A 115,343-nucleotide genomic window follows, 5' to 3' on the forward strand; every position below is an offset into this window, starting at 1 on the left:
CCGCCGAGCCGTCGCGGCTCTTCCCTCGGGATTATGTGGAGCGCGGCGAGCCCGAAACCCGCGGAAAACCTGCACTCAGACGCCACCACTCCGCATAACGCCACGCTTCGCATAATCGGCCCGGCCCACAAAGACGCGGTGGCTGGGGGCATTCTCGTTGGAGGAGCGGTTCTGCCCGGCGACGATGCGGACGCCCTTGGCCTGCAGACTGAGGGTGATGATCTCGCCCTGGAAATCGTTGCCGACCTTCTTGAAAGAACCGATGTTAGCCATGTCACTTCTCCTGTTTGTGTTTCGAGCCCGCGACCACCGCGGCCTCGATGGCGATGGACAGGCCGAGGACGATCGGCGACGCACCCGCTTGCGGGCCGGAGCGAAGCGGAGGACGCTGTCGTGAAGATTTTCTTGCCTCGCGAGGAATGGGCTTTAGCCCAGGGGAAGAAAGTCTTAAGCGACGGCGTTGCGGCTCAGACGATCGAGGCGCAGCCGGTCTTCGGCCAGATCAAGCCATCAAAGAGGCCAAGTGCGTCCGCGTGCTGAAGCGCAATCTCGGGAGAGGATTTGGCTAATCTCGGTTTGAATGCGCAAGAAGTCAGAATGTTTCGGCGTAGAGAAAGAAGCGTCGTGCAGGAAACGGCGGGGCAGTCAGCCGACGAACAGCCGCGACTACCGAAGGCACATCACCATTGCATCTATGTGGGCCGGTAAGAGGTGGCGCAGCCTGCTGTAAGCCCCGTACGGAGGGACGCCACGACTATTTTTCGCTCGAGCTCGACGAGCTTTCCTTCAACGCGCCGATTTGCGCCAACCTACTCGAGGAGCAGGTGGCGAGGACGATCCGTCGCGCGTAGCGGCCGAAAGAGCCGCCTGAGGAGGTGCACCTCGCACGACCCCGCCTGAGTCCAATGGGCGGGGTTCAGCGAAGACAGCCAACCGTGTGCACGCCGTACCGCCGATAAAAACCGCGCCGAGGCAAGCGAAGACCTCACGCCAGGCCAGCGAAGGCATCCCGAGTTGTGACGTCGCGAAGACCACATGATAGCCAGCAATCGCAGCTGGGACGGCGAAGGCGGCCGCTATGGCTGCACGCAAGATCGGAAACCGGGCGATCGCGAAAGCGGTCTGACCAATCGCGAGCGTCACGCCGCCGGCGGCAATGCCGGCAAGCGGCGCACCGAGGATGCCGGCGCCACTCTGGTACGCCATCATACCTGCGCTTACGGCGACAAAAGCTGGCAGTGCGTATACTGCCAGCGTGAAGATCAGCCAGCAAAACAAGCCGATGCCAACGGTATTGAGAACAAGCCCAAGGGCGAGCATGGTGGTGGCTCCGTGCATAGATGTGACGGTCGCGCCTTCCACCACCACCGCGGCGCATCTTTGGACATATTGTCGAAACGAGGCGGAGTTGCGGCGTTGCAACTCCACCTTGGTGGTTCGGAAGGTGGCAAGGCGGCGCTCACGCGCCGCCGAATTTCCAAACGGGAATGCCGAGGCGTTTCGCCTTGTCGGCAAGGTTGTCCTGGATTCCCGTGCCCGGGAAATGCATGACGCCGATCGGTAAGAGTTCGAGCATGGCGTCGTTGCGCTTGAACGGCGCCGCCTTGGCGTGCTTGGTCCAGTCCGGCTTGAACGCGATCTGTGGGACCTTGCGGGTGGTCGCCCATTTGGAGGCGATCAACTCGGCGCCCTTTGGCGAGCCGCCATGGATCAAGACCATGTCGGGGTGCTTGGCGTGAACCTTGTCGAGACGGTCCCAGATCAGATGGTGGTCGTTGAAGTCGAGGCCGCCCGTGAGTGCGATCTTCGGCCCCGGCGGCAACATGACTTCGGTCTCTGCGCGGCGCTTGGCTGTGATGAAATCTCGTGAGTCGATCATTGCCGCTGTGAGCGTGCGGTGATTTACAAGCGATCCCGATCGGGGGCGCCAGGACGAACCGGTGTGGACCTCAAAACGCTCGATAGCCTGATCGCGAAAGAGTTCGAGGCTATTGCGGCGCTCGATCAGGGTGATGCCTTCGGCCGTCAGCCGCTCGAGTTCGACCGATCGTACCTCCGAGCCATTCTGCTCGCGCTGGCTTTTGCGCTGGGCCTGCTCATTGTCGTCAAGCTGGCGATTGATTCTGTCGGCCGCACGGTGAAAGAGGTTGACGGTTGACCAGAGCAGATCCTCGAGGTCCGGCTCGAGCCGCGTGTCGCTCAGGGTGGCGACCAGGGCGTCGAAGATATCGGCGACAGCGCCGGCGATCATCTTGCCCTCGGGAAGCGGTCTCGGGTCGGGCTCGTCGTCGAATGGACGGTAGCCGAAGAGTTGAAGTTCGCTGAGGACGTGGTCGGTCGGAGTGACGGCGTGCGGCGGTTCGATGTCGTCATGGTCGGTCATGGAAGAGGTCCTTTGCCGGATCGGCCGCGCCCATCGCGGCCTTCGTGGCGATCACTCAGACGGCGAGCGGAACGGGCCAGAACCCGAAGGGCCGAAGCGTCAGCGGAGGATGGCGAAGGCCGGCTATTTTGCTTCGCGATGCAAAGGCCCGAAGGGCCGGCGGAAAATAGCCGGACGCAGCCATTGACGGCCCGGGCCGCTTGCCGTCCGATCGCCCTCTAGAAGGCCGAGGTCGCGCGCCTCTCCGGCATTAGACCGCCACGACCGAGCTGTCGGCGTCGAGAGAAGCCAAACGCGCCTATGCAACAGCGGCCCGCAAGAGCAAGAAGCGGGAGACATCCTCGGGTACGAGCTGCATCCGCAGCGCCGCGCGGAGGGCATCGAGGCCGAAGACGTGCAGATCTTCGTTAAAGTCACCAAGGCGGGGTGACAACGTGATGGCTTCGACGCCGGCGGCTTTTGCGCGCTGCGTCAGGATGGCCCGGACCGCGTCTCCCGCCGCATCAGCATCGCGGGCGATATAGAGCCGGCGCAAACTCGACGACAGCAGCATGGCCGAGAGGTGATTGGCCGAAAGCGCTGATGCCATCGGCAAGGTCGGAAGCACACAGCGCAGCGATAGCATGGTCTCGATGCCCTCGCCGGCGACAAGCACGTCGTCGTCAGCCACGCCGAAACGAACCGCGTTGCCGAGCAGGTCGCCCATGGCTCGTCGTGGCGTGTCGATCGGAGCCTTGCCAAGCCGAACGCGATCGAAGCCGTCCGGATCGAGCCAGGTGCGGTGCACGCCGGTGATCCCGCCATCAAGGCCGGTGACGGCAGCGATCATTGCCGGCCAGGTCTCGGTCGGCAAGTGCTCGTCAGGTCGGTAGTAGCAGCGCGGATGGAAGCGCAAGCTGCCACCATGGTACACATGGGCTATTCCGCGACGCTGCAAATAGCTCTCAACGACGGTACCCTCAATCGGACCTGAGATCGCAAACAGCCGTCTTGCCGCCTGTTGCGAGCCGGCCGCTACTGCGCGGCGAGCCGTTTTTGAGACGCGTTCCGGTTCAACTCGGGGCAGCTTGAGAAAGCGTCTTGCCTCCTCGGCGACGGCGCGGAAGTCAGGAAGACCAAGGCTTTCCCTGACGATGTCGAGGAGATCGCCATGCTCGCCGGTCGCGGCATCGGTCCACTTGCCCGCGGGTCCCTTCAGCGAGTCCTGGAGCCGCACGAACATCGAACGGCCCGGCGTATTGTGGACATCGCCAACCAGCCAGTACCGCCCCTGGCGCTTGCCATTCGAGAGATAGTGGCGGCATACCGCCTCGGCCTCAAGCGCGAGGCGGTGCGCCAGTTCGGAGGCGTCGCGGGCCATCACGCAGCCTCCCGTTCGACGATGCGCTCGATTGGATAGTGTTCGAGCACCTTCGCCAGGATTTCGATGCCATCAGCGCCAGTTGGCACGAACATGCGCAGCTTCCAGGAGATGATTTCCCCGAACAGGCCGTAAGCGCGCAGCCGGTCACGCATAGCGTCGTTGAATCCGGAAAGTTCGATGCGGTATGTACCCATGATCCGGACGCGGCGGAGCTGGAGGCCTTCGGCGAGGTCGAGGACGGTTCGGCCCTCCATCAGCGCAGCAAAGGCGGTACCGGTCGCGAGCCTGGGCGCGTCGGCCGCAAGGACATTCGCGACCCAGGCGGCCGAGACCTTGCGGCCGATGATGCGTTCGCCGGCATCTGTCTGCAGCCGGTAAACCCGTGTGGACTCGTTCGGCAGCCGCTTCCAGATCGGCAGCAACAAGCCGGCCACGATGTGGATCGTGCTTTCGGTGAACTCGGGGACCTCGGCAAGCTCGGTCAGCCAAGCCGCGGTGAAACGATGACGGTCGGCTTCAACCCAATGGCTTTCCGCCATCATGTTCAAGGAGACGCTGTGCTGCTCCATCGGTCGGATCAGGCGCACGCGCCGCTCGATTTCGCCGTCGTCGAGCATGAAGCTCGGGGCCGGGATCTGCACGGCCCCACGACCGGAGCGCTCATTGATCAACAGGACAGCACGACGATCGGAAAGACGACCAAGAGCATCATCCAGGCTCACAGGATGATTGCGCTGGCGCTGAGTAATCGTGAGGAGTTGGGTCTCGGCCCCGGTTGCCGGGTGAACATGGATTGTCCGCCGGTCCGTGACGACAAAACTCTCGGCACGGAGGGTTTCCAATCCGACGTCATAGGTGCCTGACGCGACGGCGCCCTCGATGCGAGCGGACAATAGCCGTTCGAAGACGGTGAACAGGATATTCTGCAGTTCGATGGTGAGGGCGAGCAACCTGTTCAGGAAGGTCGTGATCAGCGGAAGCTCGTCCTTCAGCCCATTGGCATCCACTAGCTTCAGCCCGGTGGCGTCTTCGAACCTCTCGAGCGAGCATCCCTCAACCTTGCCGCGCGCCAGCAGCATGTAGAGCTGGCGCAACGCATCGCGGCCATACTGGCTTTCGAGGTTGTCCTCGGGCCGGAACAGGCCCTGCCCTCCGGTCTGGCGCTGACCTCGCGTGATGGCGCCCAACGTGTCGAGCCGGCGCGCGATCGTGGAGAGGAAACGTTTCTCTGCCTTCACGTCCGTCGCGATCGGCCGAAACAGTGGGGGCTGCGCCTGGTTGGTCCGGTTCGTGCGGCCAAGCCCCTGAATCGCGGCGTCGGCCTTCCAGCCGGGTTCGAGCAGATAATGGACCCGCAAGCGGCGATTCCGCGCCGACAACTCGGCATGGTAGCTCCTGCCCGTGCCGCCGGCATCGGAGAACACGAGGATGCGCTTGGCATCATCCATGAACGCCGCGGTCTCGGCGAGATTCGCCGATGCAGCACGGTTCTCAACGATGAGGCGCTGGCCCTTGCGGATCACGCGGCGCGAGCGGCCCGTGATCTCGGCAACCATGTCAGTGCCAAATCGCTGAACGATCTGGTCGAGCGCGCCGGGCACCGGCGACAATGACGCAAGCTGCTCGATGAGACTGTCGCGGCGTTCGACGGCCTCCCGGCTTTCGACCGGTTGGCCGTCCCGATAGACCGGGCGGGAGCAAAGATTGCCCTCGGAGTCCGTGAAGGGCTCGTAGAGCTGAACCGGGAAGGAATGGGCGAGGTAATCGAGGACATATTCGCGAGGGGTGATGTCGACCTGGACGTCCCCCCACTCCTCGGTCGGGATCTCGGCAAGCCGGCGCTCCATGAGGGCCTCGCCCGTCGAGACGATCTGGATGACGGCGGCATGGCCAGCGTCAAGATCGCGCTCGATCGCGCGGATCAGCGACGGCGTCTTCATCGAGGTCAGGAGATGGCCGAAGAAACGCTGTTTGGCGCTTTCGAAGGCAGATCGGGCCGCGGACTTTGCCTGTCCATTCAGCGTACCGGTCTCGCCCGTGATGTTGGCGGCCCGCATCGCCGCCTCGAGGTTATTGTGGATGATGCTGAACGCGCCGGCATAGGCATCATAGATGCGAACCTGCTCGGGCGTGAGCTGGTGCTCGACCAGCTCATACTCGACGCCCTCGTAGGACAGTGAGCGAGCGGCATAGAGGCCGAGCGCCTTAAGGTCGCGCGCCAGCACTTCCATCGCTGCAACCCCGCCCTCCTCGATCGCCTCGACGAACTCGGCCCGGGTCGCGAATGGAAAATCCTCTCCACCCCATAATCCCAACCTTTGCGCATAGGCGAGATTGTGCACCGTCGTGGCGCCGGTCGCGGAGACATAGACCACGCGCGCGTTCGGCAAGGCGTGCTGAAGCCTCAGGCCTGCGCGTCCCTGCTGAGAGGCCACCTGGTCGCCGCGTTCGCCCTTGCCACCAACCGCATTCTGCATGGCGTGGCTCTCGTCGAAGACGATCACTCCGTCGAAATCGGAGCCCAACCATTCGACGATCTGCCTCACGCGGGAAAGCTTCTCGCCGCGCTCGTCGATCCGCAGCGTGGCGTAGGTGGCAAATAGGACGCCTTCCGCGAGCCGGATCGGCATGCCCTGCCGGAAACGCGAAAGCGGCGTGACGAGAAGCCGCTCCATGCCGAGCGCGGACCAATCGCGCCGCGCATCCTCAATGAGCTTGTCGGACTTGCTGATCCAGACCGCGCGGCGGCGACCTTTCAGCCAGTTGTCGAGCAGGATGCCGGCGACCTGGCGGCCCTTGCCCGCGCCAGTGCCATCGCCCAAAAACCAGCCCCGGCGAAAGCGAACGGCATTTTCCGCGTCGTCGCGCGCGGCCGCCAAGACGTCAAAAGTCGCATCGACCGTCCAGGTGCCCGCAAGAAGCGCGGAATGCGCCTCGCCGGCATAGATGATGCTCTCGAGTTGGGCGTCCGACAGAATGCCATCCGATACGACCTTGGCCGGCAAATGCGGCCGATAGGACGGCCTGGGCGGTGCGACGGAAGCCATCGCAGCGGACTGCACGAGTTTTGTAGGATGCGGTTGCGCGCCGGGAATGCGGATCGACTGCAGTGTGTAAGCTTCATAGAGGGCATCGGTGATGTTGCTGCCATCCGTGGGCGTCCAATCCACCAACTCGTAGGCGACTTCGGTCGCCACGGGATCAATTGTCGGCACCTCCGCAACCGACTGGCGGTGGACGACGTAGGCGCGGACCGATCGAGGCGTTGGAGGACTGGCATTTGCCGGCACTACCCCAGCCGCGGTGCCGGCAATTGGCCGACGTGGCGGCACGTACTGTGTGACCCAACCGAGCAAAGTCGGCAGATCGGGCGCAATGCCCGGGGATGCCGGGAATGACACGATCTCGTCAGCCGGGACTCGATCGATAACCGTCAGGCGGGTGTCGACGGCGGTGCCGTGCTTGGCATAGACAGCGCCGTCAATTGTCGCCGAGAATACGACACGGCCCTGTTCTTGCAGCCGCTTGAAGGAACAGGTCCACGCAGGATTTTCAGGCGCGACGTTTGCCCCCGTGATGGTGACCAGCCGTCCGCCTTCGGGAAGACGTGCCAGGGCGGATCCGATATGCCGTAGCGCCGCGTCCGCCATGTGACGATCGACATGGACCGCGGCCGAGAATGGCGGGTTCATCAGCACGACATCAGGCACGATGCCGGCATCGAGGTGGTCGTTGATGTGAGCGGCGTCAAACTGCGTCGTGGAGACGGCGGGAAAGAGCTGCGCAAGAATGCGGGCGCGGCTCTCGGCGAACTCATTGAGGACAAGGGAGGCACCGTCAAGCTCGGCCAGGATAGCGAGAAGGCCAGTGCCAGCCGAAGGTTCGAGCACTACGTCAGTAGGCGTGAGCGCAGCCGCGCGGCTTGCAACAAATGCCAGCCCGATTGGAGTGGAGAATTGCTGGAGGGATTCACTTTCCAGGGATCGGCGCGTCTGGGTCGGAAGGAGACTGGCGATCCTCATCAACATCGGCAACATGGCGGCTGGCGACGTCGCCTTGGCGCGCATGGCGGCGCCATATCGCCTTATGAACAGGACGGTCGCCGCCTCGCAGGCGTCGTAGGCCGTCTTCCAGTTCCAGGCGCCGGTCGCATCGGAGGCGCCGAAGGCAGCCTCCATGGCGCCGCGCAGGACATCAGCATCGATCCGGCGGCTGCGCTCGAGATCGGTCAAAAGTCGTCGCGCAGCCCTAACGACACTCGAGGCGACAACAGCGGTGGCACGCATCGAAAGCGGTGCGGCGGCAGCGCCGCCGGCGAGAGATTCGGTCATGGCAGGATTTCTCGGGAGAGCGGGAATGGGCTGAACTGCCGCGGCGCTCTCCTTTAAGACCGCGGCGATTCAAACCCTTCGCGGCCCGCCTCTACCTCTCAAGCCCTTCGCCAATAAAAAGGGGACCGGCGCTCTGCACCGGTCCCCAAAACCGCGGGACAGCCGAGGCCATCCCGTTCTGTGACGTCACTCAGCCGCGTCGAGCTGTTGCGGATCATCGTCGCTGGCATTCTCCCGGTCCTCGTCGTCGGCGAGGAAATCGGGCAATGGGCCCGCTTCACCCTCCACTTCCGCTGGCGACGCGGCGGGGTTGACGAGACGTAGCGGCTCCGGCAACCAGCCCGAACCATCGAGAAGGCGCGCGGCCTCCTTGGCCATGTCGGCCTTTTTCAGGTGGTCGATCAGTTGCGCGGAAGACTCGCCCTTGGCTTCCCGAACCGCCTCCAGGATGCGGGGCTTGGTGACCCGGCCGAGATAGTTGTCGACGGTCGGTCTCCAGCCTGCCTGGACCATGTCGAGGCCCACCGCGCGGGCCAGCACGTCGGCCTGGTCGAGTCGCGTGCGGACGCCATGAGCGGAGACGCGGCCCTGATTGTAGCGATTCGCCGGCTCAAAGAGGGCGTTGACCGCAAATGACGCACAGTGAGCGAACAGGGACGCCTGCGCACCGCCATCGAGGGCTGTGAGCACACCCCACAAATCTTCCTCGCTCTTCGGCAGCCGTGCCTTCCAGGATTCATGCCGCGCCTCGACGGCTTTCGCGGACGCGCTTTCCCTCAGCCCAGGGGCTTGAGCGGGAAAGGTCGGCGTGTGAAGTCCGATCTCAAGACAGCTTCCGGACGACGCGAACCGGTAAAAGGCCGTCAGCGCGAAGTTGTGCAACACCGCCTGGAACGCGATCGCAGGATTTTCTGCCAACGCATCCCGCAATGCCAGCGTACGATGCGCCGTCAACTCGGTGATGAGACGATCCGGCAGAGGCTTGGCCGCATCCTCATTATCTTCTTCGGTATCAGCAGCGCCACTTGCAACCGCGATTACCGTGCGCTGGACGCTAGCACCAGCCTCCTGCCCTTCGATCGACGACGGATCGGCGCCTTGCTCCACATCTGGAACAATTGCCGGCACGTCGTCCTCTGCCCGGACGTAACCCCGGTCCACGGAAAGGCGTCCCTCGGAATCGATGCAGATGAAGGCGCCAGCTCGGGCAATCTCGGCCGGATCGTAAAGCACCGGCCGGTCTTCGAAGGCCATCAGTGCCGACTCGATTTCGCCCAGACGCTGGTCGACCTCGTCGGGCAATTCGTCGGCATCCTGGTAATCGGATTCAAGCTTGGCCTGCTCGGCGTTGAGGGCATCGATGGTGGCTTGCTCTTCGGTAGTGAGGTCGGCAGGCTTGCCGTCCAGTTCACGCAAGCCGGTCGCGTGACCGTAGGGAAAATCCACGGCGACCGAAATCCATTTCCAGCCCTCCTTGGCAATCGTCTCAGCCTCGACTTTGAGCTTTTCCGTAACGAGGCGGTCGAGCAACACGACGTCCTGAAGCCAGCCGCCGTCGTCGTGTTCGAATAGATCTCGCAAAACGCAGCCGCCGGCCTGCTCGTAGGCATTAAGTCCAACAAATTGAGCACGGCGATCGGACGCGCGGACGGTATTTTCAGTCAGCATGCGGCGGATTTGATAAGGTTCATCGTATCCAGACCGGCTGACGGTCTCCCAGACCTGCTCCTGCCTGGCTTGGTCGGCCGTAACAGAGAAGGCCATGAGCTGCTCAAGGTTCATGCCGTCTTCGGCATAGACCTCGTGCAGCTTCGGCGACACGGACGCCAGCCGCAGTCGTTGCTTCACGACGGCGGGCGTTACGAAGTGCCGGGCCGCGATCTCCTCCTCGGTCAAGCCGGAGCCGAGCAAGGTTTGAAAGGCTCGGAACTGATCGAGCGGATGGAGCCCGACCCTCTCGTCATTCTCGGCAAGCGAATCGTCTTCGGCGATACCGCCCTCGCGCACGACGCAGGGAACGGGCTGCGTCTTGGACATGCGTTTTTGCTTCACGAGAAGTTCCAGCGCGCGATAGCGCCTGCCGCCGGCCGGAACCTCGAACATGCCGGTTTCGTTGCCTTCTGCATCGACGACGGCCCGGACATTCAGGCTCTGCAATAGGGTACGCTGCACGATGCTCTCGGCGAGTTGCTCGATCGAGACGCCGGCTTTCACGCGGCGGACGTTGGACTGGCTCAAGACCAACTTGTTGAAGGGAATGTCGCGAGAGGGACTGAGTTTGATTTTCTGAACGCTTGCCATGTCGGATTCTCCACGACGGGCGGCCGAAAGACTCTCTCCCGACCTCCTACCCGTCACAGACAAGCCGGCGCGCCTCTCACTCTCCGACGCGCAGCACCAACTGAGGATTGGTACGGGCACAGCGGGCGGATCCGTCATGCAGCTTCCTCGTTGCCCTCAACGACGGATTCGATCGCGGGCGGCAGAAAGCCGAGCAGGAAATCGGCGGCCTTCGATGCCGCGCTCGCGGCGCGCACGACGGCGCGATTATCCTCGCGCAGCACCTCCAGCCAGGAACCGATGTAGTCGGCGTGGCGTACGGTCGGCACGATGCCGAGCGAGGCACAAACGAAGGCACCCGCCATTTCGGCGACCAGCTCTTCGCGCGCGTACGATTTTGAGCCGAATGAACCCGAGTGGTCGCGGTTGAGGCGGGACGCCTGGCCGGTCCAATGACCGAGTTCATGAAAAGCGGTCCGGTGCCAATTGATCGGCTCGAAATAGGCAGCCGGCGGCGGCACCTGCACGAAATCGCCCGTCGGGTTGTAGTAGGCGCGCGCACCGCCGATGCGGAAATCCGCGCCGGTCGCCGCGATCAACGCCTCGGCTCGCGGCTCAATCTGGCCTGGTGGCGGCGGGACCACCAAAGCAGCGACATCCTCGGGCAAGCCATCGCATTGATCCGTATTAAAGACGGTAAAGCGCTTGAGAAACGGGATGGCACCCGGCTCCTCGCCGGCCTCCGCGGCGCGCCGGCGTTCGTCGTCTGGGGTGAAGCGATCGGCATAGACGACGGTCGTTCCCCGCTCGCCCTTTCTGACATTGCCGCCGAGCGCGAGTGCCTGGCGGAAGGTAAGCCAGCTCTGTCCGGAAAAGCCGTGCTCGATAACGGCACCCCATAGGATCAGCACGTTAATCCCGGAATATCCGCGCTGCGTCGACGCGTTGCGCGGCATCGCGAGCGGCGCCTTGATCGCCGCCGTCCCCCAGGGCTGAACCCACGGAAAACGGCCGGCCTCCAGCTCGGCTATGATCTTGTCAGTGATTTCGGTGTAAAGGCTCGTTCGGTCGTCGCCGGCACGAACTCGGGCGGTATGTCCAGACATCGCGGTTCTCCGCGACGGGCGCCGGAGGCCTTTCCCCCGATCTTCAACCCATCGCGTCGGCCCCGGCCCGCACTCTCACTCTCCATGGCGGTAACGTGGAAACGGACTGCGCATTCTCCGTAAATGGAGGCCACCCGTGGCTTGAGATCAGGTGCGCGCGCTGCAAGACGCCGAGCGATGTCAACCTCGCGGCGATGAAGCATCCGCCGACCACCTTCGTGCACGATCTCGCCAGCCGGCTGCGCTGCCGCAAGTGCGCCAAGGTGGGCCGGCGTCCCGCGACGACCCCAATACAATTGGCTTGGCAGCCACGCCACCCTCGAACCGACGGAGCACACCGTTAGCACGCGCGGAGTACGTCTGGTCAGCGCCGTCCCTTCGACGCCGAAGCGCAGCGGAGGCATAAGAGAAGGCAGCCGACGAAGGGGCAGTGATAGCGACGCGGGCATGAAATGCCCGCGGGCACCGAGGCGACTCCAGTCGCGAGACCGGTTAAAAAGGCACCCGCGTTCGGGGCAGTGATAGCGGCGCCGGCATGCAATGCCGGCGGCCCCTAACGCGAGAGCCTCCGGCGAGCGACACCGTATCGCGCAAGGGATCGAAGCCGGCGGCCGAGACGCGTCAGCGGCTCGGTTCATATGTGGACGGCCCCCGACTTGCAAGATCAGCTGGGGCAGCATGCTCGGATCGCTTGCGCTCATATGTCCGGCCTGTTTTCGGGTCTTGCGACCACTGGCCAAGATGGGCTTCGCGGACAGTGAGATCCAAACACGAGAGCGGCATTTTCTGCCGGTAAACCGAGCGGAGCATCTCACATGACCGGCTCGCGCCGAACGTACCACCTCTTCCTATCCTGCAAGTTCCGGCCTCAGCGTCAAACCTGCCGGTCTGGCACCAAGCTCTGCATTTCGTTCGACTATCCCGGCGTCGGCATCGGGATGACGCTAACAGGCCGGTACCGCCCGCCGCTGACCATCAGTTTCCAGGCGATCCGCGCCAGCTTGTTTGCCAGCGCTATGGCCACCAGCTTCGGCGGCTTGCGCGCGATCATGTCTTTCAGCCAGGGCCAAGAACGACTGCCGCGTCGTCGCATATCCGCGATCACAGCCGTCGCGCCAGCCACCAAAACGGCTCGTAACATGCCGTCGCCGGCGCGCGTGATCACGCCGAGCCGATTCTTTCCGGCCGTCGAGTGATTCTTTGGCGTCAGGCCAAGCCAGGCGGCAAAGTTTCTTGCCGACTTGAACCCCCGTGCATCCACGACCTTGATTGACAGCAGCGTCGCGCCGATCGGACCCACCCCCGGAATAGTCGCCAGTCGTCGGCTCATCTCGTTACTTCGGTGGAGCTCCATGAGCTTCTTGTCGAGCTTGGCGATCTGATCATCGACGCGCGCCAGTTCTGTCGCCAACGCCTCCACCAACTCCATCGCCAAGTCGGGGACTGTCGCGTCAGTCCGAATATCGATCAGCAATTGCTGAAGCCGCGAAAGCCCCCTGGGCGCGGTGAAGCCGAACTCTGCGGCATAGCCGCGGATCGAATTGGCGAGCTGGGTTCGCCTGGCTATGAACTGAGTGCGAACGCGCGTCAGCATCTGTGCGCCCTGCTGTTCGGTACTTTTGATCGGCACAAAGTTCTTGCGGAGTTTCGGTCGACTGGCCGCCTCGCAAATTGCCTCGGCGTCGGCAGCGTCAGACTTCCCGCGCTGCACATACGGCTTGACATATTGGGGCGGGATCATCGCTACCTCATGCCCGAGCGACCGTAGTTCGCGCGCCCAATAATGCGACGCTCCGCAAGCTTCCAGCGCGACGAGCGCAGGCGGCAAACGACTAAAGAACGCCAGAACCTGGCCTCGCCTCAACTTGCGCCGCAAAATCGGCTGCTCGGTCTCGTCAACGCCGTGCAACTGAAATACGCTCTTTGACGTGTCCAAACCGATGCGAACAATCGTTTCCACGGGCGGCTCCTTCGTTTAAGGTCATCGACGACCCCATCTTGCCACGCAGACCGGCGGAAGGGGGCCGTCCACCCCAACACGAGAGCCCGGTCCGTGACTAGCGGATGCGCACAAGCAGAATCCGCTTGGACTAGATTTCCTCGCGCACACTCGTCGGCACGTCATAGATCCTGACATTCGACCGCAGCTGAACGGCGACGAGAAGTATGTCCGCTTTGATCGGAAGCGGAAGCGAACTGTGTGGCAAAAGCGTCGCTATGGGCCACAAACGGACTCGTGTAGTGCCAACAAACGGTATCGGTAGCGGTAGGGACGCGCGTTTCATCGCGCCCCCCCCGCACAGAATCGTACGGGCGGCTTTCCCGCATACGGCTCCCACCTCGGGTGGGTGACGGCAAAGCGATCGCTCGGCCAAGGATGGAGGATGGTCGGTTTTGGAAGCCAGGCATCCACCAGCTGCGTCATCCGTTCCCACGTCATCCGATCCTTCTGGCTGCGACGCCGCAGCGTGCGTCGCCAGAGGTCGGTCACATGATGCCGGAACACATTCAGTGCCTGACCGTTGGTTGGCACTGCGTGATAACTGAAGTAGCCGCAGACAACCCGCGCCAGCCACTTCCCCTGATCGGGGATCGGCTGGTGCATGCGCCGTCGCATCTCCTGCTTGATCTCCTTTAGCTTCGCCCGCATGCGGTCCGCTCGGGTCTTCCGTCTGATCTGGAATTTGCCCGCTCGGGTCTTGCCGCAGATGAAAGTGAAGCCCAGGAAATTGAAGGTATCCGGCTTGCCGAGCCCGCGTCGCTTGCGGCGCTCCACCGCAAAACGTCCGAACTCGATCAGCCGGGTCTTCTCAGGATGCAGTGACAACGCAAACTCCCGTAGCCGTTCACGCATCTCATTCAGGAAGCGCTGGGCATCGCCCTCGTGCCGGAATCCGACGATGAAGTCGTCGGCGTAGCGCACGATGATGACGTCGCCCGTAGCCACGCGCCGTCGCCAGCGTGCGGCCCAGAGATCGAGCGCGTAGTGCAGGTAGATGTTGGCAAGCAGCGGTGAGATTACCGACCCCTGCCCCGTCCCCCTGTCGCTGACCGCGACGACTCCGTCTTCCAGGATGCCCGCCTTCAGCCATTTCTGGATCAGGCGGATGATGCGCCGGTCGCCGATCCGGTGTTCCAGGAAGCGGATCATCCATTGCTGGCTGATCTCATCAAAGAACGATCGGATATCGGCGTCCAGGATGAAGCTCACTTTCTTGCTGTGGATGCCGACACAGAGCGCATCGAGCGCATCGTGCGCACCGCGCCCTGGGCGGGATCCATACGAGAACCCGAGGAAGTCCTCCTCGTATATCGCGCGTTCAGCAGCGCGACCACTGCCCGTTGGACAATCTTGTCCTCCAAAGCCGCGACCGCGAGCGGGCGCTGCCGGCCGTCCGGCTTGGGAATATAGACGCGCCGTGACGGCAGTGCCCGGTACGCTCCCCGTTGGACCCGATCATGCAAGTCCTCGATATTACGTTCGAGATCTGCCTCGTAGTCCTTCCACGTCAACCGATCCACGCCGGGGGCTGCGTTCTGCGCAAGCTCGTAGAACGCTTCCTCCAGAAGTTCGGTGCTGATGTGGTGGAAGAGCGCGGTGAACCTCTCCTTCTTCCTATCGTTTGCGACTTTCGTATGCGTTCCAGCGCCTGTGACACGCTCGTCCGGCTCTGCGTCCGGTTCGTGCTTTGCTGGCCCACATTCCCCTTGGTCCCCGCCCTTTGCTCCACCGGCTCCGCTGCGTATAGCTCCCCAGCGGTTGCGTCCGCTGCGGGCTGTTCCGCTTTGTTCGCCGGCTTCATCGCTACTATGCCGGGGTCCGACTTCTCGGGTCCGTGCATCATCGGCTACGGCTCCTCGCCTTCCCGATGCGGGCCGGCAACGGTCTCCCAGCTTCCGATGCGATCGTGTTGCACGTGATGTGGCCTTCGACCCCGGCAGGGCGTCGGCACCTCGCGTAACGGTGCCGCACATGTTGCCTTCGAGCGAATAAAAACCCTCGGCCCCTGCAATGTCTGATCTTTCGTGGCTCAATCCCACACCCCATGCAATCGCTGTGTACGCTTCGCAACCACTGTCGCCAGTAATCACGCAACACTCGCTACCAAGCGGACGCTACGCCTTACTTGGGCCGGACTTTCACCGGCTGGATCGCACCAGCTTGCGGCTGGCGCACTTATTCGATCACTTCGTCGGCACGGGTCAGCAACGCTGGAGGCACGATCAGATCGAGAGATTTTGCAATTTTTAGATTTAAGGCAAATTCAAAGACAGTCGGCCGCTCGATCGGAATATCACCGGGTGCGGTACCGCGAAATATCTTAGCGATCTGGTCGGCCATGCGCTTGCGTAGCGCAGTGCGGCTGGGGCCATAGCCAATCAGACACCCCGCGTGCGCCATTTCTGCCCATTCGCATACTGTTGGCAGCTTCGCTTCGAGTGCAAGAGCCGCCAGCTGCTTACCATCCCGTTGAAACTGCGGGGTCGCGCCAATAACCAACGCCTCTGAACCTTGGGCCCGCATGGCAGCAAAAGCCGCCGGGTAGTCGCTCGGTGAAGCCGCTAAAAATACCAGCAATTCGACGCCAAGCCCTTCCGCAGCTTTCCGCAACGTGGCCTCATTCGCTCCATTCCGGGTTGGGACTAACGCGGCGATGCGTCGGCGGTCGGGAGCTGCCTCCATCAGAAGGGAAAACCTCTTGGCTTCGAGCTCACCAAATAGGATTACGACGCCCGTAACATTGCCTCCTGGCCGCGCGTAACTTGCCGCGAACCCAAGCTCAATTGGGTCGAATCCGAAAGTGATGACCGGCACGGTGCGGGAAGAAGCGCCAGCTGGCCCTATTGCGGGGCCAACGGCCACGACCGCGTCCGGCCGAGCGCTGATAAGCTCCTGCATCAAACCGGGCAAGGCATCGAGTTCTCCGACACGCCCGTCGAAGATAAGATTTCGCCCTTCAACGAAGCCCAGCTAGTTCTGGTAGGGTGATCTGCTTGGTAAAGGCTTCGGAATCCATCGAGTTCGCGAGATGTCCCAGGCGGTAAACGCGATCTGGTGTCTGCGCTCCAGCAGCAAGCGAGCATGCTAACGCACCGACCACACCACCAATGAACCTCCGTCCCCACATGCCCCCCCCGTTTAAGTCCACGGCAAGATTACATAGGCACGGCAAGTGGTCACGGCTTTCGACTGCAAGTCCGTTCCGGGTCATTCGCGACCGAGGTGACCCCGGTGGAATGTCCGCATTTGCCAGTAGCGGACACCGCGATGGTTTTGGCCAGCCATTGGTGGCTTGACAAGGCTCCGTTCATATAAGCCCGGTCCGCGGCTAGCGGATGCGCACAAGCAGGATCCGCTTAGACTAATTTCCTCGCGCGCATTGGTCTGCGCGTCATAGATCCTGATCTGAAGCATGGGAAAACGCTTCTTCAGTTCTTCCCCGCCCGCCTTGGCTCCGTCCCTGGTCGCAAATTCGGCCTTGAGTCGACCATCGACTTCCAGCGCATAGCCTGAAGCCGGCAAATCACGGGCAGCAGCAACCATCTCGTTCCCTTTGTGCATTGTAGTAGCTGCGGAGGAACTGCACTTCGGACGCGCTGCCCAAAAAATGGGAATATGCCTTCCGCGCTTGGGCGGCATATCAAGCTTCTGGAAGAACATCTGTCCACAAGACTGATTGATCGCACTACACGCAGCGTGGCACTGACTGGCGATGGCGTATTGCTTCTGGAACTCGCCCGCGCACTGCTTTCTGACGTAGCTGGCATTGAGGCTAGATTTCGCGGCAGCAGCCGCAAGCGATCCGCACCTCTTCGGCTTGGTGCTATTGACGGCGCTGCGGTTGGTTTGGTGCCCCGTCTACTTCAAGATTTTCGCAGACGACGTCCGCAGGCAGAAGTTCGATTGTTTGAAGACAAGACCATCCGGCTTCTGCCACAACTTATTTCCGGCCGCATCGATCTTGCGTTCGTTCGACCGCCCGAAACTCCAGACAAGCGGCTTGAGTTTCTGTTCTTGTTCAATGAAACGCCCGTCGTCGCCTTTCCGGAACATCACGCCTTCGCGCGGAGGTCTCAGGTGACAATCGCAGATCTTGCAAACCAGCCGTTAATTGTCGCCGAACGCCGCTCGCGTCCGCATAGTCACGATCTCACCACCAAGTTGTTTGCCGAGGCGAGGCTGAAGCCGCGCATCGTGCAGTATGCCGAGGAGAAGCAAACTATTATCAATTTCGTAGCAGCAGATATTGGCGTTGCAATCGTTCCGCGCTGGACATCTCGCCTTTCGTCGCGTGGCGTTCGTTACGTTCCTCTTAGGCCAATCGGTGAATATCGGTTGCCGCTCCCGGCGGCCTGGCCTCGCGGATCACGTGACGCCACGAGAGACGCGATGCTGGAAATGTTGAAGGCTGGCCTGGCAGGCTACGCTCTGGATGCCTAACGGAACGACGGAGCGTGGCAGCGGGGGTCCGCTACATCGCGATACCCACCAATTCGGAGGCTCTGTGTTCTGAGAGCAGCCTAACTCAATAGGTCGCTATTCCGCCCAGTCGGAACATTCTCGCCCTTTGAGCCTTTCGTCCTTTCGTCAATCGCATCCCGTCCCTGCGCAAGGAGGCGGTCGAGCACGACAAACAGCGCAGACATCAGGTCCGCGCCGAGCGCCTTCTCAATTTCTCGATAGCGGGCGTCGACGTGGTTGGCCACCTCGCCGACGAGGGTCAGCCCGCTCTTGGCGAGGGTCACGAACACCTTCCTATGATCCTCCCTGCCCCGCTCCCGCGTCACATATCCGGTTGCCTCAAGCCGAGAGAGGATGTTTGACAGGCTTGGCCCGGAAATCTGACAAAGCGAAGTAATCTCGTGCTGCTCCAGCCGCTCGTGATCATTAAGCACGCGCAATATCCGCCATTGCTGCTCGGTCAGGCCAAAGTCCTGAAAAATCGGACGAAAATGCTGAAGTAGAACCTCGCGGGCCTGCAGCAACATCAGCGGAAGATTCCGCCTCCGCGGCACGCCTCCGGGCGCCTTCGTGGATTTCTTCACGGGAATTCTCCTGGCCCCTTGACTAGTTAACATGTTATTCATTATCATATTAATGATTAATATAGTAACATTTATCGGGAGAGAAGCCCATGGGTGAAATCGTACTTGCCGCAAAGGTTGCACACGTTCCCTCGATCCTGATCTCGGAGCAGGACGGTCCGCTGAAGGGAAAACGAGCCGCCGCCATCGAGGCTCTGCGTGAGATCGGCCGGCGTGCCCGCGAACGCGGAGCCGACACGTTTCTGGTGTTCGACACGCACTGGATCTCGAATTTCGGCTGTCACATGAATGCCAATGCGCGCCATCGCGGCGTCTATACCAGTCACGAGGCGCCCCACATGATCCAGAACATGCACTACGACTATCCGGGCGATCCCGAACTCGGCGAAGCCATTGCAGCGGAAGCGCGCAAAGACAGGCTGGAGGTGCTGGCGCACAAGGTCGAGACCCTGCCGCTCGAATACGGGACGATCGTGCCCATGCACTACATGAACGAGGAAGGCTGGGCACGCGTGCTGTCGGTCGCGGCGCCGATCTTCGCCAGCGTCGAGGAGAACCGTGCCTTCGGGGCGGCCTGTGCGCGCGCCATCGCGGCGTCGAACCGCAAGGTAGCCGTGCTCGCCTCCGGATCGATGTCCCACAAGCTCGTCTCTAACGACAAGGTCGGGGATGGCCAATGGGAACAGGTCGGCAGCGAATTCAACCGGCAGATGGACCTTCGAATTCTTGACCTCTGGAAGGAGCGTCGCTACCCGGAATTCGTGCGCCTGCTTCCAGAGTACTCGACCAAGTGCAATGGCGAGGCCCTGATGGCAGATACGCACATGATGTTCGGTCTGCTCGGCTGGGATGCGTACAAAGGCGAGACTGAGGTACTCTGCCCCTACTTCCCTTCATCGGGCAGCGGCCAGATAATCGCCGAGCATCACCTTTGATCGAATAGTCAGGCCGATCCGCCTCGCAAAGCACGTCTGGCGCGCGCAGTGCCGCGCGTCATTCCGCTACCACAGTATTGCGAAGAACGCCGATCCCGGACGACTCTACCTCGATGAGGTCGCCGGGCTTGAGCCAGCGCGGCGGATCGAACCGTGCGCCCGCGCCGGTCGGCGTACCCGTTGCGATCATATCGCCGGGCTTGAGCGTCGCAAATGTCGACAGATACGCGATCAGAAAGTCGAACGGGAACATCAGGCGCTCGGTACTGTCCTGTTGCCTGACCTCTCCATTTACGCGGGTAATGATGTCGTGGGGCCCGCGGGGATCGCACTCGTCGGCAGTGACGATCCACGGTCCAATACTCCCGGAGCGGTCAAAATTCTTGCCCTGTGTGACGTTGAACTTGCCATGCCGAAGCCAATCCCGGATGGTCCCCTCGTTGCAGAGCGTCATTCCGAAGATGTGCGACCATGCTTCGTTGCGCGGAATATGGCGCCCACCCTTGCCGACGACGATCACGAGCTCTCCTTCATAGTCGAGTTCTTGCGACACCCTCGGCTTCTCGATCGGTTGCCCGGAGCCCACTACGGAGGAAGGGCTTCTCACAAACAGGCTCGGATATTTGGGTACGTCTGAATTGTCCTTGTATTCGGCGTTCCGGTCGCCGTAGTTAACGCCGATGCACCATAGTTTTTCCGGAGTAAGGACGGGCGGGAGCAGCGTCACAGCCTCAAGCGAATGATCCGGAGCTTGGCCAGCCACTGCCCGCTTTGCGACCGAAAGTCCGTCGGCCGCGATCAACGCCTTCAGGTCGGGAAAGTCCGAGCCGATTCGACCGGTGAGATCGACGATCCCATGGTTCGCGGCAGCGCCGTAGCGCTGCTCGCCATTCAATTGATAGCTCAACAGTCGCATGATCATTACCTCCAGAAGCACACATGACGGTAGAGCCACGCCAGACCGCGCCCGTTAGCGTCCTGCCTTGCGTTCGATCTCCAGCCGCTCTTCAGCGCCGCGCCGCAGCGACGCAAGCTGCGCCAGCAATCCCTGCGGATCGACCAGCGGATTTGGCTCGCTTGAATTGCGCGTGATCACCTTCTCGCGGATTTCCGTCAAGCCATTCGAGAACGGGTGTGTCGTGAGATGGACCGTGACGGGGTTATTCGGCTGTTTGACCAACCGCTCGATCTTGTCGAGGCTAGCGATGAATCCCTCGACCTGCTTCGAATTTTCGATCGCATTGAGCCCAAGTCCGCCGACGGTGATCGCGCGATATGTCTTGGCGCCGTCCTTGACGTCGTAGATGTAGGAAGCAGTGCCGTGGGTGTGTCCAGGCGTTTCGAGCACGCCGAACGTATTATCCCCGAGCTTGATCGTGTCGCCGTCCTTCACCACGACACCCTGCTCAATCATCGACCACCGGCGCGGGGTCGCTTCCGATTGCTTGGCCGATTGAGCGGCTTCGTCCCATCCGGTCTGCGTCATCACGAACTTGGCGTTCGGCAGAAGTGGCTTCAGCTTGACGGCACCGCCGACATGATCGAAATGGCCATGAGTCATCAGGACGTATTTGATATCGGCAAAATCGACGCCGACCTTGCGGAGGTTAGCGATCAACTGATCCACGTGGGGCTCGTGCAGCGTATCGATCAGCACGATGCCATCGCTTGTGCGGATCACCCAGGAGGAAACCCAGCAGACGCCGACGTAATGCACATTGTCGAAGACCTTCCACGGCTCGATGTACTGGGCCTTGGGATTGCCCAGCCAGGCTCCGAGATCGGGCGGCATCTTGCCCGTTCGGCCGAACTCCTCGAACCGGGCCAGTATCTCCTTTGACGGGCATCCTTCGAAGGGCTGCGCGACGGCCGGGGCCGCCATGGATAGCGCTGCGGCGAACAGGCCCGCGCCGGCCAGAACGAGCGAGCGAAGCGCCTTCGTCCTAGCCGCAGCCGTCCGCGCAGGACGCGGCGGCCGCGAAGCGAGGTTTACTCCATTAAGTTCCAGCATGACGAACTCCTTTCAATTTTCGGCTTGAGGAAAACGGCTCTCGTCGACGTTCATGTGGGCAACGCCGGATCGAGGAACAGCTTGCCCGGATTGAGAATGCCGCGCGGATCAAGCGCGGCTTTGAGCGATTGCATTACGTCGAGCGCGTCCACTCCATGTTCACGTTGCAGAAAAGCACGCTTGCCCAGGCCAATCCCGTGCTCGCCCGAGCACGTCCCTCCAAGCGCGAGTCCTCGCTCCACGATCTTGTGATCGAGGGCGAGCGCCCGCTCGAGTTCGGAAGGATCGTCCGGATCAACCAGAATGCAACAGTGGAAGTTGCCGTCACCTACGTGGCCGGCAATAGGCGCGATCAAGCCAGATGCGGCGATGTCTTCCTTGGCTCCAAGTACCGCATCCGCAAGACGGGAAATCGGCACGCACACGTCCGTCGCGATTCCCTTCGCGCCTGGACGCAAGGCGACTGCTGCAGGGTAGGCCCGATGTCGCGCGGTCCAAAGGCGATTGCGCGCCTCCGTGCCAGTGGCCCAGGAGAACCGCAGGCTTCCGGCCTCGCTCGCCACCGCCTCAACGAGCTCTGCCTGCTCCTTGACACTGGAGGTGCTGCCGTTGAACTCGAAGAACAAGGTCGGCAGCGGCTCCAAATCGTCGAGCTTGGAATAGGCAATGCTGGCTCCCATCTGCACATCGTCGAGCAGTTCGACGCGTGCGATGGGAATGCCGAGTTGCATGGTCGCAAAAACCGTATCGACGGCCGCGGCCAGGTTCGGGAACTGGCTGATGGCCGCGCTGGTCGCCTCCGGGACGCCATGCAGGCGCAATCGAATCTTGGTGATGACGCCCAGCGTGCCTTCAGAGCCGATGAAGAGGTGCGTCAGATCGTATCCGTTCGCTGCCTTGCGAACGCGTCCGCCGGTGGAAATGACACGGCCATCCGCCAGGACGACCTCCAGACCAAGCACATTTTCACGGATCGTGCCGTAGCGCACCGCATTGGTACCGCTTGCGCGCGTCGCGCACATGCCGCCGATCGTGCATTCCGCGCCGGGATCCACCGGAAAGAAGAGACCTCGGTCCCGAATGTACGAATTGAGCTGCTCCCTGGTCACACCGGGCTCGATGAGGCAATCCATGTCCTCCTCATTGACTTCGATAATGGAGTTCATCCGGGAAAGATCGAGGCTTATTCCACCGCAGACCGCGTTGACCTGTCCTTCCAGGCTTGAGCCGGCCCCGAAGGGCACGACCGGAACCCGTTCGCGATGGCACTGCTCCAGCAAGCGCCGGATCTCATCCACCGTTTCAACGAAGGCGACGGCGTCGGGCATCGATGGCGCGACGGGTCCCTCTCCCTGGGCGTGCTGTTGACACAGGGTTACATTCGTCGACAGCCGATCGCCGAGAACCTGGCGCGCCGTCCCGATGACGGCCGCGATGCGCTCAGGAGACGCGCGCTCGTGTGGCTGGCGCCAAATCGCATCTTTCAGGGGCCCGTGTTCGTTGAAACTTTTCTTATCCGACACCGCGTCAACCCTCCTGCTTCCTCGACATCGAAGCAATCGCTCCGGTCCTACCCAATCCCTTCTCCTCAAGGCAAATGCGGCCTTCGTGGGAAACGGCCAAAAGCCGGATTGCAGCAAGTCCGTCTGCGGCCGCCGAAGTCATGCCGCGACCTCTGGCTCGAAACCAAGGTAGCTTGCGACCACGCGAGGATCCTTGGAGACCGTTTCGGCCGGGCCCTTCATCACGATCTCGCCAAGCTCCATCACGTAGGCCCGGTTGGCGATGCGCAGCGCCGCCTGCGCATTCTGCTCGACTAGAAGGACCGCAATCCCGGCTTGCCGCAGATCGCCGATGATCTTGAAGATGTCTGCCACGATGCGGGGTGCCAGTCCGAGGCTGGGCTCGTCCAGCATCAGCAGCCTCGGCCGTCCCATCAGGGCACGCCCCATGGCAAGCATTTGCTGCTCGCCACCGGACAGCGTGCCGGCCAATTGAAGCCTGCGCTCCTTCAGGCGAGGAAATAGAGCGTAGACCCGCTCGAACGCGACGGCAGTCGAGGCTTTGCTGGAACGGAACGCACCGAGCAGCAGGTTGTCTTCCACCGTCATGCTGGCGAACAGTTCGCGGTGCTCGGGAACCAATGACAGCCCACAGCCGACGCGATCCTCGATGTCGAGACGGCCGAGATCACGGCCATCAAACCGTATCCGGCCACGGAACGGCAGGATGCCCATCGTCGCGCTGAGGAGCGTCGTCTTGCCCGCACCGTTGGCACCGACGATGGTCACAATCTCCCCAGCGGCCACATCGAGAGAAACAGTGCGGACCGCTTCGACCTTGCCGTAGGACACCGAAACTTCGTCGAGCGAAAGCAGTTTCTCCGTCATGCCGCAACTCCCAGATAGGCCTCGATCACGTCGGCGTTCGTCTTGATTTCGGACGGTACCCCTTCGGCGATCTTCGTGCCGAAATCGAGCACAACGATCCGCTCGGCAAGGTTCATCACGAATCCCATGTCGTGCTCGACTAGGAGGATCGACATTCCTTCGTCGCGAAGCTGGCGGATCAGCGTGGCCAGCGCTTGCTTCTCATTGTGTCGAAGGCCGGCTGCCGGTTCATCGAGCAGGAGCAGCACCGGATCGGCACAGAGCGCCCGAGCAATCTCGACAATGCGCTGCTGTCCGAGCGCCAGGCTTCCGGCAAGCTGGTGCATCTGGGCGCCGAGCCCTACCCGCTCAATTTGCCGCGCCGCTTCAGCAAGCAGCCTTGCCTCGTCTTCCCGATCAAGGCGCAGCATGCTGGAGACGGCACCGGAGCGACCGCGTAGGTGGGCACCGATCGCCACATTCTCCAGTACCGTCATATCGGGCACCAGTTTGACGTGCTGGAACGTGCGGGCCACGCCTCGCCGGACGATCTCCTGTGGCGAAAGACCGGCGATCGGATTACCGAACAGCGATATCCTGCCGGCGGTGGCCTCCAGCACTCCGGTTATTAGATTGAAGGTGGTGCTCTTGCCCGCACCATTCGGACCGATCAGCGCCACGATCTCGCGCGACGCCACGGCGAAACTGACGTCGTTGACAGCAATGACACCTCCAAATCGCTTCTGCGCGCCTTCTACTTCGAGCAGTTTGCCCTCGCCTGAATCGGCCTTGGCGCGAGCGGGCAATGCTGAGGCCTTGCGGGGCTTCGCCTGCGGCCGTGCAAAAGGCCAGAATGCCGAAAGCCGCGGCCACATACCTTCCGGCGCGATTTGCAGGAGCAGCACCAGCAGAACGCCGAACACGATGACCTCCAGCTGGCCCTCGCCGTAGGGTGCGCTCTTCAGCACCTCCTTGAATACGACGACGATGCCGGAGCCAAGCACTGCACCCCACACATGTCCGGCCCCACCGACCACGGCAATGAAGAGATATTCGATACCGGCCTGGGCCCCGAACGGCGTTGGATTCACCGCACGAATAAAATGGGCATAGAGCCATCCGGAAAAGCCGGCGAGAACCGCAGCATGGATGAAGACCAGAAGCTTGGCCCGCGCGGTCTGCACGCCGAAGGATTCCGCCGCCAGATGGCCGCGCCGCAGCGCGCGGATCGCCCTGCCCGTCCGCGAGTCCAGAAGGTTGAGAGTGAGAATCGCGCTAATCAGCACGCCGCCCCAGATCACATAATAGATCGATCCGGCTCCAATCATGCTCCAGGAGCCGACCGACAGAGGAGGGATGCCGGTAATGCCGTCATTGCGTCCGAGGAACTCAAGCTTACTGAACAGGTAGTACAGGCTCAGTCCCCAGGCGATGGTGCCGAGCGGCAAATAATGGCCGGACAGGCGGACCGTAACCAGGCCCAGTATCACCGCCAACAGCCCGCTCACCAGCAGCGAAGCAGGCAGCGTGAGCCAGGGCGAGAGACCGAAATGGGTCGTCAGCACCGCGGTCGTGTAGGCACCGAAGCCGCAGAACGCCGCCTGACCGAACGATGTGAGACCGCCGACACCCGTTAACAAGACCAACCCCATCGAGACGAGGGCCGCCAAACCGATGTTATCGAGCAGAACGAGCCAGAAGGGAGGAATTTCCGGCACGAAAGGGATTACCGCCACCACCGCCGCGAACAAGGCAATCGGCCAATGCTGGGTCATCGCGATCAGTCCTTCTCTTCTTCAACTTCGGGCACGGCAAGCGAGCGCAACAGCAAGACCGGCACGATCAGCGTGAATACGATGACCTCCTTGAAGTTGCTGGCATAGAAAGAGGAGAACGCCTCAACGAGGCCGACCGCCACAGCGGCCATCGCCGTCAACGGATAGCTTCCGAGCCCGCCGACGATTGCAGCGATGAACCCCTTCAACCCGACCAGGAATCCGCTGTCATAGTAAATGGTAGTCATCGGCACGATCAGGATGCCGGAGATTGCGCCGATTGCGGCCGCAAGCACGAATGCCATCTGGCCGGACAAAACAGTACGGACGCCGACTAGTCTGGCACCAACGCGATTCACGGCGGTTGCGCGCAGAGCCTTGCCGTACAGCGTGTAGCCGAAGAACAGCCACAGCCCGACGATCAGCAAGGCAGCAATGACGTAGACAGCGAGAGCCTGGCCGGTGACGCGCAATGGTCCGATCGAGAAAGCGACCTCGGTGATCGGCGGCGCCCGCATGCCCTCCGCCCCAAAGAAGACGAGACCCATTCCCTGTAACGCCAGGTGAACGCCCACCGATGCGATTAGCAGCACCAGCACCGACGCATGAGCCATCGGCTGATAGACTATACGATAGATGTACAGGCCTATCGGGGCAACGATCAGGAGCGATACGGCCAGGTTGGCCGGCACGCTCCTAGAGTATTTCGCGGCGATCATCGCCACGAGCCAGATGACCGCCGGCATTATCACGAAAAGCAATGCAGCACGCACCAGCCGCCGAATCGACAGCTGATGGCGTATGCTGACCAGTTCGACGCAAAAAGCGATGACGCCGAGCGCGCAGGCAAGCTGCGCCGTTCTTGGCAAAGTGCCGGAGGACAGGGCCGCATAGGTGAAGGCCCCGAACGTAATGAACTCACCCTGGGGGATCAAAATGACCCGCGTCACCGCGAATACCAGCACAAGCCCGAAGCCCAGCAAGGCGTAGATGGCGCCATTGGTGATGCCGTCTTGCGCAAGGAACAGCATGATGGTGGAGTTCACGATCTTCCCCCAGGTTGTCCGAGTGTTGAAAACTGCGCCGCGTTATCGCCCTCGTCTGTCATCATTTGACGACCGCGTATTTGCCGTCCTTCACCGTGAGCAGAATGCGCGAACGTTCGTCGACGCCGTAGCGGTCGCGCTCAGTGAAATTGTAAACGCCTTGGCTGGCGACTATTTCGCGCTCGGAGACCAGCGCTTTGCGAACGGCCTCCCGGAATTCCGGCGTTCCCGGCGTGGCCTGCTTCACCGCGACCGGAATGATCCGCTTGAGCACCTCGAAGGCGTCATACGTGTGGGCTGCAAACTGGCTGCGGCTGTTGGGACCGTACTTGGCCTCATACGCCGAGTTGAGAGCGAGACCGGGTTTCTTTGTCAGCGCGTCGTCGGATTGCCCTTCGGGCGCCATCACCGGGCCGGCGGCCATGAAGACTCCCTCAGCCGCCTTTCCGGCAATGCGGATGAAGTCCATGCTGGCGGCGCCGTGGGTCTGATAGATCGGCCCCTTATAGCCACGCTCTCGCAGTTCGATCTGCGGCAGCGCTGCCGCGGTACCGGATGCACCCACCAGGACGGCGTCGGGATTGACGGCGACGAGCTTCAGCACCTGACCGGTAACGGAAGTGTCCGGGCGGGCAAAACGTTCGTCGGCCACGATCTGCAACCCCATGTTCGCGGCTTGGGCCTTGAGGTCGCCCATCCAGAGATCGCCATAGGAGTCGGAATACCCGATGAAGCCGACCGTTTTGACGTTACTCTTCTTCATGTGCTCATACAGTACCTTGCCGACGACCGGGATCGGCTGCGGCAGGTCGACGGACCATTTTTCACGCGCCGGCGTGAACGGCATTGGCGCCAACCCGAAATGGGGAATCCCGGCTTCGTTGGCCACGGTCGAAACTGCGACCGTCGGCGGCGTCACCGACGAGCCCATGATGAAGTCGGCCTTCGATTCCGTAACGAAGCGCCGGGCATTGTTGGTCGCATTGGTGGGATCGCCGCCGTCATCGAGCGCAATGACGCGCAGCTTGACCCCTGCGATCTCCTTGGGAACGAAATCGAGCGCGTTACGCTCGGGGATTCCGAGCGCTGCCGCCGGACCCGTCGTCGAGATCGTCACGCCAATAACGACCTCCTTGTTCTCCTGAGCATGAGCGCCGCAGCTCGCCAGAGCCGCGAATCCCGCCAGCGCGGCCGATGCAAATCGTTTCATTTTCGTTTTGCTCCCGAAGTTAAACGAGGCATTCAAATGCCCCCCAGACAGACGTATTTGAGCTCGGTGAAATCCTCGATGCCGTAGCGCGACCCCTCGCGTCCGACGCCGGACTGCTTGATTCCTCCGAACGGCGCCTCCGCCGTTGAGATCAGGCCCGTGTTGACGCCGACCATGCCGTACTCGAGCGCTTCGGCGACGCGCCATACGCGGCGCAAATCCCGCGCATAGAAGTACGAAGCGAGACCGAATTCGGTGTCGTTGGCCTGCTCAATCACATCGGCTTCGTCGCGAAAGCGGAACAGCGGCGCAACGGGCCCAAACGTTTCTTCTCTCGCCAACGCCATTCCGCGATGCGCGTCGGCGATCACGGTTGTCTCGAAGAAACGACCGCCGAGCCGATGCCGTTTGCCGCCGAGGATGACTCGCCCGCCCTTCGAAACCGCATCGGCGACGTGCGATTCGACCTTCTCCACGGCCTTGTCGTCGATCAACGGTCCCAGGACCACCCCTTCTTCGAGGCCGCCGCCGATCTTTAATCGCGCCGCCGCGGTTGCGAGCTTGTCGGCGAAGGCGTCGTATACGCCTTCCTGAACATAGAAGCGGTTCGCGCAGACGCAGGTCTGACCATTGTTGCGGAATTTGGCGATCACTGCCCCCTCGACCGCCGCGTCGAGATCCGCGTCGTCGAACACGATAAAGGGGGCGTTCCCTCCCAGTTCGAGACCCATTTTCTTGATGGTGCCGGCGCTCTGGCGCATCAGCGCGGCACCGATCTCCGTGGAGCCCGTGAATGTGATCTTTCGCACCGCCGGATTCGACGTCAGTTCGGCGCCGATCGGCGCGGCCGATCCGGTGATCACGCTGAACAGTCCCGGCGGAAGGCCGGCCCGTTCAGCGAGCACAGCGAGCGCTATCGCCGAGAACGGCGTCTGTGAGGCCGGCTTGAGCACGATCGCACAACCTGCCGCGAGCGCGGGGGCAACCTTGCGCGTGACCATCGCGTTCGGGAAATTCCACGGGGTAATGGCACCCACGACGCCGATCGGCTGCTTCAGCACGAAGATCCGCTTGTCGGGAGCGTGGCCAGGAACGATGTCGCCATAAACTCGCCGCGCCTCTTCGGCGAACCATTCGATGAAGCTCGCGCCATAGGCAATCTCCGCTTTCGCTTCCGCCAAAGGCTTGCCCTGCTCCCGGGTCAGGATACGACCGAGATCGTCCTGACTGGCCATGACCAGGTCGAACCAGCGTCGCAGAACCGCGGAACGCTCCTTGGCGGTTCGCGCGGCCCAACCGACCTGGGCCCTGCGGGCCGCCTCCACCGCCTCGGCGGTCTCGGCACGTCCGAGCTCGGGCACCCTTCCAACTATGGCACCGGTCGCGGGATCGACGATCTCATTGGAGGCCGCCGGGGCCGCCTGAATCCAGCGTCCCGCAACCAGCGCAGCCTCTCGCATCAAGCCGTTGTCCTTGAGCATCATGTTCCGTTGCTTCCTGCCAGTTGTCACGGTGCGACAATCGGGGTCGATTTGAGCTTCGACGGCACCGGAACGACCCCGCGAAAGACGCTGCCTTCCTCGAACCACGAGCGTGGAGCGGGCGCGCCCCACAACGTCTGCCGCTGCGGATCCTTGAGGTCCCAGCGGATCGGCTCGAGGTCCGGATCGACCGTTTGATAGTCAGAACAGTAGATCTCGGTCCGATGACCATCGCGATCGCGGATGTAGAGGAAGAACGCGTTCGAAATGCCGTGTCGTCCGGGCCCCCGTTCGATATGGTCGACGTAACCGGTGGTCGACATGACATCGAGCAAGTCGATGATGTTGAGAGGGGTCGGCACCCAGAATGCGACATGGTGGAGGCGAGGCCCGAGACCATTGGTGAAGGCGATGTCATGGACGCCACCCTTGCGGTGCATCCAGGCCGCCCACAACTCCGAACCGTCTTCCGTATCTGTGTACTCGGTGAGCCGGAAGCCGATCGAATTGTAGAACTCGACGGAAGCCCGCACGTCCGGAGAGAAGCAGTTGAAGTGGTCGATCCGCAGAGGCTTCACGCCTTTGTACAGGGCATATTTTTGATGAATTGGCGGCAGGCGGTCCATCCGCGCGTAGAACTCGAGTGGGATGCCGAGCGGATCCCTCGTACGGAAGGTTCGCCCCTGATACGGCACCTCGACCCATTGCGTCGGCAGACCGAGCTTGTCGAAATGATGCTTGGCACGGTCGAGGTGATCCTCATCGAACACCTTGAACCCGAGTTCATTGGCAATGCCGCTCTCGCCCCTCTCGAGGACGATGCAATGATGTCCACGCTCTTCCATGGCGCGCAGATAAATCCGGTTCTTGTCCTCGGCGGTTACCTGAAGGCCCAGCGTGTCCGCATAGAAGGCACGCGCCGCCGGAAGGTTGGTCACGGTCAGGGCGAGATGACTGAGTCGGACGATGTTGAACGGCGGATAGAGTACGCTCGCGGGAATAGACATGATTCTTCCCCTCCGATCTCAGATCCCGACGCGCGGAATGCTATGGTTGTCATAGGCAACGGCGATGTTCTTCGTTTCCATGTAGAAATCGAATGAGAAGTCGCCGCCATCGCGGCCGATGCCGGATTGCTTGACGCCGCCGAACGGCGTCGGCAGGTGGCGCACGTTCTCGGAATTCACCCAGATCATCCCGGCTTCGAGGTCGCGTGCGACGCGGTGCGCGCGGCCCACGTCGCGCGTCCAGATGTAGCCGGTCAGGCCGTAGCGAACGTCGTTGGCGATCTTCACCGCCTCTGCTTCGTCTTCGAAGGGAATCATCGTTAGAACCGGACCGAAGATCTCTTCCTGCGCGATGCGCATGTCAGTGCGCGCATTGGTGAAGAGCGTGGGCTCGACATAGTTTCCAGCGCCACCGCAGGCTCGGTTGCCGCCGACGGCGACGGTCGCTCCGGCGTCGCGAGCCAGGGCCGGAAAGCTTAGCACCTTCTCCGCGTGGCGCGGGTGAATCAGCGGCCCGATCTCCGTTGCAGGGTCCAGCGGATCTCCCACCCTGATGGCGGCCACGCGCTGGGCGACCCGCTTTGCGAACTTTTCGTGAATGGACTTCTGCACGAGCGCTCGCGACGACGAGGTGCACCGCTCTCCGTTGAGAGAGTAGATCATGAACAGAACCGCATCCAGCGCCCGCTCCAGATCTGCGTCGTCGAAGACGATGACCGGATTTTTTCCGCCGAGCTCGAAATGAACGCGCTTCAGTGTTGCCGCACCCTGTCGCATGATGTGCGAACCCGTGGTCGTCTCACCGACGAAAGCGACCGCCTTGATGGCGGGATGCTCGGTCAGCGCCTTGCCCGCGCCTTCGCCGAGTCCATGCACCAGGTTCACCACGCCGGCCGGGCCTCCGTGGGCGCGGATCACTTCGTCCATGATTTCGGTGAGGACGACGGCCGAGAGCGGGCTCCACTCGGCGGGCTTATGTACGATCGTGCAGCCTGCTGCGAGCGCCGGCGCGATCTTCCAGGTCGACAGCATGAACGGCGTGTTCCAGGGCGTGATCACACCCACCGGCCCGATCGGCTGGCGCATCGTGTAGTTGATGTGGTTTTCATCTGGCAGCGACAGGCCGTCCGCCGCGCCCGGCGCGCGATCGGCATAAAACCTGAAATTCTCGGCGCCGCGAAGTGCGGCCTTCGCCATGTAGCGCATCGGCTGGCCCGTATCCGAGGATTCGATGAGGGCGATCTCGTCTGCGCGCGCCTCGATCGCGTCGGCGATGGCGTGCAGGATGGCACGCCGCTTCTGGCCCGGCACGTCGCGCCATAGCTTGAATGCCTGTGCAGCAGCCGACGCCGCGCGATCGACGTCGCCGGCCTGACCCGACGCGACAACGCATTGTTTGGCGTTGGTGGCCGGATCCAGCGTCTCGAACGTGCCTCCCGCCTGCGACGGCACACGCTCGCCCCTGATGAAATGGGGTACCGGCGAGCGAACGAACCTCTCCAGATATTTCTCTGCCCGTGCCCGATTCGCGGTGAGCTTGCTGCTGTCTTTCATCCTGTCCTCCCCTGCGGCTCTGACCCGCGATCTTTCGCTTGCTATCGATGGCTGCTCTATCGAGGCTCGGCTACAGAGCCAGGCAGATCGCCTTGGTCTCGAGGTAGTTTTCGATCGCCACGGCGCCGTGCTCGCGCCCGATGCCCGACTGCTTGTAGCCGCCGAAGGGCATGTTGGGGTCGACTACGTTATGCGTGTTGATCCAGACAGTGCCGGCCTTCACCGCGTCGGCGAAAATGAAGCAGCGCTCGATGTCCCGCGACCAGACGGAGGCGGACAGGCCGTACACGCTGTCATTGGCCTGCGCGATGGCGTCGGCCATGTCAGTGAAGGGCAACAGCGTCACCACGGGCCCGAATATCTCCTCGCGCACGAGCACGTTGCTCGGCTTGGCACCGATGATGACGGTCGGCTTGACGAAGAATCCGGGACCGTCCGGCGCCGCACCGCCGGCCACGATCATGGCGCCGTCGGCGGCGCCCCTTTCGACCATCGAAAGGACACGCGACTGCTGCTTTGCCGAGACCAACGGATTGATCTGGTTGGCCGGATCAAACCCTGAACCGATCTTCAAGCCGTTGGCGACCGCGACGAAGGTTTGCGCAACCTTGTCGAAGATGCCTTTCTGGACAAGGACACGTGATCCGCAGGTACAGACCTGGCCCTGATTGAAATAGACGCCGAGATTGGCGGCCAGACCAATCAGGTCTGGATTCATGTCGTCGAACATTACCATTGGCGACTTGCCACCAAGCTCCAGCGAGAAGCGAGTCATGTTATCGATCGCAGCGCGGCCAATCAGCTTGCCGACCTCGGTCGACCCGGTAAATGCAAGCTTGTCGATGCCGGGATGAGACGCCAGCGCAGCGCCGGCCTCATGACCGTAGCCGGTCACCACGTTGACAACGCCTTCGGGGAACCCGGTGTCGCGGATAAGCTGGCCGAGGCGCAGCGCCGTCAACGGCGTTTCCTCCGCGGGCTTGAGCACGACCGTGCAGCCTGCTGCGAGAGCGGGCGCGATCTTCCATACCGCCATCAGCAATGGAAAATTCCACGGCACGATCGCGCCGACCACACCGACTGGCTCCTTGCGGGTCATTGCGCGGTAGCGCGTACCGGGCGGAATCGGGATCGACACGTCGAGCGTCTGGCCGTAGCACTTGGTCGCCCATCCCGCCATGTAGCGCAGATGCTCCGCCGAGGCGCCGACCTCCAGCGCGTGCGCGATGCCGATCGATTGACCGTTGTTCGCCGTTTCTACCTCGGCAAGCAAGGGCCCGTCCGCCTCCACTGCGTCCGCGAGTTTCAGGAGAAGCCTTTCGCGTTCGGATGGGCGAAGCTTCGACCACGGTCCCTCCAGCGCGGCCCGGGCAGCCGCGACGGCGGTATCGACCTCGGCCTTGCCGCCGGCCGGAACGGAAGCAATCACGCCGCCCGATGCCGGATCGTACACCTCGATCTTGGCGTCGCCCTGCGCCGACAGGTTGCCAGCCCCGACGATCAGCTTGTGGTCGCCGGCCAGGAAGGCCTTGGTGCGCTCACTTACAGGCAGTCCCGACGAAATCCTTGTCTGAATGGTCATGCTCGCTCCTCAACGATCGTTTGCGTGGATATCGATGAATTTTACGGTCCGGCCGGTGGCGCCGGATGAATGAACGGCCACGGGCTCGCTTCCGAACCCTTCTCGACCGGCACCTCGATCAAGGCGGGAGCGTCGAGATCCAGCGCCTGAGCCAACGTTCGCTTCAAGGCTTCGGGAGAAGTCGCGCGGTAGCCGCGCAGCCCGAAGGATTCGGCGAGTTTGACGAAGTCCGGGTTGGTCAGATCCGAACCGATGAACCGTCCCTGATAGGCCTGCAGCTGGTCGCGCAGAACATTGCCATAGGCGGAATTGTTGAAGACGATAGCCACCACATTGATGCGGTGGTGCACGGCGGTGGCCATCTCCTGGAGGCCGAACAAGAAGCCGCCGTCGCCGGAGACCGAAACCACGGCCTTATCGGGATGCGCGACCTTGACGCCGAGAGCGGTGTCGTAGCCGAAGCCCAGATTGTCCTGGTAGCCACAGGTCACATATTGGCGGGGTCTGTAAACGGGAAAACCAAAGCGGGCAGCGAAGCCCATCTGGCTCACTTCCTCGACGAAGAATCCGTCGCGCGGCAGAGAGGCGCGGATGGCGTCGAGATAGGCGAGCTGGGGCTGAACGACGGAATATTCAGCGCGCGCCTTGGCCTTCAGATCCCGAAATTCGTCCTGTCGCGCCGCCGGCCTGGCGGCGGAAAGCGCGGCAAGTAGCGCATGCGTCCCGGTGGCGGCATCGGCGACGACGCCGACGTCGGGTTTGAGCCGCACCATCTCGGTTGGATCGATGTCGATGCGGATGACTTTGACGCCATCAGGCGCCCACCGCCATCGCATGTACTGCAACTCGAGGCGGCTTCCGATTCCAATCAATAGGTCTGCGCGCTTCCAATGCTGGAAGGCCGCCACAAAATCGAGCGAAAGGGGATGGTCGTCCGGCAGGATGCCCTTACCGGACCTGTGCGCCGTGACCGGCGCCTGCAGGCGCTCCGCAAGCTCTGCAATTTCCGCGGCGGCGTCGATCGCTCCGCCACCCACCATGATGAGCGGGTTCCGGGCCTTGGCGATCAGCGCGGCCGCGGCCGCAATGGCGTCGGAATCGATTGCCGGCGACACATTGGCGCCCCCGATAGCTGGCTCTTCAGCAGGTCCTTTCTTTCCGAACACGTCCCACGGCGCCTCCACCGCGACCGGTCCGCGGCGGCCCGACAACATCTGGGTAAACAGGCCGGCCATAACCGGGGAAACGTCGCTCGGATGATTGATGCGCTGGGCGCCCTTGATGAAACTCCGCAGCATGCCGAGCTGGTCGGGAAGTTCATGAAGCTGTCCTCGTCCCTGACCGATCAGGTGCGACATGATGTTGCCGGTGACGCACAGGACCGGCGCATTCGCGCCGTACGCCGTGCAGAGCGCAGCGCCCGAGTTCAAGACCCCGGGACCGGGCACGACCGTGTAGACGCCGGGCCGGCCCGTGGACTTGGCGTAGCCGTACGCCATGTAGCCCGCGCCCTGCTCATGTCGCGTATGAATGAACCGCAGAGCGTCGCGGCGGCCGTAAAGCGCATCGTTGAAATCGTACATGTGTGCGCCGGGGATACCGAACACGGTATCGACCCCATGCCCGATCAGGGAGCGCGCAAGCTTCTCGCCAGTGGTTTCTTGCTCAATCATGACCAGAACTCTGGAACGCCCGATGCGCTACCGGCAATCTGACCGCCGTCGCCGCTACAGCGTGGCTTCCAACGACACATTGTCCTTGTCGATCGATTACGATCGGAGAGCCGGATTCGCACGATCCGGCCAGGAGCGGATCAGCGCATACGCACCATCGCCAAGCAGCGCGAGTGCAAGGGCGGAAGCCGCCCAAAGGGCCGGAAATTCCCAACCGCCGCCCGGATTGGTGAAGAGGAATCCCCGAGCGCCATGCACCATGACGATGGTGACGACGAGTTCCGCGCTCAGGATCAACGCTGCCCAGCGAGCCAGCACACCCAGTATTAGCGCCAGCCCCCCGACGATCTCGATCGCTATGATGAAATAGGCCAGCCAGGCCGGAAGCCCGAGCCCGCCGAAATTCTTCACGAATCCGGCGGGCGTGAACACGAAAATCTTCAAGCCGGCGTGGGCAAGAAACATCGCGCCAAGGGTCAGCCGAAGAACAAGCGCGGCAAAGGGCGCGGTGCGGGCATCGATCATCGTTTCCTCCGGATGTGGCGGCGCTCACGTCGCCGCGAGCCGCTCCTACCAACGCTGCATTCTCGGCAGAAGTCCGGGCACGATCAGGTGCCGGCCGTTGACGCCGCAAACCCTTGCGCCGGGCCGCCGCCGATCACAACCGATTGTTTCTTTTCAATTGATAAGGTCTACTTTATAATGAGCCATGGCCCTTTCACGCATCACACTTCGCCAGTTTGAGGCCTTTGTCACCGTGGCGGACGCGCTGAGCTTTGCTGCAGCGGCCGAGCGGCTTGGGCTGACCTCTTCGGCCGTCAGTCAGTTGGTGGGGGAATTGGAGGGCACGCTCGGCTTCCGAGTATTTGACCGCAGCACACGACGAGTGGCCCTATCGAGCGCCGGGCGTGAGTTCCTCGGCATCGCCCAGACTGTACTGCGGCATGTACAACTCGCCGAGACGGCTGCCGCCGACGTGCGCAATCGCGCGGCCGGTGTTGTGCGGATAGGCGCGCCACTGATTCTTGCGAGCGCGGTGCTGCCCGCCGCCATCCGCGACTTCAAGCGGCAACGGCCGAACGTCGCCATCCACATTCGCGATGTACCGGTAGAAATGACTGTTGATCGCGTCGCCGCAGGCGATATTGATCTCGCTATCGGTCCCGACCGCCCTTCCGATCCCGCAGTGCTCCGCGAGACGATTTTTCAAAGTCCGTGGGTGCTGTGGTGTGCGGCGAACCACTCCTTGGCGGCAAGAAAGGTGCTGCGCTGGGAAGACCTCCGCAATGTGGCGCTCGTGGCCGCGAGCCGCGATCACGAGATCAGCGTCGCGCAGATGCGAAACGCCGCTCCGGAAGCATTGCCAATTGCTCCGGTTCAAATCGTCGACAACATCACAACGGCTCTCGGTCTAGCCGCGCAGGGGCTCGCAGCAACTCCGGCACCGGCCTACGTTGGCGTCATTGCGCGACCACTCGGGCTCATCATGCGCCGAATCAAACGGCCAGAGGCCGTTCGCGAGGTATGTCTTTATCGACCGGCGCGGCGTTCGATTCCCCCTGCTGCCGAGGCTTTTGGCGAGTTTCTGGTACATTGGATCCGAAAATGGAATTCAAAAGCCCAAGTATCCTGGCTCGGCGGTGCGCTTCCAGCCCGAGAACGCAGATCTCATAGACTTCCAACGCGAAAAGCCAGCTAGACGACCGATGTGGCCAGTGCTGGATAACCCATTCTGGACAAGGGAGGATAACGGATGCAGATCAGCACAGGGAAGCGGCGCATTTTGTCCCGCATTATCGGTCTTCTTTCCTCGGAGCATGCGAGCAGCCAGGAACTGAGGACCGCCATTGGAGCATCGATCCTCGAACTGCTCGATGCCGATTTCTATGCATCTTTCGAGTGGAACCCGCAGAAGCAAGCTTTCGAGTTCGGGGTCGCCGTCAATCTGGACCTGGCCTGCGTCCAGAGCTACGAGCGCCATTTCCAGCACCGCCACCGGCAGGGATTGCGCCGCTGGGTTCGCCAGGGCGTCCATCCCGTCAGCGCGACGATCTCACACCGTGACCTGATGCGTTCGGAAATATACAACGACTTCCTGCGTCCCTACGGACACTATTACGGAATCAATCTCTTTGCCTTCGACGGACGTGACAGCATTGGAGACGTCAGAATCTGGCGAAGGAACGGTCGGTCGGATTTCGACCGCCATGAAGTCGAACTTCTCAGTCTGATCGAGCCGGGATTCACCCAGGCCATGAAGCGGACCGCGCTCGCGAACCGCGGCGCGCCGCCGGCGGAAGCGCTCACCAGGTTGTCGCCGCGCGAGGCTAGCGTCGCGGAGCTTGCCGCCAAGGGTCTCGCCGACAAGGAAATCGCGCGATGCCTCAACGTGACGTTCGCGACAGTGCGAGCGCATCTGGATAACGCCTTTGCCAAGCTCGGGGTTCGCAACCGCACGCAGCTTGCCTCCCTGCTTCATGCGTCGCTTCCCGCCACCCGTGGCATCACGCACTAGGGTCGTTTCCGTTCCGATTGAACCGGAACGGAGGTCTAGATTCTTGTTCTGACGCATTTTCTTCACGCGAACCGGCACCCACTTCGCCGGAAGACCCTCTGGACGTCGCACCCACTCCTGCTCGCGAGCCTCGCACAGCCGCCGCCCCTCCCCAATCTTGGGGAGGTAGGCCGTTCCGCGCGCGCTGTTATCCTGCCCGCCACAAGCCGAACAAGCGGATGCAGGGAATGCGAAACGCTACGACGAATATTGCCAGGACCGCGGTGACAGGCCTTGCCCTTCTGCTCCTGCTGAACGGAATTGCCGCCGCGCAAACCAAGGTCACCATCGGCGTGCCGCCGGTGCCCGAATTCGTGCTGCCGATGATCGCGGTGGAGAAGGGCTATTTCAGGGATCACGGCATCGACGCCACCATCAAGATCATCCCGGGCGGACAATCGATGCCGGCAGCCCTGCAATCCGACTCGCTGCAGATCGCGGCGCTGAGCACGACGTCGCTGATCCAGGTCACCGACAGTGGCCTCAATCTCACGATCGTCTCGGGAGGCGCGATCGCCTCGGCCGGCGACACCAATTACGGCGTCGTCGCCGGCGCCGGTTCCGGCATCGAAAAGCCCGAGGATTTCATCGGCAAGAAGATCGGCACGCCCGGTCTGGGAGGCTTCTTCCACATCATGGCGCGCGAGTGGTTTCGCCGGAAAGGCGTCGACTGGCAGAAAATCACCTTCGTCGAAAGCACCTTTCCGCAACTCGCCGATCTCCTGAAGGCACGCACGGTAGACGCCGTGCTTTCGACCAATCCGTTCTTGCAGCGCGCCGCCGCGCCCGGGATCGGCGGAAAGGTCTTCTACATCGCCGCCGACCTGCCGGACCGGCTGCCACCCTTCGTCTATGCCAGCAGTAAGGCGTGGGCCGAGGCCAATCGCGAGGCCGCAAAGAGCTTCAGGCTCGCGCTCGACAAGGCGACTGCCTTTCAGGAAGGCGACCTGCCGGCAACACTCGAGATCTTCGGCAAATACGTGAAGATGCCTCCGGACGTCTTGAAGACACTGACCATCAACAAGCTGGATACCAAGGTGACTCCTCAGCAGGTCCAGCTCTGGGTCGACATGATGGAAAAGCAGGACATGCTGCGAAACTCCAAGCCGACGGACGTGCTGTTCCTGAAATGAACGCCCCACTTGCGCCCGCCGTCGCGGCGTGCGCCGGCCCCGCCATCGCGTTCGACGGCGTCCGGCTCGATCTCGGCGGAAAATGCATCATCGATGGCCTTTCACTCACCATCGCACCCGGCGAGTTCGCCTGCGTAGTCGGCCCGTCCGGCTGCGGCAAGACCACCTTGCTGCGGCTGGTGACCGGTCTGCTGTCGCCGACGCTGGGGCAGGTTCGTCGCTTCGGCGCGCCGGTCGACGGTCCGTCGCGCGACGTGGCCATCGTGTTTCAGGACTATGGGCGCGCGCTGCTGCCCTGGCGCACCGCGTCCGGCAACGTCGCTCTTGCGCTGGAGGCGATGAATACGCCGCGTGGCGAACGGGTCGAGCGCGTGGCCGGCTTGCTCGACAAGGTCGGCCTCACCGGTCACGGCGACAAATATCCCGCGCAACTGTCCGGCGGCATGCAGCAGCGCGTGCAGATCGCGCGGTGCCTGGCACAGGGACCGCGCGTCCTGCTGATGGACGAGCCGTTCGGCGCGCTCGATGCCCTCACCCGGCAAGCCCTGCAGGACGAGATCGCGAAGCTCATCAGCGAGAGCGGGGCGACCGCCCTCTTCGTTACCCACGATCTCGATGAAGCCATTTACCTGGGCGATCGCGTGTTTGCGCTTCAGGGCAACCCGGGGCGCCTCGCAGAGGTGATCGACGTCGACTTGCAACGCCCGCGCGATCAATTGCGAACGCGCGAGCATCCGGAATTCCTCCGGCTTCGCCATGTTCTGTTCGATCATGTCCAGAAGACTCATTGACCTGCTGAACACCTTGCCGGCCTGGCTGGTGCCGCTGTCGCTGCTCGTCGCGGTCGAGATCGCCATGCGCGGCAGCGGCATCGAGAGCGACGGCCTTGCGCTGCCCAGCCAGGTCGCGATCGCCCTCGCGGGATTGATCGCCGACGGCGAGATATTCCTTCGCACCGCCGAGACGATCGGCGCCATCGCCGTCGGCGTCCCCGTCGGCGGCACCGTCGGTCTCCTGCTCGGCGTATGGCTCGGCCTCTCGCCGAAGGCGGCGCAGCTCGCTTCGCTTTCGATCGAGCTGTTTCGTCCTATCCCGCCGGTTGCCATCATCCCGCTGACGCTGCTGATCTACGGCCTCGGCATCCGGATGGAAGCGGCCATCGTCGCCTTCGCGTGTTTCTGGCCGATGCTGCTGTTGACGCGCGATGCCGTCCGCAGCGTCGAACCGCGGCTGATTGAAGTGGCCCGGATGCTCGGGCTGTCGCGGGCCAGGCAAATCGCCACGATCGCCATTCCGGCGGCGCTGCCGCGAATCTTCACTGCGCTGCGGCTGACGCTCGGCATCGCCCTCATCGTTGCGGTGACGACGGAAATCACCGCGAACCCGATCGGCCTCGGCTACGCGATCATCTCGGCCGGGCTCAGCCTGCGCCCCGAGGCGATGTACGCATTCCTGGTCTGGCTCGCCGTCCTAGGCTGGCTGCTCAATGCCGGACTGATCGCGCTGCATCGCCGCCTGTTCGGCGCGGCCCATGGCGAGGTCGCAGCATGAGCAACTGGCCGCTGCGCGCAGGCTCGGTCCTCGTCACGCTGTCGATCTTGCTGCTATGGCAGGCGGTGACGGCGAGCGGGCTCGTCGCGCCGGTCTTCCTGCCATCGCCGTCGTCGACCTTCGCCAATCTCTGGCGCGGCCTGATCCGGGGCGACCTGCTCGGCCTCACGTTGTCGACCATGGAGCGGATGATCTACGGCTGGATGCTGGCTTCGCTCGGCGGCATCCTGCTCGGCGCGCTGATCGGGCTGTCGCCGCGGGCGCGCTACTGGCTGACTCCGACGCTCGAACTGCTTCGCCCGCTGCCGGCGTCGACGCTGCTGCCGGTCGGCATCGCACTGTTCGGGCTGCATCCGAGCATGCTGCTCGGCATCATCGCCTTCGGCGCGGTCTGGCCGGTTCTGCTGCCGACGATCCACGGCTTCAGCGCCATCGATCCACGCCTGCGCGAGGTGGCCAGGAATCTCGGGATTGGACCATTTTCGTTTGCAATCAAATTCGGGCTGCCCAACGCGCTGCCCGATGTGATCGCGGGGATGCGGCTGTCGCTCACCGCCTGCCTGATCATCACCGTGGTCGGCGAGATGATCACGGCGCAGCAGGGTCTTGGCGCCACCATCATGATGGCGGCACGCTCCTTCCGCAGCACCGATCTCTATGCCGGTATCATCCTGCTCGGCGTCGTCGGCGCTATCAACAACGCGCTGCTCGGGATCATCGAGCGCGCGCTGACGCCGTGGCGCACGGCTCATGCCTGAGTTTGAACACACGCAAAGGAATCGCTTCGATGAATCGCATCACCGGCTTTGATCGTCAGACGACTGCGGATGAAGTGCTCGCCGGCATCGATCTTTCCGGCAAGACCTATCTCGTGACCGGCGCATCATCCGGGCTCGGACAGGAGACCGCGCGAATGCTCGCCTCCCGCGGCGCGCGGATCATCATGGCCGTGCGCTCCCGCGAGAACGGTGAGGCGGCCGCGGCCGCGATCAAGCAGTCCGTTGCGGCCGCCGAGCTCGACGTCCGCCTGGTCGATCTCGCTTCGCTCGCCAGCGTCCGCGCCTTTGCGGACGGCGTTGCAGCGTCCTGCAGCGGACTGGACGGAATCCTCGCCAATGCCGGCGTGATGGCGATCGAGCACGCCCTCACCGCCGACGGTTTTGAGATGCAGTTCGGCGCCAACCACCTCGGGCATTTCCTGCTGGTCAACCGGCTGGCGCCGCTGCTCAAAGCGCGTGCGCCGTCGCGGCTGGTGGTGATGACCTCCGGCGCGCACCGGCTACATGACGTTGATCTCAACGATCCGAACTTCCGTCACAAGCCTTACGATCGCTGGGACGCCTATGGCCAGTCGAAATCGGCCAATGCGCTGTTCGCGCTGGCCTTCGACGGCCGCCATCGCGATCAAGGCGTACGGGCATTCACGGTGGCGCCCGGAATCATCACCGACACCAATTTGCACCATCACCTCACCCAGGAGGATTTCGCGCCGCTGCGCATCCGCCAGCCGGAGGTTGCCAACCTGCCGCGCAAGAGCCTGGCCGCGGGCGTCGCGACTATCGTGTGGGCGCTCGTTCATCCCGAGCTCGACGGCCAGGGCGGCCGTTTTCTCGAAGACTGCGGCTTCTCCGAGGTGAACCCGGATCCCCGCCTGCCGAACGGGGTGATGCCATGGGCCCTCGATGCAGCGCATGCCGAGGCGGTCTGGGCGTTATCGGAGCGGTTAGTCGGAGAGAGTTTTGCAAGAGAGGCAAAGGTGAGCCCTTCCTCTGCGAATCCACCCTCCTCATCCGCGGTCGCCAGCGGCCTGTCAGCGAACCGGCAGGCCAGCACGGACCGGCTGCAGGGACGGACATTGCAAGTGGCGCTAGAGACCAATGAGGAGGCTACGCTCGCGTTCGCGTCAAACGGCGCACTGCACTGGGGTGGTCTGCCTGGCCTTGCGCTGGACAAAAGCGGCACATGTCCGGTGGATGTGGTCGAGGCCGCGCCCGACGTGCTTCTCATCGTCGCGATGCTTCCGGCGCAGGGCCGCGAGACGATGGCCGTCGTGCTCGACCAAAGCTCGGATCATGCGCTGTTCATCGCCTCGCACCTCGCCGAGGACCAACGGCCGTTCGAAAGAAAAACCCGCGTGGCCCAGCGCTTCACGCGGGGCCGGCTTCGCAGTTCGCGGACGCCGCCGCAATCCGCGGCCCCTGCGCCGACGCGCGACCTCATCGGCACGCGGGCGATCTATCGGTACAGCACGGACACGGTCTATGAGCACATCTACCTGAATACGCACTGGTACTCGTATCAGTGCTTGAAGGGCGTGCGCAAAGGCGACTGCGGGACGGACGAGGCCAGCTATTGGAAAATTCGCGACGACGTCTATGTCGTCACCTGGCGGGAGATCCTGATCGATCTCGCCGCGGTGTTCGTCTACGACATGAAAGCCTGCCGGAGCACCGGCTGCGCCTGGGGAACGCCGGGCGGACTTCCGGAGCCCCGGCACATCCTGACCGGAGCCTTTTTCGAGAAGCTCAACGAAGCGGGTTATCCGGCCGACATCGAACTCATTTGATGCCGGCCGGTTGCGGGTTTGCGCTCCCTCAACCCCACTTCATTTCTCCCTTGGCAACCTTCGAGCCGATATCGAGCGCGACGCCCATGCCGAGGTTCGGGAAGCGGGCTTCCATGGCGGCCTTCAACGCCGCGGCGTCGGCCGCCTTGGCAAGCTCTTCTTCGAAGGCGAGCAGATACTTCTTGGTATGCTCGACAGCAGTGAGATCGGCGGCAACACCGGGCGCCATATGGCCGGGCACGACGACCGCCGGCTTGCGGGCGGCGATTTGTCGAGATTGGCAACCCATGCCGCGCGCTGCTCCCTGGTCGGCGTGTCGGCGGTCCAGACATGAACGCCGGAAAAGATCATCACGCCGCCGGCCACCGCATTGAGCGAGGGAATGAAGAGATAGCGGCGGTTGGCGAGGCCCTCGGCGGCGACGATTTCAACCGTCTCGCCATCGACCGTGAGGGAGGCGCCGTCGAACACTTCCGGCAGCACGATATCGGCCAGAGTCTGCGGGCCGTTCTCCTTCAGTTGCGGGCCCTAGACCGCGAGCTTCTTCTCGACATTGCCCTTGATGGCCGCAAGCGTCGCGGAAGCCGCCAGCACATTGGCGGTCGGGAAAGCTTCGCGCACCGGCTTGAGGCTGAAATAATAATCGGGATCGGACTGGCTGACATAGATCGTCGTCAGCTTCTTTCCCGTCGCCTTGATCGCTTCCGCCAGCGTGCGGCCATCAGGATAGGAAAAGCCTCCGTCGATCAGGATGGCCTCGTTGCTGCCCGTGAGCGGCACGGGAGCACGGAAAAATCCTTTGGGGCCGGCGGGGAAATGCTGCCAAGCAAGCTTGGCCTCGGCGGCGTGCCCGACATCGGCCGGCGCAAAGGCGGCAGCGGCGCCGGCGGCAATAAATCGCCTATAAAAGTACAGATTGTCTGTTATTGACTTGCAGTATGGGCGGAATGGAAACGATCAACCTCAATCGCCTAGCTTATTTCGCGGCCGTGGTGGACACCGGTTCATTCACGCGCGCTGCCGAAAGGCTGGGGATCACGAAGACCGTCGTCAGCCAGCAGGTCGCACGGCTGGAAGCGGAACTGCGAACAGCTTTGCTGCTGTTGCGGACGACCAGGCGAGTGGAGCCGACCGAAGCCGGCCGGCTGCTGCACGCCCCTTGCGTGATGATTCTCCGCGAGGCAGAGAATGCCGTCGGCGAACTTGCCCAAACCAACGCCGAGCCGATGGGCGTGCTGAGGATCGCAGCTCCGAACGACTATGGCGCCTCTGCAATTGCGCCGACAGCGGCGGCATTTGTGCGAAAATACCCGGCCTGCAGCATCGATCTGATCTTGTCGGATGCGCGGATCGATCTCGTCGCCAACCAGATCGACCTGTCGCTCCGCGTCGGCTGGCTGAACGATTCAAGCCAGCAGGCGAGGCGCATCGGCTCGTTCCGACAGCTATTGGTGGCCTCGCCGGACCTTGCCTCGGCGATGAGTGTGGACGAACCCGCGGAGCTTGCGGCCTCGCCGTTCATCGCCAACACGGCACTCAGCGACCCGCTGGTCTGACGCTTCACCCGAAACGGTTCGAAAAACCGCACGGTCCAACTGCGGCAAACCATCGCCATCGACACGACGCCTGCGGTGCTCGCGGCGACGCTCGCTGGCGGAGGCCTGTCAGTGCTGCCCGATTTCTTGGTAGCCGCGCATTTGAAGGCCGGCCGGCTCGTCCATCTCTTGCCGCTTTGGGCTTTGCCATCAGGGGGCATTCACGCTGTCTATCCCGCCGCCCGTTTCCGTCCACCAAAGGTCACGGCCTTCGTTGCACTGCTGGTGCAGAAAGGAAAGATGCTGGCGAGCACATTTCCAGAATGAACCTTTCCTTGGCCGCGAGCCGGAGAAGATGACGTTGTGGTCGTCGGGGCAAGTGCCAGTTGATTGTGCATGTTGGGTTGTGAGCTCACTAGCCGCGCACGAATCCAACCTTCTGAAACAAATAGTCCCGCGACTCCGTAGCGAGACGGCGGGCCTTCGCGACGAGAGCATCGTCGATCAACTTCCCGCCAAACTTAACGGGCTTGCCGGCGACAAAGATCGCCTCGATGCAACCCGCGTCAGCCGCGCCAACGATCGCATCCACTGGATTCTGCAGCGGATGGTAGGCAAGGTTGTCGGATTGGAGAAGTAGGAGGTCGGCGCTCTTTCCGACGGCGAAGGATCCGGTCACCTTCTCGATGCCTGCCGTTTTCGCGCCCTGGATCGTGGCCATCTCGAAGATCTGCCGCGTAGATATGACGCTTGCCGCGTTCCAATTCGCCGGCTCGGACCGATCGTCTCCCGGATTGCTCGCCTGGAAACGCCCAACCGCAAGCGTGTTCTTCATGATCGAGAACATGTCGCCAGAAGACGTCGATTCACTATCGCAACTGAGGCTGGTGACGAGCCCACGCTCCAGAGTTCGCACGACTGGCGGCAATCCTCGGCGCCAGCGCACCCGCAGCATCTCGTCGAGCGGCGAAATTGAGACGGTACCGCCGGAGTCGCGGATGAACTGCAATTCCTCATCCGTACTGTCCTTGACGTGGACGTGAGTGATGTCGGGACCAAGGAGTCCCGCCTCCTTCATGGCCTTGATACCACCGGGACTCGCGAAACCTACGTGTATAGTCGTGGGTATGCCGAGCTCACGCGCGATCGACAGATCGCGCGCGACTTGAGGGATGACAGCGAAATCAGGCCCCCTGCCCGCCATTGCCATCGTGACAAGGCCACCGTCTGCGCTGAAATGCTGCTTGCGCACTCGCCTGATATCGTCCGAAATGTCCTGAGTGCTCTTGACAATCCACTTTGAGGGATCTGGCGCCTGCGGCCATCCCATCGCGAACACCGATCGCGCCGGAACGTCACGCAGGCCCTGGACCGCTGCGTCGGCATGAGCAGGGGTGTTCATGATGTGCGACCAGTCGACCAGGGTGGTGATGCCGTCGTCCAGAGCAGCCAGTCGGCCGATCAGATTGGCGGCATAGACATCTTCCGGACGCATAACCACGCCGAACTTGAAAAAGTTGTTCGCGAAGTACTGTGCTGCGCTCCAGTTCGCGCCGAGGTGCCTCAGGCAGGACTGCCAAGTGTGACGATGGGTTTCAGTAAAACCGGGCACAACAATCAGACGGCTCGCATCGATGATTTGCGCATTTCCGGAATCGATCTGGCGATCGATGGCCGCGATCTTTCCATCCTCGATCAATAGGTCGCCCGCAAAGTCGGGTAACGATGAATTCATCGTAACGATAGAGCCGCCCTTGATGAGCACCCTGCCACTTTTCGGAGCATTGCGGGGATCGAGAATGAATTCAGCACCGGAGCTTCGACGGACTCCAGCGAAGCTTGAGGCGGTAGAGGACGCGAGAAGAGCCTTGATAAACGAACGGCGGTTCATGACATTCTCCCTGACACTTTTTAATCTACGAGATTGGGTTCTGGCGCTTAGTTCCGCGGCAACTTTGCTCGCTCGACCACTCCGTCCACTTAACGATCTCCATTTCGATCAGCTTCTTCATCCCCTCCGGCGAACTACCGCGCACCTCGCCGCCGCTGGCAAGTTACTGCTTTACCGCTTCTCCAGCCCAGCCTGCTCTACCACGCGCGTCCAGGTGTCGATCTGCCGCGTGATCAATTCGCCCAGCTCGGCACTGCTGGACGGTGCGGATTCGGAATCGAGCGTGCGCAGCCGTTCCTGAACCTGGGTAACGGTAAGCGCACGCCTGACTTCGGTGCCGAGCTTGTCGACGACGGGCGCAGGCGTGCCTGCCGGGACGGCGATACCGGTCCAGGAGATGATGTCGAAGCCGGGCGCGACGGTCTCGGCGACCGTCGGAACGTTCGGCGTCAGAACCCAGCGCTCTTTCGAGGACACGGCGAGAATATCGAGCACGCCGGCAGCCGCCTGGCTCTTGATGACGGTGCCGGTGTCGATGATGAAGTCGACGTCGCCGCGAAGCACCGCAGTGACGGTCGCGGGGCCGCCCTGGTAGGGAATGTGGGTGAAGCGGGTGCCGGTGCGCTGCGCCAGCAATTCGCCCGTCAGATGCTGGGTGGTGCCGACGCCGGCGCTGCCGAAGTTGAGGCCGCCCGGCTTCTCCTTCGCCTTGGCGATCAGGGCCTGCAGCGACGGGTAGGCGCCGGCCTTCACCGCGATGAAGAACGGAAATTTTGCGACCGTCGAAATAAAGGTGTAGTCCTTCACGGGGTCGAACTGCAGCTTCTTGTAGAGCGCGGCGGAGACGGTGTGCCCGCCGACCAGTAGCTGCATGGTGTAGCCGTCGGCCGGCGCCTTGGCGACGAAGGCGGACGCAATGTTGCCGCCGGCGCCGGGTTTGGCTTCGACGACGACGGGCTGGCCGAGATCCTTCGACAACTGGTCGGCCATGATCCGCGAGATCACGTCGGCGTTGCCGCCCGCGGCAAATCCGTGCACCAGCGAGACCGGCCGCGAGGGATAGGTGTCCTGGGCGGCAGCGATGCCCGGGACCAGCGTCAGCGCGGAAACAAACAGCAGGCCTGCGGCAAACCTCATCGACATTCCTCCCTTGGCACTTCTTTTCTGCGGTCGTTTCGACCTTTATTTCACAGGTGACGGCGGGCCGACGCCGAACCTGTCGGCCAATTTCGCCAGCCGCGCGACTGTGCTGGACGGCAGCGGAATGCCGGCGGCGCGGCGCGAGGCCGCCTCGGCAAAGCCGCGCTCGCCCGGCATCAGGATCGATGACGTCCCTGCCGCCAGCGGTACGGCCTTCAGCGTTTGCGCGAGATGCGCGACGTCCTGCGCGAAGCGATTGGATGAACCGAACGCATCGATCTGCACGGCGATCGCAAGGCCGTTCATCCGGCCGGTACCCTTGCCGGAAAGCGCGGGCGCGATCACCGGGTTGTTGACGAGGACGCTCGCCAAAATCTCGATCATCAGCGATAGACCCGAGCCTTTGGGACCGCCGAGCGGCGTCAGCGTCGCGACTTGCCTCGGATCGGTGGTCGGCTGTCCCGCTTCGTCGACGGCCCAATCCGGCGGAATGGATTTTCCCGCGTCCTTTGCCGCCATCACCTTGCCGAGCGCCACATTGGCGGTGGACATGTCGAGCACGATCGGCTGGCCAGCCGACGGCACGGCAATCGCCAGCGGATTGGTGGAGACCGCCGAGCCGCGCGACCCCTGATAGGCCATCAACGGGCCGGAGGCGGTCATCACGATGCCGACGAAACCTTTTGCAGCGGCCAGCAGCGCGTAATAGCCGATTGAGCCGGCATGGGTGATGTTGCGCGCGGAGCACCAGCCGACGCCGAACTTCCCCGCCTGCTCGACGGCTTCCTGCATCGCGGCGACCATCGCGGTAGCGCCCGGTGCGCGCGCGGCTTCCAGCACGGAGATCGCGCCCTTGCGCTCCACCACGGCTGGTTCAGCGTCCGGCTTGATCGTCCCGGCTTCCACCATCTCGACATAGCGGGGAATGCGCAGCACGCCGTGCGAATCCACGCCGCGCGCGTTGGCCCAGACCAGAACCTCGGCAGTCTGCTCCGCCTGCTTGCGGCCGAACCCGCCGCCCACGAGCAACGCCGCGGCATAGCGCTGCAGGTCATCCGGGCGGAACAGGATATCGGCCGGCGGGCTCGTCATCCGCGTCCCCTCAGGGGAGTCGGGAAGAACCGGTCGAGCCAGGAGCGGATCAGCACGCGGGTGCGCGGCGCGTCCTTCTCCGACAGCGGGAAATGCGAGGTGCCGTTGACGATCATCAGTTCCGCCGGCTGGCCAGCCTTTTCGTAGAGCCGGATCGATTGCTCGGTCGGCGTGATGACGTCATTGGCGGTGTGGAACAAGAGCAGCGGGCGCGGGGCGATGTTGGCGACCACGTCCTCGGCGCGGAAATTGTACATGCTGATGGCGGTCTCGACCGGCACTTCCATCAGCGCCTTCGGCGACAAGTTTTTCCGCAAGCTTTCCGGAATCGGAACGACGTCGAAGCGCGACACCCACATGCTTTCGCCGGTCGCCGCCTTGTGCCTGCGTCCTTGCTCTAGGATGCCGGTGAATTTGGCCCACGCTTCCGGCGTCGGATGCTGGCCGCGGAATTTGCGCTCGCCGTCGCCCCAGCCGCAGGACGAGATCACGCAGGCGAGGCGTTCGTCGAGCCCAGCGGTGTAGACCGCAACCGCCGCGCCAAAGCTGTGGCCGATCACGCCGATCCGCGCGGGATCGATCTCCTCGCGCCCGGCGATGAAGCTCAGCGCGTTCTTGGTGTCGGCGACCTGGTCGAAGCAGCGCACCTGGCCGCGCGCGCCCTCGCTCTCGCCGCAGCCGCGGAAATCGATGCGGAAGGCGCAGTAGCCGAATTCCTCGAGCATGCGCGCCTGCAGCTCGGCATGCGACTCATCCTTGGTGCCGACGAAACCGTGCAGCACGATGAAGCACGGCAGCCGCTCGCCGGGACGCCGTCCCTCGGGCACGTGCAGCACGCCGGACAACTTCAATCCGTCCGAGGTGAACGACAGTTTTTCCTGCATATCAGCTCCGTTGATGTCGATGCGCCGGCCTCATCGGCCCGGCACCGGCGCCATGCACGCCATGGTCCCGGGTTCCGCGCTTCCCGGCGCGGTCAGCCCTTGACCGGCGCGTAGGGAAAGTGATGCGCCAGCCAGGGCGGCGGCGCCGGCGTGCCCCAGACGTTGAGGGCGCGCACGTTCTCCGGCCGCTTCAGCTGGGTGATGATGTTGGGCTGGTAATTGTCGTCGTCGGCGATCAGCGCCATGCCGCTCGAGCACTCGACCATGACGCCGGCGGCATCGACATAATAGGCATAGACATTGTCGCCGGGCCGGTGCCGCCCGGGGCCCCAGGCCAGCTGCTTGTCGTACTGGTCGAGCAGATCGCCGAGCCGGCAATATTCGCCGAAATTCTCCAGCTCGAAGGAATAGTGGTGAAGGCCCGTGGCACCGCGCACGATGCCCATGATGTGATGCTGCCGGTTGGCGCCGCGCATCCAGATCAGGCCGTCATCCACCAGCTTCTCCGACAACCGCAACCCCATGATCTGCTCGACATGGCGCTGCGTTTCGGCCGGTTCCGGCGAGGTGATGTTGACGTGGTCCATCCGTAGCGGATTGATGCCGGCGCCGAAATGGCGGCGGTCGTAGATGCGGTCCGGGATCGGCGTGTGCACCTCGAAGGTGTGGCCCTGCGGCGTCGCGAACACCACGCCGGCCGCGCAGCAATCGAGCGAAGGCTTCTCCGACAGCACCTTGCATCCGGCCTGCGCCACGCGGCCGACCGCCTCCTCCACCGCCCTGGCCGACAGCGCCTCGAAGCCGACGGAGCGCACGGCATTGGCCGCGGCGCGATGCAGCACGAGTTCCGCGCTGCGCCCGTTGGAGGCGAGCCAGGTTTGGCGCGCGTCGTTGCGCGTCACGTGCAGGCCGAGGATGCCGGTCGCCTCGCGCGTCACGGCATCCGCGTCGGTGACATCGACCTGAACATGCCCGAGCGAATTCACGAGATAGGTCAAGTGGCCCTCCCAGCGTTCTCTTGCTTGTTGGGCAAGGTGCTACCATCAATTTTCAACGGTTGCAATATCTTTCGAAACTTTTAGAATATTCGATAATGACCAGGCCAGACGATCCGTCTGGACTTTGTGGGAATTCCGGTTCAATTGAATGCGCGAATCGGAAACTCTGCATACGCGCGAGCGCATTCCCGACCGTGGGAGCGGATCCCTGAATTTCCAGTTGAAGAAAACGCCGAGAAATGCCGAGCCGCGCGACGAGGATGCGTGGCTGTCGAGCGGACAGGATCTGCTGGCGCGGCTGCGCGCCGACATCGTCAAGCACACCTTTGCGCCTGAGACTAAGCTCAAGTTTTCAGACCTGACGGAGCGCTACGGTCTCGGCATCGGCACCCTGCGCGAGGCGCTCTCGCAGCTGGTGTCAGAAGGCTTCGTGACGCTGGAGGCCGGCAAGGGATTTCGCGTGGCGCCGGTGTCGCGGCGCGACCTTGCCGAGGTCACCGAACATTACATCGCCTTCGAGAAGCGCGCGCTGGCGCAGTCGATCGCCGCGGGCGACGACGAATGGGAAACGCGGATCGTCGCGTCCTTCCATAGCCTCAGCATTATCGAGGACCTGTCCTGGGCCGAGCGGATGCGGCGCCACGGAGATTGGGTCGACCGTCATCGCCGGTTCCATGAGGCGCTGGTTGCGGCCTGCGCCGATCGCTGGTTGCTGCGGCTGCGCTCGCTGATGTTCTATCAGCTCGAGCGCTACCGGTTTCTGTCCAAGATGAACCGGGAGAAGAGCCCGACCCGGAAGGGCACCGAACATCGCGCGATCATGGAGGCGACGGTGGGGCGCGACGTGCAAAAGGCCACCGCCCTGCTGGAGCGGCACGTCCGCGAGACCTCCGAGTCGATCCTCGGAACGCTGGCCTAGCGCGCGGGTCCAACCCCTCCCTGCTCCTTGCGGCCGCTCTTTTGCGATCTCCCTATCCCTTGTAAGGCTCCAACGCCAGGTCACGGTTTGACGATGACCCGCACCGGAAAACCCGGCTGGATTGTCAACGTTGGCTGAATGTTGAGATTGCGTTGAACGACTTTCTGGCCAGTCTGGTTCAGGCTGTCGCTTGCTCCCCGGGCGAAGCCCCGGATGATGTCACTATTGTTGCCGGGCCGGCCCCCAGTTCGCTGCCGTTGACAGAAGCGCTGCCTTGAACAGGGCAGCCCAGTGATTGTCGACCCCATCCTCGAGACCTGCATAGCCGGCGGTGTCGACACCCGGCTGACGCTCAAGGATAATCGATCGGCCAGTTTTCATTTCACGACCGGTTGGTCACCGCACCAGAAATGCCCCTGCATCGTTGCGCCCGCTGATGTTTCCGCAGTCCTCAACCTACTTCTCTGGCTTCGATCTGACTACGACCTCTCCACGCGATCGTAGATTCGGCGGCATTTTCGCAATTGGAAATTGAGCAGCGGCTTGCACTTCTGTGGTCGGAACAGTTTCTCGACGGTTGAGGACCTGCGAGCGGAACGTGCAGATCGGCGATGGGCGGATCCGGCATAAGCCTCCTCGTAGCTAGGCAAAGGTGGCCCTCTTCAATCGCCGCGGCTGCGCACGTCAATTCCCGAGGATGCAACCGTCGCGCAGATGTGATCTCCGGTGGACTCAGGGTCAGCGGAACGAGCCGCGTCATGAAGGCCCTAATCAAATATTGGGCGGCCCGAAGAAACGAGCTCTCACTCAAAAAAGTCCAGCGAGGTCCGGCAGCTTCCTTCGGCTGAGCTCCTCGCCTGCTGCTCAGCTTCGCGAAACTAGCGTCCGCAGGTCCCTAAGCAGCACCAGAAGCTTGTTCAGCCCTTCAGGGGAACCGTCCCAGACACCTTCGACCGCAGTAGCGAGCTGCTGCTTGGCACTTTCGGCCTGGCGCCCGGCATCGATCCGCGTTACCTTTTTTGCATAACCGCATAATTTTTGCAGTGTTGGTGTGAGTCGGGGCGGTTTACGGCTCAGCGCGCGGTGGACGCTCGATTGATTCACGTCCACCAGATCTCCTAATGCTGTATCGCTTAGTTTTCTCGATCTTTTGAAGCTTTGCACGAGTGCGACCGCCTCCAAGGCCCCCTCCTCGGGGCTAACCGGCCGTCCTGCAGACCCTCGATTTTTGCCTTTTCTGCGCGCCATAATTATGCAATAATGCAGAAATTCGATGTTCACACAAGAGGTCGGCCATGAAGGAAATCCGGTTCTATCGTGCGAGCGAAAAGCCGTATGGTGTGTTCAGCAACCTTTACAGGCGTGCGATCACGTTCGAGGGACGCATCTTTCCAACGTCCGAACATGCCTACCAGGCCGGGAAAGCCCGCAAGGAAGAAGTGCGGGAGTGGCTCATGGCAGCACCTTCGCCGGCGTTACTCGCGATGGCGGCGCACGGTCTCTACCAGTGGGACATCGTTCCCGACTGGTCGAAGGTGAAGTTCGACCGCATGAGGGGCGTGCTCATGGCGAAGTTCACTCAGCACGCTGACCTAGCGGCCATTCTCCTCGAGACCAAGGATGCCGTGCTGATCGAGACTGCGACCGTGGACAGCGCAGTGAATAGGCTGTGGGGAGAGGTGCCCGGCAAAGGCGGCAAGAACATGCTGGGAATCATGCTGATGGAGGTCCGTCAGCATCTGGTCCAGAGGAGCGGCACCAAGCGACGGCGTAAGGTCGCGATGCAGGCTGCCGAATAAAATTTCAGCGACTTCGGCTTTCGAGCGACGTGACGAACGCGCTGCACACTTCGTCGACGCCCCTATCGAGCATCTCGCGGACGTGACCAGCACCGGCCGCTTGGAAGAGCCCTCGAGCACCGGTAAACGCGCAATTCAGCGCTGCCAGGCGCTGACCGACGGCGACTCCGTCGAATATATCCTCGAATTTCCAGTATCCCTCGCAACGCCAACGCTTCAAGACAAGGTCGAGCAACCCTGTCGTCACCATGTCGCCCGAACCGCATGTGTCCACCACTTGCGGAGCGAGGCTAGCCGGGAAATGCCGTCGGCCTTTGCCGTTCGATACCGTCAGTCCGCAGCCACCGTGCGTTCGGATCACGATCGTTTCGGGGTCGAGGCCGTCGTCGGCGATATGTTTCCCCGCAGTTTCGTCGGACAGCTTGACCACGGTAGCGCAGCGCATGGCCCGCGCGAATAATGGATCGTCGGCGCTGGCGGGCTCGAAGAAGACGAGAGCCCCGGCTCGCTTTGCCTCCTCCATCGCCAGGATGATCGATTCCGACACCCGATCGGCGTAGAAAACAGAAACCGACTTCAATGTTTCGGCAGCCTTGTAGACGTGTTCGTGATCGATCGAGCGCCACTTGGGAAAGCGGACGAACGTCTGAGGACACGTCGAAGTGAATCGGTGGGTTGCACTCGCCGTATCGAGGATCTGCACGATGACAGGAGAGCTTCCGGTATCCGCGATCGAGACGTATCGGGTCTCGCACCCTGCCCTCTCGAACTCGCCGAACAGGAAACGACCGTGGTCGTCGTCACCGAGATTGACGACGGGAAAGACCGGGTGACCGAGCATGGCAAGCGACAGCAGAACGTTGCCGCAAGAGCCGCCGAGAGCCTCCTTCGGACTTGTATGGGCGTCGGCGTAGATCCTGTCGACGGCAGTCAGACCAGTGCCCGCGACCGCGGGTCGTACCGCGGGGAGCCTCGCATGTCTGGAATCTGATTGGACCATACCGTGAACATTCTATCAAGGGCGCCGCAACATGGAAACGTCCAATTGCGCTCGTCCAGCACCCGCTAGGCGCATGCCGCCAAGTATCCTTAACAGGCCTTCAGGCCCGGAAACGTGACTGGGCAGCAGATTCCAACAGGAAATCTCGCGCTCGCAGACCTGATCGACGCTGAGCCCGAATTCGCCTCCGAGCAGCTCGTAGTCGTTGCCGTGCCTATCACCGCTGTCGCCGACGGCCAGCATTTGAAGCTTGTCGTCGACCATCTTGCCTCGAACCGCCTCGAAGACACGCGGCTTAGCGGCCCATTCCGGACAGATGTCGATCGAGTGCCCGGACCGGACCATCCTCAGCCCCGAACAGGCATCGACGATCTCTCGGAGTTTCCCAACACCGTCCGCCGCCAACACGAGCTCGTCGAGGCTAATCGTGATCTGAAATGGGCTTACCTTCGGGAGCCAGCCGTTCCGGAACATCGTGGCTTCGGCTTGAATGCGACCGAAGGCATCCAGGATAGCGGGGTCCGGCTCCAGGGGTGTAGTTCGGATATCGACGGACAGCGGGACGATGTGCGCACCGTTGTAGTAGCCGACCAGCACCCGTTCGCAGTGCTCCGGCGAAAGGCAGCTCCGCAATTCCTCACCGACCGATCCACCTCTGCCTGTCGCAAGCGCGATCGCGACGCCGCCCTCCAGAAGTCTTCGCAAGCCCTCCATGATTGGCTCGGTGGGCGGCTTGCCTCGCCTGTTCGTAGCGACCATCGTCCCGTCGTAGTCCAGGATAAGCGCGCCGAACTGGGCGGCTTCGAGGCGCTCGATGAACTCGTCGCGCCGGGAGCTCCAAGCCCGCCCCGCTCTGTCCGGTTCATCGGCTCTCTGCTCAGATCTCCGTTTACGGCGCGTGGCTGCATCTTCGGATTCGACGGCGACGAGGAGATCCCGGCTGTCGTAAATCAAACGACCGAAGTCTGCGACTCCGGGTTTGCCCGGATCGATGCCTGTCACCGCGCCGATGCCTTCGACGATGCCGAACGATTTCAGAACGGCGTCGAAAAGGGTGTGTCGCCCGGGTGCGCCGAAGGCGAAATGCACGCTGCGGATCATCGACGGAATGCATGATCGGATGGTCTCCCAGAACGGAAGACTGCGATCGCAGGTGAGTGCCAGCAAAACGGTCCTGTCGGCATATCGGTCGAGCCAGACGTGCCGACCATGGGCGAAGTTGCGGAAATCGGTGCGCTGCAGCTTGCAAAGACCCGCCTCCCAGCAGCTGGTCTCGATCATGACGGCCGCAGCGGTCAGCGCGGGATCGTGCAGGATGATCAGCGTGTCGCGCTCGACGTTCCAAGCGCCTGCAATCGCCTCGATATCACGAGTTCGATTCGCCGCGGACAGGATGTTCTCAGACCTCGCCCGAACCTTATCGCATCTCTCCGTCCCGCGATGTCCCGCGACCTGATCGCTCGCTAGCAGCAGCGACGTTAACGTCGAAGTGAGCGAGTGCGTCGCCAGAAACCCATCCTTCTCATCGGCTACCGGCACCATGTGTAGTCTGGCAATTTCGGCACCCACGCCGGCGAACAAGTTTTTCCCGCGTGCGGTCACCACGTCGATGCGGCGGGCATGCTCGTTGACGGCGGTCTGAAACGCCGCGCGGATGTCCGCGTTCTCGCCCCCCGCGGTGAAAAGCCATACGCCCCATTTCGGCAACACCGGGTCGAGGGCGAACGCCATCGGCGTTGTCACCGCCGTGGCGGAGTGCTGCAGCCACGTCCTGCAGGACGACAAGAACTCGGCGGAAACGGCGGAGCCTCCGCTTCCGACCGCCGCGACGGGGTAGTCGGCAGCGCGTTCGAGCGCCTCGACAAGGAGGCCAAGTTCGCCTCCGCATGCCTCAGAGACGGTATTCAGAAGTCCGTTCACCTTGACGGAGAAGACAGTGGTCATTGGTCTATCGCGTCCTTCAGCCGTGAGATGATCCGGTACGAGATGCCGAACCTCTCCATATCCGCAACGTCATTCTGGAGACCTCGGTCCGGCGCGGGACCGTTGGCTGCTTTCCGAGCTACCCGGCCACTGCCTCCGATTCCAGATCGTAGCTGCCGTAGATGGGACCGTGGAGCCAAACGTGAACCGCCATGTCCGGAGGCGCCTCGGATTCATTCAGCGCTACGGGCTCGAATTCGTACCGCAGTGTCTCGACGTATTGTACCGAAAGATTGTGTTCGATCGCAGCCATCATCGCACCGACGGCGATCACTTTACTGCCGAACGGTGACAGGATGATTTGCGGAAAGAATACGTCCTTCACCGTCTCGTCATATCGCGATTTCAGGATCGAGATCGTGCGGTAGCAGTCGAGCGGGTTGCGTTCCGACACGTAGATGAGATCGCGCGCATCGACCTGCCATTCGTTCAGCAACGGCGCCTGATACTCGGCCAGGAGCTCGTCGGCGCGTCGTGGGTTGCGCGCCGGGAAGGGGACGACGGGGCATACCTTGTACACGTCGTCCAGCGTCGTCCGGATTCTTCGCAATGTCTCGACACGGCCGCGTCCGAGCTGAGGCAGCCAGATTCTAGCCACCGGAAGCGATTCGTAACCTCCGGAGGGGCCCGAGTATCCACGAACCGCTTGGACCTGCATCGAAGGTTCTCCGACGATCCGATCGTCAAGCTCGGGATTCGATACGACCATCACGTGCAGGCTCAGACCTGCCTTTGCTTCGGCGTATTCGAGCAGCATCCTTGCCAGAGGAAAGCCGACGCCCGTGGACAGCGCGCTCATGTCGAGGACGATATCGGTTACCTCGGCGGGCCAATCGTATTTCTCGAGAACGGAGCGCGCGCCATGGCCTCCGATGGGTGCTCCGTCATCCGCCGAGAAGATCTGCACGAGGGAAACCTTGCAGTCGGCAATGATGCACTTGAGGCTCGCTTCGTTCTCGTCGGCGAGCTGCTGGAGGTTGACCGCCGGGTCGCCGCGATCCTCTCGAATGAAGAGACCGTGTACGCGGTCTCCCATGGTGGCGGCAAGCCGGTGGGCGATGCTTTTGGCTCGTGGGTCGAAGCCCGCTCCCGCCACGAGAACGCAGCGACGGGACGTCTGAGAAAAGTAGTCGTCGATGAAGCCGGAGACGTCCTTGTCGAAGTGAGTGATGCAGTTCTCCCAGTGGCGGCGCATGATCGTCAGACCTTCTCTTCGGCCAAGACGAGGTCTGGAACGCGACGCTCGAGGAACCCGCCGCGATTCAAGGTCAAGCCGTATGCGAGACATACCGGACCAGACAGCTCGAGAAGGCACCAATTCTTTCCTCCCTGACCGTAGTCACGGATGGCGACGATGGCCTGGTACGCGATCGCATACTTGAGCACGAGAGCAATTTCGCTGTCGCCAGCGAGCAGATCCTGCATCTCTGTCTCCGGAATGCCCACGGCATTTGCTCCGGCTCCGAGAGACGCGTTGGGCTCGGCAGAGACTTCCAGACAGTCCTGCGCGAACCGATCGATCAAGGCGCGCACCTTTCTTGCGAAGGGAAATCGCCACTCCTTCAACATTTCCTTGGATTTTTCGCGGAGCGCGCTCTGCTGCTGCGCGGGTGTCAATGCCGGATCCTGATTCCTGATCGCCTTCGTTTCCATTCGCTCCACGAGCGCGCCTGCGAGCTGCAGAAAAACCTCCGCGTTTTCGTTGCTTGCATCGCAAAGAACGTCTAGTCCGAAGTGGAACGCCCGATTGAACTTGTGATTCAGGATCAGGCGAGCCGCATCGGCAATCGTGCTTTTGACCCTGAGCGGCTGCCGGGGTTCGGGGTCGTCGGCGAAGAGATCGCTGGTCTGGCCCGTGGTGCGGACCACGTAGCGGTGCAGTAGTACGCGAAACATCATCAAGCGGACGTCTTCGCCGAGGTCGAGCGATTTCGCTCCTTTTACGTAACGGTCGACGATCTGCCGGATCTTGCGCTGCCGGTCCTGCGAGATCCTGAGGCTCTTCTGCTCGCGATCGATCAGCGCCCGCAACTCGTTCATCTGACCGGCCGAGAGGCTCGGCGGCTCTTCGCCGAGGAGATCTTTGAAGCGGGTGTAGTTTCGATCGCGGAGCGGTTGCACGAGACGGAGGTAGCGATCCGCCATGTCAGTCGCCATCTTGCGGAACTGACGGCGCTCGTCGGAGCGGGCGCTGTCGGTCTGCATGAAGATATCGAGATAATCGCGTTCGACCTTCAGCCCGGGCAGGGCATTCGCGCCCGCCGATCGGAAGACTGCGCTGGGCGAGAGGGCATCCATCCTCATCATCAACCAACGCGCGAATCGAATCTCGCGTCGCGCGAGAGCTCTGAAGAGCGCCTCGAACTGATCTGGATGCAGCGTGTGCACGTCATCCAGGATGGCCATGGGGCGAAGGCGGCACGGCGTACCGCTCCATTCGATCTCGATTTCCTGAATGGCCTCGAACGGCTGATACGGCTCGCGCGCCTCCTCCGGGATGTTATCGAGCGATGGAGGGAGAAGACTTGCTCCGATGGAATAGACCGCGCGTTCGACGCTGCGGGCGCGTGCGACGATGCTCTCGGCGTCAGCGCCGCCGATCTGCTCGAGTTGCGCCCCCGCGCCGTCGCGCGGAATGAACCTTATCTCATTGATCGCGCGCCGCCGATTGAAAGTGAGATTTCGCACGAGTTCTAGGATCGTGCGAGCCTGAATGAGGGCCAAGACTAGCTTGGTCTTCACCGCCGGCTCGTAAGGAAGCTCCCAAAAATCGCGATATTCCGATTCCATCGGGATCCTGACGCCCGCGACACGGGGCCGCTCGTCGTGCGTGAAGCCACAGCGTGCAAGGACTGAGGCAAGCGAGCGGTTGTTCTCGCTACTCTGGTCGCGGAGGATCGACTCGATGAGCCGAAACTCGACCAAGCTGGCCATCATGGTCTTGCCGCTTCCCGGGGTCCCGATGACCCGGACCGGATAGTCGAAGAGAAGCTCGCGCTTCTTGTGTTTGGCGACGAACGTGGTCAGCGGCTCCGGGCTGACGATCGCTAGAAAGGCGGAATCGTCCCGGATGTATTCCGTCGCCCGCCTGAGGAAGGGATTGGTCATTGCAGGGATCCGTGCCGGTCACGCCGCTGGAACAACGGGCGCATCTTGTGTGCACCGCCCTTCCCCGCCGTTTCTGCCCACAACAACGGAATGCTGTTGTTCGGCGTGTTGTGCTCGAGGACGACAGGCAGGGCGCAATTCGCGTATCCGAGCTTCATATCGGTCTGGCCGGCCTCGCGGCAATGCCTCTCGGCGCGTTTGAAGATCTCGTGGTCGTAGTACTTGTCACCCAAGTCCAACATCGGAGCATCGAGGGGGCGCGTCAAAGGCAGAGAGTCCGGCAGCAGAAGGCTCTCCGTGGCCGTGTACGCCGAGCACGTCCATTCGCTCCATTCCGCCTTTGCGAGTTCCAAGCGTTCGACCAGAGCCAGTCGCGCCTGAGCACTCGATATGTAGTGGTGTATACGCAGCTCGTAGTCCGCTGAGATGGGGAAGTGTTCATTCAGGTCGACGCGTGCGGACCGGATAAGGTCGTTGAATTTCTTCAGCTTGCCCTTCCATTCGCCTTTCTCGTTTCGACGGATGAACGTGGTACCTGACGCTGTGAAGTCGTCGATGAGATAAACGCAATCAAACTTCTCGGAAGGTGACATGCCTGGCGCCTTCCTGAGGTTTTTGCTGAGGTCGAGCCACTTCTCCCGGTCCACGTTCATCATAGGGATGACCTGCTCGGTCGAGATCCGACCTGCGTTCGCGCGCCGGAGCATATCGATCCGGCTGCCGTCGCTCATTCCGACAAAAAGGGTCTTTCGCAAGCTCCGCTTGAATTCATCCGCTCCCTTTTTGTCTGCCCAAACCTCATAGGCCTTGATACCGAGCCGCGACGCGACCATCCGGCGCAAGTGCGGCGTCACAACCTCCGGTACGAACGTTTCGACCAGACACTGCATCTCGGTGAGAGATATGTAGACCAGCCGCCGCTTGATGAAATCGTATGCCGCCTGTCGGTCGGCCGCGTCGAATTGCTTGAGCCAGGTCGCCAGTGTCTCGAGGAAGCGAACGGCAGCGCGGAAATACGAGTAGCCATCGTACTTGACCGCGGACATCATGCGCAGCCAGGCATATTCGTCAGTGGCGATCCTTTGATCGTCCTCCGGCCAGCCCATCACTTCGGCCAGAAGACTTAAGGCCATCCTGTCGTTCAACTGCGCCTCTCCAGTGGGGACATCCGAATTGGGAGGGGAGAATTGTTGGCTCGGCCGCCTACGCCCCGTAGCCCGTTATACTGGTGAAGGGCCGCCTAGCAACTGTTGGTGGCTGTCCTTTCCCGTTCTCAACAAGGGCCATCCCCGGGTCTTCGACATTGCGACCAAGGCGGGCTCGACGGTGCTGAACGATCGCGGCCAGACTTGGCGCCGGCTTGCGCTCGACTGCAGCTTCGCATCGACGATCTTTTTCGCGCGTTCATTCGCGGAGCGCGGTGCGGGCTATGACCCAGATGTGACCAAGCCCTACGCGAGCGAGAGGACCTCCGCAAGGGCCAAGCAATCCATTGACTTTATTGAAGGATTGGTTGGCGCATCAGAGCTCGAACCTGGGACCCAGGGTCTAAGGGCGATAATCTGGTGCGCGATCCCAAATCCCCTAAACGTTTTATCACCGCACCAGTTTCGCACCAGAAACTACCTGAACAAACCAGAACAAACACGATCGAAATCAAACGAAACCGCAGCAAAATCAACGAACCTGATCGATATTCCGCCGCTCATAACGGTCTGGTTGCAGGTTCGAGTCCTGCCGGGCCCACCAGTGAAATCAATAGCTTGTAACGCCTTATTTCGTCGCTCTATTCACCACCGCACCAGAAACGCCTCGCTTCACTCGCTTATCACCACGAGCGCAAACTAGCGCTCCTCGTTCGATCTGACCATGTCTCTCCCGGTCAATCGTAGAATCGGCGGATTTGTCGCGTGAAATGGTCGAACTGCGCCTTGTGCTTGGTTTGTCGACAGCCCTCGCGGCTCAATTGCCCGAATTTTGCGACAGTCATCTGCAATTGGCATATCGCCTCTGGTGACAAAGGGCGGACGCGATGTCCTCCATGATCACTGACGATGTTATCGACGCGCTGCAGCACTGCCGGTTAAAGGCCTATTTTCATCTGCGTGGTGAACAAGGAAGCCAATGTGGCTACGAGAAACTGCTGGTCGAGCAGCGGGCCAATGCGCAGCCTAAGGCAATCGAGAAAATTCGGCGCGACTACAGCGGAAAAGAGATCACGACTGATCTTAACCTGTCGGCAGTCAATCTCAGCGAAGGAGCCGCATTTGTCCTTGGCGCTCGTCTGGAAGACGTACGCTATTCTGTCCACTTCGATGCCCTTCGCAAGATCGACGGTCCTTCGGCGCTCGGGGGATATCGGTATGAGCCGGTGCTGTTTTGCGGGGCACCCCGGGTTCGCGCGCTCGACCGCCGGCAACTCGCCGCACGCGCGATTCTTCTAGCGAGAATTCAGGGGGCGCCTCCCAGCGGCGGAACCGTTTATCTCGGGTGCGCCAGCGTGAGGACGAGTATTCGGTTCGGATCGACCCTGACCAAGGCAGAAAGTCTCCTCCGAGATGCCGAACGCTTGCTGCGTGCCGAAGCCCCACCGAAGCTAGTGTTGAATGACCATTGCCGCATTTGCGCGTTCCGCGATCGTTGCCGCGATCAGGCTGTGCGGGAAGACAACCTGAGCCTTCTGCGTGGTATCGGCGACAAAGCGATCAAACGATACGCCCGCAGGGGCATCCTCACATTAACCCAACTCGCGCATACCTTTCGTCCCCGGCGGCGCGGTAAACGCGCCGATATCCCGCTCACCGGACGAGATCACGCATTACATGCACTCGCCATTCGAGACCAGACAATCTATGTGCTCGGCGCACCTACAATTCCAACGGCGAAGGTACGTATCTATATTGATATGGAGGGTGATGCCGAAGATGGATTCATCTATCTGATCGGACTTGTTGTTTGCGAAGGTGAACGCGTCGAGCGCTACTCATTCTGGGCCGATGATGAGCAAGGGGAAGACGACATTTTTGCGCGGTTCCTCGAGGCTGTTTCGCGATATGACGCACCGCGCCTTTACTGCTACGGCAATTACGAACGAACCTTCATCGCGCGCATGCGACGCCGAGCCCGGCGCAAGAAACGCATTGATGCAATTTTGTCCGCACTCATCAACGTTCTCACGATCATCTACCCGCATTTCTATTTTCCCACTTACTCGAACGGCCTCAAGGAGGTGGGAGGCTACCTCGGCTGCCGCTGGACCGAGCCCGACGCGTCGGGTATCGCCAGCGTTGTCTGGCGCAAGAACTGGGAAAAGACAGGCGACGCATCATGGAAGGCGAGGCTGATCCAATACAATCTCGAAGACTGCGAAGCGCTGCGTCGAGTTTGCGTGTTCCTGAATGAAACGCCGAACTTCGAGGCCGGTAGCAAGACCGACGCAGCGCCACGCGTGGCGTCCGTTGCACAACTGGACAGGCTCGCGCGTACCGTCAATTGGTCGAAATTCGTACATGCCGATTTCGAGTTTGTGAACAAGCGAGCTTACTTTGACTACCAGCAACGTCACGTATTCGTGCGAATGAAACAACGCGCCCCGCGGAAGCGGGGCTCCGACGATAAGCGACGGCGGTGGCAAAATCGGGATTTGCGGGTTACGCACCGGATGGAAATCACAGCGACCCGCTGCCCGGACTGCAGCAGCAAACGTATCGTGCCACTCGACCCGGGGCAGCGGCCGAAGGGCCTACAAAGGAGGCGCAAGCGCGCAATCGATCTCGTCATCACGCCGGGGGCGATTCGCCGGAAGGTGATAGAGTTCAGAACCGTGGCGTATCGTTGCGAGTGTTGCGAAAAGTGTTTCACACCAGAGCGCTACGATCGCCTAACGCGGTACTTTCATGGCCTAATGAGTTGGTTTGCTTACCAGCACATTACTCATGGGCTCGGAATCAAGTCGCTGGCCGCGCTATTCTATGAGATATTCGGCGTCCGTGTGAACTTCTGGGAATTCACCGATTTCCGGCATCTACTCGTCCACAAGTACCGCAAGACCTACAACATGCTTCTCAAGCAACTCATCGGCGGGCCGGTGCTGTACGTCGACGAAACCGAGATCAAGTTGAAGGACAGCGCGGGGTATGTCTGGGTGTTCGCAAACACCTCAGCCACAGTTTACATCTTCCGACGCTCACGCGAGGGAGGTTTTCTACGGCAAATGCTCAAAAACTTCAAAGGCGTGCTGGTCTCGGACTTCTATTCCGCGTACGACGGACTCCCCTGTTTGCAGCAGCGTTGCCTTATCCACCTGATGCGCGACTTGAACAGGGCGATTCTCGACAATCCATTCGACCAAGAGGTTCAGTCCATAACGGCGCCGTTCGGCGTCCTCTTGCGGTCAATCGTCATGACCATTGATCAGCACGGTCTCAAGAGGCGCTATCTGCAGACGCATGCTAAGGCAGTAGAGGCATTTTTTGATCTACTTGCCGAGCGCTTCTACGAATCCGAGGCCTCCAGAGGCTTACAAGAACGACTGCTGCGAAATCGCCAGCGCCTCTTCACGTTCCTGGAGCATGATGGCGTGTCGTGGAACAACAACTTGGCTGAAAATGCCATCAAGCGCGTCAGCGACTATAGGGAGAATGTCCGACGAAGCGTTAAAGAAGCCGGTCTTGCCGAGTATTTGGTGTTGCTGAGCCTTTTTCAAACCTGTCGCGTTAGAGACATAAGCTTTCTGAAATTCCTCTTGTCGCAGGAACCCGATATGAACGCCTTCGCGGCGGGGAAGCGTCGGCGCCGGCGAGCACCGCGCATCGAGATCTATCCAAAAGGCTATTTGCCCCCTTCAATCGTTTCGCTTCGTCGAGGGAAAACTAGGCAGGCCAGCGAGGTGATGGCCCCGGAAAGCAAGTGACTGCTGGGCCGAAATTCACGCGAGCAGCGGCGATATGAAACATTTGCAGATTTATTTCAGATATTGCAGTTAAGAGCCGTGGTGCCTATACTGGCGTGGAAAGGACCCGTCCATGACCACCCATGTCCTGCAATTCACCGAGCTATCGGACCAGGAACGCAAGTCTGCCCAGCCTCTCGACAAGCTCGGCAAGGGCGATCGGGTCGAGGTCCGGGTCCGCCGCAAGTCGGGCGAGGATCAGATCGTCAGGCTGCCGCCGAAGGCCGCGGCGCTGCTTGAGACTGCGCTCGGCCACCTCCTCCAGGGAGAACGTGTCGCGGTCCTCGCCGAGGACCAGGAACTCAGTCCGAACGACGCTGCAGATGTCCTGGGAATCTCCCGGCCTCTCGTCGTGCATCGGATGGACGTTGGCGATCTGCCATTCCGATATGTAGGCAAGCACCGCCGCGCGAAGCTGAAGGACGTCTTGGCCCTGAAAACACGGATCGACGCCCAGCAGGCCGCGATGGAGGCGCTGGCCGAAGATGCTGAGGACCTCAGGCGGCGCCATGGCGTTTGAGCCTTCAGTCGCCGTCTTCGACGCCTGCATTCTGTATCCCTTTCATCTCAGAAATATCGTTGTCCAGGCCGCCGTAGATCGCCTTGTTGACGCGCGCTGGACAGACGCGATCCACGACGAATGGATCCGAAACTTGACGGCCAATGCGCCAGCCATTCCGATAGAGCGTTTGCAGATCACCCGGCGATTGATGAACGATGCGCTCCCGATGGCGATGGTCAACGGGTACGAGGAGCACATTCCGGAGGTAACCCTCCCTGATCCCAATGACCGTCATGTCGTTGCGGCGGCCATCACCACCAAAGCATCCCTCATTCTCACCTGGAATTTTCGGCACTTTCCAGAAAACGAACTGAAGAAATTCGGTCTTCGAAAGATGACGCCGGACGCATTTCTCTGCGGCATCCTCGACAAGGTCCCGGACTTGGTCATCAGCTCCCTCGCAAATGCCCGCCGGAATCTGAGTAAGACCCGCGTCTCAGCATCGGACTTCGTCCGCATTCTCGGGAGCCAAAAACTCGTCCAACTCGCGAAATTGGTCGGGAAGCACGTTTCCGATCAATAGGCATGAGGGGCGGTCTTGTTTCGTGTAAGCGCAACCGCAGCGCAAGCACCGCACCAGTTTCGCACCAGAAACGACCTCACCGAAACGCAACAAACGCGATCGAACGTTGACGAAACCGCATTAAAATCAACGAAGCTGATCGATAGTCTGCCGCTCATAACGGTCTGGTTGCAGGTTCGAGTCCTGCCGGGCCCACCAGCAAATCAATGGCTTAGCAAAGCTTCCTTTTCACCCTTCGTTGGGTACCACACCAGAAACGTGTTGCCGCTCATTGCTCGACTTCAAAGGTTGTCAAACCACGGCTCCGTATTCGATCTGACCATGGTCTCCTCCTTCTGATCGTAGATTCGGCGACGCTACTGCGAATCGGCCAAACAGCGCTTCGCGGATTCGGATTGCACCCGGGGTGTTGCGACAAGTCAGCCCGAGGCCAGCTCTTTCCCATCGCCATCAGCCGCGATCATTCGGCCGATGGCTCTGGCGAGCTGGGCGTTGGTCGCTCGATCCGCCATCGCAGCAGCCCGAATTGCAGCGATATTGCCGGCGTAGTCCGCCCGGCCTTGCCCACGAAAGACGGCGGATCCTGCGACAAGAACGTCGGCGCCGGCTTCGACCGCCGCAGCTGCGGTATCGCTAGTAATGCCGCCATCGACCTGCAAGCGGATCGGCCGGTCGCCGATCATGTTTCGGATCCGGGCAATCTTCTCGATCTGCGAAGCGATGAAGGATTGCCCGCCAAAGCCCGGATTGACGGTCATGACCAGGACAAGGTCGACGCCATCGAGCACATGCTGGATCGCACTTTCCGGAGTCGCCGGACACAGGCTGACGCCGGCCTTTCTGCCCAGCGCCCTGATCGCCTGCAGCGAACGATGGAGATGAGGGCCAGCCTCCGCATGCACCGTGATGAGATCGGCGCCGGCTTTGGCGAATGTCTCCAGATAGGAATCGACCGGCGCGATCATCAGATGAACGTCGAAGGTTTTCGTTGTCAGCGGCCGGGTCGCCCTGATCACATCGGCGCCAAAGCTGATGTTTGGCACGAAATGCCCATCCATCACATCGCAATGGATCCAATCGGCGCCGGCTGCGTCGATTGCCGCGATCTCCTCTCCCAATCTTGCGAAATTCGCCGCCAGGATCGATGGAGCTATGATGATGTTGTCGGGCATTACTTCGCGCTCCCTGCCGCCTGTCCGTCGACCACGGGGCCGCCGCCGAAGACCCGGCTCGCCAGCACGTCGGCGGAGTCGATGGTTTCGAGATCGGAGAGCTCAAGCATGCGGTCGAGGTCGGACACCAGGCGGTCGGCCTGACGAAGCCGCATGCGGTCGATCGCGTTGCGGATCGAGCGCGCATTGGAGAACAGCGGCTGGGTCCGGCGCAGCGCGATATAGTCGACGAAGGCTTTGCGCGCCGCAGCCGAGAGGCGATAGCCGCGCTCCCTGAGCATGAGCTCGCCAATGAAGAGCAGCTCCGCTTCCGAATAATCGGGAAATTCGATGTGGTGCGCGATGCGCGAACGAAAGCCGGGATTGCTGGCGAAGAAATTCGTCATCCGCTCGCCGTAGCCGGCCAGGATGACGACCAGGTCCTCGCGCTGGTTTTCCATCACCTGCAACAGGATCTCGATCGCCTCCTGTCCGTAGTCGCGCTCATTGTCGGGCCGGTGCAGATAATAGGCCTCGTCGATGAACAGCACCCCGCCCATCGCCTTCTTCAGGATCTCCTTGGTCTTCGGCGCGGTGTGGCCGATATACTGCCCGACGAGATCGTCACGCGTCACCGAGATCACCTGCCCGCGGCGCACGAAGCCGAGACCGTGCAGGATCTTCGCCATGCGTAGCGCGACCGTGGTCTTGCCGGTGCCGGGATTGCCCGTGAACGACATGTGCAGGGTCGGCGGCGATGAGACCAGCCCCGCCCGTTGCCGGATGCGCTCGATGAGGAGCAGCGATGCAATCTGCCGCACGCGATCCTTGACCGGCTTCAGCCCGATCAATTCCTGATCTAGCTGTTGCAGCGTCGCGGTGATCCCCGCCGCCTCGGCCTCGTTGCGCAGGTCGAAGCTGGCCGGCAGCGGCGCTTCATTTCCGCTGGCGTCGGCGCTCCTGGCGTGCGGCAGGTCAAGCATCTTGCTTCTCACAAAGAAAGGGCTTCGCCGGCTGGCCGGCGAAGCAGTTGTCCGCCAAGGGAGCGGAGTGGGGAGATACACACTCCGAGCGGATTCTCGTGCGCCTTACGGCGAAACGTGCTGCGGCGGACGGCGCACAGTGGTGTAGCGCACCGACCGTCCTGCAACCTCCTGCCGCAAGAGCTCGAATTCGACTTCCTGCGGCGGCCGGTTGACGATGAAGGAAATCCGCACCGACTCCCAGCCGTGACTGGCGTCGAAGCCGCTGAGACGGATGTAGCGGTCGCCATACACCCTGCGGCATTCGGCAAGCTCCATCATCACACCGGCGGCGTCCGCGAGATCGAACATCGGCAACCCCCACATCTCCCAATAGGTACTGCGGGGATGCGGATCGTCGGTGAACTCGATGTTCACCGCCCAGCCATTCGCGAGGCAATACTGCACCTGCTTGTAGATCTGATCGTCGGTGAGATCGGGCAGGAACGAGAAGCAGCCTTGGGTCAGTCTCATGTCATGTCTCCTCAGACGGCGGCGAGCGCCGTCGGCACGAAGTCCGGCGTGTCGGTGGATTGATAGTTGAAGGTGACGTCCTTCCAGGTTTCCAGCGCGGCCTTCAGCGGCGTGCAGCTTTCGGCGGCCTTTGCCAGGATTTCCGGCCCTTCATGCACGTAGTCGCGGCCCTCGTTGCGGGCGAGGATCATCGCTTCCAGCGCCACGCGGTTGGCGATGGCGCCGGCCTGGATGCCCATGGGGTGACCGATGGTGCCGCCGCCGAACTGCAGCACGACGTCTTCGCCGAGGAGATCGAGCAGCTGATGCATCTGGCCGGCATGAATGCCACCCGAGGCCACCGGCATAAGCTTGTTGAGGCTCGCCCACGACTGGTCGAAGAACACGCCGTGCTCAAGCTTCATCGGATTGAAGTCGTCGCGGCAGATGTCGTAGTAGCCGCGCGTGGTGTTGGGGTCGCCCTCGAGCTTGCCGACCACCGTGCCGGCATGAATGTGGTCGACGCCCGCCAGCCGCATCCATTTGGCGATGACGCGGAACGATACGCCGTGTGACTTCTGCCGCGTATAGGTCGAGTGGCCGGCGCGATGCAGATGCAGGATCACATCGTTGCGACGCGCCCACTTCGCCATCGACTGGATCGCCGTGTAGCCGATTACCAAGTCGATCATGACCACGACAGAGCCGAGCTCCTTGGCGAATTCGGCGCGCTCGTACATATCCTCCATGGTCGCGGCGGTGACATTGAGATACGTGCCCTTCATCTCGCCGGAAGCGGCCTGCGCGCGATTGACGGCTTCCATGCAATAGAGGAAGCGCTCGCGCCAATGCATGAAGGGCTGCGAGTTGATATTCTCGTCGTCCTTGGTGAAATCGAGCCCGCCCTTCAGCGCCTCATAGACCACACGGCCGTAGTTGCGCCCGGACAGCCCGAGCTTCGGCTTGACGGTCGCGCCAAGCAGCGGCCGGCCGAACTTGTCGAGCCGCTCGCGCTCGACCACGATCCCGGTGGCGGGCCCCTGGAACGTCTTCACATAGGCGACCGGCAGGCGCATGTCTTCCAGCCGGAGCGCCTTCAACGGCTTGAAGCCGAACACATTGCCGATGATCGAGGCCGAAAGGTTCGCGATCGAGCCGGACTCGAACAGGTCGAGGTCGTAGGCGATATAGGCAAAATACTGGCCCGGCGCCCCCGGCACCTCGTCGACGCGGTAGCACTTGGCCCGGTATTTCTCCGCCGCGGTCAGCCGGTCGGTCCACACCACGGTCCAGGTTGCCGTCGAGGATTCGCCCGCGACTGCGGCGGAGGCTTCGATCGGATCGACACCGTCCTGCGGCGTCACCCGGAACAAGGCGATGACATCGGTGTCCTTTGGCACATAGTCCGGCTCCCAATAGCCCATGCGCTTGTATTCCATCACGCCCGATCGATAGCGCTCCTTGCCGCTGACGGTGCCGGTATGTGCATTCATGTGAGCCTCCTCAAATCGTCTCTTTGCTGCCTTCGCTGAATGATCATGCCGCGACCGGCTCGCGCGCATCGATGCGCGGGTCGAGTTCGCCGGTGCGGTAGCGCCGCGCCATCTCGTTCAAGGGGATGACCCTGATCCTGTTCGCCTGCCCCGCCGTGCCGAACTGCTCGAAGCGTTCGCGGCACAGATCACGCATCGCGTCCATCGCAGGCTTGAGGAATTTCCGCGGATCAAATTCGCTGCGGCTTTGCGCGGCCACCTTGCGGAACACCGCGGTCATCGCCAGCCGGCAGTCGGTATCAATATTGACCTTGCGTACGCCGCTCTTGATGCCGCGGACAATCTCCTCGACCGGCACGCCCCAGGTCTGCGGCATCGCGCCGCCGAATTCATTGAACATATCCTGCAGCGGCTGCGGCACGGACGAAGAGCCGTGCATGACGAGGTGCGTGTTCGGCAGCCGGCGGTGGATCTCCTCGACCACCCGCATCGCCAGGATGTCGCCGTCCGGTTTGCGACTGAACTTGTAGGCGCCATGCGAGGTGCCCATCGCGATCGCCAGCGCGTCGACATTGGTGGAGCGCACGAAATCGACCGCCTGGCCGGGATCGGTGAGCAACTGGTCGTGGCTCACCTTGCCCTCGACGCCGTGACCATCTTCCTGCTCGCCGCCGCCATGCTCCAGCGAGCCGAGCACGCCGAGCTCGCCCTCCACTGACGCGCCGACCCAATGGGCGAGATCGACGACGCGGCGGGTGATGGCGACGTTGTAATCGTAGTCGGCAGCCGTCCTGGCGTCGGCCTTCAGCGAGCCGTCCATCATGACAGAGGTGAAGCCGTTGGCGATGGCGCTGGCGCAGGTCGCCTCGTCATTGCCGTGGTCCTGATGCATGCAGAGCGGGATGTCGGGATAGGTCCGCTCCAGCGCTTCGATCATGTGCGAGAGCATGATGTCGCCGGCATAGCTGCGCGCGCCGCGCGAGGCCTGGATGATGACCGGGGCATCGACGGCGGCAGCCGCCTGCATGATCGCAATCCCCTGCTCCATATTGTTGATATTGAACGCCGGTACGGCGTAGCCGTGGTCCGCCGCGTGATCGAGTAATTGCCGAAGGGTAATGCGCGCCAAGGGATTTCTCCGTTTTCTTTGTCGTGTCAGTTCTGCGGACTCATGCCGCTCTTTCCTTCGCGACACGCGCGATGGCGCGCCTTGCCGCCGCCGCGACGCTCTGCGAGGTGATGTCGAACTCGCGGTAGAGCACCGACGCCGGCGCCGAGGCGCCGAAACCGCGCATGCCGACGAATTCGCCGTCCGCACCGATCCAGCGCGGCCAGTCGCCGAGTACCGCGGCTTCGACACCGACGCGCGGTGCCGCTCCCAGCACATACGCGCGGTATTCCTCCGACTGCTCCTCGAACAAGGCAAAGCAGGGCGCAGAAACCACCGCAGCGCGGATATGTTCGGTCGCGAGCAGGCGGGCGGCCTCCATCGCAATCGGCACTTCCGAACCGGTCGCGATCAGCGTCACATCGCGGCCGCCATCCGGCGCGACGACGAGGTAGGCACCGCGCGCCACGCGATTCTTGCCGCGCCCGTCGCTGCGGAAGGTCGGCAACGCCTGTCGCGACAGGCACAGCACCGAGGGGCGATCGGCGGCCTGCAGGGCGCAATCCCAGGCTTCCAGCGTTTCCACCGCATCCGCCGGCCGGAACACCAGCAGGTTCGGAATGACGCGTAGCGCGGCCAGGTGCTCTACCGGCTGGTGCGTCGGCCCGTCCTCGCCAAGCCCGATGGAGTCATGGGTCATCACATGGATAACGCGAAGACGCATGAGGGCGGCCAGGCGAATCGCCGGGCGGCTGTAATCGGAGAAAGCCAGGAACGTGCCGCCATAAGGGATGAAGTCGCCATGCAGCGCGATGCCGTTCATCGCAGCCGCCATGCCGTGCTCGCGAATGCCATAGTGGACGTAGTCGCCCGCGAACTGTCCCCGCTTAACCGGATGCTGGGTCTTGCTCTGGGTCAGGTTCGAATGGGTGAGGTCCGCCGAGCCGCCGACCAGTCCCGGAATGGTGGAGGCGATGCTGTCGAGCACCAGCTGCGAGGCCTGGCGTGTGGCGAGCTTCGGACGCTCGGCGGCAAGGCGTTCGCGCAATTTTGCCGCCGCCCGCTCATAGGCGCCGGGCGAAGCGACGGCGTCCGCTGCAGTCGCGGCGCGTTCGCGGCGATCGAGCCAGGCCAGGCGCGCGACCTGACCGCGCTGTCCGATCATCCGCCATGCCTTCAGCACCGGGGTCGGCACGACGAAGGGCTGGTAGTCCCAGCCGAGATTGCGGCGCGCAGCCGCAGCCTGCTCGGCGCCGAGCGGCGCGCCATGCGCCTTCTCGGTGCCCTGGCGGTCCGGTGCGCCATAGCCGATGATGGTACGGCAGGCGATCAACGACGGGTGCGGCGTTGCACGCTCTTCGGCAATCGCCTGCGCGATCGCTTCCGGATCGTGCCCGTCGACCCGCCGCACCGACCAGCCGGAAGCAGCGAAGCGTTTCAGCTGATCGTCGGAAGTCGCAAGCGATGTCGGCCCATCGATCGAAATGCCGTTGTCATCGAACAGCACGATCAATCGAGAAAGTTGCAGGTGACCGGCGAATGAAATTGCCTCCTGGCTGATGCCTTCCATCAGGCAGCCGTCGCCGGCGATCACGTAGGTGAAGTGATCGACCAGCTCGTCGCCATGCCGCGCATTGGCCAAGCGCTCGGCCAGCGCCATGCCGACGGCAGTCGCAATCCCCTGCCCCAGCGGGCCCGTCGTCATCTCCACGCCGGGCGTGTGCCCGTATTCAGGATGGCCAGGCGTCTTCGACCCCCACTGCCGGAACGACTTGATATCGTCGAGGCTGACGTCGCCGCCGGTCAGATGCAGCAGCGCGTAGAGCAGCATCGAGCCGTGGCCGGCCGACAGCACGAAGCGGTCGCGATCGGGCCAGTCCGGATGCGCGACATCGAACTTGAGGAAGCGCGAGAACAGCACCGTTGCGACGTCGGCCATGCCCATCGGCAGGCCGGGATGACCGGACTGCGACTTCTCGATGGCGTCGACCGCAAGAAAGCGGATCGCGTTGGCGAGGTCGCGATCAGTGACCGTGTTGAGGTCGGCTTCGGCATGGACCGAAATATTCATCAGATGCTCCCCTGGTTTTCGTACATCCGCGGCATTGCTTTTTGGCTGCGCTTGCGCTCGATCAGCTGCATGATCAGCGGCGTCAGGATCAGCTGCATGGCCAGATCGAGCTTGGAGCCGTGGCAGACGATCGAGTTCGCGCGCGACATGAAGCTGTTCGGCAACATCGACAGCAGATAGGGAAAGTCGATGCCGCGCGGGCTCTTGAAGCGGATCACGACCATCGATTCATCCGGCGTCGGGATCCAGCGTGCGATGAACGGATTGGACGTGTCGACCGTCGGCACGCGCTGGAAATTGATGTCGGTCTCGGCGAACTGCGGACAGATGTAGTTGATGTAATCGGGCATCCGGCGCAGGATAGTGTCCGTCACCGCTTCCGTGGAATAGCCGCGCGCGCTGCGGTCGCGATGCAGCTTCTGGATCCATTCGAGATTGATCACGGGCACGACGCCGATCTTCAAGTCGGCATGGCGCGCGACATTGACCTTGTCGGTGACGACGGCGCCGTGCAGCCCCTCGTAGAACAGGAGGTCCGAGTTTTCCGGCAGCCGCTTCCAGTCGGTGAACGTGCCGGCCGGGCTACCGTGGCGGGCGGCCTCCTCTTCGTCATGGACGTAGTGCCGCGTCACCGCAGTGCCGGTCTCGCCATAGTCGCGAAATGCCTGCTCCAGCTCCTCGAACAGGTTGGTTTGCGGGCTGAAATGGCTGAAGTGCTTGTTGCCGCGCTCGGCCTCCTTCGCCATCTGCACGCGCATCTCGGCGCGGTCATAGCGGTGAAACGCATCGCCCTCGATGTAGACGGCCTTGACGCCTTCGCGATGGAATATCTGCTCGAAGGTTCGCTTGACGGAGGTCGTGCCTGCGCCTGAAGAGCCGGTGATGGAGATGATCGGATACTTTCTGGACATGCGCGGCTCCTTACAGGCGGAAGAAGCCGCGTTGCGCGAACAGGGGAGCGGAGACAGCCGGCAGCGGGTCGCAATGCAGCTGCTCGACGCGCCGCACTTCACCGCTCGATCCCATGATCAGCGGCACGCGCTGGTGCAGGCTGTGAGCTGCGAGGTCGAGGATGCGCTCGCGCCCGGTCGAGGCGACGCCGCCGGCCTGCTCGACGATGAAGGCGATCGGGTGGGCTTCGTAAACCAGGCGCAGGCGGCCGTCGCCATAGCCCGGCCGCGCGTCCGACGGATAGAGGAACACCCCGCCGCGGGTCAGGATACGATAGGCTTCCGCAACCAGCGAGCCGATCCAGCGCATGTTGAAATCGCGACTGGCGGGACCGTCGGCGCCGGCAAGACATTCGTCGATGAAGGCGCGAACCGGCGGATCCCAATGCCGCCGGTTGGAAGCATTGATGGCGAACTCGTCTGCGGTGTCGGGAATTCGCACGCCGCGCCGCGCGAGACGGAAGCAGCCGGCTGCGCGATCGAACGTGAAGATATCGACGCCGTCGCCGAGAGTGAGGACCAGCGACGTCTGTGGACCATAGGTCACGAAGCCGGCCGCCAGCTGTGCAGTGCCGCGCTGGGCGAATGCCAGGTCCAGATCGTCGGGAGCCGGCAGGATCGAGAAGATCGTACCCACCGTCATGTTGATGTCGATGTTGGAGGAGCCGTCGAGCGGATCGATCGCGACGCAGATCCGCGCCTCTCGGGCGCCGATCTCGACCTCCCGCATTTCCTCCGAGGCAAACGCCGCAATGGGCAGCTTGCCGAGGCAACGGCGAAGAATGGCGTCCGCCTGAACGTCGAGATCGCGCTGCAGATCGCCGTCGCTGTTGCGGCCGGTTGCAAGGCCTGACGTCTCCGATAGCGCGCCCCTGCCGGTGAGCTCGGCGATCTCGACCGCCGCGACCGCGATCGCATCGACCGCTGCGGCGACCGCCAGTCCTTGCGTAACGGTTTCCGAATACCTCTGAAGGTGCTTTTCCAGCGTGAGTTGCCTGATCATGTGCGTCATCCCCTCGCTGCCGCCGCGTCTCTGGCTCCCGGCGGCCGCGTGGAGAAAGTTGACAGACCGAACTTAATAAGGAAAATTTCTAATTATAATGAGAGTCAAAGATTTCTCTTATAATCATCCGGCCTCCCAGCTGCGGCATCTGACGATCCGGCAGCTGCGCGCGCTTGCGGCCCTGGCCAACAGAGGCAGCGTGACGGCGGCATCCACCCATCTCGGATTGACCCAACCCGCGGTGACCCAGCAGTTGCGCCAGCTTCAGGAACTGGCGGGCCTGCCATTGGTGCAGCGGACCGGCGACGGCATGCTGTTGACGGCAGCCGGCCGCGAAGTGCTGACGCTCGCCAGCCGGATCGAAGCTGCCATTACGGATTGCCAGGGCTCGCTCGACCTGCTTGCCGGACGCACCGGCGGCATGGTCCATCTCGGCGCCGTCTCGACCGCGAAATATTTCGTGCCGCACGCGATCGCCGCATTCTCCAAACGGTTTCCGAAGATCGAGATCAAGCTGACGATCGGCAACCGCGAGGAAATCCGCGCCGCGATGCACTCCTACGACCTCGATTTCGCCGTGATGGGGCGGCCGCCCGAGGACGTCAGCGTCGATGTTCGCCTGCTCGGCCCAAACCCGCACATCATTATCGCGAGCAAGGGCCATTGGCTGGAACGGGACGCCGGCCTCAGCCTTACCGATCTCGTGCACGAGACGTTTATCACCCGCGAGCCCGGCTCGGGCACGCGCACTTTGATGGAGGGGTTGTTCCAGAATTCCGAGCTGGAGCCCGTGATCGGCATGGAGATGAGCAGCAACGAGACGATCAAGCAGGCGGTCATCGCCGGCCTTGGAGTCGCCTTCATCTCCGCCCACACGGTTGCGAGCGAAGTTGCCGATGGCCGCCTCGTCATCCTCGATGTCGGCGGTCTTCCGATCGTCCGCCAGTGGTATGCGATCCGCCGCAGCGACAAGCTGCTGCTGCCTCCGGCGCAGGCAATGTTCGACTTCCTGGGAACGGAAGGCGCTGACTACCTGCCAGACGTGCCCGGGCTCGGCTGCGGTGCGTCCTGATCAGGCAGCCGGCAGTGCGAACGAGAACGTGGCGCCGCCTTGCGGATCGTTGGCTGCGGAGAGTTCGCCGCCATGTTCGCGGACGATGCCGTAGCTGATCCACAGCCCAAGCCCAGTCCCTTCGCCCACCCGCTTGGTCGTGAAGAAGGGCTCGAAGATGCGGCCGATGTTGTCCATGTCGATTCCGGGCCCATTGTCGGAAATCCGGAACAGAATTTCATTGCCCTTGCGCGCCGCCGATACAACAAGCCGCGGCAATTCGGTCGCCCGCATCGCGTCGATCGCATTTTCCACCAGGTTGACGATCACCTGGTGCAACTGCCCTTCATTGCCGCTGACCCACAGTTCCGGCTCGATCTCCATCCGGACATCGACTCGCACTTGCTTGGTGCGGACGGCCCAGAGCACCGCCGTGTTGATCAGGCGTTCGATATTGACGCGCTCGACCTCGCCGATCCTGCTGAAGGAGAGCCTGCGCAGATTCTTCACGATCTCGCTGATGCGCACCGCCCCTTCCATCGTACCTTCGATCAGCGGGCCGAAATCCTCCAGAATCTCGTCGATGCGCAGGCTCTTCTTGAGCGCGGCGAGATCTCCAGCCTTGCCCTTGCCGTGGATCGCATCGAAATAGGCGGCCAGCGCCGTGCGGTAGCGCATCAGCGTATGGATGTTGCCATAGACGAAGCTGATCGGATTGTTGAGCTCGTGCGCGACGCCGGCAACCAGCCGGCCGAGGCTCGCCATCTTCTCCTGTTCAACCAGTTGCCGCTGCACGCGCTGCAATTCGTGGTGGGCCTTGTGCAACGCCTCATAGGCACGCCTGAGCTCGCCGATCGGCCTGCCGGTCAGCACGACGCCGATGAATCGGCCGCGATGGTCGTGCCTCGGCGAGCTGTTGATGGCAAAGAGATCGGAACTCCCGCCGTCGGTCGCAAACCGCAGTTCGCCGTCCACGACATCCGATGCGCCGCGCGGCTTGAGCAGCTGCACCAGCTTGGCACCATTGGCGGCATCGATGATGTCGGCGATATTCCGTCCGACAATATCCTCGATGCTGCGGCTGAGCGTGTTCTGGAACGCCGAGTTGACCTGCTGCACCAAACCGATGGCGTCGCAGACGACCAGGATGTCCGAGACCGACTCGATGACGTTGGTGACGAAGGCTTGCGCCTCCTCGAGTTCCGCGTTCTTGTGCTCGAGATCGACCTCATAGCGCAACAGATCCGAATAGACTTCATCCATCTTGCGGATGACTTCGATCCAGGCGCCCTCGCGCTCGTGATCGAACTCGATCGAGCCGCGACTGGCGATGAGCTTGAGCAGCGATTCGGTTTCGTTCATCTCAGGAGAATGCCTCGCCTTTGGCATTTTTCCTCAAATCATATCTGGACAATTTGTTTCGAAGGCCGACGCGCGACAGCCCGAGCTCGCTGGCGACCCGGCTGATATTGCCCTCGTATTTCTCAAGGTAGCTGACGATAACAGACTTCTCGAGATCTTCCACCTTGTCCTTCAACGAGGCGGAGCCGTTGAGCTTGCCGTTCACCGGCGCCGCCGGACGCCGTCCGTTGCGGCGCCCGAGCAGCGGCGGAGATCGCAATTCGTCATGGTCGGCAAGCACTGCCATCCGCTGGATCTCGTTTTGCAGTTCGCGCACATTGCCCGGCCACTGGTATCTGCAGAATTCCTCCAGGGCGGACGCCGCAAAGCGCAGGTTCGGCCGATTGAACGAGGTCTTGACGGCCGACAGCACACCCTCGGCAATCAAGGGAATGTCCATCGGACGATCGCGCAAGGCCGGCATATGGACCGGGAATGCCGCCAGGCGATAGTAGAGGTCGCGTCGGAACCGTCCCGCTTCGACCTCCGCCTCAAGATCCCGGTTGGTCGCTGCCACGACCCGCACGTCGACCTTGTGTACCCGTTGCGCGCCGAGCGGACGGATTTCGCTCTCCTGCAGGACGCGCAAGAGCTTCACCTGAAAAGCCGGCGAGGTCTCCCCGATCTCATCGAGGAAGATGGTGCCGCCATTGGCGACCTCGAACAGCCCGATACGATCCTGATAGGCGCCGGTGAAGGCGCCCTTCTTGCAGCCGAACAATTCGCTTTCGAGCAGCTCGTCAGGGAGAGCGCCGCAGTTCTCGACGACGAAGGCCTTGCTGGCGCGCGCCGATCCGTAGTGGATGGCGCGGGCCAGCAGTTCCTTGCCGGTTCCGGATTCCCCCGTGATCAGGACGGAGATATCGTAGTCAGCCGCGCGCCTGCCGAGCTCGATCACGTCGTGCAACGGGCTGTCGGGCGCATGCAGGATGCGGTTGAAGTCGTAGAGCTGCTTGGCCACGCCGCGCTTGACCGAGACGACCTTCTTGATGTGCCCGGCCGTCGCCTTGACGTCGACCCCGGCCGTCTCCGTTTCCTTTTGCAGGCGATACAGCTGGATCGCTTCCTTGACGATTTCGACCAGCCGGTCCGGTTGCCACGGCTTTGTAATGTACTGGTAGATTCCCGCCTCGTTGAGGCCGGCGATGATGTCCTCGGAATCCGAATAGCCGGAGATGATCATCCGCACCGGATCCGGCCAGTGTTCGCGGACCCGCCTCAGGAAGCTCACGCCGGATTCGTGCGGCATCCGCTGATCGCACAGGATGGCGTGAACGATCTCCCCCTCCAGAAGCTTTTCGGCGTCGGCCGCGCTGCCGGCGCAAAGTACCTCGAAATCCTGATTGAGCACGCGACGCAGCGCCTCCTGCGACCGCACCTCATCGTCAACGACGAGAATTGTTCCTTCGCTCATGATCGCACCGCCATGCGGGTGGGCCTCTCGGAAGCGCGCCGCGAACGATGATTCGCGATGGTCAGCGGCGTGCGCGATTTCGGCACCTTGTGAATGAAGTTGTAGCGCGCCACATGGTAGCTCGGATCGAAGCCGTAAAAATTGAGTCGCATTCGCCGCAGCTCCTCGCTGCGATAGGCATCGAGCGGCTTTTCGGCCTCGTCGGCAGCGCGACGCCTCTGCTTTTCGGCGAGGCGCGAGGCGTAGCCGTCATCCGAGGCCAGTGTTGCGCTGAGCCCTGCCAGATTTTCCCTGGTCAGCTCCGCGGAGGTGAGTACGCGGTCGACGATGCCAAGCCGGCTTGCTTCCGCCACCCCCATCGGGAGGCGGCATTGCGTAATCCTCGCCGCGTTCGCGGCTCCCGCCCGCCGCGGCAACAGATAGGTCCAGTATTCCGAGCCATAGAGATTGCCCATGTCCTTGTAGTGCGGATTGAGGACGATCTGGTCGCTCGCCCAGACCTCATCGGCGGCAAGACTGAGGAACACGCCGCCCGCGCCGGCATTGCCGTGGAGGACGGAAATCACCAGCCGATCGGTGGTCTCGATGATCGCGCGCGCGAGATCATCGATCGCATTGATGTTACGCCAGGATTCATCCGCCGCGCTTTCCGCGGCCTCGATTTCCGCGAGGTGAATTCCGTTGCACCAGTAATCGCGGCCGCCGGTCAGCAGCAGCACCTTGGTCGGCCGCGCAAGCGCCTCGCGATAGGCGGTCAGCAGCGCCTCGCAGTCCGCCGTGCCCGTGGCGCCGTTGTAGAAGGAGAACTGCAATTCGCCCACGTCGCCAAATTCGAAGTACTGAATGGGGCCATAACCGCATCCCGACATCTTCGGCAGGTCGGCCGCCTCTGCAGCAAAGACCTTGGCCGCCGGCAGTTTCAGGCTGGTCGGCACCAGTTGACGGACATGGCCGATCCAGACCGCGCCATCAACGGTCGCGCGGGCAAGGGCACCGTCGCATCGCGCCACGACCTCGCCGGCACCACCGGAGATGCCGTGCGCCGCGCAGGCATCGAACAGCCGGACATCCTGCTGAAACAGGTTGTCAATCAGTCCCGGCATCCCGTCAGCGCTCCATATCTTGCGCAAGACAACGTCCGTCGAATCCCGCTGCCAGTCGATCGACCTGTCCGCCTGCCGGCACACGCCGCGTACGCTAATCCGGGGATCGTCGTCGCGCATTGGCGCCGGCGGCGCCCGTCCGGTCTCGATCGCCGCCACCGCTTCCAACACCGCTTCCACCGCACGGCTCGTGAGCTCGTTGCGATAGATGCTGGACTTGGCAGCCCGGCGCATCGGAAAGGTTCGAGAGGCCCAGACCGGTCCCGCGTCGAACTCGCCATCCGCCTGCAGCACCGTAACGCCCCACTCGCCGACGCCTTCAAGGATTGCCCAGTCCAGCGCGGCCGGCCCGCGGTCGCCGGGCGGACCGGGATGAACGACCAGGCAGCGTACGGCGTGCCAGACGTCCTCCGGGATCGCCCGCTTCAGAAACGGGGCCACCACCAGATCGGGCCGGTAGAGCGTCACGCTCTCCCGGGTGACGTCGGGATGGATATCGAGCTCGACCGACACCTCGTGCCCGTGCTCGCGCAGTTCGATATGCAGCCTCTGCGTCAGGCTGTTGAACGAATGCGACAGAAGCAGGATGCGCATCGGTTGCCTCAACAAATCCGTGGCAATTGCTCGCCCGACAGCCAGTCGACGATCCTTCCGCCGCCAAAGCTCGTCGCCATCTGCACGAAATGATGATCGTCGGCCACGGCCTCGCCGATGTCGGCGGCGTCGCGGCCCAGCGGATGCGCCCTCATCGCGAGCAGCACAGACTGGGCAATCTCGGGGGCGACCACCGCGACAAGCTTGCCTTCGTTGGCGACATAGAGCGGATCGAGGCCAAGCAACTCGCAGGCTGCGGCGACACCCGGCTTCACCGGGATTGCCTCTTCCTGCAGGCGGAAGCCGAGATCGGATTGCTGGGCGATCTCGTTCATCGTGGCGGCAAGCCCGCCGCGGGTCGGATCGCGCATCAGGCGGATGCCGCTGCCGGCGGCGGCTACCATCCTGGCGACAAGATCATGCAGCGCGGCCGAGTCCGAAACGATCTCGGTTTCAAACGCCAGGTTCTGCCGCTTCGACATGATGGCGACACCATGGTCGCCGAGGGTGCCGGAGACCAGCACGCGGTCGCCGACGCGCGCTTTTTCCGACGAGAGATCGAGGCCCTCCGGCACGACGCCGACCCCGGCCGTCGAGATGAACAGGCCGTCGGCCTTACCGCGCTCGACCACCTTGGTGTCGCCGGTGATGATGTGGACGCCGGCATCGCGCGCAGCCTCGCCCATCGATTCCGCGATCAGTTTCAGGTCGGAAAAGCGAAAACCCTCCTCGATGATGAAGCTCGCCGACAAATACAGCGGCCGTGCGCCGGCCATGGCGATGTCGTTGACCGTGCCGTGCACGGCGAGCGAGCCGATATTGCCGCCGGGAAAGAACAGCGGTGAAACCACATAGCCGTCGGTGGTCATCACCATGCGACCGGCGCCGACGTCGAACGCCGATTGATCGTTGCCGCGCGCGAGCCATTCGTTGCCGAAGGCCTCGTGGAACAGCCCCGAGACGAGCTGCGACATCGCGCGGCCGCCGGAGCCGTGGGACAGGTCGACGCAGCCGTTCTTGATATCGAGCTTGCGCTGATGGGCCTTCATGACGCCCGCCTCTGCTGGTGGTCGCGGAAGCGGCCGTAAGTCCAATGCGCCGCGCAGGCGCCTTCGGAGGAAACCATGCAGGATCCCATCGGGGTCTCCGGCGTGCAGACCGTGCCGAACAGTTTGCAATCGACCGGCTTCTTCACGCCGCGCAGGATCGCTCCGCATTCGCACGCCGGATTGTCGGCGATCTTGAGCTCATTCATTTCGAAGCGAACTTCTGCGTCGTATTTAGCGTAGGTCCGCTTCAGCTTCAGCCCGCTGTAGGGCACCAGCCCCAAGCCGCGCCATTCGAACCGGTCGCGAAGCTCGAAAATGTCGGAGACCTCTTCCTTGGCGCGCAAATTGCCGTCGCGGGAAACCGCGCGGCGATACTGATTCTCGACTTCATGACGGTGCTCGTTCACCTGCCGGACCAGCATCAGGATCGCCTGCATCATGTCGAGCGGCTCGAAGCCCGCGATCACCACCGGTTTCCCGAACTCCTCGGAAAAGAACTCGTAGGGCGCGGTGCCGATAATGATGCTGACATGGGCCGGCCCGACAAAGCCGTCGATCTCGACACGGCCGATATTGCGGATATCGGGGCTCTCCAGGATGTTGAGCATCGCCGGCGGCGTCAGCACGTGGTTGCAGAACACGCTGAAATTTTCGAGCTGTTTCCGCTCGGCAATCCGGATCATGACTGCGGTCGGCGGCGTCGTGGTCTCGAATCCGATGGCGAAGAATACAACCTCCCGTCCGGGATTCTCTTCGGCGATCCGGATCGCGTCGATCGTGGAATAGACCATGCGGATGTCGGCACCGCGCGCCTTCGCTCGCAGCAGCGAGCCTCCTTGCGAACCGGGAACGCGCATCAGATCGCCGTAGACGCAAAGGATGACCTCCGGCCGCTCGGCGAGCCTGATTGCCATGTCAATGCGTCCAGCCGGCAGCACGCAGACCGGACAGCCGGGTCCGTGGATCATCCGCACGTTTTGCGGCAGCATGTCTTCCAGGCCATAGCGGGAAATCGCATGCGTATGCCCGCCGCAGAATTCCATGAAGCGATATGGTCTCTTTGGATTGGCTTCGGCCTGGATCGCCCTGGCAAGTCCGAGTGCGATCTCCTTGTCGCGAAATTCGTCCGCGTATTTCATTGCGCTGCCTCCTGCCCCTCGCGGAATTCGCGCATCATTTCCAGCGTTCGCTCAGCTTCATCCGGATCAATCCTGGTCAGGGCATAACCGACGTGAATGATCACGTAGTCGCCGACGGCGAGGTTCTCGATCAACGCGGCCGAGATCTCCTTGCTGACGCCGTCGATCGAGACGACGGCCATGTCGTCGGGCAGAATCCTTGTCACCCGGGCGGGTATGGCAAGACACATCAGGCGGTTCCTTCCAGGTCGTGTTGTTCGGCGATCTGCAAAGCGCCAATCCAGGCTTGTCCGAAACTCAAGCCTCCGTCATTGGGCGGCAGTTGGCGCGGCAGCAGCGGATTGAGACCCGCCGCGAGGCAGCCCCGCCGCACTTCTTCCGCAAGGACCGCGTTCAGGAAGCAGCCGCCACCGAGCACGATGTCGTTGACGCCGGCTGCGGACGCCGCGCGGACGGCCCAGTCGACACAGGCGGCGGCAAAGGTTCCGTGAAACAATTCGGCGCCTTCCGATACGTCGATTGCTTGGCTCGCGAGACGTTCGAACAGCGGCCGCAGCGACAGCACGCCGTCCTCGATTATCCAGCCACCCTCCGCGATCCAGGGCCGGCGAACGCGCGCTTCCAGCTTCATCGCCGCCTCACCCTCATAGCTTTGTATCGCGGCAACACCCAGCAACCCGGCCGCCGCGTCGAACAATCGGCCGGCACTGGTCGTTACGGGCACGTCCGGCTCGTCAAGCAACGCCGACAAGCGCGCAGCCGATGGCTGCGCCGCAAAACGCCGCGCGATCTGCGAACCTCGCCCCAGCGAGTGCAGCATGGCAGCTGCCATGCGCCACGGTTCGCGGGCGGCGCGGTCGCCGCCCGGCAGCTTCAGCGGCGCAAGATGCCCAATGCGACGAAAACGTATTCCCTCGCACCGGAGCAGCTCACCGCCCCAATTGCCGCCGTCGGCGCCGAGGCCGAAGCCGTCGAGGACAAGGGCCAGCGCAGGGCCTTCGAGCCCGTGCTCGGCCATCACCGAGGCTGCATGTGCATGATGATGCTGAACCGCGATGAGCCGGCATCCTGTTGCCTCTGCAAAGCGGGTGGAAGCCATGTCGGGATGCAGGTCATGGACGACTGCAACCGGCTCGACGTCGAGCGTGGACGTCAGATGCCGTACGGTCTCCTCGAAGAAGCGGACGGCTTCCGCGTTGTCGAGGTCGCCGATGTGCTGGGAGACAAAGGCCTCATCGCCACGCGTGACGGTGGCGGTCGACTTCAGCGCGCCGCCGACCGCAAGCACCGAAGGCACGGCTCTGGCAAGCCGGATCGGCTCCGGAATATAGCCGCGGGCACGGCGGATGAATCGCGGCCGTCCCGCCACGACCGACACCACCGAATCGTCGGCGCGGGTGACGATATCGCGGTCATGGGTGACGATCAGGTCGGCGATGCCGGCCAGCCGCTGCCCGGCTTCGTCGTTGTCGATCAGGAGAGGTTCACCGCCTGGATTGGCGCTGGTCGCGACAATGGCCCAGCTTCCCCCATCCGCCGGCGGGTGCGCCGCATGCAACGCATGAAGCACAAGATGATGCAGCGGCGCGACCGGCAGCATGGCGCCGATCCGGCACAACCCGGGCGCAATGGCGGCCGCAAGCCTTTGGCGCGATTTCAGCAACACGATTGGACGCGCCGGAGATTCCAGCAAGGCTCGCTCGGCGGCGTCAAACTCGGCGAACTCCGCCGCTGCGTCCGCCGATGCCGCCATCACGGCAAAGGGCTTCTGGTCCCGCTGTTTCCGCTCCCGCAGACGCTGCACCGCCTCGCGGTCGCGCGCGTCGCAAAGGAGTTGATATCCGCCGAGTCCCTTGATCGCAACGATCCGGCTGTCCGCCACGGCGGCGGCGATCGCCTCGATGTCATGGCTGAGATGCGGCCCGCATTGCGGGCACGCAATCGCCTCGGCATGAAAGCGCCGGCTTGCGGGATTGGCGTACTCGGCCGCGCACGCGCTGCACATCGCAAAGTGTTTCATGGCGGTAGCCGGCCGGTCGTAGGGCAGGCGCTCGGCAATGGTGTAGCGCGGACCGCAATGGGTGCAGTTGACGAAGGGATAAAGATGGAAGCGGCTGCTCGGATCGAACAGCTCGCTCAGACACTGCGGACAGGTCGCGGCGTCCGCGACGATCCGCGTCGAAACCCTCCCCTGCTCGCTGGCGCGGATGCAGAAGCCGTCACCGGCCACTGAACCTACCTGCTGCACGGAGATCCGGTCGATCCGCGCCAGCGGCGGCCTTTCCAGCGGCAGCGCCCTGACGAAGTCGGAAGTGCGGTCACCCTCGATCTCGATCACCACGCCTTGCGGATCGTTGGCGACGAAACCGCCGAGGCGATAGCGGGTAGCGAGACCATAGACATAGGGACGAAAGCCGACGCCCTGCACGGCGCCGCTGACATGCAGGCGCAACCGGGTCTTCTCTCGTGCCATCGCCTCGCCGCTCATCGTCATCCCGGCACGGCGTCCGCCGACGCCGTCCTCATCTTGGCCGCCTGCTTCCTGATCCAGGAATAGAATGCGGCAAGGCCCTCGCCGGTGCGGGCCGAGACGGTCAGCACCTCGATCTTCGGGTTCACCCGCCGCGCATATTCGATCGTCCGCGCAAGATCGAAATCGAGCACCGGGGCGAGGTCGATCTTGTTGATCAGCATCAAGGCGGAGACTGCGAACATGTCCGGATATTTCAGCGGCTTGTCCTCGCCCTCGGTGGTGGAAAACACCACGATCTTGCAGGCCTCGCCGAGATCGAAGGCAGCCGGACACACCAGGTTGCCGACATTCTCGATGAAGAGGACGCCCCCGTTCAACCAGGGCAGCCGCTCATAGGCTTCGCCCACCATCGCCGCGTCGAGGTGGCAGCCTTTGCCGGTGTTGACCTGGATCGCCGGCGCGCCGGTGGCGCGAATCCGCTCGGCGTCGTTGGACGTCTGCTGGTCGCCCTCGATCACCCCGATAGGGAAGCTGTCCTTCAGATCAGAGACGGCGCGCACCAGTAGCGAGGTCTTGCCGGCGCCGGGACTCGAGACCAGGTTGAAGGCAAGCACATCGTCGGCACGGAAGCGCTTGCGGTTGTTGTCGGCGAGCTTGTTGTTCTTGCCGAGAATGTCGCGCTCGACCTGGATGATGCGGTCAGCACTCATCCCGGCGATCTTCTGCCCGGCCGCGTTGGCGCCACAATCGAGCAGGCCTGCGTCACCGACCGCGTGGCCATGGTCATGCGCATGGCTGTGGCTGTGGCCGTGATGATGATGGTGGTGATGATGCGCGCCGTGACTGGCATGATCGTGGTCGTGGTCGTGGTCGTGGTGGTGATGATCATGGTCATGCGCGTGATCATGACGGGCATGATCTCCGGTGCGCTCGATCGAAGGTTTTCCGTCGCTGCAGCCGCATACCGTACACATCAGTCGACCTCCAATTCCCTGACCCGCAACTCTTCGCCGCCGGTGACCTGCAGCTGATAGCTGCCGCAACCCGGACAGGCGTCATGACGTTGCCTGATCTCAACGCTCTTCGAGCAAGCCATGCACCAGGCTGCTCCAGGCGTCTCGATGATCTCCAGGGCCGCACCTTGCGCGATAGTTCGCGCGGCGACCGCCTCGAAACAGAATCTGATCGCCTCCGGCGCGACATGGCTCAACGCACCGATCTCCAGGCAAACCACCTTCACTTTGGAGAACGCGCGCCGTCGCGCCTCGTCCTCGACGATCTGGATGATGCCTTCGCACAGTGCCATCTCATGCATGGCCGGCCTCGCGGAAGCTGAGGCTGAATGCGACGCAGGGGTCGAACGAGCTGACCAGGGTCCTGACAGCGTCATGACCCTGCCGGCCCGCCGCCAGCACCGATCCCTGCAGGCTGCGGACAAGCGGCCCGCGCGCGTGGAAATTCCATTCTGTCGGCGCCAGAAATTCGAAGCGCACGATCCGGTCGTCGTCATCGATCTCGACGGCGTGATAGAGCCGGCCTCGCGCGCATTCGACCGCAGCGGCACCTTTGCCGTCACCCAGCCGATAGCGCTCGACGACACTGTCCTCCGCGGCTCCATCGCCGGCTTCAAGCCAGGCGCAGAGCCGCGCCACTTCCGCGATCCGTGCCTTGAAGCGCTCGGCCGGACCCGCGCCTGGCGACACCGCAGGCTCACGCCTGACGCGACGGGCCCAGACGCCGGTCTCCGGAATGCGGCCGCGGAGATCAGGCGCATCGGCAAACGCCGCGCCATCGGCAAGCAGCCGCGTAACGACGTCAAGATCATCCGCCGCGGAAAGGAACGATTGGTCGGCGGCCGGTGGCAGCAACGCATCGTCGACGAAAGTGGCGAGATGTGTCGCCAATGCACTGCCGGGCGCCGGTGCCTCTCCGTCGGTGGCGATCCCCAGCGTCATCAGCGCAGCCTTGATTTGAGATACCGCATCGAGACGGGATCGCCCGGACTCGGCGATACCGCCGCCAAGGACGGCGCTCGCCTGCATCATGCTGCGGACGGCAGCAGCGCCCGCACCATCCAGCGTGAGCCGCCCGACGAACAGGCCGCGCAACAGTTCGGTCAAGCGCTCGGCGACAACGCCGGCAACGCGACGCTGGACGGTTTCGCGACCGGTGTCCTCGCCGCGCGCGGCTTCGACCGCCGACAGAAACGCCACCTGATGCGCCACCGAGCACAGCGAGAACAGGCGCGGCAACACCGAAAGCAGGGACGCCACGGGCTTTCCGGCAAACAGCCGCGTCAATGGCGGCCGGCTCCGCGGCAGGATCGCAACGTCCGCGATCGTGCCGCCGGCGAGCAGCACGGTCACGTCAATTTCGTTGCGGAAGGCTAGGCTCATCCGCTCCGCTCCGTGAGTACGCCACGCAGGAAGTTGCGCCGATCGATCGTGCTTGTCGCGGGCGAGCGGCGCCGGACCGCCTCTTCGCTGTCGGCAGGCAGCATGAGTTCGGTGAGCGCGGCCTCGGCGGTTGCGCGCGCGGAGGCCATGTCGGCGAACCCAAACATCGGCGAGAACAGCGAGCAGCTCGCGATCCGGCCCACGGGAATCACCTCGCTGACGGCAAAGTCGATATCGCCGGCCGGGAAACGCACGCGCAGGCCCGGCACCGACGCTTCCTGCGCGATCGCGCCTGCTTGTATCACCACGTTCATGAACCAGGGCGTGACCACGATTCCGACAATGGTGCCGTTGTACGGACGGAAGCCGACCGCCTCGACGCCGAGCGCGTCGTTGTAGATCGGCAGGTCGCGCATGGCCCGATCGCCGATCTCCCGATAGGCCGAAGCCAGCCTCTCGCCCCAGGCGAACGCATCGGCGTCGTTGCATCGGGCGGCCTGTGCCATCATGTCTCGATCGCCATAAATTTCGATTTCGGGGCATCGCAGTTCGGGCAGCGCCACTCTTCCGGCAGCGCCGCGAACGGCGTGCCGGGCGCGATCTGCGCGACGTCGTCGCCGTCGGTGGGATCGTAGACGGTCCAGCAGATGCCGCACTCCAGCCGGGTGACATCGGCCACATCCTGACGCACACCGAAATTCTCGAACCCGCTCATTTGAAATAGGCCTCGATGATTTCCCGCAACCGCTCGGCCGAATCCTCGAAGTCCTCGTCTGCCGCGACGGCAACCGTCGGCACGCCGCCGACTTCCAGCGTATCGAGAATGATGGTGTCCATGGCGTTGAAGAACTGCACGGACCAGACGTTGCGGATGCCGGTCGCCAGCACCCGGCAGGTGCCGTACCCGCGGGAGACCAGCTGGATCGGTCCGTTTCGGATCGTCTCCTGCAGAAAGCTCATGTCGACCGGGCTCATCGGCAGCAGCGTGAAGTTGATGATCTGCGAACGCGTACCCGCCCGCCAGGCCAGCGCCCGCTCGCGGACTTCCGCAAGCACCGGCAGGACGTTCATCGCGCCCTCGGGCGGCGTCCCGATCTCGATATCCTCCGCCGTCAGATCGGCGGCGGCCCGTTTCACGATCTCCGGAATGGCGCCGACCTCGATATATTCGTCGCTGGTGTCGGTCTCGAGCCGCACGCGCCAGATTCCGGCAAGCACCGACTCCTGGATTTGCGCCAGCGATCCGTTCGGAAGCGCGACGACGCCTGCGACCTCGCCTTCTCCAAGCACGTCGGCGACCAGCCTGCGCTCGAGATCGTTGAGGTTGCCGAGCCGGAAGAGCTGCGAGGGCGCATCGCCCTTCTGGCTCGCGATGGCGGCTGCGAGGTTCGACAACAGCTCGACGGCATTCGGACAATTGCGGGCCAGCTCGGCGCTGTCGAGCGTGGCGAGCTTGGCCAGCGCACCTGCCGCCGTCAGGCCGCTATTCGTCGCGTTGAGACTCTCCTCGCCGATCGGAAAAACGTTGATCGGCTGCTCGGCGCCCTCAGGCGCAGTCCAGAATCCTGCCTTCATGGTTCGATGCCCTGTGCGCGGTGCGGGGGAATGATGGTCTTGACGACCGCGGCGGCGCTCACGCGCGGGCGGTCGATCAGCTTGGATATGCGGTCGATGTAGATCGACCAGTCCTGGATCTTGGCGATCAACCCGAGCGTTTCGCCGCCGCGCACGAAGATCAGCGTCGGCTGCACCCGCACGCCGAAGCGCTGGCCGAGTTCGCTCTCCGCCTCGCGCGTAATGACCGCGCCGTGCAGGCGTCCCTGGAACGCCTCGATCAGTTCCGGCAGCACCACCGCAACATCGATCGCCTCCGGAAATCGGGCGGGATTGCCCGCCGACAGCAGCACAGCGACGGTGCCCGCCTCGTCCGCAGCGGCGAGGAAGTGGTCGACGGTCGCGGCGTCGACCTCGGGCAGGCCGCCGCGCACGAGGTCATGTCTTCCTTGCTGGAATTCCATTCAGCCCCTCCCTGAAAAGTCTTTGGTTCTGCTGGAGAAGTTGGTTAGCAAGGCATATGCCAAGATAGGTTACAGCCGCGCCTGCCCTATCCTATTGATCCAGATCATAGATTTTTTGGCCCCTCGATCACTCGAAGTATCCATGGATATTTACTTGTCAGGCAAGATGGAAAGTTGACTTGCAGACAGAAAATCTGCCTTCCAGCGCAAGCCGGTAACGGCAAGGGTCGGCTCGCCCGGGCGAGAGATCACAACAATGGCTGAGATAAGGGAGCGGGATGACCGTTCGAGGAAATGGTCATCCCGCTCTAGTCGAGCCGCAAGTGCTCGGGGAGCTGTGGTTCCCGGTCGATCAGATCGGCAAAGAAGCGGTCGCAATCTTCGCCATTGAGCGCTGCGCCCAGGCCCTCGATCGCCTCGGCGATCCGATCGGCCTCTTCGTCATCGAGCAACCGGACCGCCGTGTCGATAAAGACCAATACCCTGGCGCCGACGGGCGGGCTGGACAGCAGCAGCACCGAGACGCGCCGCTGCTCGCCGCGAAATTCGCAGAGCGCCGACATGTCGTCGGTCTCGACAATCGTCATCGGCAAGCCAAGGCACATCCCGCTTTCTCCACGTGAGCGCGGCCCGGTTACTCCGGCCGCGTCCGCATCTCGTAACGCAGATAGTCGATATCGTTTGCGAGCAGCCGCTCCGATTCCGGGAGCGGAGCGGTGCGTGGTGTCGCCGGGGAGTCCCACTGCCGCAGGATCTCGCAGGCGAACTCGATTGCCGGCGCGATCTGGTCGCGTACCGGCGGCGTCAATGGCCCGCCCCAGTCCTCGAGATCGAGCGGCTGGCAACCGATCAGGACGAGATGCTTCGGGCAGCGCCCTAGCAGATCGGCCGCGCTGATGACCTCCTGGAATCCGGTCTGGTGCAGGCTCATCTTCTTCGCGCCGGTGAAGCGCGGTACCTCCTCATCGCGCACGACCTTCAACTGTCCGGGCGTGAGCCCGTAGTCGATGGCATCGAACACGATCAGGCAGTCCGCCTCCTCCAGAAAGTTGACGAGGTAAAGCCCCTGCGTGCCGCCGTCGAGAATGGTGACATTGTCGGGAACGGCATAGCGGCGGTGGAATTCCTCCACCGCGCGCACGCCAAATCCCTCGTCCGCCCACAGGATGTTGCCGATGCCGAGCACCAGGATGCGATTCTTCGAAGATGCCGGCATCGGCCGCCTCTCAGTCCCGGAATTGCCGCTCGCCGGAGATCATCGAGGAGACGATGCTCTGGCGCGACATGATGTCTTCGCGGATCGCCGCGTAGATGTGGACGATCGTGAAGGTCACGATGACCCACAGCCCGAGGTGATGCCAGGTGTGGACGTCCTGGCTGTTCGGCCAGATCGAGAACACCCAGCCGAACAGCTTGTACTGCCAGCTGTCCTTGCCCGTGCCCTCCGAGTAGAGCGCAAAGCCGGTGACGATCATGAAGGCGATCGTCAGGGTGTACATGAAGAACATCGTGAGCTGCGCAAGCGGATTGTGCCCCACGTACTTCTTCGGCTTGTCCGTCAGGAAGGCGTACCAGCGGATCTCGTGCAACACCTCCTGCCACCAGTTCTTGCGCCAGACCGGCACGATGAAGATCTGCTTGGCATGCGGATTGCCGACGAAGGCCCAGTAGATGCGCAACAGGAAGCCGACGGTCAACACATAGCCGGCCGCGAAATGCGCAAACCGGATATAGCCGAACAGGAAGCTGTCGCTGGCCTCGCCTGGCATGGTCGGCGTCGCGCTGCCGATGAAGTAGCCGGTCACCCCGAGCACGAGGATTGCCGTGGCATTGATCCAGTGCCACAGCCGTACCGGCGCTTCGTAGACATAGACGACGTCGCGCTCGACGCTGCGATCGCTGCCGACCGCGTCGGCCGCGACGGCCGTGCTGACGGCGTGAGGCGTTTTGTCCAGCATGGCCGTCTCCTATCTGACCTTGACCGTCGCCATTTCCTGGCCGTCCGGACTCATGACATGGGTCGAGCAGGCCAGGCATGGATCGAACGAGTGGATGGTGCGCAGAATCTCCAGCGGCTGCTCCGGATTCGCCATCGGCGTATCCATCAGCGACGCTTCAAAGGCGCCGATGTTGCCCTTGGGATCGCGCGGCGAGCCGTTCCAGGTGGTCGGCACGACGCACTGGTAGTTGTCGATCTTGGTCTCCTTGATCTTGATCCAGTGCGCTAGCGCACCGCGCGGCGCCTCGGTGAAGCCGTAGCCCTTGGCTTCCTTGGGCCAGCTCTCCGGCTTCCACTTCTCGACATTGGCGGTTGAACTGTCGCCAGCCTTGATGCGCGCGACCAGCTTGTCCTGGAAATAGCGCATCTCGCGCCCGGCCCACTCGCATTCGAGCGCGCGCGCCGCGGTGCGGCCGAGCGTCGAGAACAGCGCAGAGACGGGCAGACCCAGCGTCTTGAGCAACTTCTCGGTCGGCTCCTTGAATTCCGGCTTGTTCTGGGCGTAGCCGACGATGTAGCGGGCGAGCGGTCCGACCTCGACCGCGTGACCGCGCCAGCGCGGCGCCTTGATCCAGGAATACTTGCCGCCCTCGTCGAGCTCCTTGATGTCGGTCTTGGTGCCCTTGGTCTTGGGTCCGAGCTGGTAGTTCGGCTCGGTGACGCCGTCCCAGGGATGCAGTCCCTTGGATTCGTCGGGATATTTGTACCAGGAATGGGTGACGAACTCCTGGATCTGCTCGGGATCGGCATGGTCGATCGGCAACACCTCGTTGAGATTGCCGTTGATGATCACGCCGCGCGGCAGCTTCAGGCTCTTTGCCGAATAGTCGTTGGCATTCTCCGGGATGTCGCCATAGGACATCACGCTCTTGCCGGAGAGGCCGCCGCCGTGGAGCCAGTCCTTGTAGAACGAGCCGATCGCGACGACGTCGGGCAGATAGACCTTCTCGGTGAACTCGATGCAGCGGTCGATGATGGAGGAGACGAGGTTGAGCCGCTCCATGTTGATCGCGCCGACCGCGCCGGTACCGTCGACATTGATGGCGCAGGGCACGCCGCCGACCAGCCAGTTCGGATGCGGATTCTTGCCGCCATAAATGGTGTGGACCTTGACGATTTCCTTCTGGAAATCGAGCGCCTCGAGATAGTGCGCCACCGCCATCAGGTTCGCTTCCGGCGGCAGCTTGTAGGCCGCATGGCCCCAATAGCCGTTCTTGAACGGACCGAGCTGGCCGGACTCGACGAACTTGGTCAGGCGGATCTGCAGGTCCTTGAAATAGCCGGGTGACGACAGCGGCCACGACGAGACCGATTGCGCGAGCGCCGATGTCGCCTTGGGGTCGGCCTTCAGCGCCGAGACGATGTCGACCCAGTCGAGCGCATGCAGGTGATAGAAGTGCACGAGATGGTCATGCACCTGCAGGCAGAGCTGCATGATGTTGCGGATCGAGTTGGCGTTGTCGGGAATGGCAATTCCGAGCGCGTTCTCGACCGCGCGCACCGAGGTGAGCGCGTGCGTGCCGGTGCAGACGCCGCATATCCGTTCCGTGAAGGCCCAGGCGTCGCGCGGATCGCGTCCCCTGAGAATGGTCTCGATGCCGCGCCACATCGTGCCGGTCGAAACCGCATTGCGGATCACGTTGTTCGAATCGACGTTGACCTCGACGCGCATGTGTCCCTCGATCCGCGTCAGCGGATCGACGACAACGCGTTTGCCGGAATTGTCGAGCTTGAACCCATTGGGTGTCTGAATGCTCATCGTAGCGTTTCCTTGAATCCCGTTACTGATCTTGGGCGGCGTCTTCGCGCTTGCCGGCGAGACGTTTGACGGCGGTCACCGCCGCGTGCGCGGCTACCGCCGCGCCGACGGCGCCGGCCGCTACCATGCCGACCTGATCGGCGTTCTTCTCGATCCCGAACTGCTTGATGTTGGTGAGGCGGTCGTAGAACGAGCCCTTGTCCCAGAAGCCGTCCTCCGAGCAGCCGATGCAGCCATGGCCGGACTGGATCGGGAAAGACACGCCGCCGTTCCAGCGCACGGTCGAGCAGGCGTTGTAGGTGGTCGGTCCCTTGCAGCCCATCTTGTAGAGGCAATAGCCCTTGCGCGCGGCCTCGTCGTCCCATTCCTCCACGAACTGGCCGGCGTCGAAATGCGGTCGCCGGTAGCATTTGTCGTGGATGCGCTGCGAATAGAACATTTTCGGCCGGCCCTGGCGGTCGAGCTCGGGCAACTTGCCGAAGGTGGTGATGAAGGTGACCACACCGGTCATGACTTCGGCGATCGGGGGGCATCCCGGCACCTTGATGATCGGCTTGTTGGTGATGACCTTGTCGATCGGCGTAGCCTGGGTCGGATTGGGCTTGGCGGCCTGCACGCAGCCCCACGAGGCGCATGCGCCCCAAGCGATGATCGCCATTGCGTCTTCGGCCATCATCTTCAGCTTCTCGACGAACGGCTTGCCGCCGTCGATACAGAACATGCCGCCCTCGTTGAGCGGCGGGTTGCCTTCGACCGCGAGGATGTACTGCCCCTTGTGCTTGATGCGGGTCTCTTCGAGAATCGCCTCCGCCTGATGTCCTGCCGCCGCCATGATGGTGTCGTCGTAATCGAGCGAGATCATCGACAGGACGGCGTCCTTCACCAGGGGATGGGCCGAGCGAATGAAGCTCTCCGAGCAGCAGGTGCATTCCAGCCCGTGCATCCAGATGACGGGTACGCGCGGCTTGGTCTCGAGCGCATTGGCAATGCGGCTCGCCGCGAGCGGACCGAGCCCGAGGCTGGTGGCCGTCAGGCTGCAGAACTTGTGAAAGCTCCGACGCGTGATGCCCTGACGCCTGATCACGCTGTAAAAAGTCTCTGTTGCCGCACCCATAAGCCCCCTCCCATCTGATCTTTGTCGCGAACGACTTCTCATCACGCAGGACAGCAAGAAGCAGGCCAACCGCGGGGGGAGCGATGAAAATGGAGATATTCCAGACTGTTGCAGAATCGGACCGCGCAATCTGCAAGGCACAGGATCGCCGTAATCGGCGGAAGCGGAAACAATTCGACTTTCAGGCGGCAACGAAGTTTCCGCCCCTTGATATCCGCTGGCTCGGGAGTTCAGTGCGCCGTGCACACCATGCAGGGATCGAACGAGCGGACGATGTGCTGGATGGCGACAGCACGTGGCCCCGCCTCTCCGACATCGGTCCCGACCAGAGCCTGTTCGAGCGGACCACCGACATCAAGGGAGTCGCGCGGCGAGAAATTCCAGGTGGTCGGTGCGATGATCTGGTAGCGTTCAATCTTTCCGCCGCGTACCGCCACCCAGTGCCCGAGGCTGCCGCGCGCGGCTTCAACCAGCCCGACATGGGCGCCGTCAGCGATGTCGCGCGAATTCACGCAGAACGGCTCCGACAGGCGCAGCGCCTTGATCCACTGTTCCATCGCAAGGGCAATACATGCAGTCTCGATCAGGCGCGCGATCACCCGATTGCGGACATTGCTGCCGCTGGCCGACACGAGATCGGCCACCAGCGCTTGTCCCGCGATCGTCTGGCGCGCAATCGCCCCCACTTCGATCGGCTGCCCGGACAATCGCGGCGCCTTGCACCAGCTATAGGCCTGGGCCTTGTCGGGATCCGGAACCGTGGTGCTGTAGGCGGGATCGGCGGAGGATTCGCGCATCCACGCATGCGAAACGTCCTCGGTGATTTGCGCGAGCGGCAGCGGCTCGACCGTTGCCCGGGGCGCGAAGATGCCGCGCGGAAAGAGTTCGCCGTTCATGCCATGATAGGCGCCGTAGCTCATCAACAATCCCGGCCCTCGGCCGAGGTCGGCCAGCCGCAGGCTGTCGGCGAGTCGAAGGAACCAGGAGAAATCACCGCTGCGGCCGTCGCGCCAGCGGTCCAATTCCTCGGCGGTCGCGATCGCCAACACGTTTTCCAGCGAATCCGCAAAGACGACGCGCTCCAGGAAGGAGCGAAACGCAGTCGCGATCGACAGCAGCCGGACGCGCTCGCCGAGGTCAATTGCCCGCGTGGTGCCGCCGGGCTGGAAGGCGAGACTATGCGGCCACTTGCCGGCGATGATGCCCATGGTCTCGAGCAGCCGCGTCCTCGCGGGCAACGCCTCGCGCGCCGCATTGCCACGCACCGCCGCAAAGCGCTCGCTGGTTGCCCCGTACCAATCATGGGCAGAATAGGTCTCGCGGGCGAAGTCGGGCATGAAGAAGAGGTAGAAGTGCGTAAGATGATCGGCGGCATTTTCCGCGGCATGCGCAATGTTGGTGGCAAGCAGCCCGTTCGGAGCGGCCTCGCATCCCATGGCGTCGCGCAGTGCGGCGGCTGCCGCCACCGATTGCGAGACCGAGCAGATGCCACAGATCCGCGGCGCCAGCACCAGCGCATCGAGCGGCGGCCGGCCGGCGAGGATCTGCTCGAAGCCGCGATAGAGCGGCGCCGTCACCTCGGCGCGCACGACGTGCCCCTCCTCCACATCGAGGCGCACCTCGAGATCGCCTTCGACGCGGTTGAACGGGCCAATCGTGATCCGCGTCATGGCGAACGCTTGCCGCCTGACCGGCCCGGCGGCACGACCACGTGATCGGACGTCGCGTTGAGACGGACGCGTCGTGGCGTCGCCGATTTCGACAGCGCCGCAAGCGCAACGAACCAGGCTTTTGGCATATCTGTCGGAAGTCCGACGGGAATACCGGCAAGCTTCGCCGTTTCGAGGAAGTTCTGCGCACCTTCAAAGCCCGGCGACGTGCAGGCGATGCAGGCATAGCCGCCCTTGGTGCAGGAGCCGCCGCCGTTCCAGGAACGCTGGTTGCAGTCGCCGACCGCCTGCGTCGCCTTGCAGCCGAGGTGCTCCATCAGGCAGCCTCGCTCCGACATGCTCTCGGCGCTGGCCTTGAACTCATAGAACTCGTTGCGGGAGCAGCCGTGATGCGCAAGATGGTTGGCGATGAATTTCGGGCGCCCGTAAGCGTCGAGCTCGGTGGCGGAAAGATCCTTTGACATCAGCGCCAACAGGGTTTCCATCATCCAGCCCGGATGCGGCGCGCAGCCGGCAACATTGATCACCGGCAAACCAAGGCGCGACCGGAAGCCCGCCCCCAAGGCACCGCCGGCATCGGAGCCCTCGAACTGCAGGCCAACCGCGTCGGTCGGGTTGGAGCCGGCCGCCGGCACGCCGCCATAGGCCGCGCAGCTTCCGACCGCGACCACGTAGTCGGCGCGCGGCGCGAGATCCACCATCCAGCGATAGACCGAGCGATCGGTGCCCGCGAGCATGTTGAAGCGCCCTGTGTGATTCGGACCTCGCGCGATCGAACCTTCGAGCAGCAGCAGATCGAGCGGAACCTCGCCATCAAGGACCGCCTCCAGCACCTCGACAACCTCTTCACCGGTCTGCTCGCTGACCGAAGGATGCCAAAGCAGGTTGATGCCGAACTGCCGGAGTTCGTCGAACCAGCCGGAGGCCCCGCTTTCGAGAATGGACATGGTGCAGCCGCCGCAGCTCGCACCCTGCAGCCAGAGGACGTTGGTCATCCCGTCGGATCGGGTCATGTCCCCCTCTCAGTTGTTGCGGGCCTCTCCGGCCCAGCCTCGTCGACTACCATAAGCGCAAGGAACTGACTTGAGAAAGCTCAATCTTGCGCCGGGGAAGCGTTGTCGTGCTTCAGATGCCGCGTGCGGATGTTGTGAATGACGATCCATATCACCCCTACCGCAATCGGAACGAAGGCAGCCGTGGCCAACGACGGCTCGACATGCAGGCCGCTATCATGCGCTCCCTTGGCGAGATAGCCGAACAGGCTGACGACGTAATATCCGATCGCCGCCACCGACAACCCCTCGACCGTGCTTTGCATCCGCAACTGCAGCCGGGTCCGCTCATTCATGGAACGCAGCAGATCGCGGTTCTGCTCCTCGAGCTCGACATCGACGCGGGTACGCAGGAGATCGGCTGCGCGCGCGAGCTTGATCGACAGATTGGCCTGGCGCTCCTCCATGGTGGCGCAGGTCCGCATTGCCGGCGCCATCCGGCGGGCAAGAAAAGACGACCAGGTGGGATAGCCAGAAATCTCGCCGCCTTCTATGACGGACAAGCGCGCCTGTACGATGTCGTAGTAAGCCCGACTCGCACCGAAGCGGAACAGGCTGGCCGCCGCCCCACGCTCGAGCGAGGCGGCAAGCGCAGTCAGTTCGCCCAGAAGGTGATTGTTGAGCTTCAGGTCCTCGGCGCCCTGCATTTCCTCGAGCACATCGACCAGACGTCGCCCGATATGGTCGACCGAAGGCGCAAGCTCGAGCGCCGCGGGAAGGCCGAGCAGCGCCAGCGTCCGATAGGTTTCGATCTCCAATACCCGCTGCACCAAGGCGCCGAGACGACCGGGCGACAGTCCCTCGTTGCAGACGAGAACGCGAACGAAACCCTGCTCATCCGCGCGAAAATCCGAGGCAACGACGGCAGCACCGCTTCGCACGGCGACCATTGCAAGACTGTTCCTTTCCAACAACTGCTCGGCGCGTTCGACCGCGGCGGGTGTCTGCTCGACCTCGAGCTTGACCGCCACCAGCAGCCGGCCGGTCAGCGGGAGCGAGTGGATCAACGACGAAAGCTCCTCGCTCACCTCGCCGAACACGCGCGACGTCGATTCCGTCTTGCTCCAGATCCAGGTGAACGTCGTGAACTCCGAATGCTGTTCCCAACGCAACAGGATCGATCCGATATTCGCCTGATGGTGTTTGGCGGTCGGCTCCGGCGCGTCAAGTCTATGCGCCTCGCAAAAAGCAACAAGGCTTTTCCGGTCGTTGGCTGCCGCCTCGCCATGGTTGAGGAACGCCAGGCGGAGCACGCCGAGCGGCGCCGTCAGCCGCGTGAACGGGCGGGCATGCACCTCGCCGAGTATCGCCTCGCGTTGCGGATGAAGCTCGAAGCCAGCAAGACCGGTGTCTCGATCCATTCAATGCCCTCGATGGCGCTCCGGCCGCACCGTGCGAGCCGACCGTTCACTACCACAGGCCCCCCCTCCCCGCGCAACCGCAGCCGGCTCGATTCTGACCGATCCGGAGAGTTCACGCCGCCGCCACGTTGGCCATGAACCGGTCGAGCTCGGCACGAAGGCGGTGGCTTGCTTCGGCAAGTCCCCGCGCAGACTGCAGCACCGCTGACGCGGCCGAACCTGTCTCGGTCGCCTCGCGATTGACCTGCTCGAGATTGGCCGACATCTGACCCGTGCCTGACGCAGCCTGCTGCGCACTTCGCGCAATCTCCAGCGTGGTGGCGGTCTGCTGGTCGACCGCGGATGCGATGGAACTCGAGATGGAGGAGATCTCGCCGATCGTGCCGGCAATTTTCTTGATCGACACGATCGATTCACCTGTCGCCTGCTGCATGCCCTGGACATGGGAGCCGATCTCCTCAGTCGCCCGCGCGGTCTGGCTCGCAAGCGACTTCACCTCGGACGCGACCACGGCAAAGCCGCGCCCGGCCTCGCCGGCGCGTGCCGCTTCGATCGTGGCATTGAGCGCCAGCAGATTGGTTTGCTCCGCGACCGCCGTGATCAGCTTCACGACATTCCCGATCTGATGCGAGGCCTCGGCCAGCGTCGCGATCCGCAGGTCGGTTTCCTTGGCCTGCTGCACCGCGTTTTCCGAGATGTCGTTCGAATTTCTCACCTGGGTACGGATCTCGTTGATCGAGAGCGACAACTCTTCGGCGGCTGCCGCAACCGAGCGGATGCTACCGGCCGATTCCCGGGACGCGCCTACCACCGCAGTGGTGAGTTGTCCCGCCGCTTCGGCGTTGCGGGAAAGCGTGGAGGCGGCTGCTTCCAGGTGCCGGGCCGAGTTCGATATGTCGTTGACGACGTCGCCGACGGCAGCTTCGAAGCCACCGGCAAATCTGGCCAGTTCGGCGCGGCGCAGTTCGGCTGCGGACTTGCTGCGCTCCTCGATCTCGGCGGCTTCCCGCTCGGCGCGCTCAATTGCCTGGCGCTTGAACATCTCCACCGCACCGGCCATCCTGCCGACCTCGTCGCGCCGGCCGAGACCCGGCAGCACGATCTCGTACTTTCCCCTGGAGAGTTCGATCATGGCGCTGCACATCGAAATCACCGGCCGCGCGATGCCGTGCCCGATCGCAAAGGAGAGCACGAGTCCGATCGCGATCGAAGCGAGTGCAAGTGCCACCACGATCGATTGGCCGCTTGCGATCTGCTCCGACGTTTTCTTTTCTGCGTCAACCTGCCCGGCGATCGCAACGCGTTTGATCGAGGCCGCCGCCCCTGAAAGGCTGTGGCGCAGCTGCCGCATGGCTTCCGTCAGGCGTTCTATCTCCCGACCCGATGCAACGGCCCGGGCAAATCCGTCGCGATAGGCGATGATGCGATCGGCAAGGGACTTTTCTCCGGCCGCGTCCATCCCGCGCAGCGCGCCCTGATCGATCATACCGGCGATCGCCTCCAGCCGCCGCACCGCGCCTTCGGCAAGTTCACTGTCGTGCCTTTTCAGTTCCGTTGCCGCCATGAGGCTCACCGCCTCGAAGCGCTCGATGAGGTCGGCTGCGGTTGCCGTACCGTCGTTGTCGCGCCGGACCTCAGTCGACTTCGCTGCTGAGAGACCGGATCCTATTGCGACCGCTCCTTCGGCCAGCGCCACGCGAAGGCGATCGATCTCCGATCGCAGCGCCAGCACCTTGTTGAAGGAATCCGTATAGGCGCGATAGGCCTCGAACAGATCCTTGATCGATTGCTGCCAGTTCAAGGTCGAAGTCTCGGTCTTGGCGGCGGTAATGGTGCGCTCGAGCCCACGCCTCGCCTCTTCGGCAGCAGCTTCCGCCTCTTTGGTCCCGGTCAGCGCGAAATGGCGGGCATTGTTCTGATAAGTAGCCAATGAACTGTCGATCTCGCGCGCATAGTCGGATTCGGACATGCTGATCCGGTAGACGCTGAAACCGTCGAGAATCTTTTCGTAACCGAGCCAGGCGCCGCCCATGGTGACGGCGGACAACAACAGGACTACCGCAAATCCCATCATGATCTTCACCTTGATGGAGAAGTTGGCGAAGACCGGCTCGCTCTTTGGAAGGCTCATGGCGGCGGCGTTCATCTTTCCCTGCCCGCGGAAGAGGTCGGCAATCCCCTGCCGTTGCGAGACGAAAGCACGGGCGATGTAGGTCTGACTCATTTCGCAATATCCGTTGGCTGGAAGCTCGAAATGAACCGACGATGACGGCTACTCCCCTAAACATCGGTAAACCGTGAATTGCCGCGGTGCGGCGAATGGCGCCGTCACGATGCAACGCCCCGTCGTACATGGTGCCCATTTGCTCGACCACATCGCACAGGCGATGAAAAAGATGATGGAGTTTCAAGCGAGGCATGAAAGGAAAATTTCCACGCATAGAAAGAGCTTGTTTCCATTTCCGCAATTCTTCGGCGCATTCGGGCGTCACGAAAAATTTTTCGCCACCGTGATTCTGCCGGCGAGCCATCGCGATATTGTCTTAAGCAACGGCTGATTCGCTTGTTCGTTGCGTCGAATCGCTCGAGAGCAGGAGCAAACGATGACCGAGATCTCCGGGATACCGGGAACGCTCGATGCGGTCGACGCCGCCGGCAGGAGCCGTCAATCGATCTACGTCTACGAGGCGCCGGTGCGGATCTGGCACTGGCTGAATGCGGCCGCGATCTGCCTTCTGGCCGTTACCGGCTATCTGATCGCCTCGCCGCTGCCGTCGATGCCGGGCGAAGCCAGCAACTGGTACACGATGGGCTACATCCGCTTCGTTCACTTCGCCTCAGGGCAGGTACTCGCGGCGGGCTTTCTCTACCGGGTTTATTGGGCCTTCGTCGGCAATCAGTATTCGCGCCAACTCTTTGCCCTGCCCTTGCACAACAGGATCTGGCGCTGGGGCCTCTTGTACGAGCTGCGCTGGTATCTGTTCCTGGTGCGCTACCCGAAGAAATATATCGGCCACAATCCGCTCGCCAATGCCGCCATGTTCCTTTTCGTCGTGGCGATGGTGATGATGATGCTGACGGGCTTTGCCCTGTATGGCGAAGGCGAGGGCGTCGACAGCCTGTGGTACAGGTCGTTCGGCTGGGTATTCCGGATCTTTCCCAACAGCCAGGACGTGCACACCATCCATCATCTCGGCATGTGGTTCATCGTGATCTTCGTCATCATGCACGTCTATGCCGCATTGCGCGAAGACATCATGTCGCGGCAGAGCATGCTGTCGGCCATCATCACCGGCGAGCGTACGTTTCGCGATTCCCGGCCGGACTGAGTTCGTCAAAACGTCCCCGCCAGCGTCAGACGCAGCGCGAGCGGCTCGACCGGGTGCAGGACGTAGTCCATCACGCCGTTGCGGCACACGGCCGCAGGCGCCGTCTGCACGGGATAGCAGAGGCCGTAGAGCGGATCGGTCCTGAGGAGCGAACCGTAGGCGTAGGTGATCTGGTTGGCCCTGGCATTGAACAAGTTCAGTGCGTCGAGTTGGATACGCCAGCCGTTGTCGGTGCGGTAACCGATCCGCCCGTTCACAGTGCTAACCGGCGAGGAACGGAACGCATTGTCCTCCGTCAGCGGAGTGGAACCGAGGTAGCGCCAGCGCAACGCGCCAAACCAGCCGGTCTTCTCGCCCAGCGTGACGCCGGCAGATGCCACCATCGCCGGGGCATTCGGAATGTAGTTGCCAGGCGCATTGCCGATCTGCGCGTCGGGATAACCGGCAAGCGAAGCGTAAACCGCAGCCTGGTCGCTGTTGTTGCCGAGAAAGCGCGCATGCGTCATGGCGAGGTTGGCTTCGATGTCGATCCAGGATCTCGGCCGGTAGTGGTTGGTCCATTCGAAACCGTAGCGCCGGCTCGGACGGCTGGCGGAGGTATCGCCACTGTCGCCGTTGAATACGATCTCGGAGTCCTGATTGAGAATGAAGACGCTTAGTGACGTGTCGAGGTCCGGGATGAACTTGCTGCGAAAGCCAACCTCGGCACCCTTGCCGCGCACCAGGAGCGGGGAGGGCGTGAGTTTCGTGGTAGGATCGGCCGGATCCTCCGTCGTCGTCGCGCCGCGCGCGTCATTGCTGTGCACGCCGTAGCCGGCGCCGATGAAGAATTCGGTCTTGTTGAACGGTCCTATCGTCATTGTGAATTTGGGGCTGGCGAGCGCAGCGCTGGCATGGCCGGAGTTGTTGGCATTGAACGCGGAATTGACGCGCGCGTCGTAAATATCTGCGCGAAGGCCCGCCGTCGTCCTCAACCAGTCGGTCCAGCCCACGGTGGTCTGCCCATAGATGCCGACACTGCCCTCGCCCACCTTGTCGCTGCGGATGTTGGAAAGGAAGCCGCGCTGGAACGTATTGATCAGCGCAAGATCGATCGCATCATAGCGCGATTGCAGGCCGAAGGTCGTCTGCGCCGGCAGGCCAACGAACGATCCGCTCAGCGTGCGGGAAATATTGGCGCCGACCATCAGCCGGTCGTCGTGCTGATGGAATTGATCGCCGAGCACGGGATTGTTCAGGAAATAGGTGAAGTTGCTGAACAGGTCGAACTGGCTCCTGACTACATAGGCATTTGCCTTCAATGAACCGGCATTGTCGCTTTGTGCAAAGCGCGCCGAGAGCGCGAAGCGACTGGCATTGCCGCCGTCGCTCGGATCCTCAGCGCCGAACCGGCCGATCAGGCCCGAGATGATCGCGCGCTGCGGCACCTGATCGGTCGAATTCCATTTGTTGGAATAGGCCATGGCAGCCGCCGTCAGGCCGTCGGTCGCCGTGCCCTGGCTGTAGCGCACGAGCCCGTTCAGCTTGCGCACATTGTCCGGGTTGTCCCAGGGGCCGTTATAGGTTCCGACTTCCCCCGCAACGAGCAGCGTGCCGTCACCGACCTTTGCCGAATCCATGCCAAGAAGTCGGCGATAACCAAAGCTGCCCGCCGTCACCTGCGCGATCCCCTTTGCAAGGCGGTCAATCAGGCCGATATGCAGGCTGCCGACCGAACTGAAATCGCCTTCGTCGGCGAAATATGGGCCCTTGCGTACCTCCATCGCGCTGATGGTTTCCGGGATCAGCCAGTTGAGATCGGCATAGCCCTGGCCGTGCGCGTGGGTTCGCATGTTGACCGGCACGCCGTCGACGGTGATTGCGAGATCGGTGCCATGGTCGAGATTGTAGCCGCGCAGGAAGTACTGGTTGGCCTTGCCTTCCCCTGAGTGCTGGGTGACGATCAATCCCGGCGCGGCTTCGAGCAATTCGGCCGGACGCGTGACCGGACGCGCGCGCATTTCATCGCCGGACACGTTGATCTCGCTCGCCATGCGTTGCTGCGCGCTTGGTCCCGATGCGACACCCGGCGCGCCGCCCGAGGAATCAGATGAGGGCGTCGCAATATAGACAATGGGGCGGCCGGCGGATGTGACAGGCTTTGCGCGGCTTCGGGCTGCGCGCTGCTTGTGGGGCTTCGGATCGGCAATCACCTCAATCGGCGGCAGCGGCGTGGCCTCTTTCGTGTCGTGAGCGGTGGCGGTATTGCTGCACGCGCCGAACGCAGCGGTGATGGCGCACCGGCAAGCAATCTCGGCCGACCTAGAACGCTTCGACCGCATTGGTGCACCCGTCGCCGCGATCCCGTGCCTCGACGCGGACGGGTGTACGCCGATCAGCAAACGACAGACGGTACAGTGCGATCGAAGCGACCCAGACCAGCGCGAACAGCCCGATCACGGCAAAGCCAAAATTGGCGAGACTGTCGTTGAGGCCCGCGACGGCTTCCCATAGCCCGCCATCGAGTCCGAACCGCTTGCCGAGCAAGGCAAACGCTTCGACGCCGCCGATGAAGACCGCAACGACCACCGAAGCTGCGGTGATCGTGAGATTGTACCAGAGTTTGCGCAACGGATCGACGAAGGCCCAACGATAGGCACTAACCATCATTGCGCTGTCGGCGGTATCGACCAGCGCCATGGCGGCGGTGAACAGCGCAGGGAATACCAGCACGTTCCACACCGATAGGCCCCGCGCGCTCTCCGCCGCCGACAGGCTGAGCAATCCGATTTCCGTCGCCGTGTCGAAGCCGAGCCCGAACAGCAGCCCGAGCGGATACATATGCCAGCTCCGAGTCACCATGCGGAACATCGGGCCCAACAGCCGCCCCAGCAGACCATGGGCTGCGGCGATGGCGTCGATGCTTTCCAACTCACCGACGCCGCGCGCGCGGACCGCGCGAAAGGTCCGCCAGAGACCGGCGAGAATGACCAGGTTGACGACAGCGATCAGCAGCAGGAACAGCGCGGAGACCGACGTGCCGATCAGGCTTCCGACGGTCCGGATCATCCCATCGCCGTCACCCAGTTGAAGAGCCGCCGCGGCCAGCAGGATCGTGCCGGCCACCACGACGGTGGAATGACCGAGAGAGAAATAGAGACCGGCGTTGCGCGGACTATCGCCGGCATGCATCAGCTTGCGCACGACGTTGTCGATGGCCGCAATGTGATCGGCATCGACCGCGTGCCGCAGCCCAAGAACCCAGGCGAGCAAGGCCGTGCCGATGGCCGCGGGGCGGTCGGAAAATGCCGCGAAAGCCCAGGCCCAAGCGGCGACGTTGGCGAGGATCAGTCCCGTGAACAATGAGATCGTGCCGACGCGAACTGGGCCAGGCCTTGCTACAGCGAGTGCTAAACCAACGTTCATCCCAGCGCTCCAATCGCGTTGAAACAGCGCGGAACGCCCGCACCGCTGAAGGTAAGATCATTTGAAACAATCATCATACTCAGAGCAAGAGCCGCGCCAGCCGCGGCCGGGCCAGCGGGCATTGACGAAAAGGCAAATGAATTCAGTTATGTCGGAGAGGGATAGGGCTGCATGACCGAAGTCCAATGCGGCCTGTGCAGGGACAAGTGGAAACCAATTGTCCAGGCAGTGGCAACTCAGCGGCCCGACTTCGCAGGGCCTCCGGCGTGACGAACCCGGGCATGGGCATGCGTGTGGGTCTTGCCGCCATGGGCGTGCGCCTCCGCCTCGAGCGCCACCGGAACGACCACGAGCCGCCCGTGACGCACGCCACGCTCGGCGATGATGTGCTCCGAGAAATGCCGCACCTCGGCCGATGAACCGCGAAGCACGGCGACCTCAAGGCAGGACTGGTGGTCGAGATGAACGTGCACAGTTGCAACCGAGATGTCATGATGGTCGTGTTGCGCAGTTGTCAGCCGCTTGGCGAGTTCCCGAACCTCGTGGTCGTAGACATAGACCAACGCGGCCACACAAGCGCCAGCCTCGTTCTCATGGATCGTCTCGCGCAAGCCTGTCCGCACGAGGTCGCGCAGGGCTTCCGACCGGTTCTGATAACCGCGCTCCTTCTGAAAGCGATCGAGCTCTTCGACCAGATCTTCATCGAGCGTCGCCGTGATGCGTTCCATCGCGCGTCCCTTTCGCTTTCGCGAGCAGACTAGTTGGCCCGCGCTGCTCGGGTCAATTTGCTTCGGTCCGGCGGTGCGGACACCGCACCAGTTTCGCACCAGAAACGACTTCGGTGAAACGCAGCGAATGCGACCGAAAACAAGCGAAAGCAGAGCAAAATCAACGAACCCGATCGATATCCTCCCGCTCATAACGGTCTGGTTGCAGGTTCGAGTCCTGCCGCGGACACCTGGCGAAGCGAGTGAAGGCTGCCGCGCCGAAGCCCACCTGGGCGAAGGCGGGCGCGGCCGCGAGCTCCGGCTCGGCAAGCCTCGCTTCCGGGGAGCAAGGTCGACGCCCGCTCCCCCCAAACCAAAATATCGAAAACAACCCCATGCAAAGTAGCGGGGCGGTCACCGGCAATGCCGCCTTGAGCTGCGGCGATACTTGACACGTCGGGCAAATCAGCAGCACAACCTCGTGATCGCACCAGGACCGGGTGTGGGCCACTGCACCAGAAATGCCTCAATCGCAGATTCGGCGGCATTATCGCACAAACCGGCTCACCGGCGCTTCGCGCTTCCGACATCGCGGCTCGATCCATCCCACCCGCCGTTGCCAATGATGCGAACTAGCTGCCGTGCGTGATACTCCGCGCTGGACACATTGACGATGGTGGCGTCGGGCTCGGCGTCTTCGACGCTGCGGCCAAGCCGTTCGGCGATGTTGCCGTCGCTGCCGCGCTTGCGTGCGGCAAGCCGCTCGGCGAGTACGTCGGCGGGCGCCGTGATCTGTACTACCACGACGTTGGCGTAGGCATGGCGCAGCGCCGATATCACGGTACGCGAGACGTTGGCGACAACGGTGCGGCCAGCCCGGATGTCTTCCTCGATGCCGCGCGGAAGGCCGTAGGCGTGGCCGTGCGCTTCCCATTCGACTGCGAAGGCACCCCGCGCCCGGGCGTCCCGAAAGGCCTCAAGGCTCATCTGCTCGTTGTCCTCCGCGCTGGAGGCCTCACGCGTCACCACGCGCCGCGTGAACACGATCTGCGGGTCGTCGGCGCAAGCCGCTCGCGCAAGGCCCAACAGCGTATCCTTGCCGGCGCCGCTCGGTCCCACCACCAACACCAGCTTTCCTGGCCCGATCGCAGCCGTGTTCGCTTCCGGCATCGTCAGTGCCTCGCTCATGCCACGCGCCGCCCTTCCCGCCACACACTTCGCACGACCGGGATGCCGCGCGCAACGTGGACGCGGATGATATCCGCACGCCTGCCCACCGCGATTTCGCCGCGGTCGGCCAGCCCCACGGCCTCGGCCGGCGTCTTGGTCACGGTGCGCACGGCGGAAGCGAGATCAATCGCAGGCACATCGCGCGGCAATTGCAGCGCGGCCATCAGCAGGCTCGAGGGGATGTAATCCGAGGAGAGGATGTCCAGCAGGCCCTCGCGGGCGAGATCGACCGCGGCGATGTTGCCGGAATGCGAGCCGCCGCGCACCACATTGGGGGCGCCCATCAGGATGTCGATGCCGGCCTGGTGCAGGCCGCGCGCGGCCTCCATGGTGGTCGGAAACTCGGCCACCGCCACGCGGTCGCTGATCGCATCGGCCACGTTCTCCTGCGTGGTGTCATCGTGGCTGGCGAGCGGGATCCTGTACTCGTGCGCCAGCGCGACGATGGCGCGCATGTTGGTCGCGGCATGGGCCTTCTGGTAGGCGAAGCGCCGCTCGAACAGCACGTCGAGCTGGGCATCGGTCATGCCGCCGTTCTTGCCGCGATAATAGTCGCGCAGCTTGCCCTCGTCGCGGAACTGGCGCTGGCCCGGCGTGTGGTCCATCAGCGACATCAACCGCACATCGGGCCGATCGATCAGTTCCTTCGCCTCCTCGACCACGTCCGGCATCGGGATTTCGCAGCGCAGATGCAGGAAATGATCGGCACGCAACAGATCGGCCTCGCGGGCCGATGTGATGGCGGCGGCGAGCACGCCGGCACGGCCGTCGACGTCCTCCGCGCCGTCCTCGCGCCAGACGCGCAGGGAATCCAGCACCGTGGTGATGCCGCAGGTTGCAAGCTGGGCGTCATAGGAAACGACGGCGGCCGTCGCGTCCCAAAACACCTTTGGGCGGGGCACGTAGTGCGCCTCGAGATGATCGGTGTGCAGCTCGATCAGGCCGGGCATCACGAGATCGCCGCCGGCGTCCTCGCTGCCGGCCGGCGCCCTGCCCTCGCCGAATTCGGCGATACGGCCGTCGGCCATCACGACCCATCCCTGCTCGATCACGCGATCGGCGAGAACCAGGCGGGCATTGCCAAGGATGATTTCAGACCTCGACGTCATTTCAGTCTTCCCTCATGCCGCCGCGGCGAAGGCCGTCACATCGACGATGCGATCGGCGATCTCCTTGCGGATTTCATCATCATGGACGATCGCGACCGTGGCGACGCCCTTGCGTTTCTTTTCCTCGATCAGCTCGACCACGACGGCACGGTTGGCGGCGTCGAGCGAGGCAGTCGGCTCGTCGAGCAGCAGGATCGGATAGTTGGAGATGAAGCCGTGCGCGATATTGACGCGCTGCTGTTCGCCACCGGAGAAGGTCGAGGGCGGCAGCCGCCACAGACGCTCGGGAATGTTGAGGCGGCGCAGGAGAGCGCCTGCACGCTCACGCGCGTCCTCCCGGCTCACACCGTTTGCAATCAGGGGCTCGGCGACAACGTCGATGGTCGGCACGCGCGGGACGGCGCGCAGGAACTGGCTGACATAGCCGATGGTGGAACGGCGGATGCCAAGCACCTGGCGCGGCTCGGCTCCTGCCAGATCGACCACCGCACCCCGATGGCGGATGCCGATCCGTCCGCCGTCGCAACGGTAGTTGCCGTAGATCATCTTCAGGATCGACGACTTGCCCGCCCCGGACGGACCGGACAGCACGACGCATTCGCCGGCGTCGACATGAAAGGACACGCCGCGTACCACCGGCAGCTCGACGCCGCCCTGCAGGTGCATCGTGAAGGTCTTTTCGGCATTGCTGAGTTCGATCATCGCGGTCATCAGCGAGCTCATGGCGGCAGGATCGAGGAAACGAGAAGTTGCGTATAGGGCTCGCGGGGATCGTCGAGCACCTGGTCGGTCAGTCCGGTCTCGATCACCTGCCCGCCCTTCATCACCATCACGCGGTGCGACAACAGTCGCGCGACCGCGAGATCATGGGTGACGATGATGGCGGCCAGCCCAAGCTCGCTGACGAGATTGCGCATCAGGTCCAGCAGCCGCGCCTGCACGGAGACGTCCAGCCCGCCGGTCGGCTCGTCCATGAAGACGAGGCGCGGCTCGGTGACGAGGTTGCGCGCAATCTGCAGGCGCTGGCGCATGCCGCCGGAATAGGTACGCGGCGCGTCGTCGATGCGGGAGGTCTCGATCTCGACCCGATCGAGCCAGTTCGACGCCGCCTCGCGGATGCGGCCATAATGGTTCCAGCCAACCGCCATCAGCCGCTCGCCGACATTGGCGCCGGCCGAGACTGCCATGCGCAGCCCCTGCGCCGGGTCCTGGTGCACGAAGCCCCAATCGGTACGGAACAGGAAGCGCCGCTCGGCCTCGCCCAGCGAAGCCAGATCGCGCAGCACGCCGTCGCGCATGCGGTAGGACACGCGGCCCGCGCTCGGCGCCAGCTGCGCCGACAGCAATTGCAGGAGCGTCGACTTGCCCGAACCGGACTCGCCGACGACGGCCAACACCTCGCCGGGATAGAGCGCGAAAGAGACGTCGCGGCAGGCTGTCAGCCGCCCATAATTCTTGCCGAGACCTTCGGCCAGCAGCAACGGCTGATCATTTTCCGTCAGACGATCAGCCATGCGCGCTCTCCTTGTGCGGCGCTGCGCTTTCCGTGCCGCGGTGGCCGGCCGCCTGCCGGCCTTCGCAGTAGTCAGTGTCGGAGCAGACGAACATCCGGCTGCCCCGGTCGTCGGTGACGATCTCGTCGAGATAGGAATCATCCGCCCCGCAGAGCGCGCAGGGCGCGTCAAAGCGGTAGCGCGTGAACGGATGGTCCTCGAAATCGAGCGACACCACCCTGGTGTGCGGCGGGATGGCGTAGATGCGCTTCTCGCGGCCGGCGCCGAACAGCTGCAGCGCCGGGCAGTCGTCCATCTTGGGGTTGTCGAATTTCGGCGTCGGCGAGGGATCCATCACGTAACGTGCGTTCACCTTCACCGGATAAGCGTAGGAGGTGGCGATATGGCCGAAGCGCGCGATGTCCTCGTACAGCTTCACATGCATCAGCCCGTACTCGCCCAACGCATGCATGCGCCGCGTTTCGGTTTCACGCGGTTCGAGGAAGCGCAGCGGCTCGGGAATCGGCACCTGATAGACCAGCACCTGGCCCGAATGCAGCGGCGCCTCGGGAATGCGGTGCCGGGTCTGGATCACGGTCGCCTCTCCGGTCGAGGTCGTCGTCGCCACGCCCGCAGTCCTGGCGAAGAACTTGCGGATCGATATCGCGTTGGTGGTGTCGTCCGAGCCCTGGTCGATCACCTTGAGCACATCGCCGGGGCCGAGGATCGCCGCGGTCACCTGCACGCCGCCGGTGCCCCAGCCATAAGGCATGGGCATCTCGCGGCTGGCGAACGGCACCTGATAGCCGGGAATCGCGATCGCCTTCAGGATGGCGCGGCGGATCATCCGTTTGGTCTGTTCGTCGAGATAGGCGAAGTTGTAGGCCGTCGCGTTCATTCCGCGGCCTCCTTGAGCGGCTCGGAGGCGGCTTCGAAGAATTCCGCGCGCAGCTTGCGCAACAGGCCGAGCTCGGACTGGAAGTCGACGTAATGCGGCAGTTTGAGGTGCTCGACAAAGCCGGTCGCCTGCACATTGTCGGAATGCGACATGACGAATTCCTCGTCCTGCGCCGGCGCCTTGATTTCCTCTTCAAGCTCGCGCGCACGCAAGGAACGATCGACCAGCGCCATCGACATGGTCTTGCGCTCGCTCTGGCCGAAGGCGAGGCCATAGCCGCGGGTGAAGCACGGCGCCTCGGTGGCCGAGCCCTTGAACTGGTTGACCATCTGGCATTCGCTCATCGCCATTGCGCCAAGCGGCACGGCAAAGCCCGCATCCTCGGCATAGAACTCGACCTCCACATCGCCGAAGCGGATTTCGCCGGCGAAGGGATGGCTGCGGCCATAGCCGCGCTGGGTGGAGTAGCCGAGCGCAAGCAGAAAGCCTTCGTCGGCGCGCGCCAGGTTCTGCAGGCGCAGGTCGCGGTCGGCCGGGAAGCTCAGCGGCTCGCGGGTGAGATCGCCGACCGGAGCATCGGCGTCCGTTTCCGGCGACGGCTCGATCAGCCCGTCGCGGCCGAGAATGTCGGTCACGCGCGGCATCGAAGCCAGCGGTTCGGCGGTAGCGGGCGCTTCCGGCGAGCCGGCCCCCGCCAGTTGCGGATCGAGCAGTCGGTGGGTGTAGTCGAAGGTCGGCCCGAGCACCTGACCGCCCGGAATGTCCTTGAAGGTCGAGGAAATGCGCCGGCGCACCTGCATGGCGCCGGTGTCGACCGGCTCGGTTGCGCCGAAGCGCGGCAGGGTGGCGCGGAAGGCGCGCACCAGGAAGATCGCCTCGATCAGGTCGCCGCGCGCCTGCTTGATGGCGAGCGCCGCCAGCTCGCGGTCGTAGAGCGAGCCCTCGGTCATCACGCGGTCGACGCCGAGGCTGAGCTGTTCCGAAATCTGGGAGAGCGATATCTCCGGCACGTCGCGGTCGCCGCGGCGCTCATGCGCCAGCAGGCGATGGGCGTTCTCGATGGCGCGTTCCCCGCCCTTGACGGCAACGTACATGGCTCAGGCTCCGTGCGCGGCGAGCCGCGTGGTTCGGGGGATGGCGACAACGGCATCGTCATGCACCAGCACGACGTCGATGCCGCGCGGGAACAGCACCGCATTGATCGCAAGCCGATCGAACAAGTTCGCCGGGACCGTCGCTTGCAGCACCGCCGCGCCGTCGATGCCGGGACCGATCAGTTCCCAGGCGGGCCCCGCGTGGAGGCTGTCGACCTGCATGATCAGCGTGGTGGAACGATCGGGATATTCGTTGCTGCCGAGCGCCAGGCGATCTAGCGGCGGAATGTCGTGCGGATTGCCGACCAGGGCAAAGGCGCTCGCGGCGGAGTCCGCGATGACGGGCGCGCTGGTGTGGAACTTCAGCCATTTGCCGACATCCGCCGTCGCCGACATCGCCTTGTCGAGCCAGACCGGCGTATCGTGATCGAACAGTGTGAGCGCAATCGCGGCCGTGCCGCGCATCATCGGTGCCGGCGTTCCCGGGACCGCATGAATCCGTTGCACGCTGCCGGGGCGCGCCATCGCGTCCATCACGGAGCGGAACGTCGATTGCGCCGACAAGACCTTGTCCGCAAAGCCAGCCGGCATTTCGGCGACCGTCACCATCGCTCACCCCTCACCGCGCACCATCGTGTAGAAATCAACCCGCGTCGCCGCGGCCTCGGCGGACTTGCGGCTGCGCCTTGCGAGCATCTCTGCCCGCAACGGCGCCAGCACATTGGCCTCCACTGCATCGGCGTATCCGCGCGATTGCACCATGGCGTCGCACAGCGCGATCATCCGCGCCTTGGCGAGATCGCGGCCAAGCGTATAGCCGAAGCCAACCTCGCCGGTGGCCAGCCGAACCGCGGCACGCGAGACCGTAGCTTCGCCCAGATTGAAAGGCGCGCCGTCGCCGCCGATTCGGCCGCGCACCATCACCAAGCCGTTCTCGGGCTCGCGAAGCTCGGCATGCGCCGGCAGGTCGATCGCATTCAGGCAGCGCGCGATCTCGGCGCCGGCGACGCTCGCAAGCACCGTCATCGCGGCCTTGCGCCGTGCGTCGATGGCATCTTCAGCGGTTGCACCCATCGCGGCCTTGCCGGTTCCAAGTTGTCTATGCTACTAGACAACTCAGATACCGACGCTGCATGAAGGTTTCGTGACAGGCCGATGATTTTCACAATGCGCTTCGAAGGCCGCGTGCCATGTCGATAACCGATATCGCCTCCGGCGTGGCGCTGTGGCGCCAGGTGGCCGACGGCATCGAGCGCGGCATCGCCGATGGCCGCTTCGTTGCCGGCGAGAAGCTGCCGGGCGAGGTGGAGATCGCCGAGACCTATCGCGTCAATCGACACACGGTGCGGCGGGCGCTCGCAGCGCTGGCCGAACGCGGGCTGGTGCGGGCAGAGCGCGGCAGCGGCACCTATGTCGAAGCGCCGCGCCTCGCCTATCCCCTGCGTTCGCGCACGCGGTTCTCCGAGATCGTCGGAGCGGGCGGCCGCGAACCGCGCGGGCAATTGATCGAGGCATCGGAGGAGATCGCCAGCCGCGAGCTGGCGCGCGAGCTGGGATTGAGAACCGGCGCCCCCCTGGTCCGGATCGAAGCGCTGCGCCTGGCCGACCGCACGCCGATCTGCATCGGCACGCATTGGCTGTCGGCAGAGCGATTTTCGGATGCGGGACGGGTCTATGCCGGCGCGCGCTCGATGACAAAGCTGCTGGCGCATTATGGCGTCCGTGACTACCGCCGTGCCTCGACCCGGATCACGGCGGGCATCGTCGATGCAACCGACGCCGCGCGGCTCGACGTCGCGCTTGGACGGCCGGTTCTTGTGGTGGACTCGACCGATATCGATGCGGATGGCCGGCCCCTGATGACCAAGCGCGTGCGCTTTGCGGCAGAGCGGGTGCAATTCCTCGTCGAAAACTGAGGATCAGGCGACCGCGCGACGGCCGATGATGGCGAAGCGGAGCTTGCTCGATATCCAGTCGATCGCCGACACCGTGATGAGGATGAGCAGGATCAGAAACGACACCCTCTGCCATTCCAGCACCCGGATTTGTTCCGCAAGCTGCAGACCGATTCCGCCGGCGCCGACGATCCCGATAATCGTCGCCGACCGCGTATTGGATTCGAAATAGTAGAGAACCTGACTGAGCAGGATTGGAATAACCTGCGGCAGCAGGCCGAACCGGACGCCATGGAAGTGATTGCCGCCCGCCGACTGAATCCCCTCGACGGGCTTCTTGTCGGCGGCTTCGATGGCCTCCGAGAAGAGCTTTCCGAAGCTGCCAAAATCGCTGCAGATGACGGCGAGGATACCCGCGAACGGACCCAATCCCACGACGCCGACCCAGATGAGTGCCCAGATCAGGGTATCGACACCGCGGATGGTGTCGAGGCTGCGGCGCGCCAGGAAATGGACGATGCGGTTTGCGACCACGTTGCGCGCCGCCAGCAGCGAAACCGGCAATGCCAATACGGCACCGCCGAGCGTTCCGAGAAACGCGATCGACAACGTCTCGCCCAGCGCGTGCAAATAGATTACCGCCTGGGCCCACGAACCGGCATCCGGCGGCACCATGAGCCGGAGAAACCCGCCCAGCCTGAGCATTCCGTCGGAGAGCCGGTGCAGTGGAATTTCGAGCTGGATTATGCCGAACACAAGAAGTCCAAGCGCTGCGCCGAGGCCCGCCATGATTTTCGACCTGCGCCACCAGTCCGGCTGGAAGAGCTCCGGGTAGCGTTCCGCAATGGTCGCCGGATTTGCGAATCTGAGCGGGCTCATGCGCGCGCTCCCTCGAGCCCGAGAATATGGTGGCGCACGCGCTCGGTGACGAAATCGATCATCATGACGGTGACGATGATCAGCAAGAGGATGGCGGAGACGTCCGTGTAATAGAACTTGCGGACGGCCTCGATCAAATCCTGTCCAATACCCCCGGCTCCGACGAATCCCATCACCGCCGCACCGCGCACATTGATCTCGAACCGCAACAACGCATAGCTGGCGAAGTTCGAAAGCACCTGGGGCACGGCGCCAAACCGCACGATCTGAACCCAGCTCCCTCCGCTCGCCGCCACCCCCTCGATAGGCTTGCTGTCGATATTCTCGACGACTTCGGCGAACTGCTTGCCAAGGGCCCCCGTGGTATGGATCGCAATGGCGAGGACGCCCGGCAGCGACCCCAGGCCAAACGCCAGCACAAAAACCAGGGCAAAGACAATCTCGGGCACGGTCCGGCAAAACTCGAGGAGGCGGCGCGTCACAAAGACGATCGTGCGCGACCTGACGAGATTTGCCGATGCCAGGAAGCACAACACGAATCCCGATATCGCGCCGGCAAGGGTTCCCACATAGGCGATCAGCAACGTATCGCCCAGAAGCCGCAGCCAGCGTTGCAATCCCCAGAACCACTCCGCGAGATCCGCCCACGCGGAAGAGAAGGACAGGCTCGGGGCAATGCTGACAAAATAGGCCGGGAAGCGCCAGAAATTTTCCGACAGTTTCCAGAGGTCGACGTTGCCCATCCAACCGGCGGCAAGCGTGGCTATGACCAGGAGCGCCGACCCCACCCACATGCGCCGCCGCTTGGCGGCAACGGCACCGGCATAATGATCGGCGAGCTCCTGCAGCCTGGCTTGTGGGAACTCGGGGACGGCTGCTCGCATCTGATTTCCTGACGAGATAGCGGGCAGACCTTGCGATCTGCCCCTATCAACCGTCACCTTCGGGCGCTCAGGATTTCTGCTTGCGGATGCTGTCGACAAACTTGATCAGATCGACGACGGGCTCGTAGGCCTTATGGTCGACCTCGACGAAAGGCTGCTGCTTTCCTTCGTAGATCTTGTCGAACGCGGCCTTGTCCTTTGTCGCGACTTCAAGCACCGCCTTCTTGATCGCCG

At 63.0% G+C, this 115,343-nt stretch carries 98 protein-coding genes and 6 pseudogenes (1 of these 104 running past the window's edge); 21 read left to right on the forward strand and 83 right to left on the reverse strand.

The window, feature by feature from the left end; translation table 11 throughout:
* Positions 1–114: 114 nt before the first annotated feature.
* From HZB49_RS20560 to HZB49_RS20590, 7 genes and pseudogenes are all read right to left on the reverse strand, one after another.
* Positions 115–357 (reverse strand): annotated as a pseudogene (locus tag HZB49_RS20560) (DUF736 family protein); the annotation flags it as partial.
* A gap of 429 nt (positions 358–786) precedes the next feature.
* The gene (locus tag HZB49_RS20565) at positions 787–1,428 is read right to left on the reverse strand and encodes a hypothetical protein (protein WP_365858653.1); all 642 of its coding nucleotides are present in this window, start codon (positions 1,426–1,428) and stop codon (positions 787–789) included.
* A gap of 31 nt (positions 1,429–1,459) precedes the next feature.
* Complete coding sequence (locus tag HZB49_RS20570; RefSeq protein WP_291614734.1) at positions 1,460–2,383, reverse strand: DUF2493 domain-containing protein; 924 nt, start codon at positions 2,381–2,383, stop codon at positions 1,460–1,462.
* 298 nt (positions 2,384–2,681) lie between these two features.
* Positions 2,682–3,743: a toprim domain-containing protein gene (locus HZB49_RS20575; RefSeq protein ID WP_291614736.1), complete on the reverse strand. Its 1,062-nt coding sequence runs from the start codon at positions 3,741–3,743 to the stop codon at positions 2,682–2,684.
* Positions 3,743–8,077 (reverse strand): strawberry notch-like NTP hydrolase domain-containing protein, encoded by a 4,335-nt coding sequence (locus HZB49_RS20580; protein WP_291614738.1) that lies wholly within the window; start codon positions 8,075–8,077, stop codon positions 3,743–3,745. The genes HZB49_RS20575 and HZB49_RS20580 overlap by 1 nt, the downstream gene beginning before the upstream one ends.
* Positions 8,078–8,263: 186 nt before the next feature.
* Positions 8,264–10,378 carry a ParB/RepB/Spo0J family partition protein gene (locus HZB49_RS20585; protein ID WP_291614740.1) on the reverse strand — a complete coding sequence of 705 codons (2,115 nt, stop codon included), beginning with the start codon at positions 10,376–10,378 and terminating at the stop codon, positions 8,264–8,266.
* 134 nt (positions 10,379–10,512) lie between these two features.
* Positions 10,513–11,463: a zincin-like metallopeptidase domain-containing protein gene (locus HZB49_RS20590; protein WP_291614742.1), complete on the reverse strand. Its 951-nt coding sequence runs from the start codon at positions 11,461–11,463 to the stop codon at positions 10,513–10,515.
* 119 nt (positions 11,464–11,582) lie between these two features.
* Between HZB49_RS20590 and HZB49_RS20595 the strand changes: the two are divergent.
* Positions 11,583–11,807 (forward strand): annotated as a pseudogene (locus HZB49_RS20595) (hypothetical protein); the annotation flags it as partial.
* A 572-nt stretch (positions 11,808–12,379) separates the two neighbouring features.
* Here the strand turns inward: HZB49_RS20595 and HZB49_RS20600 are convergent.
* From HZB49_RS20600 to HZB49_RS20615, 4 genes are all read right to left on the reverse strand, one after another.
* Entirely contained in the window at positions 12,380–13,423 is a 1,044-nt protein-coding gene (locus tag HZB49_RS20600; protein ID WP_291614744.1) for an IS110 family transposase, read from the reverse strand.
* A 321-nt stretch (positions 13,424–13,744) separates the two neighbouring features.
* Positions 13,745–14,776, reverse strand: coding sequence for a reverse transcriptase domain-containing protein (locus tag HZB49_RS20605; RefSeq protein WP_365858777.1), 1,032 nt, complete (start codon positions 14,774–14,776; stop codon positions 13,745–13,747).
* Positions 14,777–15,640: 864 nt separating this feature from the next.
* A complete protein-coding gene (locus HZB49_RS20610) occupies positions 15,641–16,375 on the reverse strand; it encodes an ABC transporter substrate-binding protein (RefSeq protein ID WP_291614746.1) in 735 nt (244 codons plus the stop codon).
* A 297-nt stretch (positions 16,376–16,672) separates the two neighbouring features.
* The gene (locus HZB49_RS20615) at positions 16,673–17,008 is read right to left on the reverse strand and encodes a hypothetical protein (RefSeq protein ID WP_291614748.1); all 336 of its coding nucleotides are present in this window, start codon (positions 17,006–17,008) and stop codon (positions 16,673–16,675) included.
* On the opposite strand from HZB49_RS20615, the pseudogene HZB49_RS20620 reads away from it, so the two are divergent.
* Positions 17,007–17,905 (forward strand): annotated as a pseudogene (locus tag HZB49_RS20620) (LysR family transcriptional regulator). The gene HZB49_RS20615 and the pseudogene HZB49_RS20620 sit on opposite strands and share 2 nt — an antisense overlap.
* 80 nt (positions 17,906–17,985) lie before the next feature.
* Here the strand turns inward: HZB49_RS20620 and hpaR are convergent.
* A complete protein-coding gene (gene hpaR / locus HZB49_RS20625) occupies positions 17,986–18,510 on the reverse strand; it encodes a homoprotocatechuate degradation operon regulator HpaR (RefSeq protein ID WP_291614750.1) in 525 nt (174 codons plus the stop codon).
* A gap of 89 nt (positions 18,511–18,599) precedes the next feature.
* On the opposite strand from hpaR, the gene hpaD (HZB49_RS20630) reads away from it, so the two are divergent.
* Positions 18,600–19,445, forward strand: a complete 846-nt coding sequence (gene hpaD / locus HZB49_RS20630; protein WP_291614752.1) for a 3,4-dihydroxyphenylacetate 2,3-dioxygenase — start codon at positions 18,600–18,602, stop codon at positions 19,443–19,445.
* Between the two features lie 58 nt (positions 19,446–19,503).
* Here hpaD (HZB49_RS20630) and HZB49_RS20635 read toward each other — a convergent pair whose 3' ends face one another.
* From HZB49_RS20635 to HZB49_RS20695, 13 genes are all read right to left on the reverse strand, one after another.
* The gene (locus HZB49_RS20635; RefSeq protein ID WP_291614754.1) at positions 19,504–20,361 is read right to left on the reverse strand and encodes a fumarylacetoacetate hydrolase family protein; all 858 of its coding nucleotides are present in this window, start codon (positions 20,359–20,361) and stop codon (positions 19,504–19,506) included.
* 54 nt (positions 20,362–20,415) lie between these two features.
* Positions 20,416–21,456, reverse strand: coding sequence for an MBL fold metallo-hydrolase (locus HZB49_RS20640; RefSeq protein ID WP_291614755.1), 1,041 nt, complete (start codon positions 21,454–21,456; stop codon positions 20,416–20,418).
* 50 nt (positions 21,457–21,506) lie between these two features.
* Positions 21,507–22,979, reverse strand: a complete 1,473-nt coding sequence (locus tag HZB49_RS20645; RefSeq protein WP_291614757.1) for an FAD-linked oxidase C-terminal domain-containing protein — start codon at positions 22,977–22,979, stop codon at positions 21,507–21,509.
* 138 nt (positions 22,980–23,117) lie between these two features.
* Complete coding sequence (locus HZB49_RS20650; RefSeq protein WP_291614759.1) at positions 23,118–23,846, reverse strand: ABC transporter ATP-binding protein; 729 nt, start codon at positions 23,844–23,846, stop codon at positions 23,118–23,120.
* Positions 23,843–25,600 (reverse strand): branched-chain amino acid ABC transporter ATP-binding protein/permease, encoded by a 1,758-nt coding sequence (locus HZB49_RS20655; protein ID WP_291614761.1) that lies wholly within the window; start codon positions 25,598–25,600, stop codon positions 23,843–23,845. Before HZB49_RS20655 ends, HZB49_RS20650 begins: the two co-directional genes overlap by 4 nt.
* A gap of 5 nt (positions 25,601–25,605) precedes the next feature.
* Positions 25,606–26,646: a branched-chain amino acid ABC transporter permease gene (locus tag HZB49_RS20660; protein WP_291614763.1), complete on the reverse strand. Its 1,041-nt coding sequence runs from the start codon at positions 26,644–26,646 to the stop codon at positions 25,606–25,608.
* 61 nt (positions 26,647–26,707) lie between these two features.
* The gene (locus HZB49_RS20665) at positions 26,708–27,856 is read right to left on the reverse strand and encodes an ABC transporter substrate-binding protein (protein ID WP_291614766.1); all 1,149 of its coding nucleotides are present in this window, start codon (positions 27,854–27,856) and stop codon (positions 26,708–26,710) included.
* 32 nt (positions 27,857–27,888) lie between these two features.
* Positions 27,889–29,340, reverse strand: coding sequence for an NAD-dependent succinate-semialdehyde dehydrogenase (locus HZB49_RS20670; RefSeq protein ID WP_291614767.1), 1,452 nt, complete (start codon positions 29,338–29,340; stop codon positions 27,889–27,891).
* 23 nt (positions 29,341–29,363) lie between these two features.
* Entirely contained in the window at positions 29,364–30,344 is a 981-nt protein-coding gene (gene hpaD, locus HZB49_RS20675) for a 3,4-dihydroxyphenylacetate 2,3-dioxygenase (protein WP_291614770.1), read from the reverse strand.
* An 18-nt stretch (positions 30,345–30,362) separates the two neighbouring features.
* Complete coding sequence (hpaE, locus tag HZB49_RS20680; RefSeq protein ID WP_291614771.1) at positions 30,363–31,898, reverse strand: 5-carboxymethyl-2-hydroxymuconate semialdehyde dehydrogenase; 1,536 nt, start codon at positions 31,896–31,898, stop codon at positions 30,363–30,365.
* Positions 31,899–31,968: 70 nt separating this feature from the next.
* Positions 31,969–33,480 (reverse strand): aldehyde dehydrogenase family protein, encoded by a 1,512-nt coding sequence (locus HZB49_RS20685; RefSeq protein ID WP_291614773.1) that lies wholly within the window; start codon positions 33,478–33,480, stop codon positions 31,969–31,971.
* Positions 33,481–33,521: 41 nt separating this feature from the next.
* Entirely contained in the window at positions 33,522–35,153 is a 1,632-nt protein-coding gene (locus HZB49_RS20690; RefSeq protein ID WP_291614775.1) for a thiamine pyrophosphate-dependent enzyme, read from the reverse strand.
* A gap of 96 nt (positions 35,154–35,249) precedes the next feature.
* Positions 35,250–35,678, reverse strand: a complete 429-nt coding sequence (locus tag HZB49_RS20695) for a DoxX family protein (protein WP_291614776.1) — start codon at positions 35,676–35,678, stop codon at positions 35,250–35,252.
* 184 nt (positions 35,679–35,862) lie between these two features.
* Here HZB49_RS20695 and HZB49_RS20700 point away from each other — a divergent pair, with 184 nt between their 5' ends.
* From HZB49_RS20700 to HZB49_RS20730, 7 genes are all read left to right on the forward strand, one after another.
* Positions 35,863–36,852: a LysR substrate-binding domain-containing protein gene (locus HZB49_RS20700; RefSeq protein ID WP_291614778.1), complete on the forward strand. Its 990-nt coding sequence runs from the start codon at positions 35,863–35,865 to the stop codon at positions 36,850–36,852.
* 54 nt (positions 36,853–36,906) lie between these two features.
* Complete coding sequence (locus HZB49_RS20705) at positions 36,907–37,668, forward strand: LuxR family transcriptional regulator (protein ID WP_291614780.1); 762 nt, start codon at positions 36,907–36,909, stop codon at positions 37,666–37,668.
* A 227-nt stretch (positions 37,669–37,895) separates the two neighbouring features.
* Complete coding sequence (locus tag HZB49_RS20710; protein WP_291614781.1) at positions 37,896–38,840, forward strand: ABC transporter substrate-binding protein; 945 nt, start codon at positions 37,896–37,898, stop codon at positions 38,838–38,840.
* Positions 38,837–39,631 (forward strand): ABC transporter ATP-binding protein, encoded by a 795-nt coding sequence (locus tag HZB49_RS20715; protein WP_291614782.1) that lies wholly within the window; start codon positions 38,837–38,839, stop codon positions 39,629–39,631. The genes HZB49_RS20710 and HZB49_RS20715 overlap by 4 nt, the downstream gene beginning before the upstream one ends.
* Positions 39,612–40,391: an ABC transporter permease subunit gene (locus tag HZB49_RS20720; RefSeq protein ID WP_291614783.1), complete on the forward strand. Its 780-nt coding sequence runs from the start codon at positions 39,612–39,614 to the stop codon at positions 40,389–40,391. The genes HZB49_RS20715 and HZB49_RS20720 overlap by 20 nt, the downstream gene beginning before the upstream one ends.
* Positions 40,388–41,149 carry an ABC transporter permease gene (locus tag HZB49_RS20725; protein ID WP_291614784.1) on the forward strand — a complete coding sequence of 254 codons (762 nt, stop codon included), beginning with the start codon at positions 40,388–40,390 and terminating at the stop codon, positions 41,147–41,149. The genes HZB49_RS20720 and HZB49_RS20725 overlap by 4 nt, the downstream gene beginning before the upstream one ends.
* Entirely contained in the window at positions 41,128–42,957 is a 1,830-nt protein-coding gene (locus tag HZB49_RS20730) for an SDR family NAD(P)-dependent oxidoreductase (protein ID WP_291614785.1), read from the forward strand. The genes HZB49_RS20725 and HZB49_RS20730 overlap by 22 nt, the downstream gene beginning before the upstream one ends.
* Positions 42,958–42,985: 28 nt before the next feature.
* Here HZB49_RS20730 and HZB49_RS20735 read toward each other — a convergent pair.
* Positions 42,986–43,884: pseudogene (locus HZB49_RS20735) on the reverse strand (MBL fold metallo-hydrolase).
* A gap of 20 nt (positions 43,885–43,904) precedes the next feature.
* On the opposite strand from HZB49_RS20735, the pseudogene HZB49_RS20740 reads away from it, so the two are divergent.
* Positions 43,905–44,819: pseudogene (locus HZB49_RS20740) on the forward strand (LysR substrate-binding domain-containing protein).
* Between the two features lie 88 nt (positions 44,820–44,907).
* Here the strand turns inward: HZB49_RS20740 and HZB49_RS20745 are convergent.
* The 5 genes from HZB49_RS20745 to HZB49_RS20765 form a co-directional block, all read right to left on the reverse strand.
* The gene (locus HZB49_RS20745; protein ID WP_291614786.1) at positions 44,908–46,383 is read right to left on the reverse strand and encodes an amidohydrolase family protein; all 1,476 of its coding nucleotides are present in this window, start codon (positions 46,381–46,383) and stop codon (positions 44,908–44,910) included.
* A gap of 171 nt (positions 46,384–46,554) precedes the next feature.
* Positions 46,555–47,520, reverse strand: a complete 966-nt coding sequence (locus HZB49_RS20750; RefSeq protein ID WP_291614787.1) for a tripartite tricarboxylate transporter substrate-binding protein — start codon at positions 47,518–47,520, stop codon at positions 46,555–46,557.
* Between the two features lie 45 nt (positions 47,521–47,565).
* Positions 47,566–48,615: an Ldh family oxidoreductase gene (locus tag HZB49_RS20755; protein ID WP_291614788.1), complete on the reverse strand. Its 1,050-nt coding sequence runs from the start codon at positions 48,613–48,615 to the stop codon at positions 47,566–47,568.
* On the reverse strand, positions 48,612–49,499 hold the full coding sequence (locus tag HZB49_RS20760) for an alpha/beta fold hydrolase (protein WP_291614789.1): 888 nt from the start codon (positions 49,497–49,499) through the stop codon (positions 48,612–48,614). Before HZB49_RS20760 ends, HZB49_RS20755 begins: the two co-directional genes overlap by 4 nt.
* 92 nt (positions 49,500–49,591) lie before the next feature.
* A complete protein-coding gene (locus HZB49_RS20765; RefSeq protein WP_291614790.1) occupies positions 49,592–50,497 on the reverse strand; it encodes a VOC family protein in 906 nt (301 codons plus the stop codon).
* Between the two features lie 148 nt (positions 50,498–50,645).
* Here HZB49_RS20765 and HZB49_RS20770 point away from each other — a divergent pair, with 148 nt between their 5' ends.
* On the forward strand, positions 50,646–51,416 hold the full coding sequence (locus HZB49_RS20770) for a GntR family transcriptional regulator (protein WP_291614791.1): 771 nt from the start codon (positions 50,646–50,648) through the stop codon (positions 51,414–51,416).
* 52 nt (positions 51,417–51,468) lie between these two features.
* Here HZB49_RS20770 and HZB49_RS20775 read toward each other — a convergent pair.
* Both HZB49_RS20775 and HZB49_RS20780 read right to left on the reverse strand, forming a co-directional pair.
* A pseudogene (locus tag HZB49_RS20775) lies at positions 51,469–51,788 on the reverse strand (TrbI/VirB10 family protein); the annotation flags it as partial.
* Between the two features lie 492 nt (positions 51,789–52,280).
* A complete protein-coding gene (locus HZB49_RS20780; RefSeq protein ID WP_291614792.1) occupies positions 52,281–52,598 on the reverse strand; it encodes a hypothetical protein in 318 nt (105 codons plus the stop codon).
* Between the two features lie 113 nt (positions 52,599–52,711).
* Here HZB49_RS20780 and HZB49_RS20785 point away from each other — a divergent pair, with 113 nt between their 5' ends.
* Positions 52,712–53,215 (forward strand): NADAR family protein, encoded by a 504-nt coding sequence (locus HZB49_RS20785; RefSeq protein WP_291614793.1) that lies wholly within the window; start codon positions 52,712–52,714, stop codon positions 53,213–53,215.
* Positions 53,216–53,219: 4 nt separating this feature from the next.
* On the opposite strand, the gene HZB49_RS20790 is transcribed toward HZB49_RS20785, so the two are convergent.
* From HZB49_RS20790 to HZB49_RS20810, 5 genes are all read right to left on the reverse strand, one after another.
* Complete coding sequence (locus HZB49_RS20790) at positions 53,220–54,215, reverse strand: PfkB family carbohydrate kinase (RefSeq protein WP_291614794.1); 996 nt, start codon at positions 54,213–54,215, stop codon at positions 53,220–53,222.
* A 15-nt stretch (positions 54,216–54,230) separates the two neighbouring features.
* The gene (locus tag HZB49_RS20795; RefSeq protein ID WP_291614796.1) at positions 54,231–56,159 is read right to left on the reverse strand and encodes a hypothetical protein; all 1,929 of its coding nucleotides are present in this window, start codon (positions 56,157–56,159) and stop codon (positions 54,231–54,233) included.
* Between the two features lie 118 nt (positions 56,160–56,277).
* Positions 56,278–57,393 carry a hypothetical protein gene (locus HZB49_RS20800; RefSeq protein ID WP_291614798.1) on the reverse strand — a complete coding sequence of 372 codons (1,116 nt, stop codon included), beginning with the start codon at positions 57,391–57,393 and terminating at the stop codon, positions 56,278–56,280.
* A 5-nt stretch (positions 57,394–57,398) separates the two neighbouring features.
* A complete protein-coding gene (locus HZB49_RS20805) occupies positions 57,399–59,306 on the reverse strand; it encodes a hypothetical protein (protein WP_291614800.1) in 1,908 nt (635 codons plus the stop codon).
* Positions 59,303–60,451, reverse strand: a complete 1,149-nt coding sequence (locus tag HZB49_RS20810) for a hypothetical protein (RefSeq protein WP_291614802.1) — start codon at positions 60,449–60,451, stop codon at positions 59,303–59,305. The genes HZB49_RS20805 and HZB49_RS20810 overlap by 4 nt, the downstream gene beginning before the upstream one ends.
* Before the next feature lie 181 nt (positions 60,452–60,632).
* Between HZB49_RS20810 and HZB49_RS20815 the strand changes: the two genes are divergently transcribed.
* The 4 genes from HZB49_RS20815 to HZB49_RS20830 all read left to right on the forward strand — a co-directional run bounded on the left by HZB49_RS20815 (position 60,633) and on the right by HZB49_RS20830 (position 65,342).
* Positions 60,633–61,154: a hypothetical protein gene (locus HZB49_RS20815; RefSeq protein ID WP_291614804.1), complete on the forward strand. Its 522-nt coding sequence runs from the start codon at positions 60,633–60,635 to the stop codon at positions 61,152–61,154.
* A 193-nt stretch (positions 61,155–61,347) separates the two neighbouring features.
* Complete coding sequence (locus HZB49_RS20820; protein WP_291614806.1) at positions 61,348–64,218, forward strand: TM0106 family RecB-like putative nuclease; 2,871 nt, start codon at positions 61,348–61,350, stop codon at positions 64,216–64,218.
* 112 nt (positions 64,219–64,330) lie between these two features.
* Positions 64,331–64,777, forward strand: coding sequence for a DNA-binding protein (locus tag HZB49_RS20825; protein ID WP_291614808.1), 447 nt, complete (start codon positions 64,331–64,333; stop codon positions 64,775–64,777).
* The gene (locus tag HZB49_RS20830; protein ID WP_291614810.1) at positions 64,767–65,342 is read left to right on the forward strand and encodes a PIN domain-containing protein; all 576 of its coding nucleotides are present in this window, start codon (positions 64,767–64,769) and stop codon (positions 65,340–65,342) included. The genes HZB49_RS20825 and HZB49_RS20830 overlap by 11 nt, the downstream gene beginning before the upstream one ends.
* Positions 65,343–65,761: 419 nt before the next feature.
* Here HZB49_RS20830 and rpe read toward each other — a convergent pair whose 3' ends face one another.
* The 8 genes from rpe to HZB49_RS20870 form a co-directional block, all read right to left on the reverse strand.
* Complete coding sequence (rpe, locus tag HZB49_RS20835; protein WP_291614812.1) at positions 65,762–66,514, reverse strand: ribulose-phosphate 3-epimerase; 753 nt, start codon at positions 66,512–66,514, stop codon at positions 65,762–65,764.
* A complete protein-coding gene (cbbX, locus tag HZB49_RS20840; RefSeq protein WP_291614813.1) occupies positions 66,514–67,476 on the reverse strand; it encodes a CbbX protein in 963 nt (320 codons plus the stop codon). The genes rpe and cbbX overlap by 1 nt, the downstream gene beginning before the upstream one ends.
* Before the next feature lie 105 nt (positions 67,477–67,581).
* On the reverse strand, positions 67,582–67,989 hold the full coding sequence (locus HZB49_RS20845) for a ribulose bisphosphate carboxylase small subunit (protein WP_291614815.1): 408 nt from the start codon (positions 67,987–67,989) through the stop codon (positions 67,582–67,584).
* Positions 67,990–68,000: 11 nt separating this feature from the next.
* Positions 68,001–69,461: a form I ribulose bisphosphate carboxylase large subunit gene (locus tag HZB49_RS20850; RefSeq protein ID WP_291614817.1), complete on the reverse strand. Its 1,461-nt coding sequence runs from the start codon at positions 69,459–69,461 to the stop codon at positions 68,001–68,003.
* A 43-nt stretch (positions 69,462–69,504) separates the two neighbouring features.
* Positions 69,505–70,590 carry a class II fructose-bisphosphate aldolase gene (gene fba, locus HZB49_RS20855; protein ID WP_291614819.1) on the reverse strand — a complete coding sequence of 362 codons (1,086 nt, stop codon included), beginning with the start codon at positions 70,588–70,590 and terminating at the stop codon, positions 69,505–69,507.
* Between the two features lie 40 nt (positions 70,591–70,630).
* Complete coding sequence (gene tkt, locus HZB49_RS20860; protein WP_291614821.1) at positions 70,631–72,640, reverse strand: transketolase; 2,010 nt, start codon at positions 72,638–72,640, stop codon at positions 70,631–70,633.
* Positions 72,640–73,551, reverse strand: coding sequence for a phosphoribulokinase (locus tag HZB49_RS20865; protein ID WP_291614822.1), 912 nt, complete (start codon positions 73,549–73,551; stop codon positions 72,640–72,642). Before HZB49_RS20865 ends, tkt begins: the two co-directional genes overlap by 1 nt.
* 10 nt (positions 73,552–73,561) lie before the next feature.
* The gene (locus HZB49_RS20870) at positions 73,562–74,593 is read right to left on the reverse strand and encodes a class 1 fructose-bisphosphatase (RefSeq protein ID WP_291614823.1); all 1,032 of its coding nucleotides are present in this window, start codon (positions 74,591–74,593) and stop codon (positions 73,562–73,564) included.
* Between the two features lie 97 nt (positions 74,594–74,690).
* Between HZB49_RS20870 and HZB49_RS20875 the strand changes: the two genes are divergently transcribed.
* Entirely contained in the window at positions 74,691–75,665 is a 975-nt protein-coding gene (locus HZB49_RS20875) for a LysR family transcriptional regulator (protein WP_291614824.1), read from the forward strand.
* Here the strand turns inward: HZB49_RS20875 and HZB49_RS20880 are convergent, their stop codons facing one another.
* The 23 genes from HZB49_RS20880 to HZB49_RS20990 form a co-directional block, all read right to left on the reverse strand.
* Positions 75,666–77,033 (reverse strand): ATP-binding protein, encoded by a 1,368-nt coding sequence (locus tag HZB49_RS20880; RefSeq protein WP_291614825.1) that lies wholly within the window; start codon positions 77,031–77,033, stop codon positions 75,666–75,668.
* A complete protein-coding gene (locus HZB49_RS20885) occupies positions 77,008–78,462 on the reverse strand; it encodes a sigma-54 dependent transcriptional regulator (protein WP_291615060.1) in 1,455 nt (484 codons plus the stop codon). Before HZB49_RS20885 ends, HZB49_RS20880 begins: the two co-directional genes overlap by 26 nt.
* Positions 78,456–80,156 carry an enoyl-CoA hydratase-related protein gene (locus HZB49_RS20890; RefSeq protein ID WP_291614826.1) on the reverse strand — a complete coding sequence of 567 codons (1,701 nt, stop codon included), beginning with the start codon at positions 80,154–80,156 and terminating at the stop codon, positions 78,456–78,458. Before HZB49_RS20890 ends, HZB49_RS20885 begins: the two co-directional genes overlap by 7 nt.
* Before the next feature lie 8 nt (positions 80,157–80,164).
* The gene (gene hypE, locus HZB49_RS20895; protein WP_291614827.1) at positions 80,165–81,205 is read right to left on the reverse strand and encodes a hydrogenase expression/formation protein HypE; all 1,041 of its coding nucleotides are present in this window, start codon (positions 81,203–81,205) and stop codon (positions 80,165–80,167) included.
* Complete coding sequence (hypD, locus tag HZB49_RS20900) at positions 81,202–82,344, reverse strand: hydrogenase formation protein HypD (protein ID WP_291614828.1); 1,143 nt, start codon at positions 82,342–82,344, stop codon at positions 81,202–81,204. Before hypD ends, hypE begins: the two co-directional genes overlap by 4 nt.
* Positions 82,341–82,574 (reverse strand): HypC/HybG/HupF family hydrogenase formation chaperone, encoded by a 234-nt coding sequence (locus HZB49_RS20905; RefSeq protein ID WP_291614829.1) that lies wholly within the window; start codon positions 82,572–82,574, stop codon positions 82,341–82,343. Before HZB49_RS20905 ends, hypD begins: the two co-directional genes overlap by 4 nt.
* Positions 82,574–84,838 (reverse strand): carbamoyltransferase HypF, encoded by a 2,265-nt coding sequence (gene hypF / locus HZB49_RS20910; protein WP_291614830.1) that lies wholly within the window; start codon positions 84,836–84,838, stop codon positions 82,574–82,576. The genes HZB49_RS20905 and hypF overlap by 1 nt, the downstream gene beginning before the upstream one ends.
* Positions 84,835–85,791: a hydrogenase nickel incorporation protein HypB gene (gene hypB, locus HZB49_RS20915; protein WP_291614831.1), complete on the reverse strand. Its 957-nt coding sequence runs from the start codon at positions 85,789–85,791 to the stop codon at positions 84,835–84,837. The genes hypF and hypB overlap by 4 nt, the downstream gene beginning before the upstream one ends.
* On the reverse strand, positions 85,791–86,132 hold the full coding sequence (gene hypA / locus HZB49_RS20920; RefSeq protein WP_291614832.1) for a hydrogenase maturation nickel metallochaperone HypA: 342 nt from the start codon (positions 86,130–86,132) through the stop codon (positions 85,791–85,793). Before hypA ends, hypB begins: the two co-directional genes overlap by 1 nt.
* Complete coding sequence (locus HZB49_RS20925) at positions 86,125–87,213, reverse strand: nickel-dependent hydrogenase large subunit (RefSeq protein WP_291614833.1); 1,089 nt, start codon at positions 87,211–87,213, stop codon at positions 86,125–86,127. Before HZB49_RS20925 ends, hypA begins: the two co-directional genes overlap by 8 nt.
* Positions 87,210–87,719: a [NiFe]-hydrogenase assembly chaperone HybE gene (gene hybE, locus HZB49_RS20930; protein ID WP_291615062.1), complete on the reverse strand. Its 510-nt coding sequence runs from the start codon at positions 87,717–87,719 to the stop codon at positions 87,210–87,212. Before hybE ends, HZB49_RS20925 begins: the two co-directional genes overlap by 4 nt.
* Entirely contained in the window at positions 87,719–87,928 is a 210-nt protein-coding gene (locus HZB49_RS20935) for a rubredoxin (RefSeq protein WP_291614834.1), read from the reverse strand. Before HZB49_RS20935 ends, hybE begins: the two co-directional genes overlap by 1 nt.
* A complete protein-coding gene (locus HZB49_RS20940; RefSeq protein ID WP_291614835.1) occupies positions 87,925–88,788 on the reverse strand; it encodes a hydrogenase expression/formation protein in 864 nt (287 codons plus the stop codon). Before HZB49_RS20940 ends, HZB49_RS20935 begins: the two co-directional genes overlap by 4 nt.
* Positions 88,785–89,231 carry a hydrogenase accessory protein gene (locus tag HZB49_RS20945; protein ID WP_291614836.1) on the reverse strand — a complete coding sequence of 149 codons (447 nt, stop codon included), beginning with the start codon at positions 89,229–89,231 and terminating at the stop codon, positions 88,785–88,787. The genes HZB49_RS20940 and HZB49_RS20945 overlap by 4 nt, the downstream gene beginning before the upstream one ends.
* A 308-nt stretch (positions 89,232–89,539) precedes the next feature.
* Complete coding sequence (locus HZB49_RS20950; RefSeq protein ID WP_291614837.1) at positions 89,540–89,836, reverse strand: HypC/HybG/HupF family hydrogenase formation chaperone; 297 nt, start codon at positions 89,834–89,836, stop codon at positions 89,540–89,542.
* 29 nt (positions 89,837–89,865) lie between these two features.
* Positions 89,866–90,447 (reverse strand): HyaD/HybD family hydrogenase maturation endopeptidase, encoded by a 582-nt coding sequence (locus tag HZB49_RS20955; protein WP_291614838.1) that lies wholly within the window; start codon positions 90,445–90,447, stop codon positions 89,866–89,868.
* Between the two features lie 10 nt (positions 90,448–90,457).
* Positions 90,458–91,189, reverse strand: coding sequence for a Ni/Fe-hydrogenase, b-type cytochrome subunit (cybH, locus tag HZB49_RS20960; RefSeq protein WP_291614839.1), 732 nt, complete (start codon positions 91,187–91,189; stop codon positions 90,458–90,460).
* Positions 91,190–91,198: 9 nt separating this feature from the next.
* Positions 91,199–92,989 (reverse strand): nickel-dependent hydrogenase large subunit, encoded by a 1,791-nt coding sequence (locus HZB49_RS20965; protein WP_291614840.1) that lies wholly within the window; start codon positions 92,987–92,989, stop codon positions 91,199–91,201.
* 22 nt (positions 92,990–93,011) lie between these two features.
* The gene (locus HZB49_RS20970; protein ID WP_291614841.1) at positions 93,012–94,103 is read right to left on the reverse strand and encodes a hydrogenase small subunit; all 1,092 of its coding nucleotides are present in this window, start codon (positions 94,101–94,103) and stop codon (positions 93,012–93,014) included.
* A 230-nt stretch (positions 94,104–94,333) separates the two neighbouring features.
* Positions 94,334–95,773, reverse strand: a complete 1,440-nt coding sequence (locus tag HZB49_RS20975) for a nickel-dependent hydrogenase large subunit (RefSeq protein ID WP_291614842.1) — start codon at positions 95,771–95,773, stop codon at positions 94,334–94,336.
* A complete protein-coding gene (locus tag HZB49_RS20980) occupies positions 95,770–96,786 on the reverse strand; it encodes a HupU protein (protein ID WP_291614843.1) in 1,017 nt (338 codons plus the stop codon). Before HZB49_RS20980 ends, HZB49_RS20975 begins: the two co-directional genes overlap by 4 nt.
* A gap of 80 nt (positions 96,787–96,866) precedes the next feature.
* The gene (locus tag HZB49_RS20985) at positions 96,867–98,186 is read right to left on the reverse strand and encodes a DUF3422 domain-containing protein (RefSeq protein WP_291614844.1); all 1,320 of its coding nucleotides are present in this window, start codon (positions 98,184–98,186) and stop codon (positions 96,867–96,869) included.
* 112 nt (positions 98,187–98,298) lie between these two features.
* Positions 98,299–100,410 (reverse strand): methyl-accepting chemotaxis protein, encoded by a 2,112-nt coding sequence (locus tag HZB49_RS20990; RefSeq protein ID WP_291614845.1) that lies wholly within the window; start codon positions 100,408–100,410, stop codon positions 98,299–98,301.
* A 109-nt stretch (positions 100,411–100,519) separates the two neighbouring features.
* On the opposite strand from HZB49_RS20990, the gene HZB49_RS20995 reads away from it, so the two are divergent.
* Together HZB49_RS20995 and cybH (HZB49_RS21000) are read left to right on the forward strand one after the other, a co-directional pair.
* Positions 100,520–100,744, forward strand: a complete 225-nt coding sequence (locus HZB49_RS20995) for a hypothetical protein (RefSeq protein ID WP_291614846.1) — start codon at positions 100,520–100,522, stop codon at positions 100,742–100,744.
* Between the two features lie 45 nt (positions 100,745–100,789).
* On the forward strand, positions 100,790–101,515 hold the full coding sequence (gene cybH / locus HZB49_RS21000; RefSeq protein WP_291614848.1) for a Ni/Fe-hydrogenase, b-type cytochrome subunit: 726 nt from the start codon (positions 100,790–100,792) through the stop codon (positions 101,513–101,515).
* Between the two features lie 5 nt (positions 101,516–101,520).
* Here the strand turns inward: cybH (HZB49_RS21000) and HZB49_RS21005 are convergent, their stop codons facing one another.
* From HZB49_RS21005 to phnG, 11 genes are all read right to left on the reverse strand, one after another.
* Positions 101,521–103,548 (reverse strand): TonB-dependent receptor, encoded by a 2,028-nt coding sequence (locus tag HZB49_RS21005; protein ID WP_291614850.1) that lies wholly within the window; start codon positions 103,546–103,548, stop codon positions 101,521–101,523.
* A gap of 268 nt (positions 103,549–103,816) precedes the next feature.
* Positions 103,817–104,920 (reverse strand): HoxN/HupN/NixA family nickel/cobalt transporter, encoded by a 1,104-nt coding sequence (locus tag HZB49_RS21010; protein WP_291614852.1) that lies wholly within the window; start codon positions 104,918–104,920, stop codon positions 103,817–103,819.
* 236 nt (positions 104,921–105,156) lie between these two features.
* Positions 105,157–105,648, reverse strand: coding sequence for a nickel-responsive transcriptional regulator NikR (gene nikR, locus HZB49_RS21015; RefSeq protein ID WP_291614854.1), 492 nt, complete (start codon positions 105,646–105,648; stop codon positions 105,157–105,159).
* Between the two features lie 543 nt (positions 105,649–106,191).
* Positions 106,192–106,815, reverse strand: a complete 624-nt coding sequence (gene phnN / locus HZB49_RS21020) for a phosphonate metabolism protein/1,5-bisphosphokinase (PRPP-forming) PhnN (protein ID WP_291614856.1) — start codon at positions 106,813–106,815, stop codon at positions 106,192–106,194.
* Positions 106,812–107,966 (reverse strand): alpha-D-ribose 1-methylphosphonate 5-triphosphate diphosphatase, encoded by a 1,155-nt coding sequence (locus HZB49_RS21025; RefSeq protein ID WP_291614858.1) that lies wholly within the window; start codon positions 107,964–107,966, stop codon positions 106,812–106,814. The genes phnN and HZB49_RS21025 overlap by 4 nt, the downstream gene beginning before the upstream one ends.
* Positions 107,967–107,978: 12 nt before the next feature.
* Positions 107,979–108,677 (reverse strand): phosphonate C-P lyase system protein PhnL, encoded by a 699-nt coding sequence (phnL, locus tag HZB49_RS21030; RefSeq protein ID WP_291614859.1) that lies wholly within the window; start codon positions 108,675–108,677, stop codon positions 107,979–107,981.
* An 8-nt stretch (positions 108,678–108,685) separates the two neighbouring features.
* Positions 108,686–109,480 (reverse strand): phosphonate C-P lyase system protein PhnK, encoded by a 795-nt coding sequence (gene phnK / locus HZB49_RS21035; protein ID WP_291614861.1) that lies wholly within the window; start codon positions 109,478–109,480, stop codon positions 108,686–108,688.
* Positions 109,473–110,357: an alpha-D-ribose 1-methylphosphonate 5-phosphate C-P-lyase PhnJ gene (locus HZB49_RS21040; RefSeq protein WP_291614864.1), complete on the reverse strand. Its 885-nt coding sequence runs from the start codon at positions 110,355–110,357 to the stop codon at positions 109,473–109,475. The genes phnK and HZB49_RS21040 overlap by 8 nt, the downstream gene beginning before the upstream one ends.
* Positions 110,354–111,451 carry a carbon-phosphorus lyase complex subunit PhnI gene (locus tag HZB49_RS21045; protein ID WP_291614865.1) on the reverse strand — a complete coding sequence of 366 codons (1,098 nt, stop codon included), beginning with the start codon at positions 111,449–111,451 and terminating at the stop codon, positions 110,354–110,356. Before HZB49_RS21045 ends, HZB49_RS21040 begins: the two co-directional genes overlap by 4 nt.
* Positions 111,452–111,454: 3 nt before the next feature.
* A complete protein-coding gene (gene phnH / locus HZB49_RS21050; RefSeq protein WP_291614867.1) occupies positions 111,455–112,060 on the reverse strand; it encodes a phosphonate C-P lyase system protein PhnH in 606 nt (201 codons plus the stop codon).
* 3 nt (positions 112,061–112,063) lie between these two features.
* Positions 112,064–112,525 carry a phosphonate C-P lyase system protein PhnG gene (gene phnG, locus HZB49_RS21055; RefSeq protein ID WP_291614869.1) on the reverse strand — a complete coding sequence of 154 codons (462 nt, stop codon included), beginning with the start codon at positions 112,523–112,525 and terminating at the stop codon, positions 112,064–112,066.
* Positions 112,526–112,641: 116 nt separating this feature from the next.
* Between phnG and phnF the strand changes: the two genes are divergently transcribed.
* Positions 112,642–113,367 carry a phosphonate metabolism transcriptional regulator PhnF gene (phnF, locus tag HZB49_RS21060; RefSeq protein ID WP_291614871.1) on the forward strand — a complete coding sequence of 242 codons (726 nt, stop codon included), beginning with the start codon at positions 112,642–112,644 and terminating at the stop codon, positions 113,365–113,367.
* 3 nt (positions 113,368–113,370) lie between these two features.
* Here phnF and phnE (HZB49_RS21065) read toward each other — a convergent pair whose 3' ends face one another.
* The 3 genes from phnE (HZB49_RS21065) to phnD form a co-directional block, all read right to left on the reverse strand.
* Entirely contained in the window at positions 113,371–114,225 is an 855-nt protein-coding gene (gene phnE, locus HZB49_RS21065) for a phosphonate ABC transporter, permease protein PhnE (protein ID WP_291614873.1), read from the reverse strand.
* Positions 114,222–115,109, reverse strand: coding sequence for a phosphonate ABC transporter, permease protein PhnE (gene phnE / locus HZB49_RS21070; protein WP_291614875.1), 888 nt, complete (start codon positions 115,107–115,109; stop codon positions 114,222–114,224). Before phnE (HZB49_RS21070) ends, phnE (HZB49_RS21065) begins: the two co-directional genes overlap by 4 nt.
* A 67-nt stretch (positions 115,110–115,176) precedes the next feature.
* On the reverse strand, positions 115,177–115,343 hold the 3' portion of the coding sequence (gene phnD, locus HZB49_RS21075; protein ID WP_291614877.1) for a phosphonate ABC transporter substrate-binding protein. 742 nt of this gene lie beyond the right edge of the window; only the last 167 of its 909 coding nucleotides appear in the window; its start codon lies beyond the right edge, outside the window — the gene reads right to left on this strand; the stop codon is at positions 115,177–115,179.

It is taken from the genome of Bradyrhizobium sp., from assembly GCF_016219575.1.
Classification (GTDB): Bacteria; Pseudomonadota; Alphaproteobacteria; order Rhizobiales; family Xanthobacteraceae; genus Bradyrhizobium.

What these genes read in the sequence shown, in the direction of transcription:
- HZB49_RS20570 (WP_291614734.1), bottom strand. Translation starts at nt 2,383, where the DNA reads ATGACCGACCATGACGACATCGAACCGCCGCACGCCGTCACTCCGACC.
- HZB49_RS20575 (WP_291614736.1), bottom strand. Translation starts at nt 3,743, where the DNA reads ATGGCCCGCGACGCCTCCGAACTGGCGCACCGCCTCGCGCTTGAGGCC.
- HZB49_RS20580 (WP_291614738.1), bottom strand. Translation starts at nt 8,077, where the DNA reads ATGACCGAATCTCTCGCCGGCGGCGCTGCCGCCGCACCGCTTTCGATG.
- HZB49_RS20585 (WP_291614740.1), bottom strand. Translation starts at nt 10,378, where the DNA reads ATGGCAAGCGTTCAGAAAATCAAACTCAGTCCCTCTCGCGACATTCCC.
- HZB49_RS20590 (WP_291614742.1), bottom strand. Translation starts at nt 11,463, where the DNA reads ATGTCTGGACATACCGCCCGAGTTCGTGCCGGCGACGACCGAACGAGC.
- HZB49_RS20615 (WP_291614748.1), bottom strand. Translation starts at nt 17,008, where the DNA reads ATGGTTGCTGCTGCCCGTGATTTGCCGGCTTCAGGCTATGCGCTGGAA.
- hpaD (WP_291614752.1), top strand. Translation starts at nt 18,600, where the DNA reads ATGGGTGAAATCGTACTTGCCGCAAAGGTTGCACACGTTCCCTCGATC.
- HZB49_RS20635 (WP_291614754.1), bottom strand. Translation starts at nt 20,361, where the DNA reads ATGCGACTGTTGAGCTATCAATTGAATGGCGAGCAGCGCTACGGCGCT.
- HZB49_RS20640 (WP_291614755.1), bottom strand. Translation starts at nt 21,456, where the DNA reads ATGCTGGAACTTAATGGAGTAAACCTCGCTTCGCGGCCGCCGCGTCCT.
- HZB49_RS20650 (WP_291614759.1), bottom strand. Translation starts at nt 23,846, where the DNA reads ATGACGGAGAAACTGCTTTCGCTCGACGAAGTTTCGGTGTCCTACGGC.
- HZB49_RS20655 (WP_291614761.1), bottom strand. Translation starts at nt 25,600, where the DNA reads ATGACCCAGCATTGGCCGATTGCCTTGTTCGCGGCGGTGGTGGCGGTA.
- HZB49_RS20665 (WP_291614766.1), bottom strand. Translation starts at nt 27,856, where the DNA reads ATGAAACGATTTGCATCGGCCGCGCTGGCGGGATTCGCGGCTCTGGCG.
- HZB49_RS20670 (WP_291614767.1), bottom strand. Translation starts at nt 29,340, where the DNA reads ATGATGCTCAAGGACAACGGCTTGATGCGAGAGGCTGCGCTGGTTGCG.
- hpaD (WP_291614770.1), bottom strand. Translation starts at nt 30,344, where the DNA reads ATGTCTATTCCCGCGAGCGTACTCTATCCGCCGTTCAACATCGTCCGA.
- hpaE (WP_291614771.1), bottom strand. Translation starts at nt 31,898, where the DNA reads ATGAAAGACAGCAGCAAGCTCACCGCGAATCGGGCACGGGCAGAGAAA.
- HZB49_RS20685 (WP_291614773.1), bottom strand. Translation starts at nt 33,480, where the DNA reads ATGACCATTCAGACAAGGATTTCGTCGGGACTGCCTGTAAGTGAGCGC.
- HZB49_RS20690 (WP_291614775.1), bottom strand. Translation starts at nt 35,153, where the DNA reads ATGATTGAGCAAGAAACCACTGGCGAGAAGCTTGCGCGCTCCCTGATC.
- HZB49_RS20695 (WP_291614776.1), bottom strand. Translation starts at nt 35,678, where the DNA reads ATGATCGATGCCCGCACCGCGCCCTTTGCCGCGCTTGTTCTTCGGCTG.
- HZB49_RS20700 (WP_291614778.1), top strand. Translation starts at nt 35,863, where the DNA reads ATGGCCCTTTCACGCATCACACTTCGCCAGTTTGAGGCCTTTGTCACC.
- HZB49_RS20705 (WP_291614780.1), top strand. Translation starts at nt 36,907, where the DNA reads ATGCAGATCAGCACAGGGAAGCGGCGCATTTTGTCCCGCATTATCGGT.
- HZB49_RS20710 (WP_291614781.1), top strand. Translation starts at nt 37,896, where the DNA reads ATGCGAAACGCTACGACGAATATTGCCAGGACCGCGGTGACAGGCCTT.
- HZB49_RS20715 (WP_291614782.1), top strand. Translation starts at nt 38,837, where the DNA reads ATGAACGCCCCACTTGCGCCCGCCGTCGCGGCGTGCGCCGGCCCCGCC.
- HZB49_RS20720 (WP_291614783.1), top strand. Translation starts at nt 39,612, where the DNA reads ATGTCCAGAAGACTCATTGACCTGCTGAACACCTTGCCGGCCTGGCTG.
- HZB49_RS20725 (WP_291614784.1), top strand. Translation starts at nt 40,388, where the DNA reads ATGAGCAACTGGCCGCTGCGCGCAGGCTCGGTCCTCGTCACGCTGTCG.
- HZB49_RS20745 (WP_291614786.1), bottom strand. Translation starts at nt 46,383, where the DNA reads ATGAACCGCCGTTCGTTTATCAAGGCTCTTCTCGCGTCCTCTACCGCC.
- HZB49_RS20750 (WP_291614787.1), bottom strand. Translation starts at nt 47,520, where the DNA reads ATGAGGTTTGCCGCAGGCCTGCTGTTTGTTTCCGCGCTGACGCTGGTC.
- HZB49_RS20755 (WP_291614788.1), bottom strand. Translation starts at nt 48,615, where the DNA reads ATGACGAGCCCGCCGGCCGATATCCTGTTCCGCCCGGATGACCTGCAG.
- HZB49_RS20760 (WP_291614789.1), bottom strand. Translation starts at nt 49,499, where the DNA reads ATGCAGGAAAAACTGTCGTTCACCTCGGACGGATTGAAGTTGTCCGGC.
- HZB49_RS20770 (WP_291614791.1), top strand. Translation starts at nt 50,646, where the DNA reads ATGCGCGAATCGGAAACTCTGCATACGCGCGAGCGCATTCCCGACCGT.
- HZB49_RS20785 (WP_291614793.1), top strand. Translation starts at nt 52,712, where the DNA reads ATGAAGGAAATCCGGTTCTATCGTGCGAGCGAAAAGCCGTATGGTGTG.
- HZB49_RS20790 (WP_291614794.1), bottom strand. Translation starts at nt 54,215, where the DNA reads ATGGTCCAATCAGATTCCAGACATGCGAGGCTCCCCGCGGTACGACCC.
- HZB49_RS20795 (WP_291614796.1), bottom strand. Translation starts at nt 56,159, where the DNA reads ATGACCACTGTCTTCTCCGTCAAGGTGAACGGACTTCTGAATACCGTC.
- HZB49_RS20800 (WP_291614798.1), bottom strand. Translation starts at nt 57,393, where the DNA reads ATGCGCCGCCACTGGGAGAACTGCATCACTCACTTCGACAAGGACGTC.
- HZB49_RS20805 (WP_291614800.1), bottom strand. Translation starts at nt 59,306, where the DNA reads ATGACCAATCCCTTCCTCAGGCGGGCGACGGAATACATCCGGGACGAT.
- HZB49_RS20820 (WP_291614806.1), top strand. Translation starts at nt 61,348, where the DNA reads ATGATCACTGACGATGTTATCGACGCGCTGCAGCACTGCCGGTTAAAG.
- HZB49_RS20825 (WP_291614808.1), top strand. Translation starts at nt 64,331, where the DNA reads ATGACCACCCATGTCCTGCAATTCACCGAGCTATCGGACCAGGAACGC.
- HZB49_RS20830 (WP_291614810.1), top strand. Translation starts at nt 64,767, where the DNA reads ATGGCGTTTGAGCCTTCAGTCGCCGTCTTCGACGCCTGCATTCTGTAT.
- rpe (WP_291614812.1), bottom strand. Translation starts at nt 66,514, where the DNA reads ATGCCCGACAACATCATCATAGCTCCATCGATCCTGGCGGCGAATTTC.
- cbbX (WP_291614813.1), bottom strand. Translation starts at nt 67,476, where the DNA reads ATGCTTGACCTGCCGCACGCCAGGAGCGCCGACGCCAGCGGAAATGAA.
- HZB49_RS20845 (WP_291614815.1), bottom strand. Translation starts at nt 67,989, where the DNA reads ATGAGACTGACCCAAGGCTGCTTCTCGTTCCTGCCCGATCTCACCGAC.
- HZB49_RS20850 (WP_291614817.1), bottom strand. Translation starts at nt 69,461, where the DNA reads ATGAATGCACATACCGGCACCGTCAGCGGCAAGGAGCGCTATCGATCG.
- tkt (WP_291614821.1), bottom strand. Translation starts at nt 72,640, where the DNA reads ATGAATATTTCGGTCCATGCCGAAGCCGACCTCAACACGGTCACTGAT.
- HZB49_RS20865 (WP_291614822.1), bottom strand. Translation starts at nt 73,551, where the DNA reads ATGTCCAGAAAGTATCCGATCATCTCCATCACCGGCTCTTCAGGCGCA.
- HZB49_RS20870 (WP_291614823.1), bottom strand. Translation starts at nt 74,593, where the DNA reads ATGATCAGGCAACTCACGCTGGAAAAGCACCTTCAGAGGTATTCGGAA.
- HZB49_RS20875 (WP_291614824.1), top strand. Translation starts at nt 74,691, where the DNA reads ATGAGAGTCAAAGATTTCTCTTATAATCATCCGGCCTCCCAGCTGCGG.
- HZB49_RS20880 (WP_291614825.1), bottom strand. Translation starts at nt 77,033, where the DNA reads ATGCCAAAGGCGAGGCATTCTCCTGAGATGAACGAAACCGAATCGCTG.
- HZB49_RS20890 (WP_291614826.1), bottom strand. Translation starts at nt 80,156, where the DNA reads ATGCGCATCCTGCTTCTGTCGCATTCGTTCAACAGCCTGACGCAGAGG.
- hypE (WP_291614827.1), bottom strand. Translation starts at nt 81,205, where the DNA reads ATGAAGGCCCATCAGCGCAAGCTCGATATCAAGAACGGCTGCGTCGAC.
- hypD (WP_291614828.1), bottom strand. Translation starts at nt 82,344, where the DNA reads ATGAAATACGCGGACGAATTTCGCGACAAGGAGATCGCACTCGGACTT.
- HZB49_RS20905 (WP_291614829.1), bottom strand. Translation starts at nt 82,574, where the DNA reads ATGTGTCTTGCCATACCCGCCCGGGTGACAAGGATTCTGCCCGACGAC.
- hypF (WP_291614830.1), bottom strand. Translation starts at nt 84,838, where the DNA reads ATGACGATGAGCGGCGAGGCGATGGCACGAGAGAAGACCCGGTTGCGC.
- hypB (WP_291614831.1), bottom strand. Translation starts at nt 85,791, where the DNA reads ATGTGTACGGTATGCGGCTGCAGCGACGGAAAACCTTCGATCGAGCGC.
- hypA (WP_291614832.1), bottom strand. Translation starts at nt 86,132, where the DNA reads ATGCATGAGATGGCACTGTGCGAAGGCATCATCCAGATCGTCGAGGAC.
- HZB49_RS20925 (WP_291614833.1), bottom strand. Translation starts at nt 87,213, where the DNA reads ATGAGCCTAGCCTTCCGCAACGAAATTGACGTGACCGTGCTGCTCGCC.
- hybE (WP_291615062.1), bottom strand. Translation starts at nt 87,719, where the DNA reads ATGGCACAGGCCGCCCGATGCAACGACGCCGATGCGTTCGCCTGGGGC.
- HZB49_RS20935 (WP_291614834.1), bottom strand. Translation starts at nt 87,928, where the DNA reads ATGAGCGGGTTCGAGAATTTCGGTGTGCGTCAGGATGTGGCCGATGTC.
- HZB49_RS20940 (WP_291614835.1), bottom strand. Translation starts at nt 88,788, where the DNA reads ATGAAGGCAGGATTCTGGACTGCGCCTGAGGGCGCCGAGCAGCCGATC.
- HZB49_RS20945 (WP_291614836.1), bottom strand. Translation starts at nt 89,231, where the DNA reads ATGGAATTCCAGCAAGGAAGACATGACCTCGTGCGCGGCGGCCTGCCC.
- HZB49_RS20950 (WP_291614837.1), bottom strand. Translation starts at nt 89,836, where the DNA reads ATGTGCCTTGGCTTGCCGATGACGATTGTCGAGACCGACGACATGTCG.
- HZB49_RS20955 (WP_291614838.1), bottom strand. Translation starts at nt 90,447, where the DNA reads ATGCCGGCATCTTCGAAGAATCGCATCCTGGTGCTCGGCATCGGCAAC.
- cybH (WP_291614839.1), bottom strand. Translation starts at nt 91,189, where the DNA reads ATGCTGGACAAAACGCCTCACGCCGTCAGCACGGCCGTCGCGGCCGAC.
- HZB49_RS20965 (WP_291614840.1), bottom strand. Translation starts at nt 92,989, where the DNA reads ATGAGCATTCAGACACCCAATGGGTTCAAGCTCGACAATTCCGGCAAA.
- HZB49_RS20970 (WP_291614841.1), bottom strand. Translation starts at nt 94,103, where the DNA reads ATGGGTGCGGCAACAGAGACTTTTTACAGCGTGATCAGGCGTCAGGGC.
- HZB49_RS20975 (WP_291614842.1), bottom strand. Translation starts at nt 95,773, where the DNA reads ATGACGCGGATCACGATTGGCCCGTTCAACCGCGTCGAAGGCGATCTC.
- HZB49_RS20980 (WP_291614843.1), bottom strand. Translation starts at nt 96,786, where the DNA reads ATGACCCGATCCGACGGGATGACCAACGTCCTCTGGCTGCAGGGTGCG.
- HZB49_RS20985 (WP_291614844.1), bottom strand. Translation starts at nt 98,186, where the DNA reads ATGGATCGAGACACCGGTCTTGCTGGCTTCGAGCTTCATCCGCAACGC.
- HZB49_RS20990 (WP_291614845.1), bottom strand. Translation starts at nt 100,410, where the DNA reads ATGAGTCAGACCTACATCGCCCGTGCTTTCGTCTCGCAACGGCAGGGG.
- HZB49_RS20995 (WP_291614846.1), top strand. Translation starts at nt 100,520, where the DNA reads ATGCAACGCCCCGTCGTACATGGTGCCCATTTGCTCGACCACATCGCA.
- cybH (WP_291614848.1), top strand. Translation starts at nt 100,790, where the DNA reads ATGACCGAGATCTCCGGGATACCGGGAACGCTCGATGCGGTCGACGCC.
- HZB49_RS21005 (WP_291614850.1), bottom strand. Translation starts at nt 103,548, where the DNA reads ATGGCGAGCGAGATCAACGTGTCCGGCGATGAAATGCGCGCGCGTCCG.
- HZB49_RS21010 (WP_291614852.1), bottom strand. Translation starts at nt 104,920, where the DNA reads ATGAACGTTGGTTTAGCACTCGCTGTAGCAAGGCCTGGCCCAGTTCGC.
- nikR (WP_291614854.1), bottom strand. Translation starts at nt 105,648, where the DNA reads ATGGAACGCATCACGGCGACGCTCGATGAAGATCTGGTCGAAGAGCTC.
- phnN (WP_291614856.1), bottom strand. Translation starts at nt 106,815, where the DNA reads ATGAGCGAGGCACTGACGATGCCGGAAGCGAACACGGCTGCGATCGGG.
- HZB49_RS21025 (WP_291614858.1), bottom strand. Translation starts at nt 107,966, where the DNA reads ATGACGTCGAGGTCTGAAATCATCCTTGGCAATGCCCGCCTGGTTCTC.
- phnL (WP_291614859.1), bottom strand. Translation starts at nt 108,677, where the DNA reads ATGACCGCGATGATCGAACTCAGCAATGCCGAAAAGACCTTCACGATG.
- phnK (WP_291614861.1), bottom strand. Translation starts at nt 109,480, where the DNA reads ATGGCTGATCGTCTGACGGAAAATGATCAGCCGTTGCTGCTGGCCGAA.
- HZB49_RS21040 (WP_291614864.1), bottom strand. Translation starts at nt 110,357, where the DNA reads ATGAACGCGACGGCCTACAACTTCGCCTATCTCGACGAACAGACCAAA.
- HZB49_RS21045 (WP_291614865.1), bottom strand. Translation starts at nt 111,451, where the DNA reads ATGTACGTTGCCGTCAAGGGCGGGGAACGCGCCATCGAGAACGCCCAT.
- phnH (WP_291614867.1), bottom strand. Translation starts at nt 112,060, where the DNA reads ATGGTGACGGTCGCCGAAATGCCGGCTGGCTTTGCGGACAAGGTCTTG.
- phnG (WP_291614869.1), bottom strand. Translation starts at nt 112,525, where the DNA reads ATGGGTGCAACCGCTGAAGATGCCATCGACGCACGGCGCAAGGCCGCG.
- phnF (WP_291614871.1), top strand. Translation starts at nt 112,642, where the DNA reads ATGTCGATAACCGATATCGCCTCCGGCGTGGCGCTGTGGCGCCAGGTG.
- phnE (WP_291614873.1), bottom strand. Translation starts at nt 114,225, where the DNA reads ATGAGCCCGCTCAGATTCGCAAATCCGGCGACCATTGCGGAACGCTAC.
- phnE (WP_291614875.1), bottom strand. Translation starts at nt 115,109, where the DNA reads ATGCGAGCAGCCGTCCCCGAGTTCCCACAAGCCAGGCTGCAGGAGCTC.